Source organism: Bacillus timonensis (assembly GCF_000285535.1).
Classification (GTDB): domain Bacteria; phylum Bacillota; class Bacilli; order Bacillales; family Bacillaceae_L; genus Ferdinandcohnia; species Ferdinandcohnia timonensis.
In genome coordinates, this window is the sequence record NZ_HE610989.1 from 121852 (window position 1) to 209125 (window position 87274).

The 87274-nt window shown below is 36.8% G+C and carries 96 protein-coding genes and 4 pseudogenes (1 of these 100 cut by a window edge); 15 read left to right on the forward strand and 85 right to left on the reverse strand.

The features are described 5' to 3' along the window. Window positions 1-162: the 3' portion of a DHA2 family efflux MFS transporter permease subunit gene (locus BTHG_RS25530; protein ID WP_010284055.1), read on the forward strand. Its footprint begins 1344 nt before the window's first position; the window shows 162 of its 1506 coding nt (coding positions 1345-1506); the start codon falls outside the window, past its left edge; it ends in the stop codon at window positions 160-162. 643 nt (window positions 163-805) lie between these two features. Here the strand turns inward: BTHG_RS25530 and cspD are convergent. The 7 genes from cspD to BTHG_RS20810 form a co-directional block, all read right to left on the reverse strand. Continuing rightward, a complete protein-coding gene (cspD, locus tag BTHG_RS20780; protein WP_010284057.1) occupies window positions 806-1006 on the reverse strand; it encodes a cold-shock protein CspD in 201 nt (66 codons plus the stop codon). Window positions 1007-1139: 133 nt separating this feature from the next. Beyond that, window positions 1140-1346: a cold-shock protein gene (locus BTHG_RS20785; protein WP_010284059.1), complete on the reverse strand. Its 207-nt coding sequence runs from the start codon at window positions 1344-1346 to the stop codon at window positions 1140-1142. Window positions 1347-1521: 175 nt separating this feature from the next. Continuing rightward, window positions 1522-2481 (reverse strand): ABC transporter ATP-binding protein, encoded by a 960-nt coding sequence (locus tag BTHG_RS20790; RefSeq protein ID WP_010284061.1) that lies wholly within the window; start codon window positions 2479-2481, stop codon window positions 1522-1524. Window positions 2482-2496: 15 nt separating this feature from the next. Continuing rightward, window positions 2497-3495: an ABC transporter ATP-binding protein gene (locus BTHG_RS20795; protein ID WP_010284067.1), complete on the reverse strand. Its 999-nt coding sequence runs from the start codon at window positions 3493-3495 to the stop codon at window positions 2497-2499. A 17-nt stretch (window positions 3496-3512) separates the two neighbouring features. Beyond that, window positions 3513-4442, reverse strand: a complete 930-nt coding sequence (locus BTHG_RS20800; RefSeq protein ID WP_010284070.1) for an ABC transporter permease — start codon at window positions 4440-4442, stop codon at window positions 3513-3515. Continuing rightward, on the reverse strand, window positions 4439-5368 hold the full coding sequence (locus BTHG_RS20805; protein ID WP_010284072.1) for an ABC transporter permease: 930 nt from the start codon (window positions 5366-5368) through the stop codon (window positions 4439-4441). The genes BTHG_RS20800 and BTHG_RS20805 overlap by 4 nt, the downstream gene beginning before the upstream one ends. Window positions 5369-5485: 117 nt before the next feature. Next, window positions 5486-7171: a peptide ABC transporter substrate-binding protein gene (locus BTHG_RS20810; protein ID WP_010284074.1), complete on the reverse strand. Its 1686-nt coding sequence runs from the start codon at window positions 7169-7171 to the stop codon at window positions 5486-5488. Window positions 7172-7425: 254 nt separating this feature from the next. Between BTHG_RS20810 and BTHG_RS20815 the strand changes: the two genes are divergently transcribed. The 5 genes from BTHG_RS20815 (at window position 7426) to BTHG_RS27155 (ending at window position 9407) form a co-directional block, all read left to right on the forward strand. Further along, entirely contained in the window at window positions 7426-8121 is a 696-nt protein-coding gene (locus BTHG_RS20815) for a Crp/Fnr family transcriptional regulator (protein ID WP_010284081.1), read from the forward strand. 116 nt (window positions 8122-8237) lie between these two features. After that, window positions 8238-8717 (forward strand): Hsp20/alpha crystallin family protein, encoded by a 480-nt coding sequence (locus BTHG_RS20820; RefSeq protein WP_010284085.1) that lies wholly within the window; start codon window positions 8238-8240, stop codon window positions 8715-8717. Between the two features lie 42 nt (window positions 8718-8759). Then, on the forward strand, window positions 8760-8978 hold the full coding sequence (locus BTHG_RS20825) for a hypothetical protein (protein ID WP_042342388.1): 219 nt from the start codon (window positions 8760-8762) through the stop codon (window positions 8976-8978). 22 nt (window positions 8979-9000) lie between these two features. Beyond that, window positions 9001-9249 carry a sigma-G-dependent sporulation-specific acid-soluble spore protein CsgA gene (locus BTHG_RS20830; protein ID WP_010284090.1) on the forward strand — a complete coding sequence of 83 codons (249 nt, stop codon included), beginning with the start codon at window positions 9001-9003 and terminating at the stop codon, window positions 9247-9249. A gap of 14 nt (window positions 9250-9263) precedes the next feature. After that, window positions 9264-9407: a hypothetical protein gene (locus tag BTHG_RS27155; protein WP_010284091.1), complete on the forward strand. Its 144-nt coding sequence runs from the start codon at window positions 9264-9266 to the stop codon at window positions 9405-9407. A gap of 58 nt (window positions 9408-9465) precedes the next feature. On the opposite strand, the gene BTHG_RS25535 is transcribed toward BTHG_RS27155, so the two are convergent. From BTHG_RS25535 to BTHG_RS20860, 4 genes are all read right to left on the reverse strand, one after another. Beyond that, the gene (locus BTHG_RS25535) at window positions 9466-9867 is read right to left on the reverse strand and encodes a YppG family protein (protein WP_010284097.1); all 402 of its coding nucleotides are present in this window, start codon (window positions 9865-9867) and stop codon (window positions 9466-9468) included. 109 nt (window positions 9868-9976) lie between these two features. Beyond that, a complete protein-coding gene (locus BTHG_RS20845) occupies window positions 9977-10345 on the reverse strand; it encodes a YppE family protein (protein ID WP_010284102.1) in 369 nt (122 codons plus the stop codon). Between the two features lie 29 nt (window positions 10346-10374). Continuing rightward, a complete protein-coding gene (locus tag BTHG_RS20850) occupies window positions 10375-10635 on the reverse strand; it encodes a hypothetical protein (RefSeq protein WP_010284107.1) in 261 nt (86 codons plus the stop codon). Between the two features lie 324 nt (window positions 10636-10959). After that, window positions 10960-11994: a DUF2515 domain-containing protein gene (locus BTHG_RS20860; protein WP_232284507.1), complete on the reverse strand. Its 1035-nt coding sequence runs from the start codon at window positions 11992-11994 to the stop codon at window positions 10960-10962. 184 nt (window positions 11995-12178) lie between these two features. Between BTHG_RS20860 and recU the strand changes: the two are divergent. Next, window positions 12179-12786 (forward strand): annotated as a pseudogene (gene recU / locus BTHG_RS25540) (Holliday junction resolvase RecU). A gap of 211 nt (window positions 12787-12997) precedes the next feature. Next, window positions 12998-15421: a PBP1A family penicillin-binding protein gene (locus tag BTHG_RS20875; RefSeq protein WP_010284114.1), complete on the forward strand. Its 2424-nt coding sequence runs from the start codon at window positions 12998-13000 to the stop codon at window positions 15419-15421. A 29-nt stretch (window positions 15422-15450) separates the two neighbouring features. Here the strand turns inward: BTHG_RS20875 and BTHG_RS25545 are convergent, their stop codons facing one another. The 18 genes and pseudogenes from BTHG_RS25545 to BTHG_RS20965 form a co-directional block, all read right to left on the reverse strand. Further along, entirely contained in the window at window positions 15451-15804 is a 354-nt protein-coding gene (locus BTHG_RS25545; RefSeq protein ID WP_010284116.1) for a YpoC family protein, read from the reverse strand. Then, a complete protein-coding gene (nth, locus tag BTHG_RS20885) occupies window positions 15797-16456 on the reverse strand; it encodes an endonuclease III (protein ID WP_010284118.1) in 660 nt (219 codons plus the stop codon). The genes BTHG_RS25545 and nth overlap by 8 nt, the downstream gene beginning before the upstream one ends. Before the next feature lie 60 nt (window positions 16457-16516). Continuing rightward, on the reverse strand, window positions 16517-17227 hold the full coding sequence (locus BTHG_RS20890) for a DnaD domain-containing protein (protein WP_010284121.1): 711 nt from the start codon (window positions 17225-17227) through the stop codon (window positions 16517-16519). Between the two features lie 131 nt (window positions 17228-17358). Then, on the reverse strand, window positions 17359-18651 hold the full coding sequence (gene asnS / locus BTHG_RS20895; protein ID WP_010284124.1) for an asparagine--tRNA ligase: 1293 nt from the start codon (window positions 18649-18651) through the stop codon (window positions 17359-17361). A 309-nt stretch (window positions 18652-18960) separates the two neighbouring features. Further along, window positions 18961-20142, reverse strand: coding sequence for a pyridoxal phosphate-dependent aminotransferase (locus tag BTHG_RS20900; RefSeq protein WP_010284127.1), 1182 nt, complete (start codon window positions 20140-20142; stop codon window positions 18961-18963). Window positions 20143-20159: 17 nt separating this feature from the next. Continuing rightward, window positions 20160-20636 carry a cell wall elongation regulator TseB-like domain-containing protein gene (locus BTHG_RS20905; protein ID WP_010284128.1) on the reverse strand — a complete coding sequence of 159 codons (477 nt, stop codon included), beginning with the start codon at window positions 20634-20636 and terminating at the stop codon, window positions 20160-20162. 14 nt (window positions 20637-20650) lie between these two features. Next, window positions 20651-20821: a YpmA family protein gene (locus BTHG_RS26420; RefSeq protein WP_010284129.1), complete on the reverse strand. Its 171-nt coding sequence runs from the start codon at window positions 20819-20821 to the stop codon at window positions 20651-20653. Between the two features lie 208 nt (window positions 20822-21029). Next, complete coding sequence (locus BTHG_RS20915) at window positions 21030-21884, reverse strand: ComEC/Rec2 family competence protein (protein WP_010284130.1); 855 nt, start codon at window positions 21882-21884, stop codon at window positions 21030-21032. A 27-nt stretch (window positions 21885-21911) separates the two neighbouring features. Next, window positions 21912-24686, reverse strand: coding sequence for an ATP-dependent DNA helicase DinG (gene dinG, locus BTHG_RS20920; RefSeq protein WP_010284131.1), 2775 nt, complete (start codon window positions 24684-24686; stop codon window positions 21912-21914). Window positions 24687-24744: 58 nt separating this feature from the next. After that, complete coding sequence (panD, locus tag BTHG_RS20925; protein WP_010284138.1) at window positions 24745-25128, reverse strand: aspartate 1-decarboxylase; 384 nt, start codon at window positions 25126-25128, stop codon at window positions 24745-24747. Between the two features lie 54 nt (window positions 25129-25182). Then, the gene (panC, locus tag BTHG_RS20930; RefSeq protein ID WP_010284139.1) at window positions 25183-26028 is read right to left on the reverse strand and encodes a pantoate--beta-alanine ligase; all 846 of its coding nucleotides are present in this window, start codon (window positions 26026-26028) and stop codon (window positions 25183-25185) included. Between the two features lie 2 nt (window positions 26029-26030). Continuing rightward, entirely contained in the window at window positions 26031-26864 is an 834-nt protein-coding gene (panB, locus tag BTHG_RS20935) for a 3-methyl-2-oxobutanoate hydroxymethyltransferase (RefSeq protein WP_010284141.1), read from the reverse strand. Between the two features lie 299 nt (window positions 26865-27163). Continuing rightward, window positions 27164-28155: pseudogene (locus BTHG_RS25550) on the reverse strand (biotin--[acetyl-CoA-carboxylase] ligase). Next, window positions 28140-29324: a CCA tRNA nucleotidyltransferase gene (locus BTHG_RS20945; RefSeq protein ID WP_010284142.1), complete on the reverse strand. Its 1185-nt coding sequence runs from the start codon at window positions 29322-29324 to the stop codon at window positions 28140-28142. Before BTHG_RS20945 ends, BTHG_RS25550 begins: the two are co-directional and overlap by 16 nt. Window positions 29325-29346: 22 nt before the next feature. Then, complete coding sequence (gene bshA, locus BTHG_RS20950; RefSeq protein ID WP_010284143.1) at window positions 29347-30474, reverse strand: N-acetyl-alpha-D-glucosaminyl L-malate synthase BshA; 1128 nt, start codon at window positions 30472-30474, stop codon at window positions 29347-29349. A gap of 62 nt (window positions 30475-30536) precedes the next feature. Next, on the reverse strand, window positions 30537-30953 hold the full coding sequence (mgsA, locus tag BTHG_RS20955) for a methylglyoxal synthase (RefSeq protein WP_010284144.1): 417 nt from the start codon (window positions 30951-30953) through the stop codon (window positions 30537-30539). Between the two features lie 14 nt (window positions 30954-30967). Continuing rightward, a complete protein-coding gene (gene dapB, locus BTHG_RS20960) occupies window positions 30968-31768 on the reverse strand; it encodes a 4-hydroxy-tetrahydrodipicolinate reductase (protein WP_010284145.1) in 801 nt (266 codons plus the stop codon). 13 nt (window positions 31769-31781) lie between these two features. Continuing rightward, window positions 31782-32117, reverse strand: a complete 336-nt coding sequence (locus BTHG_RS20965) for a nucleotide pyrophosphohydrolase (protein ID WP_010284147.1) — start codon at window positions 32115-32117, stop codon at window positions 31782-31784. A 148-nt stretch (window positions 32118-32265) separates the two neighbouring features. Between BTHG_RS20965 and BTHG_RS20970 the strand changes: the two genes are divergently transcribed. Beyond that, window positions 32266-33132 carry a YitT family protein gene (locus BTHG_RS20970; protein ID WP_010284151.1) on the forward strand — a complete coding sequence of 289 codons (867 nt, stop codon included), beginning with the start codon at window positions 32266-32268 and terminating at the stop codon, window positions 33130-33132. 177 nt (window positions 33133-33309) lie between these two features. Here BTHG_RS20970 and BTHG_RS20975 read toward each other — a convergent pair whose 3' ends face one another. The 39 genes and pseudogenes from BTHG_RS20975 to BTHG_RS28020 all read right to left on the reverse strand — a co-directional run bounded on the left by BTHG_RS20975 (window position 33310) and on the right by BTHG_RS28020 (window position 67639). Beyond that, window positions 33310-33987, reverse strand: a complete 678-nt coding sequence (locus BTHG_RS20975; RefSeq protein WP_010284155.1) for a zinc metallopeptidase — start codon at window positions 33985-33987, stop codon at window positions 33310-33312. A gap of 116 nt (window positions 33988-34103) precedes the next feature. Further along, window positions 34104-34682, reverse strand: coding sequence for a sporulation protein YpjB (gene ypjB, locus BTHG_RS25555; protein WP_087947088.1), 579 nt, complete (start codon window positions 34680-34682; stop codon window positions 34104-34106). Continuing rightward, window positions 34675-34905, reverse strand: a complete 231-nt coding sequence (locus tag BTHG_RS27725) for a sporulation protein YpjB (RefSeq protein WP_087947089.1) — start codon at window positions 34903-34905, stop codon at window positions 34675-34677. Before BTHG_RS27725 ends, ypjB begins: the two co-directional genes overlap by 8 nt. A 63-nt stretch (window positions 34906-34968) precedes the next feature. Beyond that, window positions 34969-35559, reverse strand: a complete 591-nt coding sequence (lhaT, locus tag BTHG_RS20985; RefSeq protein WP_010284158.1) for a lipoprotein heptaprenylglyceryl N-acetyltransferase LhaT — start codon at window positions 35557-35559, stop codon at window positions 34969-34971. Between the two features lie 120 nt (window positions 35560-35679). Then, entirely contained in the window at window positions 35680-36447 is a 768-nt protein-coding gene (locus tag BTHG_RS20990) for a menaquinol-cytochrome c reductase cytochrome b/c subunit (protein WP_010284160.1), read from the reverse strand. Window positions 36448-36592: 145 nt separating this feature from the next. Next, window positions 36593-37267, reverse strand: coding sequence for a menaquinol-cytochrome c reductase cytochrome b subunit (gene qcrB, locus BTHG_RS20995; protein WP_010284162.1), 675 nt, complete (start codon window positions 37265-37267; stop codon window positions 36593-36595). A gap of 3 nt (window positions 37268-37270) precedes the next feature. Then, a complete protein-coding gene (locus BTHG_RS21000) occupies window positions 37271-37780 on the reverse strand; it encodes a QcrA and Rieske domain-containing protein (protein ID WP_010284163.1) in 510 nt (169 codons plus the stop codon). Window positions 37781-37974: 194 nt separating this feature from the next. Beyond that, the gene (locus BTHG_RS21005; RefSeq protein WP_010284165.1) at window positions 37975-38433 is read right to left on the reverse strand and encodes a YpiF family protein; all 459 of its coding nucleotides are present in this window, start codon (window positions 38431-38433) and stop codon (window positions 37975-37977) included. 137 nt (window positions 38434-38570) lie between these two features. After that, a complete protein-coding gene (locus tag BTHG_RS21010; protein ID WP_010284166.1) occupies window positions 38571-39107 on the reverse strand; it encodes a ReoY family proteolytic degradation factor in 537 nt (178 codons plus the stop codon). A gap of 192 nt (window positions 39108-39299) precedes the next feature. Then, a complete protein-coding gene (locus tag BTHG_RS21020; RefSeq protein WP_010284167.1) occupies window positions 39300-40553 on the reverse strand; it encodes a tetratricopeptide repeat protein in 1254 nt (417 codons plus the stop codon). Window positions 40554-40581: 28 nt separating this feature from the next. After that, complete coding sequence (locus BTHG_RS21025; protein ID WP_010284168.1) at window positions 40582-41508, reverse strand: hypothetical protein; 927 nt, start codon at window positions 41506-41508, stop codon at window positions 40582-40584. A 138-nt stretch (window positions 41509-41646) separates the two neighbouring features. Continuing rightward, the gene (gene aroA / locus BTHG_RS21030) at window positions 41647-42945 is read right to left on the reverse strand and encodes a 3-phosphoshikimate 1-carboxyvinyltransferase (RefSeq protein WP_010284169.1); all 1299 of its coding nucleotides are present in this window, start codon (window positions 42943-42945) and stop codon (window positions 41647-41649) included. Between the two features lie 57 nt (window positions 42946-43002). Beyond that, window positions 43003-44115, reverse strand: a complete 1113-nt coding sequence (locus BTHG_RS21035; protein WP_010284170.1) for a prephenate dehydrogenase — start codon at window positions 44113-44115, stop codon at window positions 43003-43005. 56 nt (window positions 44116-44171) lie between these two features. Beyond that, entirely contained in the window at window positions 44172-45269 is a 1098-nt protein-coding gene (gene hisC, locus BTHG_RS21040; RefSeq protein ID WP_010284172.1) for a histidinol-phosphate transaminase, read from the reverse strand. Between the two features lie 6 nt (window positions 45270-45275). Continuing rightward, on the reverse strand, window positions 45276-46094 hold the full coding sequence (trpA, locus tag BTHG_RS21045; protein WP_010284174.1) for a tryptophan synthase subunit alpha: 819 nt from the start codon (window positions 46092-46094) through the stop codon (window positions 45276-45278). Further along, entirely contained in the window at window positions 46057-47289 is a 1233-nt protein-coding gene (gene trpB, locus BTHG_RS21050; protein WP_042342393.1) for a tryptophan synthase subunit beta, read from the reverse strand. Before trpB ends, trpA begins: the two co-directional genes overlap by 38 nt. Further along, the gene (locus BTHG_RS21055; RefSeq protein ID WP_010284179.1) at window positions 47270-47926 is read right to left on the reverse strand and encodes a phosphoribosylanthranilate isomerase; all 657 of its coding nucleotides are present in this window, start codon (window positions 47924-47926) and stop codon (window positions 47270-47272) included. The genes trpB and BTHG_RS21055 overlap by 20 nt, the downstream gene beginning before the upstream one ends. Continuing rightward, window positions 47907-48686 (reverse strand): indole-3-glycerol phosphate synthase TrpC, encoded by a 780-nt coding sequence (trpC, locus tag BTHG_RS21060; protein WP_010284181.1) that lies wholly within the window; start codon window positions 48684-48686, stop codon window positions 47907-47909. Before trpC ends, BTHG_RS21055 begins: the two co-directional genes overlap by 20 nt. Then, complete coding sequence (trpD, locus tag BTHG_RS21065) at window positions 48676-49701, reverse strand: anthranilate phosphoribosyltransferase (RefSeq protein ID WP_010284190.1); 1026 nt, start codon at window positions 49699-49701, stop codon at window positions 48676-48678. The genes trpC and trpD overlap by 11 nt, the downstream gene beginning before the upstream one ends. Window positions 49702-49876: 175 nt before the next feature. After that, window positions 49877-51401: pseudogene (gene trpE, locus BTHG_RS25560) on the reverse strand (anthranilate synthase component I). Between the two features lie 296 nt (window positions 51402-51697). After that, complete coding sequence (gene aroH / locus BTHG_RS21080) at window positions 51698-52072, reverse strand: chorismate mutase (RefSeq protein ID WP_010284199.1); 375 nt, start codon at window positions 52070-52072, stop codon at window positions 51698-51700. A gap of 38 nt (window positions 52073-52110) precedes the next feature. Further along, complete coding sequence (gene aroB / locus BTHG_RS21085; protein WP_010284202.1) at window positions 52111-53187, reverse strand: 3-dehydroquinate synthase; 1077 nt, start codon at window positions 53185-53187, stop codon at window positions 52111-52113. Next, the gene (gene aroC, locus BTHG_RS21090; protein ID WP_010284203.1) at window positions 53187-54359 is read right to left on the reverse strand and encodes a chorismate synthase; all 1173 of its coding nucleotides are present in this window, start codon (window positions 54357-54359) and stop codon (window positions 53187-53189) included. Before aroC ends, aroB begins: the two co-directional genes overlap by 1 nt. Window positions 54360-54584: 225 nt before the next feature. Further along, window positions 54585-55358: a CheR family methyltransferase gene (locus BTHG_RS21095; protein WP_010284208.1), complete on the reverse strand. Its 774-nt coding sequence runs from the start codon at window positions 55356-55358 to the stop codon at window positions 54585-54587. 97 nt (window positions 55359-55455) lie between these two features. Next, window positions 55456-55901 (reverse strand): annotated as a pseudogene (gene ndk, locus BTHG_RS25565) (nucleoside-diphosphate kinase). A 93-nt stretch (window positions 55902-55994) separates the two neighbouring features. Further along, window positions 55995-56957 carry a heptaprenyl diphosphate synthase component II gene (gene hepT, locus BTHG_RS21105; RefSeq protein ID WP_010284215.1) on the reverse strand — a complete coding sequence of 321 codons (963 nt, stop codon included), beginning with the start codon at window positions 56955-56957 and terminating at the stop codon, window positions 55995-55997. Window positions 56958-56995: 38 nt separating this feature from the next. Next, the gene (locus BTHG_RS21110) at window positions 56996-57700 is read right to left on the reverse strand and encodes a demethylmenaquinone methyltransferase (RefSeq protein ID WP_010284218.1); all 705 of its coding nucleotides are present in this window, start codon (window positions 57698-57700) and stop codon (window positions 56996-56998) included. A gap of 2 nt (window positions 57701-57702) precedes the next feature. Beyond that, the gene (locus BTHG_RS21115) at window positions 57703-58518 is read right to left on the reverse strand and encodes a heptaprenyl diphosphate synthase component 1 (protein WP_010284220.1); all 816 of its coding nucleotides are present in this window, start codon (window positions 58516-58518) and stop codon (window positions 57703-57705) included. A gap of 135 nt (window positions 58519-58653) precedes the next feature. Continuing rightward, window positions 58654-58899: a trp RNA-binding attenuation protein MtrB gene (gene mtrB, locus BTHG_RS21120; RefSeq protein ID WP_010284222.1), complete on the reverse strand. Its 246-nt coding sequence runs from the start codon at window positions 58897-58899 to the stop codon at window positions 58654-58656. A 115-nt stretch (window positions 58900-59014) separates the two neighbouring features. Next, a complete protein-coding gene (folE, locus tag BTHG_RS21125; protein ID WP_010284225.1) occupies window positions 59015-59581 on the reverse strand; it encodes a GTP cyclohydrolase I FolE in 567 nt (188 codons plus the stop codon). Window positions 59582-59709: 128 nt separating this feature from the next. Beyond that, window positions 59710-59982: an HU family DNA-binding protein gene (locus BTHG_RS21130; protein WP_010284229.1), complete on the reverse strand. Its 273-nt coding sequence runs from the start codon at window positions 59980-59982 to the stop codon at window positions 59710-59712. 287 nt (window positions 59983-60269) lie between these two features. Next, on the reverse strand, window positions 60270-61748 hold the full coding sequence (spoIVA, locus tag BTHG_RS21135; RefSeq protein ID WP_010284233.1) for a stage IV sporulation protein A: 1479 nt from the start codon (window positions 61746-61748) through the stop codon (window positions 60270-60272). A gap of 266 nt (window positions 61749-62014) precedes the next feature. Then, entirely contained in the window at window positions 62015-62734 is a 720-nt protein-coding gene (locus BTHG_RS21140; protein ID WP_010284239.1) for a hypothetical protein, read from the reverse strand. A gap of 27 nt (window positions 62735-62761) precedes the next feature. Next, the gene (locus BTHG_RS21145; RefSeq protein WP_010284243.1) at window positions 62762-62962 is read right to left on the reverse strand and encodes a DUF2768 domain-containing protein; all 201 of its coding nucleotides are present in this window, start codon (window positions 62960-62962) and stop codon (window positions 62762-62764) included. 368 nt (window positions 62963-63330) lie between these two features. After that, complete coding sequence (locus tag BTHG_RS21150; protein ID WP_010284246.1) at window positions 63331-64371, reverse strand: NAD(P)H-dependent glycerol-3-phosphate dehydrogenase; 1041 nt, start codon at window positions 64369-64371, stop codon at window positions 63331-63333. A gap of 14 nt (window positions 64372-64385) precedes the next feature. Continuing rightward, the gene (gene der / locus BTHG_RS21155) at window positions 64386-65696 is read right to left on the reverse strand and encodes a ribosome biogenesis GTPase Der (protein WP_010284248.1); all 1311 of its coding nucleotides are present in this window, start codon (window positions 65694-65696) and stop codon (window positions 64386-64388) included. 151 nt (window positions 65697-65847) lie between these two features. Beyond that, window positions 65848-66039: a capping complex subunit for YIEGIA gene (locus tag BTHG_RS21160; RefSeq protein ID WP_010284249.1), complete on the reverse strand. Its 192-nt coding sequence runs from the start codon at window positions 66037-66039 to the stop codon at window positions 65848-65850. Next, on the reverse strand, window positions 66036-66932 hold the full coding sequence (locus BTHG_RS21165) for a YIEGIA family protein (RefSeq protein WP_010284251.1): 897 nt from the start codon (window positions 66930-66932) through the stop codon (window positions 66036-66038). The genes BTHG_RS21160 and BTHG_RS21165 overlap by 4 nt, the downstream gene beginning before the upstream one ends. Next, a complete protein-coding gene (locus BTHG_RS28020) occupies window positions 66929-67639 on the reverse strand; it encodes a YphA family membrane protein (RefSeq protein WP_425321168.1) in 711 nt (236 codons plus the stop codon). Before BTHG_RS28020 ends, BTHG_RS21165 begins: the two co-directional genes overlap by 4 nt. Before the next feature lie 29 nt (window positions 67640-67668). Here BTHG_RS28020 and BTHG_RS26425 point away from each other — a divergent pair, with 29 nt between their 5' ends. Then, a complete protein-coding gene (locus BTHG_RS26425) occupies window positions 67669-67812 on the forward strand; it encodes a YpzI family protein (RefSeq protein WP_010284255.1) in 144 nt (47 codons plus the stop codon). Window positions 67813-67912: 100 nt separating this feature from the next. On the opposite strand, the gene rpsA is transcribed toward BTHG_RS26425, so the two are convergent. The 8 genes from rpsA to prsW all read right to left on the reverse strand — a co-directional run bounded on the left by rpsA (window position 67913) and on the right by prsW (window position 74952). Next, on the reverse strand, window positions 67913-69049 hold the full coding sequence (gene rpsA, locus BTHG_RS21180; RefSeq protein ID WP_010284258.1) for a 30S ribosomal protein S1: 1137 nt from the start codon (window positions 69047-69049) through the stop codon (window positions 67913-67915). A gap of 207 nt (window positions 69050-69256) precedes the next feature. Then, entirely contained in the window at window positions 69257-69838 is a 582-nt protein-coding gene (locus BTHG_RS21185; RefSeq protein ID WP_010284260.1) for a lysophospholipid acyltransferase family protein, read from the reverse strand. A gap of 5 nt (window positions 69839-69843) precedes the next feature. After that, window positions 69844-70515, reverse strand: coding sequence for a (d)CMP kinase (cmk, locus tag BTHG_RS21190; RefSeq protein ID WP_010284262.1), 672 nt, complete (start codon window positions 70513-70515; stop codon window positions 69844-69846). 151 nt (window positions 70516-70666) lie between these two features. Then, a complete protein-coding gene (locus BTHG_RS21195) occupies window positions 70667-70849 on the reverse strand; it encodes a YpfB family protein (RefSeq protein ID WP_010284264.1) in 183 nt (60 codons plus the stop codon). Between the two features lie 75 nt (window positions 70850-70924). Beyond that, window positions 70925-71602, reverse strand: coding sequence for a flagellar brake protein (locus BTHG_RS21200; protein ID WP_010284266.1), 678 nt, complete (start codon window positions 71600-71602; stop codon window positions 70925-70927). A 93-nt stretch (window positions 71603-71695) separates the two neighbouring features. Further along, a complete protein-coding gene (ypeB, locus tag BTHG_RS21205) occupies window positions 71696-73051 on the reverse strand; it encodes a germination protein YpeB (protein ID WP_010284268.1) in 1356 nt (451 codons plus the stop codon). Window positions 73052-73069: 18 nt separating this feature from the next. Beyond that, entirely contained in the window at window positions 73070-74173 is a 1104-nt protein-coding gene (locus tag BTHG_RS21210; protein WP_010284269.1) for a cell wall hydrolase, read from the reverse strand. Window positions 74174-74316: 143 nt separating this feature from the next. Further along, window positions 74317-74952, reverse strand: coding sequence for a glutamic-type intramembrane protease PrsW (gene prsW / locus BTHG_RS21215; RefSeq protein WP_010284272.1), 636 nt, complete (start codon window positions 74950-74952; stop codon window positions 74317-74319). Between the two features lie 142 nt (window positions 74953-75094). On the opposite strand from prsW, the gene BTHG_RS21220 reads away from it, so the two are divergent. Continuing rightward, a complete protein-coding gene (locus BTHG_RS21220; RefSeq protein WP_010284273.1) occupies window positions 75095-76066 on the forward strand; it encodes an asparaginase in 972 nt (323 codons plus the stop codon). A 241-nt stretch (window positions 76067-76307) separates the two neighbouring features. Here the strand turns inward: BTHG_RS21220 and BTHG_RS21225 are convergent, their stop codons facing one another. From BTHG_RS21225 to BTHG_RS21240, 4 genes are all read right to left on the reverse strand, one after another. Further along, the gene (locus tag BTHG_RS21225) at window positions 76308-77273 is read right to left on the reverse strand and encodes a YpdA family putative bacillithiol disulfide reductase (protein WP_010284275.1); all 966 of its coding nucleotides are present in this window, start codon (window positions 77271-77273) and stop codon (window positions 76308-76310) included. Window positions 77274-77465: 192 nt separating this feature from the next. Then, on the reverse strand, window positions 77466-78698 hold the full coding sequence (locus tag BTHG_RS21230) for a Glu/Leu/Phe/Val family dehydrogenase (protein ID WP_408605287.1): 1233 nt from the start codon (window positions 78696-78698) through the stop codon (window positions 77466-77468). 359 nt (window positions 78699-79057) lie between these two features. Then, window positions 79058-79648 (reverse strand): genetic competence negative regulator, encoded by a 591-nt coding sequence (locus BTHG_RS21235; protein ID WP_010284279.1) that lies wholly within the window; start codon window positions 79646-79648, stop codon window positions 79058-79060. A 106-nt stretch (window positions 79649-79754) separates the two neighbouring features. Continuing rightward, on the reverse strand, window positions 79755-80531 hold the full coding sequence (locus BTHG_RS21240) for a metallophosphoesterase (RefSeq protein WP_010284285.1): 777 nt from the start codon (window positions 80529-80531) through the stop codon (window positions 79755-79757). Between the two features lie 554 nt (window positions 80532-81085). On the opposite strand from BTHG_RS21240, the gene BTHG_RS21250 reads away from it, so the two are divergent. Genes BTHG_RS21250 through cotJC form a run of 3 tightly spaced genes read left to right on the forward strand, consistent with a single transcriptional unit; the run spans window position 81086 to window position 82196 of the window. Continuing rightward, a complete protein-coding gene (locus BTHG_RS21250) occupies window positions 81086-81316 on the forward strand; it encodes a spore coat associated protein CotJA (RefSeq protein WP_010284287.1) in 231 nt (76 codons plus the stop codon). Further along, complete coding sequence (locus tag BTHG_RS21255) at window positions 81313-81582, forward strand: spore coat protein CotJB (RefSeq protein WP_010284288.1); 270 nt, start codon at window positions 81313-81315, stop codon at window positions 81580-81582. The genes BTHG_RS21250 and BTHG_RS21255 overlap by 4 nt, the downstream gene beginning before the upstream one ends. A gap of 44 nt (window positions 81583-81626) precedes the next feature. Further along, entirely contained in the window at window positions 81627-82196 is a 570-nt protein-coding gene (cotJC, locus tag BTHG_RS21260; RefSeq protein WP_010284289.1) for a spore coat protein CotJC, read from the forward strand. Window positions 82197-82226: 30 nt separating this feature from the next. On the opposite strand, the gene BTHG_RS21265 is transcribed toward cotJC, so the two are convergent. From BTHG_RS21265 to BTHG_RS21290, 5 genes are all read right to left on the reverse strand, one after another. Further along, the gene (locus tag BTHG_RS21265) at window positions 82227-82700 is read right to left on the reverse strand and encodes a YpbF family protein (protein WP_010284290.1); all 474 of its coding nucleotides are present in this window, start codon (window positions 82698-82700) and stop codon (window positions 82227-82229) included. 97 nt (window positions 82701-82797) lie between these two features. Continuing rightward, window positions 82798-83328: a LysM peptidoglycan-binding domain-containing protein gene (locus BTHG_RS21270; protein ID WP_010284291.1), complete on the reverse strand. Its 531-nt coding sequence runs from the start codon at window positions 83326-83328 to the stop codon at window positions 82798-82800. Between the two features lie 151 nt (window positions 83329-83479). Next, window positions 83480-84076 carry a CPBP family intramembrane glutamic endopeptidase gene (locus BTHG_RS21280; protein ID WP_010284296.1) on the reverse strand — a complete coding sequence of 199 codons (597 nt, stop codon included), beginning with the start codon at window positions 84074-84076 and terminating at the stop codon, window positions 83480-83482. Between the two features lie 6 nt (window positions 84077-84082). Continuing rightward, window positions 84083-85594 (reverse strand): RecQ family ATP-dependent DNA helicase, encoded by a 1512-nt coding sequence (locus tag BTHG_RS21285; protein ID WP_010284297.1) that lies wholly within the window; start codon window positions 85592-85594, stop codon window positions 84083-84085. 1 nt (window position 85595) lies between these two features. Next, window positions 85596-86660 (reverse strand): helix-turn-helix domain-containing protein, encoded by a 1065-nt coding sequence (locus BTHG_RS21290; protein WP_010284308.1) that lies wholly within the window; start codon window positions 86658-86660, stop codon window positions 85596-85598. Window positions 86661-86957: 297 nt separating this feature from the next. On the opposite strand from BTHG_RS21290, the gene BTHG_RS21300 reads away from it, so the two are divergent. Further along, window positions 86958-87206 carry a ferredoxin gene (locus tag BTHG_RS21300; protein WP_010284310.1) on the forward strand — a complete coding sequence of 83 codons (249 nt, stop codon included), beginning with the start codon at window positions 86958-86960 and terminating at the stop codon, window positions 87204-87206. The last annotated feature ends 68 nt before the right edge of the window (window positions 87207-87274 follow it).

The following is an 87274-nucleotide window of genomic DNA, read 5'->3' on the forward strand; positions in this document are numbered from 1 at the left end:
CAAAAGGCTTTACTTGCAGGAATTGATTATTCCTTCTTAGTAGCCCTAGGTATTAATATAGTTGCTTTAGTGTTAGCATTGTTTATTAAACGAGTAGATGTAAGTAACAAGGACGTTCGTAGGTCTGAACCAGCAAAACCGGTTAAGGCCATAACAAATTAATCATTCCCCCCTAACAATGTTTAGGGGGTTGACTTATTATGTGGTGCAAAACTGTAAATCGCAGACCAAATCAATTTGCAAATCAAATTAACATTACAATATATTTTTAAATGGCCTAGAGATTGAAATATCTTTAAGCCTTTTTTACATTTTTTCACGAAACCACCCGTAAGCGTACAAATTCATTAGTTGCTAAAGTGGGTTTGATAAATAAACGGAGAAATTTCTTTTATTTAGAAGAAAGTACTAAAAATAGCCTAAATAGATGGCGAGATTCATACTATTGATTCCAAAAACGGGTAAATGGTTAATTTTTCTTTGCCTAACCGGAAATTCTCAGCTTATATTCCCCGCTCCAATCTCAATTTTGCAGTTTAACCGAAAAATGTCCAATTATTTTGAGTATCACTCGATAAGAGTTCGTATGTCTAAAAATGCGTTAAGGGGACCTTCGCGATGTTTAAGGCTAATACATCTACGGGGTAAGTCTTCTCACCCCCACTAATCCTGAGGGGGTCTACATGCCAGTAGAATTTACCCATTGGAATTAAATCCATTAATCCCTTTAATCCCAACATAATCCACGAAACACAAAAAACAGATTCTATAAAAGAATCTGTTTCGACGGTTTATTTATGGTTCATTATGCTTTTTGGACATTAGCAGCTTGAGGACCGCGGCTACCTTCTTCGATATCGAAAGTAACTTCTTGACCTTCTTCTAACGTTTTGAACCCATCACCTTGGATTGCTGAGAAGTGAACGAATACATCGTCTCCACCTTCAACTTCAATAAATCCAAAGCCTTTTTCACTGTTAAACCATTTTACTTTTCCTTGTGCCATTTTGCTTCCTCCTATGTAATGCAACAAATATGTTGCAAGGTAATGCATGAATTATTATATCCATAGGATAAACTTTTATAACATGAATTATATATTTTTTAAAAAAAGTTTCTTTTTGGAGGAAACATTTATTTTACGCTAAAGAACTTTTATTGTGATTGTTCACAACTTGCAATAATCGTGTATTTGTCTCCATTTCAGATCCACACAATGGACAATTTGGTTCCTGAGTGCTTTTAAAATTATCTCGTACCCATCCATTACATTCCTCAGATGTGCACTCCCACACCTTTGTCTCCTCAGTAACAATTTCTTCGACTGGTCTTCTTCCAAAAGCCATTCAAATCATCTCCTTTGTATTGGTTGGCACGAAACTTTCCAAAACAGTTACAAAATAAAAAACTTATTATAAAAAGTTGTTCAATGAAAAACCCCTTATAATAAGCATTACTATTAATTTATCTCTGTTAGTAAATATTATACCACTTTCTGCCTATATTTGTAAAACGAAGGTATTAAGAATCATACAAATGACAGGCTGTGAAATGAGATGGTTTTACTTCCTTCCACTGTGGGACCTCGGTAGCACATCTTTCCATCGCATATTTACATCTTGTTCGAAACACACAACCAGACGGTGGAGATAATGGACTAGGCACCTCTCCTTCTAACACAATCCGATCACGTTTTACAACTGGATCTGGGATTGGGACTGCAGACAGCAAGGCCTTTGTGTATGGATGAAGCGGGTCATCGTAAAGAGATTCGCTATCTGAAAGTTCCACCATGTTTCCTAAATACATCACAAGAATTCGATCTGATATATATTTTACCATTGATAAATCGTGAGCAATGAATAAATACGTTAAGTCCATTTTGTCTTGCAAGCTTTTTAACAGATTAACGATTTGCGCCTGTATCGATACATCTAAAGCTGAGATTGGTTCATCACAGACAATAAATTTAGGATTAAGCGCCAAGGCCCTTGCAATTCCAATCCGTTGTCTTTGTCCCCCACTAAATTCGTGTGGGAATCGATTCGCATGCTCTGGACGCAAACCGACTAACTCTAAAAGCTCCTTTACTCGGTCTTTTCTTTTTTTCCCTTTTACAACTTGATGGATATCAAGTGGTTCCCCAATAATATCCTCAATCTTCATTCTAGGATTCAATGATGCATAGGGGTCCTGGAAAATAATTTGAACATCCTTGCGAAGCTCTTTCATTTCTCTGGAGTTATACTCGTATATATTTTTACCTTCGAAGTAGACCTCACCTGCTGTTGGTTCGAGTAAACGAATAATCGTTTTACCTGCTGTTGATTTTCCACATCCGCTTTCACCAACAAGACCAACCGTTTCCCCTTTGTTTATGAGTAAGTTTATATCATCAACTGCCTTTAACGGCCTCTTTTGAATTGAAAAGTATTTCTTTACATGCTTCACTTCAACTAGTGCTTTGTTTTTCTCAACCACTGGTAGACCTCCTCCTTAGACGAAATTCATACGATTCTTTGCCATTGGATGATTTAGCCAACAAGAACTGTATTGCGTCGGACTAACACCCTCATATTCCGGTTTATGTTCAGCACAAATTTTCATTGCCATTTCACACCTTGGAAAGAATGAGCAACCCTTTGGCGGGTCTAGTAAGTCTGGAGGAGTTCCAGTAATCGTCGATAGTTTTTCATGCTTATCCATGTCAAGTCTGGGAACTGACTTTAATAATCCCTTCGTATACGGATGAGTCGGATTTGAAAAAATCTCCTCTACACTACCCGTTTCAACAATCTCGCCTGCATACATGACAACTACCTTACTGCACATTTCGGCTACAACTCCAAGATCATGCGTAATTAAGATAATCGAAGTATTTGTCTTCTCTCGCAAGTCCTTCATTAGCTGTAAAATTTGTGCTTGAATGGTTACATCAAGTGCAGTAGTAGGTTCATCAGCAATTAAAAGCTTTGGCCTGCAAGCAAGAGCGATTGCAATCATTACACGCTGCCTCATTCCTCCAGAAAATTCATGTGGATATTGATGGATTCGCTTTTCGGGCTGAGGAATGCCTACTAATTCTAGCATTTGGACAGCATGCTCAAGTGCTTTCTTTTTTGCTATCTGTCTATGGCGCATAATTCCTTCTGCAATTTGAATTCCTATCTTCGTCGTAGGATTTAAGGACGTCATCGGATCTTGGAAAATCATCCCGACTTCATTCCCTCTTATTTTCTCCATCGCATGTTCTGACTTTTGGACAATATTTTCTCCATTCAAAATGATAGAGCCGTTTTCAATTTTTGCTTGTGGAGACGGGAGAAGTCGCATAATTGATTTAGCGGTCACACTTTTACCACAGCCGGATTCGCCAACAATTGCGATTGCTTCCCCTTTTTCTACTGAAAAGGAAACCCCTCTTACCGCCTTAACCTTGCCGGCACTTGTATCGAACGAAACATGCAAATTATTGATTTCTAATATATTTTCCACCGAATCTTCCCCCCTATCTATTTCCGCAATTTCGGATCAAGTGCATCCCTTAAACCATCCCCGAACACATTAAAAGCAAACATTGTGAGCGAGATGAGAAAAGCTGGGAAAAATAATTGATAGAAATTCCCGATTAAAATACTTCCCAAAGCATCATTTGCCATTGTTCCCCAACTTGCTTTAGGTGCCGGAATCCCAAGCCCTAAAAAGCTAAGAGTGGCTTCAGCGAATATCGCAGTTGGAACGGTTAATGTGACATTTACTAAAATAGGTCCCATCGTATTTGGAATCATATGTCTTCTTAAAATCCAAGAGGTTTTTGCTCCCATCGCATTAGCTGCTTGGACATACTCATATTCCTTGAGCTGTAGAACCTGCCCGCGGACAAGTCTGGCCATTGGTATCCAGCCTGTAATAGACATTGCGATAATAATTGCCCATAAGCCTCTTTCAAGTACGATCATAACCAAAATGACCATCAATAAATACGGAATGGCGTAGAGTACTTCAGCAATCCTCATCATGATATTATCGACTCTACCACCTCGAATACCTGAAATACCTCCATAGATTATTCCCGCGGCAAAATCAATTAGAGCAGCCATAAGTCCAATAAATAAGGAAATTCGTGCACCATACCATGCTCTAGTGAATAAATCCCTTCCCGAAGCATCTGTCCCAAACCAATGCTCGGCATTTGGTCGTAAATTCTTTTTTGTAAAATCCTGCTCATAATACGTATAGCCATTTAAATGAGGACCAATAATGGCCATGATCCCAATGATGACAATGATAATAAGCCCAAGCATCGCTAATTTATTTTCCTTTAGCCGCCGCCAAACATCTCCCCAATAGGAAATACTAGGTCTGGCAATTTTCTCTGCTTCAGCATACTTCTGTTCAACTGGTGTAAACATGTCTTCCGTAAGATTTGGTTGATTTTTCATTTGCTCTCCCCCGTAACCTTTATTCTCGGATCAATCCATGTGTAGGCGATGTCAACAATTAGAATGAAAAGAATCAGGATGGCAGAATAAAAAATCGTCGAGCCAAGAATGACAGGGTAATCTCGATTAAAAATACTTGTTACAAACATTTCTCCCATTCCTGGGATACCGAAGATTTTTTCAATAATGAAGCTTCCGGTTACAATATTAGCGATGAGGATGCCAACAATCGTAACGACTGGCAAAATTGCATTTCGAATCGCATGCTTTACTATAATCGCTCCTTTTTTAAGACCCTTTGCCTTCGCTGTTAAAATATAGTCTTGGCTCATTACTTCAAGCATACTTGACCTCATTAAACGTGCGATAAAGGCCATTGGCATCATCGCGAGGGAAAGTGACGGTAACACAGTATGCGACCAAGATTTCCAGGTTGCAACAGGGAACCATCTTAATTCAACCGCTAAATAATTGATGAGAAAGGTTGCCAGAATAAAGTTTGGTACAGAAATTCCGATAATTGCTAGAATCATAGAGGAGTAGTCTGGCCATCTATTGCGATAAAGGGCAGCAATAATTCCGAATAGCAAGCCCAGTGGAATCGCAATCAGTAAGGCTTGGGTTCCTAGGTGCAAGGAAACAGGGAAACCATTCACGATTAGGTCGTTAACTGTTAAAGTTGAAGATTTATATGAAGGTCCAAAATCAAACTGTAAAATAGAAAGTAAATAAAGACCATATTGTACAAGTAAAGGTTTGTCCAAATTATAATAGCTTTGAAGATTATTATAGACTGCCTCAGGCATTGTTCCTTCTTGGGCAAATGGGTTTCCTGGAATACTATGCATTAAAATAAATGTTAGTGTGATAATCACCCAAAGGGTTACAACTGCGAGGACAATCCGTTTTCCAATATACTTGAGCATGTTATCCCCCTCTTTAAACCGAATGTGCTAGCTCATGTAAGCCGAGTTTCCATACATTGTGCAAGTAGAAAAATCAGGGTATGCTGGACTCCAGCATACCTTGATTTACCTCGTTACTTATTTTTTGATATCCGCATAGATGAACTGAGGATAACTATTAATAGGTGTATAGATACCTGTTACATGCGGCTTCACAGTATATGGTTTTGTATAGAAATAGATTGGAATAATCGGCATCTCATCCATTAAGATTTTTTCAGCATCATGCATAGCCTTCATACGGTCTTCTTGGACCATAGTTGTTTTCGCGAGATTGATTAGCTTATCATACTCGGAATTACTCCAGTTTGCGTCATTATATGGACCATCTGTTACCCAAAGATCCATAAATGTCATTGGGTCTACATAGTCACCAACCCAGCCCGCTCTAGAAATTTCATAATCTCCTGCTTTTTCACGGTCAAGTTTAACCTGGAATTCAACATTCTCTAGTGTAATTTCGACACCTAGATTTTTACGCCACATTTCTTGAACAGCTTCGGCAATCATTTTATGTCCTTCAGAAGTGTTGTACGTTAAAGTTACTGCTGGGAACTTATCAAGTCCCTCTTCCGCTAAGCCTTCTTCCAGTAACTTTTTTGCTTCCTCAATGTTTGCATCAAATAAATTCCCTGTATTTTCCTGGTAGTCACCTGAAACATCTGGAATTCCCGGCGGTACTACGGAATACGCAGGAGATTGGCCACCTTGTGCAACATGCTCGACAATGGTTTCACGATCCAGCGCCATTGATAAGGCTTTTCTAATCTTTACATTATTAAACGGCTTTTTCTCAGTGTTTAAATTGTAATAATACACAGAAAGATCAGAGCCAATTTGGAACTCAGGATTATTTTCAGCCTTTAATTGACCGATTACATCCTGTGGGAGAGGATAAACTAAATCCAACTCATCTGATTGGTACATTTGCCAAGAGGTGTTTTCATCATCGATAATGACAAACTGAACTTCATCTAAATTAATTTTATCTTTATCATAATAATTTTCATTTTTCGCAAGCTTCATGCTTTCTTTATGTTTCCACTCTGTCAGTTTAAAAGCACCATTTGATACATATGAATCGGCCTCTTGATACCAGTTTGGATTTGCTTCCTGTACAGCCTTATTAATCGGATAATACGTATAGAACGATGTTAAGTCCAAGAAATAAGGAGTTGGTTGGGCAAGCTTGACCTCTAATGTCGTGTCATCAACTGCTTTTACACCTACAGCTGCCTCTAGTGCAGCTAAATCAGCACCTTCCTCAGCTGAGTTATAAGCTTCACCACCCTCTAAATAATAGAGTTGGTATGCGTATGTAGATGCAGTTTCAGGATTTAACGCATACTTCCACGCGTATTCAAAATCATTAGCTGTTACAGGATCTCCATTTGACCATTTCACATCACTTCGGAGCTTGAATGTCCAAGTTAATCCATCCTCACTTGTCTCCCACGATTCAGCCATACCTGGAACGATTTCTCCTTCAGGTGTTTTCTTTGTCAATCCTTCAAATGCATGCTCTAGAATCCAAGAGTCGTGAGTACCTTGTGCAGTACCAGGGTGTAATGAACCAGGCTCTTCATTATTATTTAGGCGAAGAATTTTCGGTCCAGATGCTTCCTGTTCATTATCTTTGCCCTCCTCACTAGGAGTTGATGGCTTTTCTGGTTCATTTGTTGTCTTTTCACCACTAAAGCAACCAGATAAAGCTAAAAAGATAGATAGCAATAATATCAATCCAACTGAAAGCTTCTTTTTCAAACAATTGACCCCCTATACTATTTTTTGAAATCATATCGATTTCTACATTAAATCTATAGATAAAAACACGAAAATATTACAATAAGGACAAATTTCTTTTCTTTTTTTGGGATAAGTACAAGTTTTTCTTTCATACTTTAATACAATGACCTTTTAATCTGGTAAATAATTGTGGATGCAATTTGGAAGTGCTTTACCTGTAATCTACTAGTTTGGTACACTTAAACCAATCGTGAAAGTATGGAGTGAGTATAATGAATCGTACTGAAATAACGGATGTTTTACAGACCGTACCACTTTTTAAGGAATTAACAAGTAATGAATTAGAAGAGATGGTGAACATTGCCCAATATCGCCAATTTAAAAAAGGCACCCATGTTTTTATGCAGGAAGACCCTTTAGAAAATGTCTACTTTATTTACAAAGGAAAGATAAAAATTTATAAAAATGATATAAACGGAAAAGAACAAATTGTAACCGTTCAAAAGGACGGGGATATGTTCCCACATGTTGGTTTTTTCCGAAAAGGAAACTATCCCGCTTATGCGTTAGCATTAGAAGATACTATGGCAGTAGTAATTTCAATCTCCCATTTCGAATCTGTTTTGTTGCAGCATCCGCAGGTTTGTATAAAGCTTTTCAGGGTAATGGGTGAGAAAATAGTAGATCTTCAGAATCGATTAGAAGCACAAATTTTAAATAATACATATGAACAAATTATTAAACTAATGATGCGTCTATGTAATACTGACGGAAAACAGATGCCAGACGGAAGAATAATGATAACCACACAATTTACAAATAAAGATTTAGCCAATATGATTGGAACAACTCGTGAGACCGTGAGTAGAACATTAACTAAATTAAAGAAAAAAGACATCGTAAAAGTGGATGCAAAAGGAAACATCATCGTTCACTTAGAAGGATTAGAAGATGAACTTTTCGTATAGGCCTTGTAAGAACTGAGTTGTGAAAACCCAGTTCTTTTTTCATGCCCAAAACAAAAACATTTTAATGTGAAATGAATATAGTAAAAATAGATAAAGGGTTTAAGGAGGAGAAAAGAGTGAAAGACGATAAGCCAGATAAACCAATCCAAAAATTTGAAAGTGATTCATTCGGCCCCCTCATAAAATCGATGAATGAGTTCTTTACACAACAACCAGTCAAACGACTCCTAGATACTATTGATGAATTTTTCGAAAAACCATTCCCCTTCTCAACGATTCCAATTGATATGTATGAAACTGACACAGATCTTATTATTTCCGCAGACTTACCTGGTGTTAAAAAAGAACAAATTGATATCGAGTATTCAGAAAGGTATATTACAATCACCGTAAACCACGTTGAGGAAATGGAAGAAACCAATGAGGAAAAGCACTATTTTGTAAAAAAACATTCCTTTAACAAATCAAGTCGTACAATCGCATTACCCTATCCGATTCACACAAATAACATAAAAGCTTCTTACCTAAATGGTGTCTTAAAAATCAGCATCCCTAAACAAAGAAAACGAAGAATCATTATCGATGAGAGCATGTGAAGTATCATGCTCTTTTTTACATACTTTGCATGGAAGTTTAGCATGATATGGCTAGGAGGTGTAATTGTGGAGAAAAAGGTAGGGAATCAAAATGTACCTGATTTTAAGGAACTGAATGACAGAATTATTGCAGAAGCAAGCGATGAGCCGATTCTTGTCATTAAAACGAATCTAGATCCTAAAAATGTTACTGAGGATAACCCGTATTATAAAAAATCTACCACGAATGAAGAGGAGTTTACCTCTTATTTTGAAGAATAAAATAATGAAATGGTGATCAATCATGGACAAAACGCTAGGATATTTAATTGAATCGATTTCGAATTATGGTGATGAAAACAAAATAAGCCGAGCTATTCTTACAAAGATGATCAATAATCAGTACATCTCTGAAGAAGCGTTTGTTAGGGATTTGGATGAAGAAGAAATTGAATTTCTAAACAAAGTTTTACCTGATGAAATCAATTATGCAATGGATGAAAAAGATTTTAAACGTGTTAATCAACTCAATGAAGTGTACGAATTGCTATAGAAAAGGTGAATGAAATGGCAAAAGAATTTAGTACAAAGCAGTACTCAGATACTGATGTTGAAGAAGTAAAGCGACTCAATGCTAATTCTGGATTGTCGTATAATGAAGCTTTACAGCTTTTAGCGAAACAATATCGTGAACAAAAGAAGCATAAATAAGTCAATATAAAAAAGAAAGCTGCACTTCTTATTTAACAGCTTTCTTTTATTATTTTTACTATACCTTAAATGTTTTGGTTAACCCTTTTACAATTGAATTAACTTGGTTAACCGCCCCTACCATTTGCCCTGCTGTATCCATCATTTTATTGATATCATAGGTACCATCTTTTTTCTTAAACTGATTAAGGATACCCCCAGCCCCTTTTTGCTTCATCGGATCCACCCCTTGTTCCATCCCTGTCGGGTATGGAGTAGAAATCGGGGGTGGATATCCATAAGGGTTATTCCCAGGATAACTGTTCATATTATACTCCATATAGGAATAAGGATTATACTGATTCCAATTAGCTTGATACCCTCCACCATTATAAAGCTGGTAGGTTGGTTGCCCATAATAAGGCCATGAATAACCATAAGGTCTAGTATCATATTTGTTCCTTCTATAGTATTGATACATGTGGAACAAACCTCCCGTGATGTACTTTTTCTATAGATTATGTAGAAACTGGGTTAGGTGTTCACACAAAAAAGATACCAGTTGATGTCAGGGTATCTTTTAATGAGGTCTATTTATTTTCATATTTTACCTTCTCAAGGATGTTATCAAGGACATATTGAACAGATTCATACATATTTTTAAAACGTTTTACTTTCGTATCTTGATAAAAGCTTTGAATAGAGATATGTTGGATATTTTCATGAGTTGCATCAATCTGATTTGGATGAAGATTTTTAGGATATTCCTTTTTTATCCATGCTATTGCCAATTCTCTCCAACTATCTGCTATTCCCATTGTAGAATCTACAAAAGGCTTTACTTCTTTATAAAAATCCACCTCATAAGATTCACTTTTTTTAACATCCTCTAATCGTTGAATCGACCTGTCACAGAGATCTTTTAGAAGATTTGTTTTTGCAAGTAGTTCCGTATACATTCCCTCACCTCAACATCTATCATACCGTTTTAATAGCTTAATGTTAAGTGATAGGAATGCTCCTCATCGGTTTTCAGTGGTTGTTTACGCGTTTGATTATGATACGTCCTACGAATGGAGATGATTTCATTTTCAATCTTCTTCATTTGAGTGATATTCTGATTTCCTTCATCAAGAATATGTTTATTTACCTCAGTTTGAATTTGCATATCAATTTTGTTTAACGTATAAAGCAGTTGATCCATTTCCTCAAGAACATGTACTTTATTGGTAAGTCCAACCCTCAACATATCCATCCTCCTAAACGGTCTTTTTTAGTAAGTTCGACGAGCGAATATTTCCTCCTGCACGCTTGACAAAACTAGTTTTTATTCGTCAAAGAAAGTGGATTTACACCATCATTTCTTTTCCTTTTCGACAATGTATTTATACTTTGTACGAATGCTATCTATGAAAGATGCTCACACTATTTGTAGGAGGTGAATTCCATGGCAAAACAAGAAAAAAAGAAAAATAAACAAGAACGTAATGAAGAGAAAGCACCTGGTTATGGAAACAAAAAACTTGAAGGACCTGATAGACCATCAACATAAAATACATACAAAGGCTGGTTTTCAGCCTTTGTTTTTTAATAACAAATCCTCGATTAAGATTCCTGCTTGTACTTGCTTCTGTTTTTTCAAATACCAATTTGTAAGTTCAAATTGATCTCCCAGCTCAACCTTCTTAAACCATTTATCATTTCTTTTCCCCATATACCAATCCAATGTCCTTCCTCTTTTATGCTGGATAATTGGATAAGTTGTTCGTAAAAATGGGGTATTTCGAAACCTTCTCTCACTTACATACCGTTCATAATCAAATCGAGAACCTGTATGCTCGATTTTATCTGAAAATCTCAAAAACAAATCGTAATAATATTCATGAAAAAGCAACGACGCGAGCTTCTTACCAAGTTCAATTCTTTCATCAAGTTGTGTAAATTGATGAACTGAAAAACCAAATAATCTCCCATCTTGTGTTGGAAAAAGAACAGAACTAAAATGCAAAATGTCTTGAAGATTGTAGAAGAATCGTTGAAATACCTTCTTTTTATAAAAGGGATGTTCAATGACAGGCTTTTGAATAATATTTTGTTCATTAATTATTTGTGCGGTTACTAATCGTTCCCCTTCCCGGTACTGCCAGTAATACTCCCACTCCGCCTCTATAAATCGTGACACCGAAAACATTCTCAATAAATAAAACAATGGCTTGCCTACCCTTTTAGAATACTCATATACCAAAAGCTGTGGATATGCATCTGAAAAAATCAGCCAGTTTGCCCTTTCATATGTAAAGAACAGGACTTTTCTCTCTTTTTTCGTGAGGATTCTTGGGTACCATTCACCCTCTAAATCTGTCATATTCCAGCCCGCATTCCGTGAGACCATACTTGCTAAAAAAGACCATCGTATCTCGTTATGTTTCTTATAGTAGCGAGCATATTGCTTAGTCCGCGAAATATTATCAATATTTCCCTTTGTTGTTTTTGACTGAATATCAATAATCAACTCTCTTTCTTCCAATGATAAAACCAATTCCCGATTTCTACGATCATTCACCATCGATTCGATTTTTATAATATCGGAATTCTTTATACTCATCATACACACACCTCTTACCCATAGTGTATCCATCCCTTACGCCACCACGCCCCCAAAAGTATATTTTAAAGCGAATAGTATGGTATAGTGAATCTAACTCTCTCAAGCCTGTACCCAATTGTTTAAATTTCGTTAAACTTTTTTACAGAAATTTTTGGTATAATAGGTGTCTTAAGGGGGTAGGAGAATGGAGTTTCGTTATCCAAATGGGAAAATATATAAACCCCAACAGGTAAAAAAAATCCACAGCTCAAGCAAAGAATCTATGGGAATCGTGGGATGACGTTAGAAGAAGATCTCAATGAAACGAATCTATTTTATTTGGAACAGGAAATTGCCGTTATTCATAAAAAACCAACACCTGTACAGATTGTAAATGTCGATTATCCAAAAAGAAGTGCTGCCGTTATTAAGGAAGCTTATTTTAAACAAGCTTCTACTACAGACTATAATGGTATCTACAAAGGCCGTTATATCGATTTTGAAGCGAAGGAAACAAAAAACAAAACTTCCTTCCCACTTCAAAATTTTCACGAGCACCAAATCAAGCATATGTCCGATTGTTTAAGGCAGGACGGGATTTGCTTTGTAATTCTCGCGTTTACAACCTTAGATGAAATCTATTTCCTTGAGGCAAAGCACTTATTATCCTTTTGGAAACGAAAAAACGATGATGGGAGAAAATCTATTACGAAACAAGAAGTTGAAACATATGGCCATCAACTATCAATTGGTTATCGTCCAAGAATTGATTATATAAAGATAATTGATTACCTATATTTCAACAAGGAATAATAGTAAATAAGCTAAGAATGTAACCTATCCCTACTAAATTACGTCATATCGTAGGGAAAGCATTTGAAAGGCAGGAAATAAGTATGTCTGAAAAATATCAAACACGTGAAGAACGCCGACATGCGAAACAAAAGAAAAAAAGCGAAAAAAAGCAAAGGGTTCGTTATTTAAAAGAATTCTATTAATTGTCCTATTAATTGGGATTATTGGGATGATAGCAGGTGCTACTACATTTTTCGTGATGGCAAGTGGTGCTCCTAAATTGGATGAATCCCTACTAAAGGATCCACTATCATCAAAAGTTTACGACATGAATGGAAATAAAATTTATGAGTTTGGGGCAGAAAAACGAACGTATGTCCCACTGGAGCAAATACCGGATAACTTAAAAAATGCTGTACTTGCAGTAGAGGATGCTCGTTTTTATGAACATCACGGTTTGGATGTTATTCGCCTTGGTGGAGCAGTTCTTGCCAATTTCAAAGAAGGATTTGGTGCTGAAGGAGCAAGTACGATTTCACAGCAAGTAATCAAGAATTCCTTTTTCGAGGAAGGGCAAAAAAAGCTTACTAGAAAAGCGCAAGAGCTATGGCTAGCATTTCAATTAGAACGTAAATACTCAAAAGATGAAATTCTAGAAATGTATTTAAATAAAATCTACTACGGTGTCGGTAACACATACGGTGTTGCTAAAGCAGCCGAAATATATTTTGACAAACCGCTCGATGAACTCGAGCTTCACGAAGCCGCCTTTATAGCGGGTCTTGGACAAAATCCAGGAATCTATAACCCTTTTGTCCATCCAGAAGCAGCAGAAAAGCGTCGGAATATCGTATTAACTCTCATGGTTAGGCATGATTTTATTTCGAAAGAAGAAGCAGACGCTGCTAAAAAGGTTCCGATTGAAACATCAATTGTAGAATCAGAGGAACAATCACATCCAATTGATTCTTTCATGGACCAAGTAAAACGTGAGCTTAAAGAATCTGATATCGATGTCTATAACGCAGGCGTTAAAATTTATACAACCTTTGATCCTGAAGCACAAGCTCATATCGATTCATTATTAGCAAATAAAAATCCTGATGTGCAATTTCCAAATGATAAGCTCCAAGCGGGAATAGCAGTCGTAGATACAAAAACTGGTGAAATTAGAGCATTAGGCGGCGGTAGAAATCAAGCTCAAAATAGTCGCAGAAACTTTGCGCTTGAATCCGATAACCAACCTGGTTCAACGATTAAACCTATTTTAGACTATGGACCTGCGATTGAGTATTTAAAATGGTCTACCTATCAACAAATTAAGGATGAACCGTACACATACTCAGATAAAACGCCAATTAACAACTTTGATAGAAAATATATGGGACAAATTACAGCAAGAGTTGCTTTAGCCCATTCAAGAAACATACCGGCACTTAAAGCATTCCAAGAAGTTGGTGTTACAAAAGCAACAGAATTTGCTAACGGACTTGGCATTACCTTTGATGAAAGAATTAATGAAGCATATTCCATTGGAGGGATGCACGGTGGTATCTCCCCTCTTGAAATGGCTGGTGCCTATGCAACATTCGGTAACGAAGGAAACTTTATTAAACCACATGCGGTAAACAAAATTGTCTTTCCGGATAATCGAGAAGTTGTCCTTGCACCAGAGCCTGAAACAGCTATGTCTGAAGCTACAGCTTTCATGGTTACAGACATGCTAAAATCCGTTATGGACTTTGGTTCCGGACGGAGATATGATGTTTCCGGATTGCAAATTGCAGGTAAAACGGGTACAACAAACTACAGCGCAAAAGATATTAAAAACTATAATATTCCTTCCGGTGGTGTACCTGATATTTGGTTCAGTGGTTACACACCTAGCTATACTGTCTCCATTTGGACGGGATATAGTAATAACCAGGAAGCAGTCTTGCCTGCTGAACAAAGCTTAGCATTAAAATTGTTCAGAGATATTATTACGAATCTTTCTGAAGGCAAAGAAGCAGAGGATTTCGTAATGCCTAAGTCAGTCGTAAAAGTTGGTGTTGAAAAAGGGTCTAATCCGGCAAAACTACCTAGTGAATTTACCCCTAAAGATGAAATTGTATATGAATATTTCATCAAAGGAACAGAGCCAACGCAAGTGTCTGATAAATACGATAAGCTTACAACACCATCAAACCTAGAAGTGTTATATGACCAGGAAACAAATCAGATTAAATTATCTTGGGCATATGCAGAAGGTGAACTTGAACGTAATAGCTTTGAAATTAGTGTTTCAATTGACGAAGGGCCAGCTAAGGTTCTTACAACAACAAAAGAGTTAACCTATACAGTTCCTGAAGCTATACCAGGTGCTATTTACAAATTTACTGTGACTGCAGTAAATGACGAAAACCCTGAGCAACGCAGCGACCCTGCCACAAATACGATTGAAGTACCAGAACCTGCTGAGGAGGAAATTGAGATTCCACTGCCCCCTGTAACTCCTCCTGGGAATGGCAATGGCAATGACAACGGTAATGGTGGCGAAAACGATGGAAATAATAATGGTGAAGGCAATGGTGAAGGAAGCGGAGATGGCAACGGTGATGAAGAAGTTCCTGTCTTTCCTCCAGTCCCACCAGGCAATGGAGATCGTCAATAATTAAAAAATAACGCACATTTATTTGTGCGTTATTTTTTTTGCATCAATATTTTCTTTTTAGCATATAGCTTTAACAACTCGGTATAGAGTTCATTTAATTGAATGAAAGAGTGATATTGGTGTGGCTTTTTTAAAATGAACAAAAGCCGCTCATCAAGATTAATTGGTTTATAGTTGAGTTCTTTCATACTTTCATTAAGATTTTCCGGACTTGCAAAAGGTTTTTCATTTAGTATGAATAAAAATGTAATGAAATCATCTATGGCTTCGTTCATTGGCTGAACTACTTTTACTTTGTCCCTGTTTCGATAATGGAGTAAAAGTTGTTCTTTTCGCCCATCCCATTTTTCCATTATTGCAGAAAAAACCTTTTCTTTATCCAACCTTTTCTTTCCCTTTCATACGCTTTTTCCCTTCTCTACAAACCTCTAATAGCGGGCAAATTTCACATTGAGGGTTTTGAGCTTTGCAATGATATCTTCCGAAAAAAATCATGCGATGATGGGTTGCAGACCATTCTTCCTTTGGAACCTTTTTCATTAACGTTTTTTCAACTTCTAAAACTGAGTCTTTCCATCTACAAAATCCAAGTCTTTTGCTCACTCTTTCCACATGGGTATCGACTGCAATTGCAGGAATCCCGAAGGCAACTGAGACAACGACATTGGCTGTTTTCCTGCCCACTCCTGGTAATTTTGTTAATTCATCGCGGTCTTGTGGAAGGATGCCACCATAATCTTCAAGTAACATTTGGCATAACTTTTGTATGTTTTTTGCCTTATTTCGATAAAGTCCGATGGAACGAATATCATTTTGGAGCTCTTCAAGTGATACGGCTAGATAATCCTCCGGTGTTTTATATTTTTCAAAAAGAGAGGCTGTTACTTTATTCACCAATGCATCTGTACATTGGGCTGACAATGAAACAGCGATTACTAATTCAAACGGATTTTTATGATTGAGCTCACAGTGAGCATCCGGGAACATTTCCCCCATAGTATCAAGACAGAATTGAATTTGTTGTTTGTTCAGCATTTTTTATCACCTATTAGATTTAATCAAATGTTCCGCTGAGTTAAACCCAGCGGAATAAAGTTAATTTTCTAACCAATTATAAAACGGGATTGTCCGTTTATAATTTCCCTGCCCGGTTTGCTCAGTTTGTTTATGCTTTTGTTGGTATTGACGAAACTTTTGAGAATGGTTTTGGGCTTGAGCAATCGTACGGATTCCATTCTTTTTCCACTCAAAAAGAATTCGATCAATATATCGGAAATTAAGCTTTCCAGACATAACAGCCTCACGTAACGCTGCTTTAATAATGGTTGGATCGTGGTGGTCTTGATCGAGCCACATTGCTAAGGATTCACATTCAAATGGTGAGAGAGGTCGTCCAAATTCTTGTTCGAAAATACTATATAAGTCCTTTTCTTGCTGCTTCTCTATTTCTTTTTCTTCGTTCATGTTTTGTTGAACAAGAAGCTGCAGCATTTTCTCCCATAATGGGCGTAATGAATATTTTTCGTAAATGACGCGATTTTCGTCGTTTCCTTCATTTATTTCAAGATATCCACGTTGAATGAGCTGACGTAGGATTTCCATACATTTTTCTTCTGTGATTGACATACGGTTTGAAATTTCAATTGGCGTCGGAAAGAAGTTTCCACTATCCATAAAGGTTAAGATATGGAATAGAACCATCATTTCTTCTTCGTTTAACTGTAGATGTCGATACGAGGACATTAACATTTTCGGTATTGAAATACTGCCTTGTTCGAATAAATCAACTAATTTATCCATTTTCATGTATAAACACCTCTTCCTTACCTAGTATAACATGAGATGGAGAATAGGAATAAGAAAGAAATATTTGGTTTGGAATTTGACACAATAGTAAAAAAAGACCCCCCCTTTTGGGAAGATCCTTTTTCAATTTGTTATGGATATAGTCGGTTTAGTAAGCGTGGGAACGGAATTGTTTCACGAACATGTTCTACACCACTTATCCATGCAACTGTTCTTTCTAATCCTAATCCAAAGCCTGAATGTGGAACGGAGCCATATTTGCGTAATTCCAAATACCACTTATATGCATCACTAGTTAAACCGTGTACTTCGAGCTGTTGTTTTAAAAGATCAAAATCATGTATTCTCTCAGAACCACCAATGATTTCACCATAACCCTCTGGAGCAATTAAATCAGCACATAATACAACATCATCACGGTCAGGGGCTGGTTGCATATAGAAAGGCTTAATTCCCTTTGGATAGTTAGTAATAAATACTGGTTTATCATAGCTTTCAGCTATTGCAGTTTCATGTGGAGCCCCAAAATCATCACCCCACTGAATATCAGTAAACCCTTTTTCATGTAAAAACTCAATTGCCTCATCATAAGATATACGTGGGAATGGAGCTTTAATATTTTCAAGCTTAGATACATCTCGACCCAATGTTTTTAATTCTAATTGACAATTTTTCAAGACAGACTGCACAATATGAGAAACATATTCCTCTTGTACTTTTAAGCTTTCTTCATGCTCAGTGAACGCCATTTCCGGCTCAATCATCCAAAACTCAATTAAATGACGTCTTGTCTTTGATTTTTCCGCACGGAATGTTGGCCCAAAGGAGAATACCTTTCCTAAAGCCATCGCTGCCGCTTCCATGTATAATTGTCCGCTTTGTGAAAGATATGCATCTTCATCAAAGTATTTTGTAGCAAAAAGTTCAGTTGTGCCTTCTGGAGCGCTTCCAGTTAAAATTGGTGGATCAACTTTTACAAATCCATGTTCATTGAAAAATTCATAGGTTGCACGAATGATTTCATTACGGATTTTCATAACTGCATGCTGCCTTTTTGAACGGAGCCATAAATGACGATGGTCCATTAAAAACTCTGTACCATGCTCTTTCGGCGTAATCGGATAATCGACAGCCTCATGAATAACCTCGATATTTGTTACAGTGAGTTCATATCCAAACGGTGAACGTTCATCTTCTCGTACTACACCAGTTACGTATAAGGATGTTTCTTGAGTAATTGATTTTGCTTTCTTAAAAACATCTTCTTCCACTTCTGCCTTTACAACGACACCTTGGATAAAGCCTGTCCCATCACGAAGTTGTAGAAAGGCAATCTTCCCGCTTGAGCGTTTATTCGCTAACCAAGCACCGATTGTTACCTCTTCCCCAACGTATTTATTAACTTCTGCAATAGTTGTTTTCACAATTGTCCCTCCAAAAATCAATCAAATGCGCTTTGGCGTATTTGTGCCCGATTTTTCGATCCTACTGGAAAAATTTCCATTGAAAAATCGCGGCATCCGCCGGAGGCTTTAACTTGATTCAGTTGGGGTTTAAATCCCTGTCTACTATTACTGTAAATACTACCATTTACAGATGTATAGAGTCTGCTGAATAAAGTTAAACCTTATGTATAAATTCCTACTTCATTATACATTTCTTGTCATAATGAAGCAAGAAATTGAAGAAGGACGGCTTGGGTTACTAGAACCAGCAGTACCGTCCCTGTTTTTTTACATTTTGTCCTCAACAAATTTATGAATTCGTTTAATCGCTTCTTCAAGTTGCTCTAATGATGTTGCATAGGATAGGCGTATGTTATTTGGTGCACCAAAGCCTGAGCCTGGGACAACTGCAACAAGTGCTTCCTCTAATAACGCCTTAGCAAAATCGTCGACATTCTCGTATCCTGTTAACTCTGCACATTTTTCCGCATTCGGGAATAAGTAGAATGCACCTTGGGGCTTAATACAAGAAATGCCAGGAATGCTAACCAATTTATTATAAATTACATCTAAGCGCTGTTCGAATGCCTGTCTCATTGTTTCAACAGGTTCTTGTGTTCCTTCATAGGCTGCAATAGCAGCATATTGAGCAACAGATGTTGGATTTGATGTACTATGACTTGAGAGATCTGTCATACTTTTAATGATTTCTTGAGGTCCAGCGGCATAACCAATTCTCCAACCTGTCATCGAGTGTGATTTAGATAGTCCATTGATAATAATTGTTTTTGCTTTCACGTCTTCACTAACTTGTGCAATCGAAGCATGTGTAGCACCAAAATAAACAAGCTTTTCATAAATCTCATCAGATACAATCCAAATATTATGTTTTACACATAATTCACCGATGGCTTGTAATTCTTCTTTTGAATACAGCATCCCAGTAGGGTTACTCGGAGAATTTATAATTAATGCTACTGTTTTATCAGTAATTGCTGCTTCTAGCTGTTCAACTGTTACTTTAAAGTTATTTTCCTCTTTCCCATCTACGTATACTGGGATTCCTTCTGCAAGCTTCACTTGCTCAGGGTAACTTACCCAATAAGGGGTTGGAATAATCACTTCATCGCCTTTATTTAACAGCACTTGGAATAGTGCGTATAACACAAATTTCGCTCCTGTTCCAACTATTACTTCGTTTGGTTTATATGCTAATTGTTGGTCATTTAATAGCTTTTTACAAATAGCTTGTTTTAATGCAGGTAATCCAGCGGAAGGTGTATATTTTGTATGTCCTTCTTTCATCGCCTTGATGGCAGCCTCAATTATATGATCAGGTGTATTAAAATCAGGTTCACCTGCTCCAAGGCCAATAACATCATGTCCTTCGGCTTTTAATTCTTTTGCTTTTGCTGTAATGGCAAGTGTAGAAGACGGTGTTAATGCCGCTACTCTGTTTGCTAATTTCATGGTTTTCCCCTCACATATTATGGTTTGATTGAATTGCGATATTTGCCAGTTTCAAAATACATTTTATGGTAGGTCAATCGATTATCACTACCAATATAAATAATTTCCCAAATTGGGATATTATCTTCGATTCCAAGTTTGACAGAACGAATTTCTTGTGGATTACGCTCGCTTTTTAAAATAGTAATTGCTTCGTTTTTTGTAATACCATCACGTTCAAAGCGAGTGATTATTTTTCCACCTTTTTTTTCAGGGATCCAAGCAATCATTTTGTCATCTTCATCATTTTTCCCAATGACGACCTGATAAGTTTTCGTTCCAAAATATGTATAGCTTTCATCAATTGTTACAATCGGTGTTTTCTCAAGAGCTATTTCATTTCCTTTTGCTTCAGCAGTGTTCAATGGCTCTAGGGCTGAATGATAAATGCTGATTCCTCTCCAAATCACAAAAACAAGGAATAAAACGAGAATTCCAATTATCCATTTCTTCATTTTAATCAACTACTTTACGTACGATAAATTGTAAAAACTGCATTATTTTGATCATCTCTATCAAGTGCAAGTCCAAACATGAGATCATCATGCTTAAGTGTCCGATTTAATAAATCAACAATTTTATATAAATCAGGTGTATTTTGAATTTTTACAGACGATTGAACTTCTATCTTACTTTCCAAGCAGGAGCTCTCCCTTCATTCATCACAAATTTTACTACTTATACGATAACTCGCCTACGGCAACAATAGTAGTACTACAACATTACAGTTGAAGTTGTCTTACATTACCTTACATCATTATAACAGGTGTATTACCATTCACAATATATTTTCGATTAAAAAATAACTCCTAATCCCATGCCTAACCTGTCTTTTGACAGGTCTTTTTTTAACCTTGTTGAACTTTTGGCTGATCGCTCTTTAATGGGATAGGAATAACTTCATAATCAGTTTTTGTACATTTAATGGTGACACTACCAAATTGTCTCGTGTAATAGATGTCAATCCAGCTATTATTGAGTCTTTCTAATACATCTGAGCTTGGAAGGAATCCTTTTTTATGAAATATAATCGCGATTTGCGGATTCACGTGGTTTACAAATTTTTCACCAGAACCATTTTCATTTCCAAATTCCGCTACCTTTAAAATATTCGTTATCGGTAGCTCTTTATTTTCAAGCATTTGATACTCTAAGTCAGGATTAGCACTTGCCATAAAGAGAAATTGATGATTACCAAATCGAAGTAAAAAATCCATCCCAAGTGATTTTTGCTTGTCTTGATTTTCGTGAATAACTTTCGCAGCGAGAAACGGGCTTAATTGATATTCCTTTCCCTTCTGCCAATAAATGATTTTTTTATTACCATCTTCCTGTTTATTATGTGCTCCATAAATAAGTTGTACATCTGAGAATTCTTGTATTAACCAATCAATATTTGAAGTAAATAAAGAATTTTGTTTTGTAATAATAATTCCCTTTAATTTTTTTACCCCATAAACATCAAGGTAAGCCTTAAGTTCCTTTTGCGTCCCTTGACCACCTGTATTTACAAGAATAAACTCACCCTTGGGCAGATGAATCAAACTTGATTCCCCATTTGTCAAATCTAAAAACGTGACGGCAATTTCATCCTCTGATAATTTAACATTTATTTTCTCTATATTAGTCCTGACATCGTCACTTGTCCAGCCTGAAAGAAACAATGTTAAAAAAACCAATAAAAACAACAAAAATGGTTTCACAATTTTAGCCTCCAAGAATGTAAAACTCTATATCCATTCCTTAACCTCTTCCAATAAACGGTTAAGGGGTTTATGAAAAAATTTCATCTTAGGAATTGAGGAAAGAAACTTTCGACCGTAATTCGTTGTTACAATCCGCCGATCTAATATAAAGATAACCCCTTTATCCTTTTCTGAACGGATGAGCCTTCCAACACCCTGTTTAAAACGAATGATTGCTTCAGGTAAAGAAAGCTCTTGAAAGGAGTCTCCACCTCTTTTTTCAATTTCTTTTGCCCGGACCGCAAAAATTGGGTCATTTGGTGACGCAAAAGGGAGTCTAACAATCACAAGTGCGGTTAAATCTTGTCCAGGAATATCTACACCCTCCCAAAAACTACTGGTCCCAAGAAGAATCGCCTTTTCAAACGCTTGAAAATTCTTCGTTAACTTTGCCCGACTTCCACCACTAATACTTTGAGCAATTAACACAAATTGTTCAAGTTCCACCATATCCTTCAACTTACTATATGTATTTTGTAACATCTCATAAGAGGTAAATAAAACAAGCATACGGCCATTCGTTTTATTCGCAATTTTAGCAAGATGTGACGCAATTGATTCAACATACTCATTTTGTGAAACAGAATTGATAAGCGGAACATCAGTTGGAACCATCATTGCTGCTTGAAGCTCAAAATCAAACGGAGACGGGATTGATAATGTAATTGGATGAAAATCGGGCAAACCTAATTTTTCAATCATATACGTAAAAGAATCATCAACCGTTAATGTGGCTGAAGTCATAATCACACTCTTTTTATAAGTAAAAAATTGATCTGCTAAATAATCAGAGACATCGGCAGGCTCCATAGAGATTACGGCAGCATTTACAGGACCTTTAGGATCAACTTCAATCCATGTCATTTGTTTATCATGCTTGTTTAATGTAAATAAGCTTTCGATAATCGAACATTTCTCCACTAACAATTCAATACTTAAAACATAATCATTAAATACCCCTAGTTGCATCGGCGTAAGCAAAGATTTGTTTTGAATAACTAGGTCCTTCTGGTATTGAACTTTGCTAACTATCTGCTTAATTGAAATACTTAGCTTATTAAGTTGCTCGATTGCCTCCTGCCAATATTCCCCTTTCTCTTTTGACAAATCAAATAAATATTGGAATCGATTTGTTTGGTCTTCAGTTGATTGTTTGTGTAAAACATGGTTGCGAATCATTCGGAAAAAGTCATTAACCGATGCTTTAATTTCCTTTATGATTTGATTTACATCAAGGAAGGTGTTTGTCTCAAAGCCAATCCGCTCCATTACCTTAACTGACTTTGAAAGTAAATCATTTGTTTCGAGAAGACCAATTCTCATGAGAACAGAATGAATCATTAAATAATGAATCTGAAAACCAACCTGACGTTTAGCAAGAGCTTCAAAATGATGTGCTTCATCAATAATTAAATAATCATAGGACGGGAGTATTTTAAAATGATTGTGTAAATCTTGTAAAAGGAGAGCATGATTTGTAACTAGGATATCTGCATCCGCCGCAGCATCTTTTGCATGTTGATAAAAACATCTTGACCCCCAAATAGAATCTTCAAATCCAGGTTTTTCATATGTACTCTTCACACGCTCCCATAAGAGTTTACCACCTGAAGGCAGGTTAATCTCATCGATGTCCCCTGTTTCTGTTTCTGTTAACCATACGAGTATTTGTGCTTTCGTTAGGACCTCATCATAGTTATCTGTTTCTTCATATAAAAGTTGTTCAAACTTCCTTAAGGAAAGATAATTCCCCCTACCTTTTAAAAGAGCTACATTGAAATCAAATGGTAGTATTTCCCGTACTTTTGCAATATCTTTTTCTAAAAGCTGTTGCTGTAGTTGAAGGGTATTGGTACTAATGATACAGCGCCCCTTCGTTTTTGAGATATAAATAGCCGGAAGTAAATACGCAATTGACTTCCCAATCCCTGTACCCGCTTCAATAATGGCATGCTGATTTGTTTCAAGTGCATGTTGGATCGTCTGGACCATTTCAAGTTGACCTTGACGAAATGGAAATTGTTGAATTGCAGAGAAGAAATCCTCCGTATATGTATTTCCCTTTTGTGTAAGACTTTCTTTCGGGATTGTTTTTTTACGTAAGGCAAGACCACGATATATATCAAATCTCGTTTCTTTGTGTGCGTAATTTTGTTTATCGTCTATAATCTCCCACAAAATTTCACGAATATCGCTCTTAAAAAAGTTTGCAAGAGAATATAACTTTTGAATCGTTACAAGCGGAAGATGCTCTATTTTTTGTAAAATTTTCAAAAGAAGTTCAGCGGTTACTTCAGCATCACTATCAGCTTGATGGGGATTTTCGTGTGGTAACGAAAGTGTCTCAGCAAGTTGTCCCAACTTATAGCTATCGGCCAATGGTAGCATTACTCTTGATAATTCAACCGTGTCGATGGTAAGACAATGAAAATTTTCAAACCCACATTGGGCTAGTTCTTCCTGCAAAAACGAATAATCAAAAGGTACATTATGAGCAACAAAATAAGAATTTTTAAACATTGAAATAATTTCAGGAGCAACAATCGAAAAATCAGGAGCATTCGCCACGACTTCATTTGAGATACCTGTGAATTGCTCGATAAAGATAGGAATGTCTTGTTTTGGATTGACAAAGGTCGCAAATCTTTCAATAATTTCCCCGTCTTCAATGACTACTGCTGCAAACTGTATTATTTTATCACCCTTTTTTGGAGAGTTCCCTGTTGTTTCTAAGTCTACAACGACAAAGCGTTTATTCACTTGGTGCCACCTCCTAACACAAACGCCCCCAAATTGGGGGCGTGTTGTTTTATTAAAATTATAATACAGTTGCAGCTGGTTCTTCTAGAATAAGTTCTTTAATTTGGTTATTTTCATTCATAATTGCTACCTTAGGTTTGTGATCTGCAAGTTTTTCCTCAGGTACAATCGCATATGAAATGACAATAATTACATCTCCCTCTTGCACGAGGCGAGCAGCAGCACCGTTTAAGCAAAACACACCGCTTCCTCTTTCACCAGGGATAATATACGTTTCAAGTCGAGCCCCATTGTTATTATTTACAATTTGAACTTTTTCATTAGCAATCATGCCAACTGCGTCTAATATATCTTCATCTATTGTAATACTACCTACATAGTTTAAGTTAGCTTCTGTAACCCGTGCTCTGTGGATTTTAGCGTTCATCATTGTACGAAACATGATGCTCCCCCTTGAATCATTGAGATTTCGAATAAAAGGTTCTTCCAAAATTATCTATACATCAAAAGTAATATTATCAATAAGTCTAACGTTTGTAAACTTAACAGCAATAGCAATTATGATTTTTCCAGTTAACTCCGTCAATTCATCAAGCTCGGGATAACGATAGATTTCTACATAATCAATATCACCTGATGTATGTTCCAATATATGATTTTGGATTAATTCTTCGATAACTTTTGGATCCCGTTCTCCATCTAGGATTGCTTGTTTCGCCATTTGCAAGCTTTCAAACAATCTATAAGCTTCTATACGCTCTTGGTCTGTTAAATTGACATTCCGCGAGCTTTTCGCAAGCCCATCCTCTTCACGGACAATTTCCACCGGTACAAGTGTAATAGGGAAATTAAAGTCAGTAATCAATCCATCGACAACTGCTACTTGTTGTGCATCCTTCAACCCAAAGTACGCCCGGTCTGGCTGTACGATGTTAAATAATTTAATAAGAACGGTAGCAACACCATCAAAATGTCCATTCCTCTGTCTACCACACAATACATCTATTCTCGAATGAACCTTAGCAGCCAGCGACATTTTTGTCGGGTACATCTCTTCTGTACTTGGGTGAAACAAAACATCCACACCATTTTTTTCTGCAAGCTGGCTGTCTCTTTCAAAATCACGAGGATAAGAATCAAAGTCTTCATTTGGGCCAAATTGAAGCGGATTTACGAAAATACTTACGGCTAACAAATCATTTTCATTTTTTGCCTGGTTCATTAGTGTTAAATGTCCCTCATGAAGATACCCCATTGTCGGTACAAATCCAACTGTTTTTCCAGATTGTTTTACAGTCATGATATATTGCTGCATTTCCTTGATTGACGTAATGACTTTCATGTTTATTTTCCCCCATAAAGACTTGTAAGCTCTTCTTCCTTCATTGTGTACATATGTTTTTCTTCCGGAAATGAATGTCCTTTTACCTCTGCCACATAATTTGAGAGTCCTTGTAAAATTGGTTCATTAACCGAAGCATATTGTTTAACAAATTTAGGAACACGATCAACTCCATAAGAAACCACATCATGGAATACAAGAACCTGACCATCGGTATGGTTTCCTGCACCGATTCCAATTGTCGGGATTGAAATGCTCTTTGTCACTTCTTCCCCTAATTGTTTCGGCACACATTCCAATACTAAAGCGAGGGCACCTGCTTCTTCTACTTTTTTCGCATCCTCAATTAGCTGTCTAGCACTTTCTGCATCCTTTCCTTGAACCTTATATCCACCTAAGACTCCCACAGCTTGAGGCGTTAACCCTAAATGGCCAACAACAGGTATTCCCGCTTCAGTTAAAGATGAAATCGTATAAATAACATCTTTTGCACCTTCAACTTTCACAGCATGTGCACCCGATTCTTGAATAATTCGAGCAGCATTTTTTAATGCGTCTGCACGTGAGACGTGATAAGACATAAATGGCATATCGGTTACAATAAAAGTTTCCTTTGCACCACGCTTTACAGCTTTCGTATGATGAATCATATCATCAACTGTGACTGGAATAGTAGAGTCATAGCCTAACACAACCATTCCTAATGAATCACCGACAAGGATCATATCAACCCCTGCTGCTTGCGCTAACTTTGCAGACGGGTAATCGTAAGCGGTCAGCATGACAATCGGCTCTTTTTTTTGTTTCATTTTTAAAAATTCTGTTTTTTGTTTCATCATTTTTCCTCCTTCTGGCTTTTAAAATCGCCTTGCTCAGGTTACCCCAGAGTTCCTAAAAGAGGAGATGAAAGACCGATTCGTGGTGTTTTATATGATAAAAGTAAAAAATCCTTCTTTCAAAAAAGAGAAAGAAGGATAGCATAAGTGAGTTCGGTAAATTTCATCCCTCTGTCCCAGTCCATTGGATCAAGGCAGAATATAATTTTGAATTACTAACAAAAAACGAAAAACTTGGTGTAGTTCCATAAAGGATACCACCCATTACTTTGAATTATATATAATATTCAATATCATTTCTACATTTTATTTTCAGGAAACTCAATATCTGCAGAATAAATATGATGAATCATCCCATCGGCATCCTCAATTAACAATACGCCTTCCTCATTGATACCAAGCGCCTTTCCTTCAATTGACCCAGTAAGTGTTCTGGCAACTATATGCTTCCCAATGCTTGTAGCATAGCTTTCCCATAATAACTTCACTACCTTGAAACCATGTTGTAAGTATTCCTTATACAACTTTTCAATTTTTAGTAATATGACTTGAATCAGTTTCGCACGGTCAACTTTTTCTCCTTTTTCAATTGCAAGTGAGCTCGCAATTGAATGTAAGCTTTCAGGAAAATGGCTCAATTCCTGATTCACATTAATACCAATTCCGATAATAACTGAATTAATCCGATCAGTTTCAGCCTGAAGCTCCGTTAATATACCAACTAGTTTTTTTGATGAATTAATATATCATTCGGCCATTTAATATCTGGCTCTAGTCCTGTCACTTCCTGAATTGCCTGAACTACACCTACGGCCGCCAAAAGTGTTAATTGTGGAGCTTGTGATGGCGGGATTTCAGGTCTTAAAATCATACTCATCCAAATTCCAGTATGTTTTGGTGAATACCAGGCCCTATCCAATCTTCCACGGCCCGTTGTCTGTTCTTCGGCCACAATAAGTGTACCTTCAGGGGCGCCATCATAGGCAAGACGATGGGCTATTTGTTGGGTAGAAGTTACTGATTCTTCAAAATGAATATTTCTGCCAAGGAACTCTGTTTCAAGGCCGAGTTGAATTTCATTACCGCTAATTTTATCTGGCTTTTTCATAATTCGATAACCAAGTTTTCTAACCGCCTCTAATTCATACCCTTCATTTCGTAAATCTTCAATATGCTTCCATACGGCAGTACGTGAACATCCGAGTTGCTCACTTAATTTTTGACCAGAAATAAATTCACCATTCGCGTTGGAGAAGACCTCTAACAATTTTTTTCTTATTTCTGATTGCACGATAGGAGCCACTCCTTTATTTTTTCCTTGTTATTTTCAACCTTATTTTCAAGAATACTATTTTCGACTTTTTCTAATAGTTGAGATACCCATTTTCCAGGCGATTGTTTGTACCATTGTAAAAGATCTGCTCCTGTTATCTTCAGGTCTGAACGGTGTTTAATAGGTAATTTGCAATACTCCTCATAGAGAGATATCTCTTGTTTAATCCCCAGCACGCCTAAAATTTTCTCAACATGTTTGATACAACTCTCACCACAATCATACAAAAGCTGCTTATTCCAGCCATTATTAAGAACATTTTCAAGACACCCTATGTTTTTTACAACCTGTTCAATTATTTTATTTGGTAACTTCCATTGTCTTAAAAAAGTCTTTAAATCGTCTTTTTTCAACAAATAACTAACAAGTGTCCAATATTCTGCTCGATCTTTTAATTCATTCCATTTATAAGCTGAGAAGCACTTTACATTTTTCTTCTCATTTTCTAGACCAGGCATGTATTGAAGTAAATTTGTCTCTGCTAAAATCGGAAATGCGACATGACAATTTGGACCCGAAAGTAATTTTTCAAACTCAATCGTAATCCGTTCAACTGATATCTTTTTTAATAAAGGTGCATTATTTGTGATAGCAGATTGCGTCTCCTGACATAACAAAAAGGGCAATTGACTTACAAAACGAACCGCTCTCATCATTCTTAGGGCATCTTCATGAAAACGTTCATTCGGGTCTCCAACTGTTTGGATTCGTTTCTCTTCAATCGCTTTCTTTCCACCAAAGGGATCAATAATGTCACCGTCAATCGTCATAGCAATTGCATTCATTGTAAAATCTCTTCTTTTTAAATCTTCGTGAAGAGATTTTACAAACTCAACATGTGAAGGCCTGCGATAATCCTCATACCCCTCTTCGGTTCGAAAGGTTGTCACTTCAAATTGTTCATCTTTATGTAAAACAACCACTGTACCATGAATCACCCCTACATCAATCGTTTTCGGAAATATGTTCATGATTTGCTCAGGAAGTGCAGAGGTTGCGATGTCAATATCACCAATGGGGCGATTTAGTAAATAATCTCGAACAGACCCCCCCACAAAATAAGCCTCATATCCATGATTATGTAATGTTGTAAGAATTGCTTTTGCTTTTCCAAAAGGTCCGTCCATCTCTGTAAGCCCCTAACAACGTTTATTTCGAGAGGATCGAATAATATAAATCCTCATATTCATTAACAATTCTCTCAGAATTAAATTTCTGTTGAACAGAGCTGATTGCCTGCCTTGACATTTTTTTATGTAAATTAGAATCAGATAAAAGTGTAATAGCCTTGTTTGCAATGTCTTGAATATCACCAAGCTCACAAATGTATCCATCCGCACCTTCGTTAATGACCTCCGGAATACCACCAACCTTTGTACCTATTGTTGGAACTCCACATGCCATAGCTTCAATAAGAACAAGTCCGAAGCTTTCTTTTTCAGATAATAAAAGCTTTAAGTCACTAATTGAATACAGTTCTGGAAGGTTTTCTTGTTTACCTAAAAGGAGTACTTTATCATTAAGTCCAAATTTATCAATTAATTTGCAGGCAGTCGTAACTTCCGGTCCATCCCCAACCAATAATAGCTTGGCTTTTACTTCTTTTTGAATGAGATTAAATGCACGAACGACATCTGGGACGCGTTTCACCTTCCGAAAATTAGAAACGTGGATAATAACTTTTTCATCTTTTTCAATCCCATATTGATTCCGTAAATCATCAACATCTCGTTTGTAATAGATTTTCTCGTCCACAAAATTATATATGGTTTTAATCTCTTTCTTCGGTTCAATTAATTCATAGGTTTGGTCTACCAGTGATTTCGAAACAGCAGTAACGGCATCAGATTGTTCTATTCCAAACCGAATCAATTCTGTTAAAGAGGGATCATATCCAAGAACTGTAATATCTGTACCATGCAGGGTGGTAATAATTTTTACATCCCCATCCACCATTTGCTTTGCTAAGTATGCACAAACAGCATGTGGAATCGCGTAATGAACATGAAGAAGATCGAGCTTCTCTCTTTTCGTAACCTCTGCCATTTTACTAGCCAATGCGAGGTCATAAGGTGGATATTTAAAAACCGAATATTGATTTACTTCCACCTCATGAAAAAAAATATTTGAATAAATTTTGTTCAGACGAAACGGAAGACTTGAAGAAATAAAATGAATTTCATGTCCTTTTTCTGCAAGTAATTTCCCTAACTCTGTTGCCACGACACCTGAACCCCCAACTGATGGGTAACAAGTAATCCCTATTTTCAGTTTCATTTGCAAATCTCCCACTTCTTCGTCAAATCATACATTTTAATCGATGAACATTCCAAGAAAATTTATTTACTTTCTTCCTGTCTATCGCGGATAATTTCACGCCATGAAATAAATCCTTTTTCTAGTCCATGAATTAGCACCTCAGCAGTACCCATGTTGGTAGCTAATGGTACACAATACACATCACATAATCTAATTAGTGCTGATACATCTGGCTCATGTGGTTGTGCTGTTAATGGGTCCCTAAAAAAGATAACCATATCCATTTGATTTTTGGCAATCATTGCTCCAATTTCTTGATCACCGCCTAATGGTCCAGATTGAAATCGATGAATTTGAAGTCCTGTAGCTTCTGAAATACGTAAGCCTGTTGTCCCTGTTGCAAACAGTTCATGCTGCTCCAAGATTGTTTTATAAGCTGTTGAAAATTGTACAAGATCTGTTTTCTTCTTATCATGAGCTATTAAAGCAATTTTCATTGTATTGTATCCCCTTATTCGATAATATTTTCTAAACCGTAGACTAACACATCGATGTTCATTACTGTATCAACTGATAATTTAACACCTGACATGAAAGAAGCACGATTGAATGAATCATGACGAATTGAGAGCATTTGTCCATTTCCGCCAAACATTACTTCTTGATGTGCAACAAGCCCCGGCAGTCGTACACTATGTATGCGAATTCCATCATACTCAGCACCACGGGCGCCTTGAATGGTTTCTTTTTCATCAGGATGTCCTTGTTCCTTTGAATCTCGTACTGCCGTTACTAATTCTGCAGTTTTCACTGCTGTTCCAGATGGGGCATCGAGCTTTTGGTCATGGTGAAGCTCGATAATTTCCACATCCTGAAAATACTTTGCTGCCATTTGTGAAAATTTCATCATTAACACTGCACCTACTGCGAAATTAGGAGCAATAATTGCACCTACTTTGCGCTCTTCCGCCATCATTGACAATCTGTCCAGCTCTTCATTAGTGAAACCTGTTGTGCCTACAACAGGACGGACACCATGTTGAATTGCAACCTCAGTATGATATCTACCTATTTCAGGTGTAGTTAAATCAATTAATACATCAGGGTTTGTTTGTGAGAAGCATTCATTAATATCAGTAAAAATAGGGACGTTTACATTACTGAAGCCTTCTACTTCACTAAGTAACTTACCATTGTTTTGGCGGTCGATTACTCCAACTAATGAATAATTCTCTGTATTTTGTACAAGAGCAACGGCCTCTTTTCCCATTCTCCCTCTAGGACCAGCGATTACGATTTTAATTGTATCCATCTTGTTTTCTCCCTTATTCGTTAGTATCAATACGAGTCCATCTATCTTTATCTCGTGTATTAAATTTGTTCATAACAGCATTATGTGCGTCTTCAAGGTCAATGTTCAAGGAATTTGCAAGGCAAATCAATACAAACAACAGATCACCTGTTTCTTCAGCCATGCTTTTTTCAGTTTCTGAATCTTTTTTTGGTTTTTCTCCGTAGTAGTGATTGACTTCTCTTGCAAGTTCACCTAATTCTTCTGTCAATCTTGCTAGTAGTGCTAGAGGACTAAAATATCCTTCTTTAAATTGGCCTATGTACGCATCTACTTCTTGTTGTAGTTGTTTCATTGTCTTATCTGCCATCTCTATCACCTCGGGAAGTTTCTCTTCTTATGTTAGCGTAAAGTATAGAGTTTTGACAAACTTTTCTTTTATATAACATGATTTGTCAGTTTTTTACCCATACTTTATAATGTAGTGGCAATTATTACTATTTCGGGGGTTATATAATTTGAAGTTTTCAATAAAAAATATTATTTTCATTCTGTTAGGATCGGCTATATTTTCGTTTGGGATCGTGCATTTTAATATGCAAAATAATCTTGCAGAGGGTGGATTTACAGGTATCACCCTGTTGCTTTATTTTCTGTTTAAATTTGATCCATCCTATACGAATTTGATTTTAAATATTCCACTATTTTTACTTGGTTGGAAGCTACTAGGCCGCATGGCATTTTATTATACACTTATTGGTACTATCAGTGTTTCGATATTTTTGTGGTTTTTTCAACGGTATCAGTTTGAAATAGCACTAGATGGAGATTTAATGCTCGCGGCATTATTTGCTGGTGTGTTTATTGGCGTTGGTCTCGGTATTATTTTTAGGTATGGCGGTACAACAGGCGGTGTTGATATTATTGCAAGGCTTGTTAGGAAATATGTTGGGTGGCCAATGGGCCGTACCATGTTTTTATTTGATGCCGTCGTGATTACTATCTCACTGATTTTCTATCTATCTCCTCGAGAGGCTATGTACACGTTACTCGCTGTGTTTATCGGGGCAAGAGTAATTGATTTTATGCAGGAAGGTGCATATGCTGCTAGAGGTGCAATGATTATTTCAGAACAGAATGAGAAAATTGCGGAAAAGATTTTAAATGAGATGGAGCGCGGGGTAACAATTCTAAAAGGAATGGGGTCGTATACGAAGCAGGATATGCATATTTTATACTGTGTAGTTGGAAGAAGAGAAGTTGGTCGGTTAAAGCAGGTTATTATCTCTATAGACCCGCATGCTTTTGTTTCTGTAAGTGATGTTCATGATGTACTCGGTGAAGGATTCACATTGGATGAAAATAAAAAACCGATTGAGCGGTGATGTAAACTGTTTCAAGAGAGGCTTTTAGCTAACACATGTGGGTGATACTCTAGGGGCTTCACATACCTCTTTTGCAAGCAAGCTTGCCCTTAAATTCTCTCCCCTTTTAGTCAAATGAGCTAAAACAAAAACAATAAAAACCGGTTATCCACTAAAAGGGTAACCGGCTTTCTTTGTTTATTCTTCTGATCGAGCCATTCCTGTGTACATGAGGATTAGTCTCAATAATTCTAGTACCGCTACTGCTGCTGCTGCAACGTAGGTTAGTGCTGCTGCACTTAGTACTTTTTTGGTTTCACGTTCTTCGTCATTACGAATGACGCCCGCTGATACAATTTCATTCATTGCCCTTGAAGAGGCATTGAATTCAACTGGCAACGTAACAAGCTGAAATAATACAGCCGCTGCCATAAAGATAATTCCATATAGCATCAAGCTTGGTATTGTGAAAATCATACCTGCAATAATTAATATCCATGAAAAGTTTGATCCGATATTCGCAACCGGTACAAGTGCATGACGGAACCGAAGGAATGCGTAATTTTGTTGATCTTGAATTGCGTGTCCAACTTCATGGGCAGCTACAGCAGCACCTGCAATTGAAGTTCCATAATAGTTGTTTGTTGAAAGTCGAACGACTTTTGATCTTGGGTCATAGTGGTCTGAAAGCACACCAGGAGTTTCCTCAATTCGAACATCATATAATCCATTTTGATCAAGAATCCTTCTTGCTACTTCTGCACCTGTCATGCCTGATGAAGAAGAAATTTGTGAATACTTCTTATATGCACTCTTTACTTTAAATTGTGCATATATCGGGATGATAATGATCAAAGCAAAATAAACTAGAATCATTCTTTTTATCCTCCAAACTATAATATACTTTAATTTTAGTTAGAGTATCTTTCAAAGTCAATTGTCTTGCTTACAAAATTATTTTCTTTAAAAATAAACAGTGGGTCATCCCACTGTTAGCGTTCATCATAATCTCTTTGTTTTTGTCGTTTTTGTTTATCACCTTTATATTTTCTCCAACCGACATAAATTAATGTAAGAATAATAGCTCCACCAGTTGAAATCATCACCCAAATCAGTGATGGATCTGCATCATCCTCGGTCATTCTCTCAAACAAATTCTTAAGATCATGTTCCATTTGGTCAAGCTGCTGTATTCTTGTAGTGGCCTTCAGTTCTTCATTTCGATACGTATCCAAAAATGCTATATGTGAATCTATTTTTTGAACATCTTCAGGTGTGATGTCCACTGTAATACTCGGATGAATCATATTATATTTTGATAGAAAGATAGTAAGAAGTTGATTAAAGCTTTCCGTATCTCCTTCTTCAACCGTTTCCTTCATTTGCCCGAATGTCGTCATAATCGAATCTTCCATTTCAGTCCACATGGGCTGATGCTCAGACCTCATCGCATCGACTACCAAACGAAATTGAGTAACACGATTGACTCTCTCCTCAAGACTAAGGGAGGAAGAATTAACAGCCTCAGAGGCTGAATTATGGGTAATCGTAATAATCCGTAGTTCATCCATTGAAAATGATTCTTCCTAGTTGATTCAATCGTAAAAATTCATTCGAAAAATGTGTTAATAATTGCTTGGCATCCTTGTATCGTTCTTGCTTCACCATTTGCAGGGCTTGATCTGAAATACGATCGAGCTTTTCCCAGTTTTCTTCATTGGAGGCAGCTAATATGGATATAGGATGGATTAAAAATAAAAACCAAATAATACATATAATTCTAGAAATTTTCATACTTGTCCCTCCCTAAACATCTAGTAAAATGTATGAGGGATTGGACAAGAGTAGACCAACTTTTTACCTGAGGTCTAGCATATACCGATCTTTTTTTATACAAAGTAGATATGTAATTAAAATTGAAACTATACTTAACCAAAAAGTAAAGTAACCAATCTGCGGAATGTACTGATCCAAAACACTATACCTCGGCATCATAAAGAATACATAGTCAATTACATCATTATGCAATGTCCATATTGCTGCAATCACTAAATGAACCGGCTTTATGCGATAATACGGAGCAAACAATAGCCCTTGAATTGCCATCCCAAGGTGGGAAAAAATCAGCATATACCCATAAATATTCAAACCATCTACAAAATAGGTAAGAATATTCATAACCACTGCCCAAATCCCATATTTAAAAAGAGTGACAATTGCAAATGCTTCTATAAGTGGCCAATTCTTTCTTAGTAAAAATGCAATTAACACAAAGCAAAAAAACAAACTTGCAGTAGGGCTATCCGGAACAAAAATTAAAAACTTTGGAGGTGTAATGTCTAGCTGACTTTCATACCAAACATAGCCATAAATTGTCCCTGGAACATTAATTAGCAAAAGAATCCAAAGCACCCAGCGTTGCCCCATTAAATATGTAATCCACTTCATCTATGTACCAACTTTCCTTTTTTCTTACCTCAAGATTCTCTTAAAAACAGTGAGCTTGTCAAGGAGCAAAAGAAAAAAACTAATCAAAAAAGCTGACCCGAAAGTCAGCTCTTTGTACGATTATTTAGAAGTAACGCCAGAAATAAATTCAGCAAGCTTCTGTAATTCTTCGTCAGTTCCTTCGAACATACCTGGAGGCATTGCTCCTTGACCATTTTTGGCAATGTCAGCAATTTCTTCAGGAGATAATCCATTATCAACTAAGGCCTTACCTGCAGGGCCACCTTCTAAGTTAGCACCGTGACAGCCAATACAACCTTTATCTTGGAACAGTTTATATCCTTCAGATTCTGTATCAATCTCTGCCTCAGCTACGATTTTAGCAGATTCTGCTCTTGCTTCCCAGTCTACTTGAGATGAAGATTCCCAAGTTAAATATACTGTTGCAGCAAGTGCTAAAAGCATAAGACCAGTTGCAATTGGGCGTTTTGATGGTCTACGATCTGGACCACGATCTAAGAATGGAGCTAGTAAAAGTGCTCCAAATGCAAGACCTGGAATTACAAGTGCACCAATTACAGTGTATGGACCTGATGCATAAGAATATTTAAGCAATTGATATAAGAATAAGAAATACCAGTCTGGTAATGGAATATATCCTGACGCAGTAGGGTCAGCGATTTTTTCCAATGGTGATGGGTGTGCTGCTGTTAAACATAAAAAGGCTACTAAGAAAACAGAACCAACTAACCATTCTTTTAATAAGAAGTTTGGCCAGAACGCTTCTGTTTTTCCTGGATACTCGGAGTAATCCTTAGGAATGTGCTTTTTATTACTTACAGGAACACGGGAGTCCCCAACAAATTTCATTCCTTTTCCGCGATGCATAATCGGTCCCCCTCCTTTTTAGAGAATTTTCATTCAAAAGAGTATGTTCATCTTTTTCAATAAACCATCGAGCTAGCTCGATTTTTTTATCATTACTACTTATCAATACTTTACACATCACAAAAATGTGGTAAAGTCTTCCATCCTACAATGGACCAGAAATACCTTGGCGGCGAATCATGATAAAGTGTGCAGCAAGTAAACCGAATAACGCTGCTGGTAAGAAGAATACATGAATCGCAAAGAAACGAGTTAATGTTTGTGCACCAACAATTTCAGGGTGTCCTGCAATCAGAGTCTTTAAGTAAGGCCCTAATAGTGGGGTTGCTTCAACAATTTGGATGGTAACCTTTGTTGCGAATAACGCTTTCATATCCCAAGGTAATAAGTAACCTGTTAAACCAAGTGCTAACATAACAAAGAAAATTAATACTCCAACAATCCAGTTTAGCTCTCGAGGTTTTTTATAGGCACCTTGGAAAAATACACGTAAGGTATGTAAGAACATCATAACGATTACCAAACTTGCTCCCCAGTGATGCATTCCGCGGACAATTTGTCCAAACGCTACTTCGTTTTGTAAATAATAAACAGAATTCCATGCATTGATGATATCTGGTACATAATACATTGTTAAAAACATACCAGAAAGAACTTGAATGACGACGATAAAAAATGTTAGCCCTCCAAAACAGTAAACAAATGCACTAAAGTGATGTGCAGGGTTTACATGCTCAGGAACCTCGTGGTCTGCAATATCGGCCCAGAGAGGAGTAACATCAAGACGTTCGTCAACCCAATCAAAGATCTTATTTAACATTGATTACGCTCCTCCTCTTGGTTTCGCTTTTCCTAAATATAAATAACCATCTTTTACTTGACTTTCATACACATCTAATGGAGCAGCTGGTGGTGTACCAGGTACGTTTGTACCATCCTTTTCATATAAACCGTAGTGACAAGGACAGAAGAAACGATTTGGATTTGTTGGATCTTCATTCCAAGCTACAGCACATCCAAGGTGCTTACACACTGGTGAAAGCGCTACGATGTCGCCATTGTCTTTTTTATAAACCCATGCTGAGTATGGAACGTCTGATTCATACCATGCATCAACTTGATTTACTTTGAAATCAAATTTTTGAGGTTCATTTGTAATCTTATCAACACTCACCACTTGTACCATGTCTTGCTCAGCTTCTGGCTGAAGTAATGGGTCAATTGCAAAGCGGACCATAGGCATTAACATCCCAGCTGCCATGAAACCACCTACACCTGTTAGAGTATAGTTTAGAAATTGACGTCTTGAAACCCGTTGTTTATTCTCGCTCATTTTTTTCCCCCCTCTATGCTAAGCTAAGTCCACTCCGGACATAATTGTACACATTTAAAACTAGGACATTCTCATGATATATCAATATTTGGTACAGGTCAATAATAGGATTTACTGAAACCATGGCAACTATGTGACTTTCTTAGGAAAAGTAAGGAATTTTTCATTATTATTGTCACATAATGATAAAAAAATTACTTTTGCCAGATATTCGTAAATAATGTTACAAGTTGTTTCATTTGATCTTGCAACATCGTTTGCTTATATTTTTCCTCTACATATTCAAGTGGTAATGTTGGTAGCCAAATCAGGGATCCATTTAAATCATTTTCTACCTGCTTCCAGCTACTATCTGATGTGATAAATATAGTGTGTTTCATACCCTCACCATTCAAATCGCTAGACCACTGATTTAATCGGGTTTTAGCCATTTCAAGTTCTTCCCCATTTGAATACGTAAATGCAGGAAATAAGATAATTCTACCTTTAAATTGTCTTTCCACTTCGTTTGAAAGGATAGTAATGAACTCCCCCATTGAAACTGTATTTTTCACATTCCCTTCAAGCGATACAGGAATCAGGGGAATGACTGCAGTGTCCACATATTCCTTTGCTTGTAAATACACATCAATATCCTTTGTTACCCATTTCATTATGTATGCTTCCTTTCAGATTTCACTATGTACTTTTATCAAAAAACAAAAGTAAACTCCCAAACTACCATACCATATTTAGTCCAAATAAAAAAGACTGACACTTTGTCAGCCCCCAATAATGAGATCCCTTACTTTTATAATTGCTTTAGTTGTTCAGTCAGTCTCTTAAACTCCGTTTTGTCGTGTTTGTCAAGCGCCTCATCTATCCTTTTTAACAGATGTTCCTTTTGAAACATATGAATGGATTCTTCAAGAAACTTTTTCGCAAGCTCTTTATCCTGCTCGTTCACCTGAAGATGTTTTGGCATATATGGATTCTCTTCAAGTACAGCCACATAATTCGGAGAATGGAAGGAGGATCTGAAATTAAGTTGAATATAAATTTCTTCTTCCCTGTTTAATCGGATATCATGGAATGACTTCTCAGCATCAGTTGTCATGACATTTTCCTTATAAAAACGGAATGGAACATCATCGACACAATGAGTTGACATGATGATTCCTCTTGGGCAGTATTGGGCTTGCTCGACAAAGTGAACATTTTTCATGAGTTGGTCATGACTCATCAAATAATTTAAAATCCAAACACACTCTCTTCTTTTTAGCTGATAATTATTTAGAAACCAGCGAATGAAGTCTTTTTTCTCGTTGACAGATACAGGGGTAGTCATCGCATGCTTCCCTCCTCTGCTAGTATTAAGTAACGATAATGATAATGATACTGATATACTTCAACATTCAAATCAAAATATCCTTCAAAACAATCAAATTCGCCCTGGAGAATTTTGCGCCAAGATTTTTTCAAACTTGCTCGAAATTTTTCCTTTGAAAATTGCATGTCTCGCCGGAGGCTTTTCCTTTGCTTATTCCAGTTCAGAAATTAATTCTTCAATTTCATACTTCATTGGTTCAAGCTTAAGCAGTTCCTTAAATACTTCGATTGCCTCTTGCCTTTTTCCGTCCTCCATTAAGAAATATCCAAACTCTTCTAAAAACTCTGGAGTTTCTTTAAAAAAAGTATATGCATGACGGTAATGGTTTAATGCATCCGAATATTGTTCTAATTTATTTTTTGAAAAAGCAAGATCCCACTCAAATTGTTCATCATACTCACCATAACTCATCACATTATCGAGGCAATCTACTACATCCTCGAATCTTTCTTCGCGCAGTAACAACTTTGAAAGTTGTAAAGTCGCTTCTACATAACCAGGGTCAATCCCCACTGCAGCACGAAGATATTTTTCTGCATTTTCTTTATCACCAAGCATCATCGAAATTTTGCCAGCGTAAAAATGAAGCTCCTTATTCAACGATTCCACTTCAAGCCCTTCTAATAAGGTTTGAAAGCTCTCCTCCAAGCTTGCTTCTTCTTCATATGCCTTTGCAAGGTATAAATAAAGCGAACTATAGTCCGGGTCAAGTTCTTTCAGTCTGCTTAAAATCTCAATTGCCTTTTTATAGTATTTCGCTTGATATGCGGTAACTCCAAATCCAAATAATGTATTACTATCTTCTTGTTTTTTGATGGCCTCTTCATAATACGGAAGTGCTTCTTCAAATTTACCTGTTGTACTATAGCTTTCCGCAATACGTGCGTTAACATTTACACCTGCAATTTCATCGCTTTCTCGTAAGACCTTCTCATAATAGGGAATACTTTTGCCGTACTCTCCATGACTTGAATATAATTCAGCTAAAGCAAAATCAATAATTGGTTCATCGTCTGATTTTTCTTTTGCTAAAAGCAGTTTTTGTTCGCTCACCTCATGTAAACCCTGCATTTGGAATAAATCAGCTTGTAAAACAAGGGATTCCAAATAAACTGGATCATCAACAGCAATTTGTTCTAAAATAGCAATCGCTTCCTCTTCCATATCAAGGTCAATCATGATTTCTGCTAAAAAAACAAATAGTTCACCTTCATCTGGATAACGTAATATTAACTCTTCAATAATTTCTTTTGCTTCTTCAACGAAACCCCATTTATAATAGTTCCTAGCAATTGTGTATTTTTCATCATCATTTGAGTATTCTCTAAGCTTTTTTAATGCTTTAAGCCCTTCTTCAACGTTTCCATCTTCTACTTGTTGTAAGGCATCCTCTAATCGATTCATCATTTTTAACTCCTCTTACCTATCTCTCTTACACCACCACAATTTTGTCATAGGCAGATGTAAAAAAGCCAGGCTTTTTTACTATACATTCATTACCAAAGCCAGAACGAAAGTATACCTGGGCTCCTACTTTTGTAAAACCGCCTTTGTGCATGGTGATTGTCGGTATAAGTTTATGATAATCTAGAGTTGGCTTTTCATCAACTGAATAGCTTATAGAATCATGTTCATACAGATTGTAATCCAATTCACCACCAACTCGAAGGTCGCCTTTCTCAGGGTAAATACCAATCTTTTTTAACATTTCAATTGATAAAGGCTCATTTTCATTGGGACAAACTGGAATAGTAGGGATACTATTTTCAGTCATAATCGTCTTCCAAACCTCTTCTTTTCGGTTACTAAACATCGTTTTCTCTTTCATCTTCCACTGTGGGATGATAGGAATTTGATAGGAATGATAAGATTCCCTTATCCAGCCCCAAGGTACCTTGTGTAGTTCGTCCAATTTTTCAATCGTGACGATAATTACCGGTATTTTTTTTCGTCTGCAGGCGACAAGGAGAGAGGGCGTTAAACTTTCAAGAGGAATACGAATACCTAAGTAATAGTCTATTGGACTGTTCAAAAGATAATGCCTGGTTTTCTTAAGTGATTGCACCAATTCGTTTTCATGCTTGACATCATTAATGACAAGTAAGGTTGTACAACCTTTTTGTAAGTACTTTTCCGTCATTTCCTTTTTAAAAGATTGAAACGACAATTCTTTTGAAAAGGAATAGTTTACCATGACATGGCCTGGTGTTAGTAAATATTGAGATAAATTTGTCTTCATAAAAGAAAGTTGTTTGAGGTTTTCTTTCATATAATCAACACGTTGATTGTTGATAAGTATCGAACATGTGACGACCTTATTATTCTTTAGGACATTTGCTTTTTCCAATATATATGGCATCAAACCTCCCCCTTTCACATTTCCATAGTTTCAGATATCCTTAAGACAAGCTATGCGAAAAGTGATGGTTGTATGTTAGTTTTTGTCTCTAAAAACACAAAAAACCCATGGAGTCATGATGCTCCACGGGAATGTATGTTACTTTTCTTCTATTAAATAATCTAGATGCTCAAAAAAGGTAGGGTAAGAAACTGATATCGATTCAGGATCTGAAAGAGTCACTTCTGCATTCGCAATACATGCTGCAATTGCTAGCATCATGCCAATTCTATGGTCCCCATGGCTATGGACATGGCCACCAGTCAATTGTTTCTTTTCACCTGAGATTATCATTCCATCCTCTGTTGGTTCTATCTTTGCACCAAGCTTTGTTAGCTCACCAACGACGGTATCAATTCGATTTGTTTCCTTTACCTTTAATTCACTGGCATCCTTAATAACCGTTTTTCCTTCTGCTTGAGTTGCTAATAATGCAATAACCGGTATCTCATCAATTAAACGAGGGATGATGTCACCATCAATTTCTATCCCTTTCAATTCAGAAGTTTGGATAGTTAAATCAGCAATTGGCTCGTTATTCTCTACTCTTTCATTCTCAATTTCTAGACGCGCTCCCATTTTAACTAATACATCAACAATTCCTGTTCTAGTTGGATTCATTCCAACATTTTTCAAGGTAATACGACTATTTGGTACAATCGCACCTGCAACAAGGAAAAATGCTGCAGAAGAAATATCACCAGGAACTTGGATATTTGTCCCTACTAGTTTCTGACCACCGTTTACCTTTACAGTCAGTCCAGCCTCTTCTACCTCACAACCAAAAGCACGCAGCATCCGTTCTGTGTGGTCCCTTGATTTATGTGGCTCTGTTACGGAAGTTATTCCATTTGCATTTAAACCTGCTAAAAGGATTGAGGACTTAACCTGAGCACTAGCTACAGGGGAAACGTAATCAATGCCCTGTAAAGAGCCTCCACGAATGGATAAAGGGGTAAAATTTCCGTCTTCTCTACCATCAATTTTTGCCCCCATTTGACGTAATGGCTCAGTAACACGTTTCATCGGTCTTTTTGCAATCGATTCATCACCAATCATACAAGTATGAATAGGAATGCCAGAAAGAAGTCCTACCATTAATCTTGTAGTTGTTCCGGAGTTTCCTGTGTCTAAAATTTCAATCGGCTCACGTAACCCATCAAAGCCCGCTCCCTCAATTTCAACATGATCTTTATTTTGTGTAATTTTTACGCCTAATTTTTCAAAGCAACTAATGGTACTTAGACAGTCGTCACCAGGTAAAAAATTATTAACAACTGTTTTCCCTTGCGCAATTGCCCCGAGCATAATCGAGCGGTGGGAAATCGATTTATCACCTGGAATATCAATTGAACCATTTAATCCTGTACTATTGATACGTAATTTTTTTGAATCCATATTACCACTCCCTAATCAAAAACGCATTTATCATGTTTGCCATAAAATTAAAGTAATTTATCCGAAAAATGTTTCATAATTCGTCTTACTTTCAATACATAGCTTAGCTTTCCTACGATCCTCATCACTTTGGAAGCTAATTCGTAACACACCATAAATTTCTTCTCTTGTTTCAATTATTCTGATATTTGTAATACTAATTCTTTCCACAGCAAGAAGTCCAGTAATTTCAGAAACGATACCAGGATAATCTGGAATATCAACATATAAATCATAGAAAGAAGGTATGGCCCCTTTTGTTCTGGTTGGAAGTCCATCTCGAAAATTTTTGGCATCCATAAAATAATTATAAATATCTTCACCATTTCCACTTGCCACAAAATTCCTAATTTGTTCCATCTCGTCTATCCATTTTTCAAATAGATCTAGCAATACATCTTGATTATGCAATAAAATATCGCGCCACATTGACGGATTACTCGATGCGATTCTCGTAATATCGCGAAAGCCTCCAGCAGCTAACGGACGGACTAACTCATTTACCTGATCATATTTTAGTGCTTGATGAACTAGACTTGCAGCAACAATATGCGGAAAATGACTAATAACACCGGCAACACGATCATGTTCCTCAGGGGTCATGATCACAAAGTTTGCTTTTGTCCCCTTTAATAATGTCTTAAGCTGTTGAACACCGTGTTCACTTGAAGGATTCTGGTTATGGGGTGTAAAAATATAAAAGGCATTTTCAAATAAGTGTTCCTTGGCAGCAACAACACCACTTTTATGAGATCCTGCCATCGGATGACCGCCAATGAAAGTAACACCAAGTTTTCCAAAAATGGACTCTGCTCTTTGAACAATTTGCTGCTTCGTACTTCCCACATCTGTTACGATAACATTCTTTTTTAGTTCAAACGAACTCAGTTCATTGATCATATCTACCGTTTGCTTGACTGGAACAGATATAAAAATATAATCGCATGTATGTATAACATCCTCTAACTTAAAAACAACTTCATCAATCACCTTCAATGATTTTGCTAGTAGTGATGATTCCGTATTACGGTCATAGCCGTATAGTATAGCATCAGGATATTCTTTTTTTATCGCAAGTGCAATTGAACCTCCGATTAAACCAAGTCCAATCACCATCACATTCGTTTTCATACCATCACCACCGTAATAAGAAACACATAATGGGGGTTACTCTGAACCCCCACAGTTTAGTTCTTTTGATTTTCAAGCATCTCTGTTAGTAAAGCAATAAGTTCGCGGTTTTGTTCTTCTGTGCCTACTGTTATCCTAACACTATTTGGAAAACCAAGAGGGTTACCTGAGCGGACAATAAAACCACGCTCTAACAAATAGTGGAACACTTCATCTCCAGATTGTTCAAAATTAATCAAAATGAAATTTCCGAACGATGGATAATAGGATAATTTATGTTCCTCACAGAATTTATAAAACTGCTGCAAGCCTTGCTTGTTTTTTTCAACATACGCTTTGATGAAATCTTGATCATCCAATGCTGCAGATGCTGCTATTTGACCAACACGATTCGAATTGAATGGCTGACGTACTGGTTCTATTTTATTAATAAAATCACTATTACCGATTGCATAGCCAACTCGAAGTCCACCAAGTCCATATGCTTTTGAAAAGGTTCTTAATATAAGAAGGTTTGGATAGTCATTTAAAAGAGAAACTGTATTTGGATAATCCTGTTCTTTTGCTGCAAATTCATAATACGCTTCATCCATTATGATTAATACATGTTCTGGAACCTGTTTTAGAAAACGATGAAGTTTATCTGAGTTCACGTACACTCCTGTCGGGTTATTTGGAGAGCATACCCAAATAATTTCCGTATTCTCATCGATTTGTTGGAGCATTCCATCAAGGTCATGATTACCTTCAATTAGCTCAACTTCGCGAACTTCTGCACCTTCAATAACAGCATTGTGCTTGTACTGAGAAAAAGTTGGATTGGCCATAACTGTATTTTTCCCTGGAGCAAGCAATGCAGTCGTAATAATGTGAATGACATCATCAGACCCATTTCCAAAAAGAAGTTGTGTACCATCTACACCTAAATGCTTAGCAAGCTTTTCTCTTAGCTCTGTTGCATAGCCATCAGGGTAAATTGCAAATGAATCTATGTTGTTTTTAACCGCTTCTTTTGCTTTTTCTGAGCACCCATATGGATTTTCATTTGACGCCAATTTTACAATTTTATCTAATCCATATTCTCTTTTAACCTCTTCTATTGGTTTCCCTGGTTGATATGGTTTTAGATTCAATAACTGTTCTTTAATATTCATCTTAAGCTACACCTCTAACTTGTTTATAGGATGAATTACATCACTGATAAAATTTTTAAAATGGTATAAGGCGGTAGCTCTTGTTTCTTCATTTTCCAATTCCGGTAGATACTCTTCAATCTTTTGGATAAGGGCACTTCCCATGATAACCCCATCGCAATGGTCCTTAAGTGCATCTACTTGGGAAGAATTAGAGATACCAAACCCTACTGCTACTGGTATATCACTATAGCGTTTTACCTCTTGTAAAAATGAGTATACCTCATTATTTAGTGAATTTCGAACACCAGTTACTCCAAGGGAAGAAACACAATACAAAAACCCTTGAGCGTTACGGGCAATTTTCTCAATTCGACTTGAGGAAGTGGGAGCAACTAGAGAGATGAATTTTAATCCCTCAATCTCACATTTTCTTCTAAGGTCTTCACTTTCTTCAAAAGGAAGGTCGGGAACAAGTAATCCGTCTATACCATTTTGTTGCGCTAAAGCGAAAAAGTTTTCTTCTCCTAATTGTAGCACAGGATTGTAATAGGTAAAGATAATTACCGGAATTTTTAAACCTTTTTTTCTCATAACTGATACAAGATTCATAGAGTTTTCCAAAGTAACGCCATTTTTTAATGCCCGTGCAGATGCTCTTTGTATAACAGGACCATCTGCTAATGGGTCTGAATATGGAATTCCTAGTTCAAGAATTGAAGCACCTGCCTCTTGTAAAGCAAGAGCAATTTCCACTGTCACATCAGGATGTGGATCACCTGCAACAATAAATGGGATAAATAATTTTTCAGCCTTGGGTAATCGGTTCGTAAAGGTTGTGTTCATTTGTAGCTCCCCCTTCTTCTAGGTATGTCATTAGTGAATGGACGTCTTTGTCTCCGCGGCCTGACAAACAAACTAAGATTGATTCTTCTGGTGACATTTCCTTTGCCATCTGGATTGCTTTTGCCATCGCATGCGCGGACTCAATCGCTGGGATAATTCCTTCAATTCGCGTTAGCACTTGTAATGCATCAAGTGCTTCCTGATCAGTCACACTTTCATATCTCACTCTTCCACTATTTGCAAGATATGCATGTTCAGGACCAACACCTGGATAATCTAGACCAGCAGAAATCGAATAAGGTTCCGTTATTTGACCGTGCTCATCTTGAAGTAGATATGTCAAAGAACCGTGAATGATTCCTTTCGTTCCTTTTGTAATCGTTGCTGCATGTAAGGATGTGTCTACTCCCTTTCCTGCTGCTTCAGCACCAACTAAACGTACATCATCATTTAGAAATGGATAGAACATTCCCATCGCATTACTTCCGCCACCTACACATGCAACAACTGCTGTTGGCAGATGATTTTCACGGTTTAAGAACTGTTCTCTTGCTTCATCCCCAATAATCCTTTGGAAATCACGGACCATTTTTGGATATGGATGTGGGCCGACGACAGATCCAATCATATAATAATGATCTTCACAATTTTGCACCCAGTAACGGATGGCCTCATTTGTTGCATCTTTTAGTGTTTGGTTACCACTTGTAGCCGGGATAACTTCTGCACCTAAAAGCTTCATACGAAACACATTCAACTTTTGTCTTTCAATATCCTCAACACCCATAAAGACCTTGCATTCCAAACCAAACTTTGCGGCCACTGTCGCAGCGGCAACTCCATGTTGTCCCGCTCCCGTTTCGGCTATGATTTTTTTCTTACCCATTCTTTTTGCGAGGAGAGCTTGACCAATCGCATTGTTTATTTTGTGTGCGCCAGTATGATTTAGATCCTCACGCTTTAGAAATATTCTCGCACCACCTAATTCTTTCGTTAAATTATCAGCAAATGTAAGTGCTGTAGGTCGGCCAGAATACTCTTTTAAAATACGAATATATTCGTTATGAAATTCTTCATCTTGATACGCTTCTTCCAGTGCTTTTTCAATTTCTTCTAAAGGCATCATCAATGTTTCAGGCACAAATTTCCCACCAAAATCCCCGAATCTACCGTTTTCATTTGGTACGTTCAACACATGTATCCACCCATTTCTCTATAGTTTGTATGATTGTGTACTCTTTTTTTCCATCCTGCTCAATTCCGCTTGAAATATCAACTCCGCCAATATCATAGCTTAATAGGGTTTTGATATTGGAAGCGTCAATTCCACCTGCTATAAAACACGGAACCCCTTGGCGATTAGCTTCTTGTTGATAAATAGGGATTGACTGCCAATCAAATGTAACACCTGAGCCACCCCACATTGTTGCAACTTTTGTATCAACAACATATCCATCGGCAACACCTGAATACTGCTTCATCAAGCCTATTGCTTGATTATCATGATGTAAGACTTTCCATACATCAAGTCCTGTCTGTTCTTTTACTAAATGGATAAAATCCACCGTCTCAGTGCCGTGACATTGAATGACAGATAATGGGACATTTGCCAATACAGCTGCTATTTCTTCAAAATCCGCATTAACAAAAACGCCAACCGTTTTTTTATCTTGAATATCCACTTCCTGTAACCACTGTTTCACTTCTATTGGAGTTACTTTTCGTTTACTGTTTGCAAAAATAAAACCGATGTAATCAGCTTCGCTTTTTGCGACCACCTGTAAATCTTCAAATGATTTATTTCCACAATACTTAATGAGAGGTCGTTGCATATGGAACCTCTCCAAACATTTGCTTAATCCCAACCCCTGGAGACTCAGCCCTCATAAAGGCTTCTCCGATGAGAGCAGCCTTTGCTCCATATTTAATGATGTCTTTAATATCCTTTGGAGTGTGAATTCCACTTTCACTCACAACAAGACTATCTGACGGAGCGTCTTTTGCAATCTCTTCTGTATGAATAATTGATGTTTCAAATACCTTTAAATTCCGATTATTAATTCCAAGTATTTTCGGTGTAAAAATGCTACATATCTGTTCCAGCGTTTCCCTTGAATGCACTTCAACTAGACACTCTAAGTCTCTTTCATAGGCCTCACAATAATATTCATATAATTGGTTGGGCTCGAGAGCTTCCCCGATTAGTAAAATTGCATCTGCACCAATTTTTTCACTTTGCCTAATTTGCTTTGCATCTATGATAAAGTCCTTGCGCAAAACAGGGATATTTACCTTTTTCTTAATCTCCATTAAATATTCCATGGACCCCTGAAAAAATGGTTCATCCGTTAAAACAGAAATCGCATCCGCTTTCGCGTCCTCATATTCAATAGCGAATGAAACAGGATGGAAATCCTCTCGTATCACACCCTTTGAAGGCGATGCCTTTTTCACCTCTGCAATGATGCCTAACGAACGATTCGGGCTAGAAAGTGCGTTATTTAATGACCTTCTTTCTACCACATTATCAATCTCAGGATATAAAATGTTTTCAACTTCTCTTTTCTTTTGTTCAAGGATTTTATTTAGCATAATACTCCACCTCACGATTTCTTAGCTGTTCAAACTGACTCTTGGCAATTCCCATTACAAGTGCTTCTCTTGCCATTTCAACACCTTCACGGATGCTGTTTACTTTTCCCGAGATGTAAATAGCAGCCCCAGCATTTAATAGCACAATATTTGTAGCACTTTGATTGGCTTTCCCACATAAAACATCTTGCAATAGGTTGGCACTTTCAACTACTGAAGAAACTTGGATATCCTTCATACTCCCACGCGGAAGGTCTACATCCTCAGGGGAGAGTACAAACCTTGTAATCTCACCATTTTTTAATTCGACAATATCCGTTTCAGTTGAGATGCTGCATTCATCTAGACCATCACGACCCGATACAAATAACACATGTTCAGAACCAAGCTTTCTGAGGGCATAGGCCATCTTTTCCGCATAAGCGGTTGAATACACACCCAATACTTGCTTTTTGCATCTGGCAGGGTTCGCCATTGGGCCTAATAGATTAAATATTGTTCGAAAACCGATTTCCTGTCTTGGTGTTACTGCGTGCTTCATCGCTGCATGGTAAATCGGCGCAAACAAGAAACTCATATTTCGTTTATTTAACGCCTCTTTAGCTTCTGCTTGTGTTGACTGAATTTCGACACCTAAATACTCTAAAACATCGGCACTTCCACTCTTAGAAGAGACCGCACGATTCCCATGCTTTGCAACTTTGACTCCCAAGGAAGAAACAACAATTGCTGATGCAGTTGAAATATTAAAGGTTGAAGCACCATCTCCTCCGGTACCGCACGTATCAATCACTTGATCACTCTCATAATCTAACTGCATCATATGCTCTCTCATCGCCCTTGCAAAACCGGTTATCTCTTCGACTGTTTCTCCACGGAAACGAAGGATTGATAGCAAACTTGCAATTTGACTTGCCGTTGCAGCTCCAGACATCATGACGTCCATCACTTGATAGCTTTCTTCTTCTGATAAAACCTCACCATTGATACATTTATTTAAAAGTTGTTTAAACATGAATATCCTCCTCTTTAATCAAATGCGCCTTGGCGTATTTGTGCCCGATTTTTTTCGAGCATGCTCGAAAAATTTCCTTTAAAAAATCGAGGCATCCGCCGGAGGCCTTAACTTTATTCAGCCGTTCATCGGACCTCATCTGGATTTATTAATCTTTATTGCATACTAATACACCTTAAGAAGTTGGAGAACCCTGCTGAATAAAGGTAAAAGCTTCCTCAGCTAGTTGAATTGTTTGAATTAAGGCACTCGCTTTATTAACAGTTTCCATCCACTCATGTTCAGGAATTGAATCAGCGACAATTCCCGCACCTGCCTGTACGTAGGCAATACCATCTTTAATCACCGCTGTTCGAATTGTAATACAAGAATCAATATTTCCATCAAATCCAATATAGGCAATTGTTCCGGCATACAAGTTTCTTGCTGTAGGTTCCAGCTCCGAAAGAATTTGCATCGCTCTAATTTTAGGTGCACCTGAAACGGTTCCTGCTGGAAAAGCTGCAAGCAACGCATCTAATGGGTCAACCTTCTCATCGAGCTCCCCGGTAACCTTTGAAATAAGATGCATCACATGCGAAAACCGACCAACTTCCATTAGAACTGGAGTTTTAACGGATCCATATGTAGACACCCTTCCAATATCGTTTCGCGCTAAATCAACAAGCATATAATGCTCAGCCTTTTCTTTTTCATCCTGAAGTAATTCTGTCGCAAGCGCTTCATCTTCATCCTTCGTTTTCCCTCTGCGCCTTGTACCTGCAATCGGATGAATTTCTAGATGTTTGTGATGAATTTTATTAAGCGTTCTGGAGAGCTTCCTACAATCTCGATATCATTGATTTTGATATAAAATAAATAAGGCGAAGGATTCACCATCCGTAATACACGGTATAGCTGAAATCCACTTACTGAAACCGGAATCTCAAACCGCTGTGATAATACCGCCTGAAAATATCCCCTGCCGTAATATAATCCTTTATTTTGACAACAGCATCTAGAAAATTCTGTTTTTCAAAGTTTGTTTTTATATCAGTCACATTCGGTATTTCATGTATTTTTGGTAATAGTAGCATTTCACTTTGTTCTTTGTTTTGAATAATCCGCGATAAATACATATTGATTTTTGAATTGGCATGGTCAAAGACAGCTCTTTGAATCCTTTCATCTTCACCACCATTTAATCGAATAAAATGAACCACTATTAATTCGCGTGAATGGTGATCCAGCGCTATTATCGTTTCACAAAAGAAAAACTGATAACGTTCCATGTTCAAATCATTATTAACGTGTTCTTCCACCTTTTCAAAGGTTGAGATTGCATCATAGCTTATATAACCAACAGCTCCACCATAAAAGGGAATTTCAATATCAAGCGGTTTTAAGACCAGATATTCTTTAATCCAATTAAAGGCATCTTTCATTGTTGGTTTTTTTACTAAACTTTGCTGATTTTCATTCTTTACATAGTAGTGGCCGTTATTTTCGTCCATAAATAAAAATGGTTTTAAGCCGATAAATGAATACCGAGACCAGTCTGATTCATGATCCTTACTTTCAAGCAAGAAGGATGCTTCACTTTTTAAGTTTTGAAAAATTTGAATGGGTGTTAACGTATCAACTAAGAAACGTTTAACAATCGGAATGGTCCGATATTGTTTGGCATCAGACACAAACGAGGTAAAATCATACGTATTCAATTGACTCACTCCTCCATAAAATTATGGAGAATGAGGATTTAGGAGGTGTATTAAGATGGGAATCGCTTTATATGGTAAAAAGCGATAAAAATAAACAACCCAAAGACACCATTGTATCTTTGGGTAGAAGTCATTATAACTAAGCTCTGCTAACCTCAACTAAACTCTCTCATTCTCGTCTACCCTAAACTCAACTCTAAACTGTACAAAAAACTTACTAAACTCTAACTATACTAAATATTGTAATTAATCTTATCGTATGCACTGTGTGTTTGTCAATGCATCGTTCAAACTTTTTATTTCCCTTTCACCGTTGAAAGATCAGGTCGTAAAACAATAGCTCCCTCTTGGTACACATGCTGGATTTCTTCTTGTTTGGCATTTGTATTTACAGACATCATTACCCGAATACACATTTGAAGAGAACCTGGAACCGGAATCTCTCTCATGCTCATAACCGGAACAAATGCCCACCCCTCAATTTGTCTTGCTGCAGCAGCAGGAAAAGCTGCGTCAATATCTTCAGTTACAGAAAATAAGATTTGTGCTACATCAGATGCTTCTAGCTTATTTTCAGCAATCATATCACGTAAAAGCTTTTCAGTTGCTGTTAATATCTCTTGTCTATCATTAGTTTCAATTGTTGTTGCTCCACGTATTCCCCGTATCAACTTTGTCCCTCCTTCTCGTGCCACGATTTTTAACTTACCTAAAAATCTTTTAATAAAATAAGTAGCTGTTCATCATCTATATCTCGAACAATAGTTTCTCCAATGTCTTTTAATAGGACCATTCTAACTTTTCCTGAGGTAGCCTTTTTATCATGCTTCATTCGTTCAAGAAGTCTACCTTTATCTAATTCTTTAGGGATTGTTGTTGGGAACTCGAATAATTTGAACCATTCTTTAATTTTTTCAGATGACAGATTGATATTAAAGATTATTTCGCTAACTTTTAGTGCAAAAATCATCCCAATTGCAACACCATCACCGTGAGTTATCTTTCCATATCCTGACTCCGCTTCAATTGCGTGACCTAAAGTGTGCCCAAAGTTTAAAATGGCGCGTAGCCCTTTTTCCTGTTCATCCTCAGAAACTACTTTAGCTTTAACAGCTACACCTTTTAAAATAGCATGCTGTAATTTATCACCCTGTAAGTCATCTAACGAAGTAATTTCTTCAGTAAGCCATCCATAAAATTCTCGATCTCCAATAAGTCCATGCTTAATTACCTCGGCAAAGCCTGATCGAAGCTCTTCCTTTGGTAATGTTTTCATCAAATCAATATCATATAACACCGCATTTGGTTGATGGAAAGCGCCAATCATGTTTTTCCCGAAGTCATGATTAATGGCTACCTTACCTCCTACAGCACTATCATGGGCAAGTAATGTCGTAGGTATTTGGATAAATGGAATACCTCTCATGAAAGTAGCAGCAACGAATCCTGCCAAATCACCAACGACACCCCCACCTAATGCAAGGATTACAGATGAACGGTCTAAGCCATTTTCTAAGGCGAAGGTCTGACATTGATAAAAGACGTCAAAAGACTTCGCACTCTCCCCCGCAGGAATGACAAAAGATAATGGCTCTTCAAACCGTTGTTTCAGAATGTCCAGCACTCTATTTAAATAAAGTGCTGCTACTGATTCATCACTTATGACAAGTACTTTTGAGACCTTTTTGCATGTATCCTGTAGCACCTTGGGAAGATTACTAATTATCTCAGCCCCAATGTACATTGGATATGTTTTCGAATTTGTAGCAATGGTCAATTTGTCCATTAGAATTCCCTCGTATACTCACGCATTTTCGCTACATTTTCTTGAATGAAATCGATTCTATCTTGTCCAAATTGTTCAACAATCGCATTTGCAACTTCCCAAGCTACAACAGCTTCAGCTACAACAGAAGCGGCAGGAACTGCACAGCTATCAGACCTTTCAATACTTGCTTCAAATACTTCTTTTGTGTCGATATCAACGCTTTTTAATGGTTTATATAGAGTTGGAATTGGCTTCATGACACCTCGAACAACAATTGGCATACCGTTTGTCATTCCACCTTCAAACCCACCTAAATTATTAGTTCTGCGCTTGTATCCATTTTCTTTATCCCAAATGATTTCATCATGAACTTGACTTCCAGGGATTCTTGCTGCATCAAAACCGATACCAAATTCAACACCTTTAAAGGCATTAATACTTACCATAGCAGCTGCGATTTTCGAATCAAGTTTTCTATCATAATGAACGTAACTTCCTAAACCTGCAGGCACACCTTCAACAACAACCTCAACGATTCCACCGATTGAATCGCCATTTTTCTTGGCTTCATCAATCGCATTCATCATTTGCACACCTGCTTCTTCATCAAGACATCTAACTGATGATGCTTCTGTTTTTGTTTTTAATTCTTCGAGAGACGAATAGGTAGTATCCTTTGCTCGAACTCCACCAATTTCAAGCACATGTCCAGCCACTTCAATTCCTAGTGAAGCCAAGAATTTTTTTGCGACAGCTCCAGCTGCTACACGTACTGTTGTTTCACGTGCAGAAGATCTTTCAAGTACGTTCCTCATATCACGATGCCCATATTTCATGGCCCCGTTAAGGTCTGCATGTCCAGGACGGGGACGCGTAATTTTACGTTTAATTTCTTCTGATTCTTCTTCCGTAATAGGATCAATACCCATAATTTTCGTCCAGTGCTTCCAGTCATTGTTTTGAACGACTAATGCAATTGGAGACCCTAGTGTTTTACCATGTCTAATTCCACTGGCAATTTGTACTTGGTCTTTTTCAATTTGCATTCTTCTGCCTCGGCCATGACCTTTTTGGCGTCTAGCAAGTTCAAAGTTTATATCCTCTGCAGTCAGTTCAAGACCAGCGGGTACACCTTCAATAATTGTGGTAAGCTGTGGTCCATGTGATTCTCCAGCTGTTAAATATCTCATCTATATTACCTCCTTATATGGCTAAAGTGAAAATAAGAATTTACTTTCGCAATTTAAAGCGATTATGTATCAATATATCATAATCTTTGGTTTTCCGGTAAGATTTTTTCAAAATTTCTATGATTATGTTTTCTTTTGAAAAAAGAAAAGAATTTACCATAAGGGCAAATTCCTTGATTCCTATATCCTAGCAAATATTATTAGATTTGTCATTTTTCTGACGTTTTATTTTTTTCGATAAAAAAACGTGTCCTCCGTTTCAAATCCATAGCTGGAAGGATTGAAAATTTGTTCCGTACTCCCGACAAATAGAATTCCATCAGTTTTAAGAGCATTACTAAATTTCTTATAAAGCATATCCTTTGCCTCTTCTGTAAAGTAGATTAATACATTCCGACAAACGATTAAGTCAAAATTGGTTTCAAAGGTATCTGCTAATAAATTTTGCTTTTTAAAAGTAACTGTCTTTTTAATATCGGGATGAATATGATAAAAGGAACCATCTTGGGTAAAAAAACGCTTTTTCATATCCTTTGGAATTTCTTGAAGAGATCGCTCAGGATATACCCCCATCTTTGCTCTAGCAATAATATTTTCATCAATGTCAGTGGCTAGAATCGATATTTTATGTGAAGGTAAGAATTTTGATAGAATCATTGCTAGTGTATAAGGCTCCTCGCCTGCAGAACAGGCTGCACTCCAAACTTTTAAACCTCGGTTTTCTTGAAGGAGATTTGGAAGAATCTTCGTTTCTAGTACTTCCCAACGTTTCGCATTCCGATAAAACTCTGAAACATTGATTGTCATTCGATCTAAAAATTCATGAAACAGTTCATTGTCTTTATCGATTCCTTGAAAATAGTCTTGAAAACTAGAAAATCCCCTTTTTTCATATAACGATGTTAATCGTCTCACCATTTGTGCTTCTTTATATAAACGTAGGTCAATACCTGTTTTCCTTTTTATCTGTTGAGTAAATGTGATGTAGTTTGTGTCCATAGCTTCTCCTATCAAATGCGCAGTAAAACAAATCATTCTATTGGTGGTGGAGGATACTTAAGAAAAACCAGCTCCTTAAGAGCTGGTTAACATTCGATTAATAGATCCAGTTATTAATAAGCTTATCATATGCTACTAATTCTTCATCTTTGAAAATAGTGAAATTTCGCGTTCAGCACTCGCTGTTGAATCAGAACCGTGAATAACGTTCTTACCAACGATTATTCCAAAATCACCACGGATAGTTCCTGGCGCAGCATCCTTTGGATTTGTTGCACCCATCATATGGCGAGCAGTAGCAATTACATTTTCACCTTGCCAAACCATTGCAAATACAGGACCAGAAGTGATGAAATCTACAAGTTCTCCAAAAAACGGGCGCTCTTTATGCTCGCTATAATGTTCCCCTGCAAGCTTGTCGGAAATTGACATTAACTTAGCACCAACTAATTGAAAGCCCTTTCTTTCAAGACGTGATACAATCTCACCAATAAGTTGACGTTGAACGCCGTCAGGCTTAATCATTAAAAATGTTTTTTCCATAATGCTCTCCACCCACCTAAAGTTATGTAATAGTCAATATTTAGTGACCAATCAAAATAGTAACACTATTTTGATTGGTAAGCAATAATATTCCTAAAATTTTCTTTTCCCGATATATTTTGCAATATTATACAACGTATTCCTAGCACGGCCAGAAGGTAATTCATCCAAAACCTTATAAGCCTTTTCTAGGTATCGGTTACTGATGGCCTCAGATTGCTTTATTGCTTCCGATTGCTTTATAGACGCAATTAAAGGTTTAATTTCAGCTGAAGTTGTTTGTTCTGAAACTTGGGTAATTTGTTGTTTAAGATTTGCATCCTGCATAGCATATAGTACAGGTAATGTAATATTCCCCTGCATCAAATCGCTACCTGCAGGTTTGCCCAATTGTTCGTCGGTGCCTGTAAAATCTAAAATATCATCAGTAATTTGGAAGGCCATTCCGACATAATAGCCATATAAAAAAAGTTTTTTATGAACTTCAGTCGGAACCCCTGCAGCAACTGCTCCTAATTGACAGCTACTAGCAATTAAAAGTGCTGTTTTGCGCTTAATTCTACGCAAATAACAGCGTAGGTTTTGATCATAGCGATACTTATCTTTGATTTGTTCTATTTCACCTAGACAAACCTCGACAATTGTATGTGCAAGTAGTTTATGTAACAAGGGATTATCCAGTTTTGTGATTATTTCTAAAGAACTCCCCAAAATATAATCACCTGCATACATTGCTATTTTATTATCCCATTTAGCCTTAATGGTAGGTTTACCACGTCTGATATCAGCGTCATCAATCACATCATCATGTACAAGTGATGCTGTATGGATCAGCTCAAGTGTTACGGCAACATTTTTAATTACATTGATATCATAATTACCAAATTTTCCGCCCAAAAGAACAAAAACTGGCCGTAGTCGTTTTCCGCCAGATTGTAATAAATGCAATCCAGCCTGTTGTAGAACTGGATGCTCCCCTTTAATGGAAGCTTCCAGCTCTTTCTCTATAATTGCTAAATCCGTATTCAAATACGAATACATCAATGATAATCTCATGAGTTTCACCTTAGTATTAAAAATATGACACAAGGAACTTACTTCTTATAACCTAGATGCATTGCAGCTACACCTAGCGTGTATGGTTTCACTTCAATATCGGTTAGGCCTGCTTTTCGAAACATGTTTGCAAGTTCTTTCATGCCTGGAAAATCACGTGCTGATTCTTGAAGCCATGAATATTCCTGGTAACTCTTCGCAAAAAGCTTTCCAAAAACCGGCATAATAAAACGAAAATAAAAAAAGTATAATTGTTTAAATCCAATCATAGTTGGCTGTGAAGTTTCCAAACATACAACCTTGCCACCTGGCTTTACTACTCGATGCATTTCTTTTAACACGGTCATGTAATCAGGAACATTTCGGAGACCAAAGCCAATGGTTACATAATCAAAAGAATTATCCTCAAAGGGGAGCTCCATGGCATTTCCGTGAATCAATTCAACTTGATTTAATTTTAGCTTGTCTACCTTTTCTTGGCCAATTTTCAACATATTCTTACTAAAATCAAGTCCAATGACCTTGCCAGACGGTCCGACAGCATCTGCAAGTGCAATGGTCCAATCTGCCGTTCCACAACAAAGATCTAGTGCAGTTGATCCTTCTTGAACATCCATACGTTTCATTGTATCCTTTCGCCAAGCTTTGTGTTGTTGGAAACTAATAACCGAATTCATTTGGTCATAATTTTTATATATTTTTTCAAACACATGATGTACCCGTTGTTCTTTAGATTGCTCCATACTTACCCTTCTTCCACCAACTTATTCATTGATAACGAACTACCTTGAAGGAGTAATTCATTAATGCGATTAACTAGCATTTTGTTCATTTTTGGGTTTGTCGCTAAAAACCGTTCTAGCTTTTTAATCACAAGAGAGAGATGTTTGTTATATTCGTACATAACAACAGAATCTTCCACATGTTTTTCCTGATGAAATACAATTTTTTTAAGCGTCTTGAAGGGAATCGAATTTCCATCTTTTACGTAAAGGTCTCTTTCAAGTAATAGTCTCTTTAGCAATAAAAAATTTGGAACAAGTTTTTCCCATTTTTTTATTTGAAAGCTTTTCACAATATTTTGGAAGACGGAAGATTCAACCGCTGTCACAAATGAAAAGAGCTGATCTATTTGATTAAAATCCATTTGATATAGATAAATTTTGGCCTCATTTACTTCTTTAATACCTTCTGCAAGTATTCGAATGAAGGTTATATCGGATGAGTTGGCGAGCAGATAATAATACAATCCGCTAAAGTAATCTCCTGCCAAGACAGTCAATTGTTGACTGCGCAGACGCTCATCTGAATTGGTAAGTCGATTGGGGACTGTTTCATGGGTATCCAACGCCTGCTGAACAAGCATAGTTGTTATTATATAATTTTCCAATTGCTCTTTTGGCAAAAGCAAGTCCTCAAATAAGGAATATAATAATAAGATTTTATCTTCATCTATGCTCGGTGTTTCCATATATCTTTGAAGGTACGAGTGCTTCGTTCTGTCCTCTATACGCTCCTTAAGATTGGCAACTACTTCCTTGATGTCATGCAAATCAATCACCCTTGTTCCCCAATTTAAATAATCAACTTTTTTTATTTTTATTAGTCTTTATAAAACAACGTTAATTATAACATACATCACTTAGTTTTTCCCTTAGTTTTATGTATTCCAAAAGAAAAAGCAGGATTTACCTGCTTATTTTTTTGAATCTGATTCAATTTCTCCGTGACTTGTTTGGATTAGTGCATGACCACGAACTTTAATTGCAGAGGTATGCTCAGTAAATTGGGCAATCATTACTTCGCCTTTATCCAATTTTTCTGAATGATGGAAGCGAGTATCGGAACCTCTTGTTAAACCGATTACATTCACCCCATCTTCTACTGCTTTAATTACAATAAATTCTGAGTTCGAATTATTATTATTATTATTATTATTCATCCTTCTTCACTCCTATGAATGCTATGTAAAGGAACCATTTCAACTCAACATCCTTGTTTGGAAAGATGAGTGAAATCCACATCTTTTTTTACTATCTCGTAAATTTTTGTAGATGTCAATTCTTTATTAAAGATAATACTTCACTACGAGCAGCAGGGTCCTTTTGTAAAATTCCTCTGACAGCAGAAGTAACAGTTTTTGCTCCAGGCTTCTTCACTCCACGCATTGTCATACACATATGCTCTGCCTCGATTACAACCATTACCCCATGAGGTTGAAGTGTTTCAACAATGGAGTCTGCTATTGTGGATGTGATCCTCTCCTGCAATTGTGGTCTTTTGGCGACGGCCTCTACAGCACGTGCAAGTTTGCTTAAACCTGTTACTTTTCCTCCTTTTGGAATATAGGCAACATGAGCATGACCGTAGAAAGGGACAAGATGATGCTCACACATTGAGAAAAATGGAATGTCTTTTACAAGCACCAATTCTTCGTGTTCTTCACCAAAAATTGTTCGAAAGTATTCCTTCGGATCATCTTGTAAGCCTGAAAAAACTTCGGCATACATTTTTGCAACTCTTTTTGGTGTATCGACTAACCCCTCACGTTTAGGATCCTCCCCAATCGCTTCTAAAATCATCGTAACTGCCTGCTCTATTTTTTTATAGTCTACTGGTGTCATTCTGCCAACCCCCTCCTTTTTCCACAAACTACTGGTCAATTGATTCTAGCATAATTATGTATAGAAAACAAAAAAGAGCCGTTGAAAACGACTCAATTTTTGTATTTTCACATAGGTTATATGTAAAATTATTTTACTGCATCCTTAAGCGCCTTTCCTGGTTTAAATGCAGGAACTTTGCTAGCAGCAATTTCGATTTCTTCACCAGTTTGAGGGTTACGACCTTTACGAGCTGCACGCTCACGTACCTCAAAGTTACCAAATCCGATTAATTGAACTTTATCTCCGCTTTTTAAAGCTTCAAGAATAGAATCAAAAACTGCATCAACAGCTTTTGTAGCATCCTTCTTAGAAAGTTCAGCACTTTCAGCTACCGCGTTAACTAATTCTGTTTTGTTCATGACATTCACCTCCTCCCAAAAGAAGATTTATGGCTTATTCATTGTTCTTTAAGTCTTATCTCATCAGGTATGTACCATATTAGCTTAATGCTAACATGCCTTATAATAAACGATATTTAGACATAATTCAATATTTTTCAACAGAAATTTTACCTTTTTATGTATATTTCACCAAAAAGCCTCTCTTTTTTTGTAAAAAGCTTATCATATTAGCATTTTGTAAGCAAATCTCCCCTCATTACGAGCCAAACACACAAAAAAAAGACTCCGTAAAAGGAGCCTTCATCCTATAATATGATAGCAATTAATCCACCAGAGCCTTCGTTGATAATTCTTTCAAGTGTTTCCTTAAGCTTGTAACGTGCATTTTCCGGCATTAATGATAATTTCGCCTGAATTCCTTCACGTACAATGGAGCTTAATGACCTACCAAATATATCTGAATTCCAGATGGAAAGCGGATCATCTTCGAAGTCCTGCATTAAGTATCGGACCAATTCTTCACTTTGTTTTTCTGTACCAATAATTGGTGCAAATTCTGACTCTACATCTACCTTAATCATATGGATAGATGGTGCAACAGCTTTCAAACGAACCCCAAATCTTGAACCTTGGCGGATGATTTCAGGCTCATCTAAGCTCATATCAGATAACGCAGGAGCAGCAATTCCATAACCTGTTTGCTTTACCATTTTAAGTGCATCTGCGACTTGATCATACTCAGCTTTTGCATGAGCAAAATCTTGCATGAGTTGTAACAGATGGTCTTTTCCGCGGATTTCAACGCCGACGACTTCTTTAAGAATTTGATCATATAAATCATCTGGAGCATATAAATCAATCTCAGCTACACCCTGCCCCATTTCGATACCAGCCAAGCTGGCCTGATCAATAAAGTCATATTCGCTGAATTGACCAACCACGCGGTCAACATCTCGTAAACGCTTGATATCTTGGACTGTATCTTTTACTGCATCCTGATAGCTTTCTCTTAACCAATGATCTTCTCTTAATACCATTACCCAGCTTGGTAGATTTACATTTACCTCTAATACTGGGAACTCATAAAGTGCTTCACGTAAAACATTGAATACATCTGTTTCACGCATACTTTCAACACTCATTGCTAATACTGGAATATCGTATTTTTCATTTAATTCTTGGCGAAGAGCATCTGTTTCAGGGTGATGAGGATGAACAGTGTTTATGACCATAATAAATGGTTTTCCTACTTCTTTCAGTTCATTAATCACACGCTCTTCTGCTTCAATATAATCTCTTCTAGGAATCTCTCCAATTGAACCATCAGTTGTTACTACAACTCCAATTGTTGAATGTTCCTGAATAACTTTTCTTGTTCCAATTTCAGCTGCTTCATGGAAAGGAATTGGCTCTTCATACCAAGGAGTATTTATCATACGAGGTCCATTCTCATCCTCATACCCCTTTGCTCCTGGAACAGTGTATCCTACACAATCCACAAGACGAATGTTCACATTAAGCCCTTCTTCAACATGGACAGAAACAGCTTGGTTTGGAACAAATTTTGGTTCTGTTGTCATGATTGTTCTTCCTGCAGCACTTTGTGGAAGTTCATCCTGTGCGCGAGCTTTATCAGCCTCACTACCGATATTCGGTAAGACTACTAATTCCATGAACTTTTTTATGAAAGTAGATTTTCCTGTTCTGACTGCACCAACGACACCTAAATATATATCGCCACCGGTGCGCTCAGCGATATCTTTAAAAATATCAACCTTTTCCAAGTGTGATCCCTCCCGATTTTACAGTTCTTGGGATAATTTTATCCGTTTACTACATATTCTAGGACATTATATTTGTATGACGTTGTCCTAAATAAATATGACTATTTTTAGAAAAAAATTCCCCCCATAATATGTAGCGACAAAGCCTGCGTTCAAAAGGAAGTCTTAACTAGCCTAGCAAGCTATATTTCTTAAACTTTTTGAACGAAAAGACAAAAATAAAAACCCTTCTCTTAGAGTTTATGTCTAAAAGAAGGGTTCATGACTTATTTATCTAAAAAAATTGGTTCATTTTTATCGTTTATCGTATATGGAAGAGAATTAGTCGGAACAAACATTGAATTTTCAACTAATATATCTCGAATATCATCCCCTGTTTTATAAGTATGCTCATACTTTGTTAAATACTCATATAAATCCATACGATAATCTACAAATATCTCGTTTGTGTTTGTAATCAAGAGTGGCAAATTTTTACCAGTGAATGGACTAACCACATAAGGCTCTTCTTTCATGCCAAGTTTACTATAGTCCAAAGTAAATATGTTTGTTTGAATCTGCTCTTTAAATGGAGCGTAGCCATTTGATGAACGATACATTTGCACTCGTAAATTTAGTTCACTAATTTTTTCTGAAATACGTACATCTAAAAGTTTAACAATTGGGTTTGTTTCTGCATTAACTAAAACATATAAGTAAACCCCGCCCGTTTCATACGCATTTCCAGGAGGCTCAGCTATGTATTTTGGCGAAAGCCGAGTGAAATCAATAGGATATTTTTGATAGATAGGTGTCTCCATGTCTCTAGTTTTAATCGGAAGGAGCCCCCCAGTATCCTCTTTAAATTGATTAACAGCTCTCTGAACAGCTGCAATTTGATCCTCATAGGGTACTTGATTTTGTGCAAGCTTTTCTTTCGGATAAAGGCATCCTGTAAGTAATGATAATGAAAAAACAATTATCAGTAATTGCAACGTAATTCTCATATTTATACCATCCTTATGTTTGTATCTCTACTCACTGACAGGTCCACTAAACACAACAAAAAATATAATAATTCCTGCTAGAATCATAAAAAGATATGCGATTGTGGCTACAATTCCTTTTAGGAAACCCTTAAGTTTATATCGACTAAGATAAATGGAAAATACAGCAATAGCCATGAAGGCCATTCCGGCAAATGATATCCACATTTTTAGTAATCCTGGTGTCACCTTTTTCACTCCCTTGTCCAACTCAACATTTCGTCAAATATTATATCACAATAAGCATCTTTAAACTAAGGCAATGTTGTAAACTATACCGAACAAAAAAACTGAAGTAAAGAGGGGCACCTTTACTTCAGTAAGCGTAGAAACTAAATATTCCCATTTACCCAATTGTTCAGACTCACAGTATACTACGTTGCATTTTATGCGAAAACAGCATGAAATGTATCGTCTAATGCCTATTTTTTCAATAAAAGTGCAAACGTTTTGCTCACTAGAAAATTTGTTCTGTTTGAAACTATTAGGAATCCCCGCTAAAATGGTATTCTCCTTGACATCATATGCACGAAAAAGGGAGTCGGTGTGATATTTTTTTATATTGAACCCTTTTCTTCCAAATAGTTGTAGAGATCGGTCATTTCATTTGTTCTTCCTCTTGACATTAGTTTATCTACAGCTTCTTTAGGTGATTGGTCGTTGAAAAGAACATCGTAAAGCGCAAATGTGATGGGCATCGACACATCCATTTTTTTTGCTAACTGATAAGCTGCTTTTGTAGTTCTAACACCTTCGACAACCATTCCCATATTATCAAGAACTTCCTTTAGACTATGACCTTTTCCGAGTAGATTTCCAGCACGCCAATTTCGTGAATGCACACTTGTACACGTTACGATTAAATCACCAATCCCGGTTAATCCTGCGAATGTAAGTGGGTTTGCCCCCATTTTACTTCCCAAACGCGATATTTCGGCTAAACCACGAGTAATTAGTGCAGCTTTCGCATTATCCCCATAACCTAGACCATCCGTAATTCCTGCTGCAAGAGCAATAATATTCTTTAGGGCGCCTCCAATTTCCACACCGATAATATCAGGATTTGTATACACGCGGAAATGCTGATTAATAAACAAATCTTGAACATATTCAGCACTTTCCATGTTTTTGGATGACACCGTCACAGTGGTTGGATGGCGTAGTACTACTTCTTCCGCATGACTCGGACCAGATAGAACAACAACGTCTTTTAAAAGGTCTGATGGCATTTCTTCTTCAATCATTTCAGATATCCTCTTTAAAGTATCTGGTTCAATCCCCTTACTTACATGGATAATTGTTAAAGGTTCTGACGTAACCTGACCTATTTTCTGAAGAACTTCGCGTATCGCTTTCGTTGGCACAGCTAGTACAATGGTTTTTACGCCTTCTAACGCCTTCGTCAAATCCGCATACCCGATAATTGTTTCAGGAAGTTCAATTGATGGCACATATTTAGAATTTGTATGTTTCGTATTAATCTCGTCAACTTGTGACTTACGATGTGACCAAATCCGTACCTCATGATCATTATCAGCCAGAACAAGCGCAAGTGCAGTACCCCAGCTACCAGCTCCAACAACTGTTACCTTCTCCATTTTTTCTCTCCTCTCTATTTTCTTGCTCTTGCAATAAGTTTAATCGGCGTTCCTTCAAAACCAAAAGCATCTCTAATCCGATTTTCTAAGAAACGTTCATATGAAAAATGCATCAATTCAGGGTCATTCACAAATACAACAAATGTTGGTGGCTTAACAGCAACCTGTGTTACATAATAAATACGCAGTCGTTGTCCTTTATCAGTAGGTGCTGGATTCATTGCTACTGCATCCATGATCACGTCATTTAAAACGTTTGTTTGAACACGCATCGTATGATTTTCACTTGCCATATCAATCATTGGCAACAATGTATGAACCCGTCGTTTTGTTTTAGCAGATAAGAAAACAATCGGTGCATAATCAAGGAAAAGAAAATGATCCCGAACTTTTTGTTCAAATTCCTTCATGGTTTTCTCATCTTTTTCAATGGCATCCCATTTATTAACAACAATCACAATAGCTCTACCCGCTTCATGAGCATAGCCGGCAATTTTTTTATCCTGTTCGATAATACCTTCTTCTGCATTTAACACAACAAGGACGACATCAGATCTCTCAATTGCTTTTAAAGCTCTTAAAACACTGTATTTCTCAGTACTTTCATAAACCTTGCCTTTTTTCCTCATACCTGCCGTATCAATAATGACATACTCTTTGCCATCGACAGTGTATTTCGTATCTATTGCGTCTCTTGTTGTACCCGCAATATCACTAACAATGACTCTTTCTTCACCTAACAAGGAATTGACAAGGGATGACTTCCCTACATTTGGTCGACCAATGAGAGAAAATTTAATGACATCTTCATCATATTCTTCATCTCCACCCTTTGGAAAATGTTTAATCACTTCATCCAACAAATCCCCGAGTCCAATTCCATGTGAGCCAGAGATAGGGATTGGTTCACCGAATCCTAATGCATAAAAATCATATATGTCTGCTCTCATATCAGGGTTGTCCACTTTATTGACTGCTAAAACGACTGGTGTTTTGGAGCGGTATAATATTTTCGCTACTTCTTCATCCGCACTTGTCACACCTTCACGTCCACTTGTCATAAAAATTATCACATCTGCCTCATCTATCGCGATTTCCGCTTGATGTCTAATTTGTGCAAGGAACGGTTCATCACCAATATCGATGCCTCCGGTATCAATTATGCTGAATTCTTGATTGAGCCACTCACCTGAACTATAAATTCGGTCTCTCGTCACTCCTGGGATATCTTCTACAATTGAAACTCTTTCTCCTACTATTCGATTAAAAATTGTTGATTTTCCAACGTTTGGTCGACCAACAATTGCCACAACTGGTTTTGCCACATGCTTTCTTCCCTTCTTAACGGTCTCATATAACATATATTAAATAAATATTAATAATAATATTATACTTATGTAAAAAATTAACCCTTCTACGTAGAAGGGTCATGCTTTTACATTCTATCAAAAATAAGTGGTAACAACAATCAATTGTTTAGTGTTTTACTATTATGTACATATTTTCACTGATTTCATGTGCAATCCCATCAATTATGGCTTCTAAATTAGCCGTAACCTTTTCCATTTCTTCCTTTGAGGAACAGGAAAACACAGGTGTACCACCCGAAACCTTCACCTTCGACTCATCCATTGTTATTGCAGCTAATATAAATTTTTCTAAATTCATTTAAGTGGCTGTCCCTTCTGGTTCTCATTTCTCTCTGTTGGCATTCGGATTGCATTTTCTAAGGTCGGTACATTGCCAATAACCTCAATTGCTTTGGAAACTTCCTTTTCCTGAGGCAAAATAAAAACTCCGACTCTACCATCATTCAAATCCCGCTTAGCCAAGGGGACAAGCGCAGGGGTTCCTGAATCCCTGAAGATTCCCAATGCAGTTGATACATCATGTAAAATTGCCTGTCTTTGACCCAAATTTGCAATTGTTGCTCTCGCATTAAACGTTTTTGGTTTTAAAATAAATCCCATCCCGTATTGTAATATTTCTTCTTGCCTTGCAGGAAGTCCAATATTCATAATATAAATATTATCAACGTACAACCCTGCATCCTTAAAATATGGCTTCGTAAACTCGATATCAACAATATCCTTTAACCTACTTCCAGCCATTAGCTTTTTACAGATTAATAAACAAATGATACCTACTACAATTCCAGCCCACATATTGAGTGCAAGATAAGTAAAGGTAGAAAAAAAGGAAGTGAAAATAACTAGGTAGTTTCGACTTTCAAATGCAACTGCAATTCCTTCGATATATGTTTTTCCTCTTGGAACTAGTTCATATGAATCAAGTTCTGTTAAGGTATTCCGTTCCATATTGCGTACATCACGAAACTGGGAAGCAGCAATCGTCAAGAAAGTAATTGCCGTGAATTCTTCCTCCATAATCGAAGGTACAGCCACAGTCCCTAAGCCTGCGGCAATAAAACCTAACGCAATATGAATAATTTTCCCATGTAAATATGTTGGATATTGCCGATAATCTGTTCTAAGCATATATAGTCTTACTGCAACACCAAAAATAACCCCAAAAATAATTGGGTAAGTATACTCATTCATGGTAGCCGTGTTTCTCCTTTGTGTTTTTTTTGGACCAGAACATCTACGTGATGTAATAACATTTCTAATGATGACCAAACAAAAATAAAACAAAAACTAATCGATATAACATCTAAAAAGATAAACGACCCAATTTCGTAAGAAAAGTTGACATGATTAATAATAATCCCATAAAGAATATCACCTTGCATGGCACCAATTAGAAGTCCTGCAAAACGTAAACGAAAATCTTTCAATAACATTAACGTAACGTATATCAAAGCAGCAGAGAGCATCAAATTTCGATTAAAAAGAAGCCATACTGGATCATATAATTCAAACAATAAGAAACTACAATACGCTAAAGAAATAGTAAGAATACAAATTAACAAATAAAGCACTTGTTTTTTTGGTCTTTTCGAAATTTCTTTCATGCCAAAAAAGAAAAGAAGAAAAATACTACAATTTATGTTAATATCACCTATCCCAACATAGTAGGGTGATAATATGATTGTCACTAAAAACAAAATGGAAAGGTGTAGCCTTTCTTTGTTTTTTCTCATCAAAAATGTGCTACATACCCAAGCCATCCAACATATCCAAAAAAATAAGCACCGTCCACTCCTCCACCACCTCTCATTATTTCCATTATGGCTCGAAATGATGAAATTTAACCAAGTTGAATACCTAAAATCTTTTAAGGAATAATAAAATGAAACTTCATTTATCTATGTAAGTTGAAAGAGGTGGAAAAGAAATGAGTAAAGATAGACAAGAAAAAAAGCTAAAACAAGCACGAGTGACAGAGTCTGATCGCGACCAGTCTCTAGACTATCCTGGAGCAACAAGATTAGATACGCCTGAAGAAGCTAGGGAAATGAATCAAATGAATCCAAAATAAAAGCTCTCACCCAGTCGGGTGAGAGCTTTTTTCATTTTAACATTTTCACTTTCTAGTTCCAGTGCTTATCCAGATGAGCTGGCGCCTTGCACTTTCTTACTTATTTTAATTTATTTAATTGATCGCCAATTACTTCTCCAAGCTGGAAGCCTGAGGTTTCATCTTGTTGTTGGTATTGGCTATAATCTTCTTCCACATTAACTTCTAGTTCCTTCATGCTCAATGAAATACGTTTTTCTGATTCGTTAAGCTCAAGAACTTTTACTTGCACCTCTTGACCCTCTTTCAAGACTTCATGCGGAGTACCAATATGCTTCGAAGAAATTTGTGAAATATGCACAAGTCCCTCTACCCCAGGTAATACCTCAACAAAAGCACCGAAAGAAACAAGTCGTTTCACTTTTCCATCAACAACATCACCAACTGATATTTTTTCAGCGATGTTTTCCCATGGACCAGGTAGTGTTTCCTTTACAGATAACGAGATTCTTTCATTATCTCGGTCAACAGATAATACTTTTACCTTAATAACCTGACCTTCCTCTACAACATCAGATGGCTTTGATACATGTTCATGTGAAAGCTGAGAAATGTGAACGAGGCCATCGATGCCACCGATATCAACAAAAGCACCAAAATCAGTTAATCGTTGTACAGTACCCTCAAGTACAGCACCGACCTGTAAAGAATCAAGAACATGTTGCTTTTTATTTTTTTGCTCTTCTTCCACAACCGCGCGGTGTGATAAGATCACTCTATTTTTCTCACGGTCAAGTTCAACCACTTTAACTGTTAAAGCTTTGTCCTTATAATCTGAGAAATCTTCCACGTAGTAATTTTCAACTAGAGATGCAGGAATAAATCCTCTTACACCAAGGTCAACAACTAAGCCACCTTTAACAACATCTTTTACAACTGCTTCAAACACTTCACCAGTATTAAATTTTTGTTCTAAATCATCCCATGCTTTGGAAGCTAGTACAGCTTTTTTAGACAAAATTAAAGCTTCCTCTTCTACTTTTGTAACAGAAAGTTCTAACTCCTCACCTTCTGATACAACATCACTTGCTTTTTCAACATGTAGGCTGGATAGCTCACTAATTGGGATAATGCCATCTAGCTTACTGTTCTCAACTGAAACAAATACTTGTTTTTCTTCTACCTTTGTAACCTTGCCAGTGATTACATCACCAACTTGTAACTCTTTGTACTCGACTTGATTCATATCCTCCGCCATTCCAATTACCTCCTTCGTGCATCCAACACTCAAACTTTTTATGTATGTATCGCTATTTAGACTTACTAAATAGTTTCCTCTCCGATAATGGATGAGGGTCTATCTATTAATTGTAATAAAAAAGTCCTTTCGATACACTAATTATAAAAATATTCTTTTAATTAACTTCTAATAAATAGAGTTATTTGTCAAGTATAAACTCTTAATCTATCGATTTTTTTCCAGTATTTCTCTTATTGAATCCATGATTTTGTCAGTAACTACTTCCGCAGAAGTCTTTTCAGTTCTGAATTCATCCATACGAACTGGTTTTCCATAAACGACCCTTAATTTACGGAACTTTTTATAAGGTCCTATAATCGCACATGGAACAACAACACAATCAGTTCGTAGTGCAAAGAAACCAATTCCTGATAATCCTTTTCCTAACTTTCCATCCTTACTCCGAGTGCCTTCAGGGAAAATCCCTAATACCTTCCCTTCTTTTAACACCTTTAATGCTGTTCTAAGTGCCTCGCGATCACTTACTCCACGCTTAACCGGAAAAGCATTGATTTTGGGTAAAATCGCTCCTAATCCTGGTACCTTAAACAATTCTTCTTTCGCCATAAAGTGAATCGGTCTTGGAGAAGTAACCCCAACTACGGGTGGGTCTAGATTGTCAATATGATTTGAACATATCAAGACACCACCTTCCTTTGGAATATTCTCCCGTCCTATTACCTCAATTCGGTAAAGAGGTTTGATGATTGCTCCAACTAATCCTCTTGCAAAGGGATAAAGGTTCATGCCATTCAAATCCTTTCCTTTACAACATCCATAATTTTCGCAACAACTTCTTCGATACTTAATGATGTTGTATCAATTTCAATTGCATCCTCTGCTTTCCGTAACGGTGCAACCTCTCGTTCTGAATCCAGTTTATCTCTTGCGGCAATTTCCGATTTTAACTGCTCTAAATTAGACTCATATCCTTTTGAAAGATTTTCTTCATGGCGCCTTATTGCTCTTTCATCAACAGAAGCAAGTAAAAATATTTTCACCTCTGCATTCGGTAATACATGGGTGCCGATGTCTCTTCCATCCATCACAACTCCACCTAGCTTAGCTAAGCTTTGCTGCCTTCTTACCATATCTTCTCGAACCTTGCGATGCTTAGAAACAATTGAAACCGTATTCGTAACATCATGTTCACGAATTCTTTCCGAAACATCTTTGTTATCAATATAAACAAGTTGTCCATTTTCACTTGGTTTTAATTCAATCGTCGCGTTTTGTAATGCTTCAAGCAGTTGTTCTTCATCTTCTAAGTCTAAGCCTAGTTGCAAGGCTTTAAAGGTTAGAGCCCGATACATTGCACCTGTATCAACATATATATAAGATAAATCTTTTGCGATAATTTTTGCGACTGTGCTTTTTCCAGCAGCTGCAGGTCCATCAATTGCTATTGAAATTTTCTTGTCCATAAACTTATGTATGCCTCCTGTATGTAACACTCGTGAGATAAAGGGAATATCTGTTCTAACAAGTAAGCTTGTTCACCTAATCTTTATTATATTGAATCGAGTGGACAGTATTCCTACCTACGAAAAAACGCAGGGAATCCCTGCATTTATTTTAATTGTTATTCATTAATGTTTCAATGGTTTTGGTCGTATCTGATTTGTTGACACCTTCGTATTCAATCATTCTCGTTATATATGGAGATAACGGGCTGTATAAAATGATAGCCTGCGCAACAAGTAAAAAGATAAATTGGATAATAGCAAGTTTGATTAAAATACGTTCGAAATTTTTCATTTTACATACCTACCCTACTAGTAGTTTTAATACTAGTATGTTATGATTTTTCGAACTTTATTCTAAAGAGATACCCTATTTGTCAAATTCGTTTGCGTGAATCCCCTTTTTCTTTAATAATAATTGTCTTTCAAAACAAAATTTAATTAATAATTGTCGATCTGTATCTGAAATATTCACAAATTTGATAGAAGCTTTATTTCTTTCGCCATTTTTTCCTTCCACGATTCTGATAACATGACTTTTGAAAGTCACATATTGATATTCATCAGCAAGGGTTGGTAGGACGAAATGTGTATGAATATCTACCCCAGCGGTAAGAGTTTTCGAAGAAGGTAGAATGATAGAGGCACCACCTGCGCTAATATCGTGAGTGATAGAAACAAATGGTTTAAATTCCCCATGCAAACTATGTATCGCGATATCTACTGGTGTTTCGACTCGAACATATTGGCGTCTTTGAATTTTATACATGCCATCATCACCAGGAAAAGAAAGAACAATCATTGGGATGTTTTGTTTTACTCTTCCTAATACAGAGGTATCAAAAAAATAAGCCGAAGTGCTATCACCCGTTACAAAAGCTTTTAATTGTGTCCCATTTAATAAAAAAACAGTTTTCCCTGTTTTAACATTAACTGGATAATCAATGTAGAGCTTGTTTTCCTTTTTTTCAACAACCCTACATCGATATTTTTCACCCTTTGGATTATTGCTTGGTTCAAGGTTAATCATATCCCCAATTTTCAACACAGACGTTCACTCTCTCTAAAAACAATATGTACTTTTATTAAACCACGAATAAACAAAAAAAGGAAAGCAAAATTGCTTTCCTTTGTACGAACATTATGATTTGTTTATACCTTTGTAGACGGGCTCTGCATTTTTAAGCTTCTCGACCTTTTCTTCGAATCCATTTTCGGCATTTATAAAGATCCGGTACGTATCATTATTGATTGTTCCTAAAAACTCATAACAAAGGACATCTTGGTCAAGATCATTTGTTATAATGGCTAGACGATCTTCCATGATTTCAAGATTTGGGTTTATTGCTTTTTTTGCTTCTTCTTTAGAAATTTTCGGCTTACCCGGTGCTTCTATCTTTCCAGCCATCAAATAATCCCTTGCAGTAAATCCAATAATATTGCCATCGTCTAGTGCTACTTTCATTTTAATGGAATCGGAATATACTCTTATACCATTTTGGGATGAAACGAAATTAAAGACTCCAATATTATCATATTGTGCACTTTCAAATAGTTCTAGGTTTTCAAATTTATTGTCTTTTAAAAATTTTTGAGCTCTGTTGTATGCATCATTAAGACTGATTGAGCTTTTCGCAACTTCTCGGTTTCGAATAACCCAAATTGGGATGCCGCCTTTTTTCGTAATATCCATAAACGTATTTACTTTTGATTTTGGATCATTAATTTCTAAACTATAAAAGCCATTTGGTGAACCTTCTCCATTTTCGGTAACTCTTATTTCGATGTTACCTTTTAACCCAAGAAACTTTTTCGCAACTTCTTTTGCTTGCTCCTTATTAATTTCAGGTCCCTCTAAATTTGGGAACTTCCCGCCATCTTTTTTTGTAGTCGTAAGTGTCACTCCAAAATCACTTTCAGAGTAAGCCGCTACATTTTTTTCAACTGTTTTTAGACCATCAATAATGGTGTTATCAGCCTGTTTTTCCCCTGAAGCAAGTGCTAATTCAACATCCATCCAACGGAGGTTATTTTCCATTGCCACGTGTTGGACTGTGCGGAGCTCCTTTTGGATATCCTCCGCATTTTTATATAGCTGTTGAAGTGTTTTATACTCTTCATCAGAAAGTGGTTTCTTTGATAAATCACGTACTGCCGTACGATAACTAAAATCCCCGATATTACTTAGAAACTCTTCTGTTTTGTTAAACGGCATCAGAGCTAGTGGCAATTGCCCCACATCCGAGTGTGCCTCAGATGTAAGTCTCCACACATCTGCTAAAGTAGGTGATAGGGAATCCCTTGAGTTCATAGCAAGAGTTGTGCCAATTTTGTCGTGTAAAAGATCAATATGATAGGTTAAATTGTGAAACGCCCGTTGATAATTGTTTTCTGCCTGTATAAGAATGGCATTTTTCTCTTGGTGTTCTTTATAACCCCAATATCCTGTTCCAATAATACCTATGGTAAGTACTGTAATTAATATTCCTCTTAACAAATTATCTCACCTTCCATTCTATCTACAGAATATATGCTTTCCAATTCTCTTAATTTGAGGTCTACCCCAAATCCATTTACTCGTTGCAGTAGCAGGATTAAAATAATAGGTTGCTCCACCTGTCGGATCCCAACCATTTATTGCATCAATGACAGCTTTCTTTGCTTGTTCATTTGGAGTTAACCAAATTTGACCGTCCGCAACTGCTGTAAATGCAAGGGGTTCAAAAACAACACCTGAGACTGTGTCTGGAAATGTCGGACTATCAAGACGGTTTAAAATAACCGCTGCAATCGCTACCTGCCCAATATATGGTTCACCACGCGCTTCACCATAAACGGCATTTGCAAGGAGTTGAATATCATTTTGTGAAAAACCACCTGGCATATTTACTGCTGCAGGTCCTAATGATTTTGCTTCTCCTTGTTGCTCTACTTTTGCTTGTTGTTTTGGTGGCTGTTTTGCAGGTTGCTGTTGTTTTGGTTGTTGCTTTGCAGGTTGCTGTTGTTTTGGTTGTTGCTTTGCAGGTTGCTGTGCTTTAGGCTGCTGCTTTGGCGGAACAGCTTGGCCTTGTTGCCCCTGCGGTTGCTTTGGCTGAGCCTGTGGTTGTTTAGCTTGTCCTTGTCCGGCTTGCGGTTGTTTTTGCGCTGCCGTAAATTGCTTTTCTATATCAATTCGTCTGGCTTCTGCTGTTGTTTTTGCTTTTTGGATATTTTTTTCAGAAGGTGCTGATTGTATGCTCCAAGGAACACCACCATAGTGTGTAAATTCATTTCCCTTCCGTAAATTATCATAAACAAATTGTTTATTATATTTTGTAAAGCGTTTAATCATCGCCTTCGTTTTGTCACCAACTAAACCGTCTACTTCTTCAAGCCCAAATGCTTTTTGGAAGTTACGGACTGCCCAATATGTACTCCAGCCGTAAACCCCATCAATAGTGCCATGGTAATAACCGTTATACTGAAGTCTTGATTGCAACTCAATTACATCGTCACCTGTTGCACCACGTTGAATGATTTGTTCTGAAAAAGCTTGAACATTATTGTTAGTTCCGCCAATGAATACACTAACAAACATGATAAGGATGATGGGGAACATCAAATATTTTTTGAAGCTCATGATTAATTACCTCCCTAACCATTTTCTATATATACTTACAAGTATTTTCTGTAGAGATTGGTATTTTATTCAGGAGTCTTTAAAGTTGAATTTAATTCTTTGGAAAGAAATCAAAAAAAATAACCCGCCCAAAAAAGGACAGGTTACGATTTTGCAATTTTTACTTTTCGTAAACCAAACCACCACAGAAACAACATGAATGGCACCATTATATAAATCCACTTTTTCAAAGAAAGCAGTATGTAATCATAGACCCCATGTAATAAAAATGGAAAGAAAAAGGAGATGAAAATCCATTTTCGCTTTTCAACAGGAGAAAATTTAGCTTTGCCCAGATAAAACCCCATAATCACCCCGAACAGTGCGTGACTTGAGACAGGTAAAAGGGCTCGACCTACCGCAAATTGGACTCCGTTTGCAAATAAATAAAGAATGTTCTCCAATGTCGCAAATCCTAATGACACAGCAGCACCATATACAATTCCATCGTATTGCTCATCAAATTCCATATGCTGATAAACAGTATAAAACAGGATAAACCACTTAAAAAATTCTTCTAATAAACCAACTGATAAAAATGCCTTTAAAATGTGTTGTGTAAACACCCCTTCAACGTCTAACACATATTGGATAAACATGATTGGAAACACCAAAAGGGCACCGAAAATGAATATTCGAAAAACCATTGCAATCGGTTCTGACTCATATTTATCTTTTAAATAAAAATAACTTAATAGTGCAAGTCCGGGTGCAAGTCCTGCGGTTATGACCGCCACCATATAAATCCTCTTCTCCCATTGAAATTAAATTCAAGTTATAATTGAGTAACAAACACTTTTATCGTAACATGTAATTTGGTAAATGAAAATATGAGAAATCCTGGTTTGGATAATTTTTCTAATTAGAATAGAGGCGATTTCAATGAAAAAAATACTCATTCTTCATACAGGCGGAACAATTGCTATGATAGAGGATAAAGAAACAGGAGCTGTTGAACAAAATCAGCAAAACCCTCTGCTTCTTCACACGAACGCTTTGGCTTCGATTGCTGATGTTAAGGTTGAGGAATTATTTCAATTGCCTTCTCCACATATTACAGAAAAAGAAATGCTTCTACTGAAGGAAAAAATCGAGACAAGTGTTAGGGAAGACAAAATTGAAGGTGTTGTGATTACCCATGGGACTGACACACTTGAAGAAACAGCTTATTTCCTAGATATTACAATTCAATCCGATATTCCAATAGTCGTCACTGGAGCAATGAGATCGAGCAATGAGGTTGGAGCAGACGGTCCCTATAATTTGATTTCTGCTGTACGTGTTGCCGCTTCAGACAGTGCCATCGGAAAAGGTGTTTTAGTTGTCTTGAATGATGAAATTCACACAGCCAAAAACGTTACAAAAACTCACACTAGTAATATTGCAACATTTCAAAGTCCTCAATATGGGCCATTAGGAATTGTGAGTAAACGCGATATTACCTTTCACCATATGCCTACCATTAGGGAAACATATGAGATTAAAAAGATAACGAAAAAGGTTATCCTTCTGAAAGCATACGCTGGGATGGAAGGTTCTATCATTCAGGCAATACGAACATTGCACCCAGATGGACTAGTTATAGAAGCACTTGGACAAGGTAATTTACCCCCAAGGATGGTCCCTGACTTAAAAGAGCTAATCGATAGTGGTGTACCTGTAGTTTTAGTCTCCCGCTGTTTCAATGGATACGTACAAGATGTGTACAATTATGATGGTGGTGGACGCAAATTAAAAGAGCTTGGGGTTATTTTCTCAAATGGGCTAAACGGGCAAAAAGCAAGACTGAAGTTATTGGTTACTTTAGAAATGACGAATAATCATGACGAACTGCAGGAAATGTTCTTCAAATAAAAAGGGCGATTTTTGATCGCCCTCAGAGTGTAGACAAAGTCAGTACTGACTTTGTTTACATGAATTTTTAAGGATATCTAAATTTTAACTCAAGTCCCAGACTGTCTTGAAAGCGCTCGTCAGACAAGGCGCGCAGCTGAGTGAAGACGCGAATAGAAGTTGCCTTCATGAGCGGACGAGAGAGGCAAGCAACGCAGTATGCGAGCGTTTGTCAACAGTCTGAGGGCGATTTTTGATCGCCCTATTTTCTTTCTAGTATTGCTTCAGCTATTAAATTTCCATGAAAGCGTCCGTTTTCAATGAAGATTTCATTTGCGTTGTTCCCTGCTGCAATTACTCCAGAAATAAAGATTCCCTCTACATTTGTCTCCATCGTTTCAGGATTATAGGATGGTCGACCTGTATCATTATTGATTTCTATATTCATTTTTTTCAAAAAGCTGTGATCTGGATGATAACCTGTCATGGCAAATACATAATCATTTTTTACCTCTTTATTTTCTTCACCGACTTGATATCTTACAACATCCTCTGTTATTTCAATCACATTTGCATTAAATTCCATATTGATGATTCCATTTCTCACCAGCGCTTCAAATTCAGGTAATATCCATGGTTTAATGCTTGAAGAGTATTCAGAACCGCGATATAAAACTGTTACTCTTGCATCGGCATTTGCAAGTTCTAATGCTGCATCAACACTTGAGTTCTTTCCTCCGATTACGACGACATCTTTATCAAAATAAGGATGTGGTTCTTTGAAATAATGAAATACCTTAGGCAGATCCTCGCCAGGAACATTCATATAGTTCGGATTATCATAATAACCAGTCGCAATAATAACATATTTTGCTTGGTATTCACTTTTTGAACTTGTAATATGGAATTCTCCATTCCCTTGCTTCGTTACACTCGTCACTTTCTCAAACGCATGAACTCTAATTTTCTTACGTTTTGCTACTTCGCGATAATACGCCAAAGCCTGATTTCGCTTTGGCTTACGGCCTTCAATAATAAATGGAACATCCCCAATTTCTAATTTTTCACTTGAACTAAAAAATGTTTGATGTGTCGGATAATGATAAATCGCATTTACAATATTTCCTTTTTCAATTACTAAAGGTTCAATTCCAATATTCTGCAGTGCAATTGCAGCTGCTAGCCCACAGGGTCCTCCACCAATTATGATGACTTTCTCAGATTGCATGTTTGTCACTCCTACTATCTTCAATGTGCATAAATAAAATCCCGTTGGAATTTTCTTTGTTTTTGTTTTCCCGATTTTTTTCCAAGGTACTGTTAAATGATTCTAATTGGACAATTCTACTTCAATGAAAAATCCCCTATCAAAAATGATAGGAGATTTCCGTTAATCGTGCAAATGATATGATATCAGAAATTATATCCAACCTCTGAAACGGGACGCTTCTGCCATTTTTCTGACCCCAACCATATAGGCTGCAAGTCTCATATCTACACGTCTATTTTGTGCGGTTGTATAAATATTTTCAAAGGATTTAACCATTACTTTTTCAAGTTTTTCTTCTACTTCTTCTTCAGTCCAGTAGTAGCCTTGGTTATTTTGAACCCATTCAAAATAGGAAACTGTTACCCCACCAGCACTTGCTAATACATCTGGGACAAGCAAGATTCCTCTTTCAGTTAATATTTGAGTCGCTTCTAGTGTTGTAGGTCCGTTTGCAGCTTCAACTACAATACTAGCCCGAATATTATGGGCATTTTCTTCTGTTATTTGATTTTCAATAGCCGCAGGAACGAGAATATCACAATCAAGTTCTAGCAACTCTTTGTTGGTGATTGTATCATTAAATAGTTTGGTTACAGTTCCAAAACTATCGCGACGATCCAATAAATAATCAATGTCTAAACCATTTGGATCATAAAGTCCACCATATGCATCAGAGATACCAATTACCTTTGCACCTGCGTCATGCATAAATTTAGATAAGAAGCTACCTGCATTTCCAAAGCCTTGAACAACTACACGTGCACCTTCTAAATTAATACCACGCTTTTTCGCTGCTTCTCGAATACAAATTGTAACACCTTTTGCAGTTGCAGATTCACGGCCATGCGAACCACCTAATACAAGTGGTTTTCCAGTAATGAATCCAGGTGAGTTAAATTCATCAATACGACTATACTCATCCATCATCCATGCCATGATTTGAGAATTCGTGAATACATCTGGTGCCGGTATATCCTTCGTTGGTCCTACGATTTGACTTATCGCACGAACATAACCACGACTAAGTCGTTCAAGTTCACGGAATGACATATCTCTAGGGTCACAAATGATTCCGCCTTTTCCTCCACCATATGGTAAATCAACAATACCGCACTTCAAACTCATCCAAATCGAAAGCGCTTTAACTTCCTTCTCAGTTACATTTGGGTGGAAGCGAATTCCGCCTTTAGTTGGACCTACAGCATCATTATGCTGTGCGCGATATCCTGTAAAGATTTTTACAGATCCATCATCCATTCTTACTGGAATTTTAACGGTCATCATTCGTATCGGTTCTTTTAATAGCTCATATACTTCTTCAGGGTACCCTAATTTTTCTAATGCTTTATGTATGACTGTTTGTGTAGATTTGAGGACATCCATTTTATCTTCCGTGTTCTGCCCGGAAATGTCCTTTTTATTTTCGGCTACCATTTGTAAACCTCCCAAGATTTTTCGCGAGAATCAGTTCCTATTTCAAAGGTGTAAACAAGAAGCTGGAAATGCCGAGATTTTTTCGGTTATTTTATAAGTTAATAAAGACATATTCATGTTGTAAAAAACAAAGACAGAAAAATAACATCTATTTTCCAGATAGTATTATTGTCCACCTTTCCAGTCACTAGTATACACCTTCCATATGTTTATGCAAGATGAAAAATGAAGAATCTTCAATTTTATTTTTTACATTAATGTCTTTATAAACATAGGAGAAAAACCCCTAATACATGTTAGAGGTCCTTCTATTTCTTTATAAAATAATTGTAAATATACTCCATGGCATTTTCTTCAAAAAGAATTTTTCCATATTCATGAACACGATATTTCGTAATTGTTGCTGGACTTCCAAACTCAGCTAAAATAGCAATAACGTTTTCTGTATGCATATCAAGGTTGTCTTCCAGTAATAAGTAAAAATAGTTTTTAAATGAATATAGTCTCCCACCATCTATAGATAAACTATTGAATCTGGTTGAAAGTTGAATAACATCTTCAAACGTGCGAAATTCATAAAATATATCTTTACTTTCATCAAGAGTAACCTGCATTTCAATATAATCTTCATCTAAGAATTCCTCGTCTTCAAGGTCCCCACCTGAATTAGTGACAATAATCACCATACCTTGTGCTTGTAAAGAGTACACTTCAACAGCAATAGGGCCGTCCGGTTCAAAGCCCAATTCCATACTTGCTTCTTCTATCATATCTCGGAATAATTGATGGACCTTAAGTGAATCCGACAAAAGATCATCTTTAGTGAGGCCACGATCAACCAGATCATCTGATGTTAGAAAAATCTTGATTTTATTATAAGTTAAGCGTTCAAGACGCATTAAAAACCCTCCCTCACCATCACACCTACAGCAACCGTTTCTTTATTTTATGAAGGTTTATAAAATATGTTCTAGGATTTAGCATTGTTGGGACGTATTTTTACATCTATTCGCTTTTAGATGATGTAAGAGTAATCAAATGCGTTTCAGGTGGTGCACCAAATCTTAGCGGTACACCAGATGTACCATATCCATTACTTACAAAGATAGTTGTACCGTTTTTATTCTCCACTCCACCCTTAGGATAAAGTCCAAATTTCCAAAATCGAATTTGACCTCCATGTGTATGTCCTGATAACAAGACATTTATCTTGTAATTTGGTTGGAGTTGGCTTTTAATCTCAGGATTATGGCTGACCAAAATTTTAAAATCCGCTTCATTCCCTGCATCCAAAAGAGCAAGGTCTAAACGACTTCTTCCTTCCCGTAAATCATCAATACCTAGAAGAGCAATTTTCTCTCCTTCGCCTGTTTCAAAAAACATAGCTGTGTTATCAAGAATTTTAATTCCCATACTTAAAAGAAGAGAATCAAGTTCGTGGTATTCAACCTCATAGTCGTTATTGCCCCATACAAAATAGGTAGGCCCAATCGCTTTTATTCGTTGAAGGTTTTTTTGAACTCGTTCAAAGGGCACACCCTTTTCTGTTAGATCCCCGCCAATAATAACGATATCTGCTTTTCCTTTTACTTCATTAATTATATTTTCAGAGACTACCCTTCTGTGAATATCAGAAATAAAAAAAATGGTTATTTCTCCGAAACTGTTTGGGAAATCAGAAAAACGCAATGTATGGTTTACAACACGATCAATTTTGGCTTCGTACAACATATAGAGAAGGAGCAACACTCCCATTAACATAATACCGAAAAAATATAGCATGGTCTTCGCCCCTACCTATCAACATCAAACGCTTTATTCTTTTTTAAATCTAGTGATATGATACCATAAATTATGGAAAACGCTAGCAATAAAAATGTTTGCCAAGGTCCAAATGAAAATAAAACGAAATAGCCTACTACTAAACTCAAAGGAAGAAATAATTGTAAAAATGAAAAACGCTTCCCTTTCACATTTAGATGAACATTTTCAATAACACTCTTAATAATCGCAGAATGAGCGATAAACCCAATAAAAAAACAAATCATCATAAAGAAAAAAGGAAGGGATTTACAATAAAGCTCATCAACAATTCTGGTATCTCCATTACAGATACACCAGGTGTTAAAAAGATAAGCATAAACCCACAAAAAAGCCAATTACTTCATATATTAATTTATCCACTTCTCCATCTCCTCCTATTTCAAATTATGAGGAGAGGTGTAATTTGATACAGTTTTCCAAGCTTATGCAAAAAATTCCTAGTCATTTTTTTACCTTCCTTACCATAAAGTAGAATGACCCGTTTTGTATTTTGACATCAAGGAGGTTGCTTCATGTTTACGACTAGGAAGGCATATTACCCCTACATTAGCCCATTTGACCCTTGTCCACCAATCACATATAAAACATACGTTACCCCTCCAAATCTTTATATTCGATTTCAACCACCTAACCTACCACAATTCTCACCTAAGGAAGCACTATATACAGGGACTCTTTGGAAAATATTTTATGATCCGTATTATGGCCCATATGAACCGAAAAGGGAGGCTGAGAAGGAATGAACCCTAAACAAATGCCCCCAGAGTATTATGCGTTATTAGAGGATCTACAGGCTTTGGATTTTGTTTTAGTAGAACTCACCCTGTACCTAGACACCCATCCAAATGATAATCAAGCAATTCAACAATTCAACACTGTTTCACAGCAGCGAAGAAAGGTCGCTAAATTATATGAAGAAAGATTTGGGCCGTTGACTCAATATGGTCGTTATAGCTATTCAAACTATCCTTGGAACTGGGATGACGAACCCTGGCCTTGGCAGGTTTGATGAAAAGATGAAAGATTATTTTACAGGGGGAGGAATTTACGTCAATGTGGATTTATGAAAAAAAACTGCAGTATCCTGTTAAAGTAAGTACATGTAATCCAATGTTAGCGAAGTTTCTGATAGAACAATATGGTGGTGCTGACGGGGAACTTGCTGCAGCATTACGTTATTTAAATCAGCGCTACACAATACCTGGTAAAGTTATTGGATTGTTAAATGATATTGGAACTGAAGAATTCGCCCATTTAGAAATGATTGCAACTATGGTGTATAAATTGACAAAAGACGCGACCCCTGAACAATTAAAAGCTGCAGGTCTAGGGGCACACTATGTGAACCATGACTCCGCATTGTTTTACGAAAATGCTGGTGGTGTACCGTTTACTGCAACATATATCCAGGCAAAAGGAGATCCTATTGCGGATTTATATGAGGACATTGCAGCGGAAGAAAAGGCAAGAGCTACTTATCAATGGATTATCAACATGAGTGATGACCCAGACTTGAATGATAGCTTGCGTTTTTTACGTGAGCGGGAGATTATTCACTCTCAACGCTTCCAAGAAGCTGTAGAAATTCTAAAAGAAGAGCGTGATAAAAAGAAATTCTTTTAAAATAAGTAAATAGCTGAATGCGGTATTCAGCTATTTACTTTCATGATATAAATTCACATCAAATTCCTTTTTCATCATTTCAAAAACTCTCTGACGTTCTTTCCATTGTCGGGGTTCCTTCCATAAATCCTTACTTTTATCCACGATTTCACATCTTATGGCATGATATTTATCTTCGGCTTCATCTTTCTTTTTATCAACATACCGAATACCACCATAAAGTCCCCCGATTACGAACACAAACATAAAATAAATTGGCCCGTCGAGAAAAATGCCAATCATCAGTTCAGTAGAGTGGCTATAAGGTAAGACAATTGTCTTATATACATATACTAAAAAAATCGATAATAAAAAAAGAGCACTAAGCTTCATATAATAGGCTCTGGCCTTTAATCTTTCAAATTTTCTCTTTTTTTCAACAGAATGCTGGAGCATTTGCTTTGTTACGTCATCCGTATATTCATTTAATTCCTTAATTATCTTTTCTATTTTTACTCCCCCCAAACCTTAAAGTCCTTTTATGACTTATTATAAAAATATGTGCTTGTACACCCGTATATGTCTAATCAAAAAAAATAACGCGAGAAAACTCGCGTTGTACTTAGTTTATCTTAATTGGTATTCGTAAAACCTGTCCTTCCACCACTGTATCTCCGTTTATGTTATTCCACCTCTTAATAAGTTCTTCACCTGAACGGCTGTTGTAGTATTTCATGGAAATCCGATAAAGATTTTCATCCGCTTGTACTTTATGATATTTCACATCATAGCGTTCTTTCGGTTTTTCTTGCTTTTGTTCAGATTCAGGTTGTTTTGTCGCTTCATTTGTAGATGGTTGACTATTTTCGACAACTTTTTGACCTGGCACTTCATTAGATGGAACTTCCTCTTGTTTTTCTATCTCCGGCTGGTTTTGCTCTTCTTTTCCTATTGAAGGTTCTTGCTCGGCGTTCTTAGGTTCTTCTAGTTCTTCCACTTCTTCTTGAGTAGTCTCATCGGCAGATTGATCAGTTTCATTCGTGTTTTCATAACTGATACTTTCAAAATTAGCACTCTTTTTTACAGGAGTTGAGTCAAGTTCGTCTGGATTGGAATTAAATTTATAACTAAGGATTGCTATAGGAAGTAGCACAAATAACAGAGCCAACAAACGAATGATTGGGTATTTAATTTTAAACTTTGTTTTCTTTTTTTTGATTTATGATAATCACTTCGAGGGGGTAATTTCGAAGTGCTTGTTATGACATCAATTGACTTTTCTTCTCCTTCAGGTTGCTTCAAGACTATACCTCCTCTTTCGGTTTATTCAAATAATCTAATCGGAGCTTCACAGCAAATATAAAATCAATCCAAAAGTGAGCATATACTGTAATCCAAAGATTTTGGTAAACCTCATAAATATATCCTAATAAAAAACTTAAAAGAACAACTGATGTCAACAAAACCCACTTATATAAATAACGTACATGTAATAATGCAAAAATCATACTAGCTATGAGCAATCCAAAATGAGTTTGAATAACACCTCTAAATAAAATTTCTTCCGAAAAGGAAATCAATAAACATAAAATAAAAATATGTGGAATACTTCTTTTTTGAAAGATACGTTCATTAATTCCACCGTCATCATACATTGCCTCAGGAAGCCACTTCATCAATAAAAAATCAATAAAGACGACAACTAAGGCAAAAGCTGAACCAATAAATAAAATATTCCAGTCCTTCCACTTCCAAAGCTCTATAAACGATGTCCAATTGTCAAACAAAAACAAACCCAGCGCTAAAGACACAATTAATAAAATTCCTTGGGTTAGATAGAGGTGAAAAACAATTTCTTTATCTGGTAATTGTTTGATAATATCAGCTTGTCGTCTACCCATATTTTTTCACTCATTTCTATGGAAGATACGATACAATTCTTGTCTCCAAGATGGTAGCATCCACTCATTTCCCTCATTTGATTTTCGTTTGTACAAATCCCAATCAATTTCACAAATATCACAGCAAGATAAAGGTTTACTCTTTAAGTTCTCATCGAAATAACTCAAAATAGCTTCCCTACGACACCCTTGAGAATTTAGCCAATTCTCCATCATTTTTAGTTTCTTATGCTTATAAAAGTATCTTTTACTTGCAGCGTCTTCAATGATTTCAACTGTTTGCTGAGTGTCGAATTGAGATTGAACAATTTCATCCATCTGTAGAATATATTGAATAAAACGCCATTGGACTTCTGATACACTAAAAGTTGTATGAAAATATTCTTCAACCGTTTTTGTGTTTATAAATTTTCCTTTTTCTTTCATTTCTTGATTGATATATTTTATCACTTGCTCGGTCTGTTCTTTTGTTGGAAATTCATGTTTGATTAACGCTTCCGGAATTTCTCGGTCAATGTCACTGTGTAGTAAAATCGCTACACTTGGTTTACCGTCTCTTCCAGCACGTCCAATTTCCTGTAAAAAGCTCTCCATTTGTGAAGGAAAATGAAAGTGAATCACATATCGTATATTTGGCTTATTTACACCCATACCAAATGCATTTGTACAACAAATAATCGACAATTGATTATTAATAAATTGCTCCTGAATCAACATTCTCTTTTCCTGGTCCATCCCCCCATGATAGTATGCAACTCGTTCAAAACCTTCATCATGAAGATATTGCGCGATATTTTCTGCCCAGAGTCGACTTGAAAAATAGATAATACCTGGTCCTTGAAGCTCTTTTACGTATTTTAAAAGCATCTCTTTTTTCTCATCAAGCGAATCAACCTTTTTAACCACCATTCCGATATTAGGTCGATCCATTGAATGAATATGCATTTTGGGATTCGTTATATGAAGAGTTCTTTTAATATCTTCCAATACATCTTTTGTCGCGGTTGCAGTTAAGGCAAGGCAAGGCGGAGCACCGATTATCGTGCGAATTTGTCCTAGTCGTGAATAGTCAGGGCGAAAATCATGTCCCCATTGCGAAATACAATGTGCTTCATCCACAACAAAGAGCGAAAAATGGATTCCTTTTAGCCGGTTTATAATATATTTTGATTGAAGAATTTCTGGTGACGCAAAGATATATTTGTATTTGTGAAGGCTAGGCATGACCTTGCGTTTTTTTTCATTTGATAAAAAACTATTTAGAGCGATTACTCTTTTTTCACCCATTTTCTTGATTTGTAGAACCTGATCCTCCATTAAGGCAACAAGTGGTGAAATAATAAGGACACTTCCTTCAAGAATTTGAGCAGGCAGCTGATAGCACAGTGATTTCCCTCCACCTGTAGGTAAAAGTGCCATGACATCATGGCCTTCTAGAATATCTTCGATGATTTCTTTTTGCCCCTCCCGAAAGGAAGAATGATTAAATTTTTCTTTTAATAGTACTTTAAGGTTCATGTTAACCACCAAGTCTCGCAAGGACTAATCTAATTTCGAAATACGAAATGTCTTTTGTGAGTTTTTCCTTTAAAAATCGCAATTGCTTTGTTTGCAACGACTTATAAGTTGATAAAATCAATTGTTGATGTATAGGAGGAACGAATGGATCGATTAAAAAATCAGGTTTTTGATGTGTTACTTCTACCACATGGTCTTCAATTGTATTACGTTTTAAATTACGTATTCGTGCAATCTCATCAATTGTTTTACCCTGTAAAAGCATTTGATAAGTTGCCCTTGTTGACGCAGTTAGTAACCCATTTTCTTGATGTTCAGTCTCAATCATTGAAACAAGTATAGGAAATTTTTCACCATTACTTACAAGTTGTAAAACTATTGAATGCAAGGTATGTAAAAAGAGAATTTGACACCACGTCTCATCCTCACCTAAAATAGAACTAATTTGCTCAATCGTATATCCAACCCTTGATGAACTTGTTAGTCTCATAACAAAAATCGTTGCTTCAAGTTCTGAAACCAATTCAAGTGATTGCAATACCTCATTATAAAGAGATTCTGTCAGTAGAAATCGGTTGTGTCCTTCCTTCAATAGAAATTCTTTTACCCAATCAAAAACCGAATCCTCTTGTTGAATCGGCGTATATTGTTTTTTTCCATCAATTAAATTCGACAAAACTTGTGTAAGAAGTGAAAGTCTTCGCCAAAGTAAAAGTGATGTATCATTGTATTTCCAGCCGTCTAAGTGGGAGGGAATAGGTTTTTTACTCAGTTCCCCATCTAAAAGCGTGAGTCCCAATTTCGTGATAATAAACTTGTTACTTGATGGTTCCATCTCTTCAATAAACGCATTTTCAAGAAGTATCCTTATCTCCAGTTGAAAATGTTCCCTATTTAGCGGTTTAAGGATTCCGAAAAGATGAGTTAGATTAAACAAATTTGCATCGCCTATTGTTTGGGAGGATTTTTTACCATTCAACAAGTGATATATTCCATAAACCGTCCGTTCCCCGCCTAGTTTATGTATACCTTCTAAAATCAATATTGAACGATAGGTAAGCTTCACTTCTTCTCCCTCCTCAACCGAAAAATAGATGGAAATTTGTCGAACGAATGTTACTTATATTTTATCAAATAATAACGAAAAGTGGGATGTTTTCGTGGGGAAAAATGATTATGCATGTCAGAAAGGAAAAACCCTTGGCTGATAAGCAATCTCACATGATATTTTTATTGAAAAGTTTTGTGAACAGCTTTACAATGAAATATGAGGTAGCTGTTTCCATCTTATGAGGAAGTAGGATTGGGAACTAATATAAATATATGTTTATACATGTAACGATTTTCGGGAGGTTAAGTACACATGGCAAAGTATACCATTGTTGACAAAGAAACTTGTATCGCTTGTGGTGCATGTGGTGCAGCTGCACCGGACATCTACGATTACGATGATGACGGTATTGCATTTGTAACACTTGATGATAACCAAGGAATTGTTGAAATTCCAGAAATATTAGAAGAAGATATGATGGATGCATTTGAAGGTTGTCCAACTGATTCCATTAAAGTTGCAGACGAGTCATTCGACGGTGACCCATTAAAATTTGAATAGTATATACTTCATTAAGAATCCTTTGAAAAAAGGGTTCTTTTTTCATAAAAAAACAGGCTTTCGCCTGT

What these genes read in the sequence shown, in the direction of transcription:
- BTHG_RS20965 (WP_010284147.1), bottom strand. Translation starts at nt 32,117, where the DNA reads ATGGCAGATAAGACAATGAAACAACTACAACAAGAAGTAGATGCGTAC.
- BTHG_RS21160 (WP_010284249.1), bottom strand. Translation starts at nt 66,039, where the DNA reads ATGAATTTAGAAAAATTTATATTAGCTGCAATAACAATGGATGAGTCG.
- BTHG_RS20785 (WP_010284059.1), bottom strand. Translation starts at nt 1,346, where the DNA reads ATGGCTTTTGGAAGAAGACCAGTCGAAGAAATTGTTACTGAGGAGACA.
- BTHG_RS21300 (WP_010284310.1), top strand. Translation starts at nt 86,958, where the DNA reads ATGGCAAAGTATACCATTGTTGACAAAGAAACTTGTATCGCTTGTGGT.
- ypjB (WP_087947088.1), bottom strand. Translation starts at nt 34,682, where the DNA reads ATGGATGAACTACGGATTATTACGATTACCCATAATTCAGCCTCTGAG.
- BTHG_RS21055 (WP_010284179.1), bottom strand. Translation starts at nt 47,926, where the DNA reads ATGCAACGACCTCTCATTAAGTATTGTGGAAATAAATCATTTGAAGAT.
- BTHG_RS20805 (WP_010284072.1), bottom strand. Translation starts at nt 5,368, where the DNA reads ATGCTCAAGTATATTGGAAAACGGATTGTCCTCGCAGTTGTAACCCTT.
- trpD (WP_010284190.1), bottom strand. Translation starts at nt 49,701, where the DNA reads ATGTTTAAACAACTTTTAAATAAATGTATCAATGGTGAGGTTTTATCA.
- BTHG_RS20890 (WP_010284121.1), bottom strand. Translation starts at nt 17,227, where the DNA reads ATGAAAATGGATAAATTAGTTGATTTATTCGAACAAGGCAGTATTTCA.
- BTHG_RS21020 (WP_010284167.1), bottom strand. Translation starts at nt 40,553, where the DNA reads ATGAATCGATTAGAGGATGCCTTACAACAAGTAGAAGATGGAAACGTT.
- BTHG_RS25535 (WP_010284097.1), bottom strand. Translation starts at nt 9,867, where the DNA reads ATGTATCAATACTATAGAAGGAACAAATATGATACTAGACCTTATGGT.
- BTHG_RS20900 (WP_010284127.1), bottom strand. Translation starts at nt 20,142, where the DNA reads ATGAAATTAGCAAACAGAGTAGCGGCATTAACACCGTCTTCTACACTT.
- prsW (WP_010284272.1), bottom strand. Translation starts at nt 74,952, where the DNA reads ATGGTGGCGGTCATAACCGCAGGACTTGCACCCGGACTTGCACTATTA.
- BTHG_RS20845 (WP_010284102.1), bottom strand. Translation starts at nt 10,345, where the DNA reads ATGTATACGGAACTACTTGCAAAAACAAATCTTCTAAAAGATCTCTGT.
- BTHG_RS21210 (WP_010284269.1), bottom strand. Translation starts at nt 74,173, where the DNA reads ATGAGCTTCAAAAAATATTTGATGTTCCCCATCATCCTTATCATGTTT.
- BTHG_RS21130 (WP_010284229.1), bottom strand. Translation starts at nt 59,982, where the DNA reads ATGAACAAAACAGAATTAGTTAACGCGGTAGCTGAAAGTGCTGAACTT.
- BTHG_RS20800 (WP_010284070.1), bottom strand. Translation starts at nt 4,442, where the DNA reads ATGAAAAATCAACCAAATCTTACGGAAGACATGTTTACACCAGTTGAA.
- BTHG_RS26425 (WP_010284255.1), top strand. Translation starts at nt 67,669, where the DNA reads ATGAGTAAAGATAGACAAGAAAAAAAGCTAAAACAAGCACGAGTGACA.
- mgsA (WP_010284144.1), bottom strand. Translation starts at nt 30,953, where the DNA reads ATGAAAATTGCTTTAATAGCTCATGATAAGAAGAAAACAGATCTTGTA.
- dapB (WP_010284145.1), bottom strand. Translation starts at nt 31,768, where the DNA reads ATGGATACAATTAAAATCGTAATCGCTGGTCCTAGAGGGAGAATGGGA.
- nth (WP_010284118.1), bottom strand. Translation starts at nt 16,456, where the DNA reads ATGCTGAACAAACAACAAATTCAATTCTGTCTTGATACTATGGGGGAA.
- BTHG_RS20860 (WP_232284507.1), bottom strand. Translation starts at nt 11,994, where the DNA reads ATGATGAGTATAAAGAATTCCGATATTATAAAAATCGAATCGATGGTG.
- BTHG_RS27725 (WP_087947089.1), bottom strand. Translation starts at nt 34,905, where the DNA reads ATGAAAATTTCTAGAATTATATGTATTATTTGGTTTTTATTTTTAATC.
- BTHG_RS21280 (WP_010284296.1), bottom strand. Translation starts at nt 84,076, where the DNA reads ATGGGTAGACGACAAGCTGATATTATCAAACAATTACCAGATAAAGAA.
- qcrB (WP_010284162.1), bottom strand. Translation starts at nt 37,267, where the DNA reads ATGTTAAATAAGATCTTTGATTGGGTTGACGAACGTCTTGATGTTACT.
- BTHG_RS20875 (WP_010284114.1), top strand. Translation starts at nt 12,998, where the DNA reads ATGATAGCAGGTGCTACTACATTTTTCGTGATGGCAAGTGGTGCTCCT.
- BTHG_RS21110 (WP_010284218.1), bottom strand. Translation starts at nt 57,700, where the DNA reads ATGGAGCAATCTAAAGAACAACGGGTACATCATGTGTTTGAAAAAATA.
- BTHG_RS21230 (WP_408605287.1), bottom strand. Translation starts at nt 78,698, where the DNA reads ATGGATGTCCTCAAATCTACACAAACAGTCATACATAAAGCATTAGAA.
- BTHG_RS21220 (WP_010284273.1), top strand. Translation starts at nt 75,095, where the DNA reads ATGAAAAAAATACTCATTCTTCATACAGGCGGAACAATTGCTATGATA.
- hepT (WP_010284215.1), bottom strand. Translation starts at nt 56,957, where the DNA reads ATGAGATTATCATTGATGTATTCGTATTTGAATACGGATTTAGCAATT.
- folE (WP_010284225.1), bottom strand. Translation starts at nt 59,581, where the DNA reads ATGACACCAGTAGACTATAAAAAAATAGAGCAGGCAGTTACGATGATT.
- BTHG_RS21255 (WP_010284288.1), top strand. Translation starts at nt 81,313, where the DNA reads ATGAACCCTAAACAAATGCCCCCAGAGTATTATGCGTTATTAGAGGAT.
- BTHG_RS20830 (WP_010284090.1), top strand. Translation starts at nt 9,001, where the DNA reads ATGGACAAAACGCTAGGATATTTAATTGAATCGATTTCGAATTATGGT.
- BTHG_RS21095 (WP_010284208.1), bottom strand. Translation starts at nt 55,358, where the DNA reads ATGGACACAAACTACATCACATTTACTCAACAGATAAAAAGGAAAACA.
- BTHG_RS21035 (WP_010284170.1), bottom strand. Translation starts at nt 44,115, where the DNA reads ATGAAAACGAATGTGATGGTGATTGGACTTGGTTTAATCGGAGGTTCA.
- BTHG_RS20945 (WP_010284142.1), bottom strand. Translation starts at nt 29,324, where the DNA reads ATGGACGGACCTTTTGGAAAAGCAAAAGCAATTCTTACAACATTACAT.
- BTHG_RS21005 (WP_010284165.1), bottom strand. Translation starts at nt 38,433, where the DNA reads ATGAAATGGGTAACAAAGGATATTGATGTGTATTTACAAGCAAAGGAA.
- BTHG_RS21250 (WP_010284287.1), top strand. Translation starts at nt 81,086, where the DNA reads ATGTTTACGACTAGGAAGGCATATTACCCCTACATTAGCCCATTTGAC.
- trpA (WP_010284174.1), bottom strand. Translation starts at nt 46,094, where the DNA reads ATGAACACAACCTTTACGAACCGATTACCCAAGGCTGAAAAATTATTT.
- BTHG_RS21000 (WP_010284163.1), bottom strand. Translation starts at nt 37,780, where the DNA reads ATGAGCGAGAATAAACAACGGGTTTCAAGACGTCAATTTCTAAACTAT.
- BTHG_RS20990 (WP_010284160.1), bottom strand. Translation starts at nt 36,447, where the DNA reads ATGCATCGCGGAAAAGGAATGAAATTTGTTGGGGACTCCCGTGTTCCT.
- BTHG_RS21025 (WP_010284168.1), bottom strand. Translation starts at nt 41,508, where the DNA reads ATGCCATATATATTGGAAAAAGCAAATGTCCTAAAGAATAATAAGGTC.
- BTHG_RS20905 (WP_010284128.1), bottom strand. Translation starts at nt 20,636, where the DNA reads ATGAAGAAATGGATAATTGGAATTCTCGTTTTATTCCTTGTTTTTGTG.
- aroA (WP_010284169.1), bottom strand. Translation starts at nt 42,945, where the DNA reads ATGGATTCAAAAAAATTACGTATCAATAGTACAGGATTAAATGGTTCA.
- panB (WP_010284141.1), bottom strand. Translation starts at nt 26,864, where the DNA reads ATGAAACAAAAAACAGAATTTTTAAAAATGAAACAAAAAAAAGAGCCG.
- BTHG_RS21150 (WP_010284246.1), bottom strand. Translation starts at nt 64,371, where the DNA reads ATGGAGAAGGTAACAGTTGTTGGAGCTGGTAGCTGGGGTACTGCACTT.
- cmk (WP_010284262.1), bottom strand. Translation starts at nt 70,515, where the DNA reads ATGGACAAGAAAATTTCAATAGCAATTGATGGACCTGCAGCTGCTGGA.
- BTHG_RS21225 (WP_010284275.1), bottom strand. Translation starts at nt 77,273, where the DNA reads ATGCAATCTGAGAAAGTCATCATAATTGGTGGAGGACCCTGTGGGCTA.
- BTHG_RS20815 (WP_010284081.1), top strand. Translation starts at nt 7,426, where the DNA reads ATGAATCGTACTGAAATAACGGATGTTTTACAGACCGTACCACTTTTT.
- BTHG_RS27155 (WP_010284091.1), top strand. Translation starts at nt 9,264, where the DNA reads ATGGCAAAAGAATTTAGTACAAAGCAGTACTCAGATACTGATGTTGAA.
- rpsA (WP_010284258.1), bottom strand. Translation starts at nt 69,049, where the DNA reads ATGGCGGAGGATATGAATCAAGTCGAGTACAAAGAGTTACAAGTTGGT.
- hisC (WP_010284172.1), bottom strand. Translation starts at nt 45,269, where the DNA reads ATGAATATTAAAGAACAGTTATTGAATCTAAAACCATATCAACCAGGG.
- panC (WP_010284139.1), bottom strand. Translation starts at nt 26,028, where the DNA reads ATGAAAGTCATTACGTCAATCAAGGAAATGCAGCAATATATCATGACT.
- BTHG_RS21235 (WP_010284279.1), bottom strand. Translation starts at nt 79,648, where the DNA reads ATGCGTCTTGAACGCTTAACTTATAATAAAATCAAGATTTTTCTAACA.
- BTHG_RS20825 (WP_042342388.1), top strand. Translation starts at nt 8,760, where the DNA reads ATGATATGGCTAGGAGGTGTAATTGTGGAGAAAAAGGTAGGGAATCAA.
- BTHG_RS21010 (WP_010284166.1), bottom strand. Translation starts at nt 39,107, where the DNA reads ATGACTACCCCTGTATCTGTCAACGAGAAAAAAGACTTCATTCGCTGG.
- bshA (WP_010284143.1), bottom strand. Translation starts at nt 30,474, where the DNA reads ATGAAACTGAAAATAGGGATTACTTGTTACCCATCAGTTGGGGGTTCA.
- lhaT (WP_010284158.1), bottom strand. Translation starts at nt 35,559, where the DNA reads ATGAAGTGGATTACATATTTAATGGGGCAACGCTGGGTGCTTTGGATT.
- aroB (WP_010284202.1), bottom strand. Translation starts at nt 53,187, where the DNA reads ATGGACAAATTGACCATTGCTACAAATTCGAAAACATATCCAATGTAC.
- BTHG_RS21240 (WP_010284285.1), bottom strand. Translation starts at nt 80,531, where the DNA reads ATGCTATATTTTTTCGGTATTATGTTAATGGGAGTGTTGCTCCTTCTC.
- BTHG_RS20975 (WP_010284155.1), bottom strand. Translation starts at nt 33,987, where the DNA reads ATGATTCTAGTTTATTTTGCTTTGATCATTATCATCCCGATATATGCA.
- BTHG_RS21165 (WP_010284251.1), bottom strand. Translation starts at nt 66,932, where the DNA reads ATGAATGAGTATACTTACCCAATTATTTTTGGGGTTATTTTTGGTGTT.
- cspD (WP_010284057.1), bottom strand. Translation starts at nt 1,006, where the DNA reads ATGGCACAAGGAAAAGTAAAATGGTTTAACAGTGAAAAAGGCTTTGGA.
- BTHG_RS21285 (WP_010284297.1), bottom strand. Translation starts at nt 85,594, where the DNA reads ATGAACCTTAAAGTACTATTAAAAGAAAAATTTAATCATTCTTCCTTT.
- aroC (WP_010284203.1), bottom strand. Translation starts at nt 54,359, where the DNA reads ATGAGATATTTAACAGCTGGAGAATCACATGGACCACAGCTTACCACA.
- BTHG_RS21195 (WP_010284264.1), bottom strand. Translation starts at nt 70,849, where the DNA reads ATGAAAAATTTCGAACGTATTTTAATCAAACTTGCTATTATCCAATTT.
- trpC (WP_010284181.1), bottom strand. Translation starts at nt 48,686, where the DNA reads ATGCTAAATAAAATCCTTGAACAAAAGAAAAGAGAAGTTGAAAACATT.
- BTHG_RS21140 (WP_010284239.1), bottom strand. Translation starts at nt 62,734, where the DNA reads ATGAGAATTACGTTGCAATTACTGATAATTGTTTTTTCATTATCATTA.
- mtrB (WP_010284222.1), bottom strand. Translation starts at nt 58,899, where the DNA reads ATGAATAATAATAATAATAATAATAATTCGAACTCAGAATTTATTGTA.
- BTHG_RS21185 (WP_010284260.1), bottom strand. Translation starts at nt 69,838, where the DNA reads ATGAACCTTTATCCCTTTGCAAGAGGATTAGTTGGAGCAATCATCAAA.
- BTHG_RS20850 (WP_010284107.1), bottom strand. Translation starts at nt 10,635, where the DNA reads ATGTTGAGGGTTGGACTTACCAATAAAGTACATGTTCTTGAGGAAATG.
- cotJC (WP_010284289.1), top strand. Translation starts at nt 81,627, where the DNA reads ATGTGGATTTATGAAAAAAAACTGCAGTATCCTGTTAAAGTAAGTACA.
- panD (WP_010284138.1), bottom strand. Translation starts at nt 25,128, where the DNA reads ATGTTTCGTACAATGATGAACGCTAAAATCCACAGAGCACGGGTTACA.